The sequence below is a fragment of the Nonomuraea guangzhouensis genome (assembly GCF_019396345.1).
Classification (GTDB): domain Bacteria; phylum Actinomycetota; class Actinomycetes; order Streptosporangiales; family Streptosporangiaceae; genus Nonomuraea; species Nonomuraea guangzhouensis.
The window spans coordinates 1-98,686 of the sequence record NZ_JAHKRM010000043.1; the positions used below are offsets into that span (position 1 = coordinate 1).

The following is a 98,686-nucleotide window of genomic DNA, read 5'->3' on the forward strand; positions in this document are numbered from 1 at the left end:
GATTGAGGCGCCGCCAGAGGGACCCGATGGCCCTACGGTGCCGGCGCACCAATCCAGCCACGTAGTTCAGCGTTGAACGCGACAAATCGACCGCAGCACGGTAGAACAGCATCCGAGACCCCTGGTGATGACGGTGGAGATTGTGGTGATCAACCCGTCTACCAGGGGTTTCTCTACATGATCAAGTGATCCTCGAACCTGCGATCACGCTGTGACCTCAGCCTGCCGCCCCGAGGGTGAAAAGGGTTCAGTGATCGGAACTCCACCCCTCGACATCATGGCCTGCTCCGATGGCGACGTTCCTCTCCTGAGGTACGAATCCTTCCGGCCAGATGGTCGCCTGATTGGCCACGACACCGTCGAGCCGTGCGCCACGGAGATTGACATCTCGCAGAGAAGCGCCTTCCAGATGCGCGTCGCACAAGACCGCGTCTGTCAGGTCGGCACCGTTAAGCTTGGCTCCAGCCAGGTTAGCCCCTCGTAAATCGGTACGCGTAAGGTCGGCGTTGTCCAACCGAGCCTCCGGCATCCAGGCACCGTTCAATTGTGATCCTTCCAGATCAGCGCCGATCAGGTGGGCGCGAGCCAGGTTCGCCCTGCGCAAGTCGGCGTCCATCAATCGCAGGGGCTCGTGCTCGTCGAGCTGAATTCGTCTTTGGCTCAGCACTGTGAGCACCGCCTGAACGTCAGGAATCCTTTTGACCAGATGGGGCATTTCCGTTTTAGCGGCGATCGTTCCCAAAGGTTCGCCGTCCGTGGACGTCGGCGCATGCTGCCGGACATAGGAACAGAGAATCTCAGCGATGACTCCACTATCTCCCGGTGAATCCTTGGCGATGCGTGCCAGCGCGTGGATGCCGCCGATTCGTACGACGAGCTGGTCGCTGCCGAGCTGATCGACGGCTCGGGTGAACCGTTCGGTGATCTGCGCTTGCTGCGCTATCACGAGTTGGTCTCTGGCCGCTTGGAGTTGCTCGGCCGTTGCCCGAAGGTTCAGTTGAAGCTGCTCGCGGCTCACGTGGAACTGACGCCAGGCGGCGTAAGCACCAATGACCACGGCCAGCCCAGCCAGTCCTTGAAGGAGAAGCCCTCGTGCTTCATGCTGCGCGCGGATAGCCTCCGCAGTGTTGTTGAAAGCATTATTGGGTGCAAAATATGCTGGGAGAAAAAGAAGCACCACCATCAGTGTAAATATCGCCACGATGACGATCGACAGTCGCCTTGGCCAGCGACGCTGGTGATTCATAGGGGAATCATGGCAGCGTTAGCTGAATACTGCTACAGAGTTGAAAGGTTGAGGTCACACGGGGAAAGCCGAGTCCGCCGGTGTTGAAGTAGCGGCGACACAACGGCCACCTGCCGCTCGGGCAGTGTCCGAGGAGTCTGATGCCCGACGCGTCCCTGCGTTCGAGTCAGCCGAACTCGCCGTCCTTGGCACCCTTGATGAACGCGTCCCACTCACCCACGGTGAATCTCAGCACGGGCCCATCGGGATCCTTGAAGTCCCGTACGGCTTGACCGCCATCCGGGAGCTCCGCAACCCCGTACAGATCATTGAGGAGCACTACGACCAGGCGTCACCGTCGTGGCATGCCGGGCCGCTGGGGTCCGCGAGCCGGCGGATCCGACCGCTGGGCGCCACCAGCCGACGCGGTTTCTCGCCCGCTCCCCGCAAGTGATCGTTGAGCGTTTTCCAACCACGGCCCCTTACGTTGGGGGCATGCCAAACGTCGGTTTAGTCGAGATCATCATCATGTTCCTCATCCCTCTGGCGGTCCTCTGGGTCGTCATCTACACCGCCGTACGGACGGCAATCAGCCACAGCCGGCGACACCTTGGTCAGCGCGAAGGAAACAGGGGCGCCACGGGCATCTGACGTGAAGGGACGCCCTGCCCGGACGGTGAGTTCACCGACGAGGAGCTGGCTGAGGGTCGCTCATGGGCGGGCATCGGCCGCTGCCCTCACCGGCCCCCTCGTTGGTTGACTGAGAATCACACCTCCGCCCTCACCCGCCCCCGGGGTCACGGACCCCGCCGCCCTGAGGCGCACGCCGTACGTGCCGCTCGGGCAGAAAACGAAAAAGTCTGATGCCTGACGCCGAGCTCTTGTCAGCCGAACTCGCCGTCCTTGACGCCCTTGATGAACGCGTTCCACTCACCGGGGGTGAACAACAGGACAGAGCCATCGGGGTCCTTGGAGTCCCGTACGGCATGGCCCCCACCAGGGAGCGTCGCAACCTCAACACAGTTCTGTCCTTCTGCGGAACTGTGGGAGGCTTTGCGCCAGATAAGACCGGCTTGGGGAATGCCCATACCTTCCGCCCTTACTTGAGGTTTTTAGCCAGATCCTTAATGTACGCCAGCGACGCATCCGCGCTCAGTGCGGAGGCGCGGAGATAGCTGTAGCTCTTACGATAATGAGCCACATCCTCAGGCTTCTCCAGAAAGAGATCGCCGGCCGCGCCGACCTCTACATAGATGATGCTCGGGTCCTCGGACGCCTGATAGTCGAGGATCGCGAACCCGCCGGTCATCGAGGTGTGCGCGCCGACCGCGTCCGGGAGCACCTGAATGCCGATATTCCGGCGTTCAGCCATCCGGCACAGGTGGTGGAGCTGGTCGCGCATCACGGCGGCGCCGCCGACGTACTTGCGGAGCGCGGCCTCGTCGATCACTGCCCAGAAGGATGGCGGGTCCTCGCGGTCCAAGATCCGCTGACGGGCCAGGCGAGCCTCGGCAAGGCGTTCGACGTCACCTTTCTCCATCACCCGTCCGCCTTTGAAGACCGCCTTGGCATAGTCGGCGGTTTGGAGCAGACCTGGGACAAGTATCGCCTCGAAGGTCTGGATCTCTGCGGCTTCCCATTCCAGTCCAACGAGCGCTCCGCCCAGAATGTCCTTGAACTCCTCCTCCCACCATCCGCGCCGACGGCTTTCTCGCGCCAGGGCTATAACGGCCTGCCGCCTGACCTCATCCGTCACACCGTAGACGTCGAGCAGGTCCATGACCCTTTCCCTGCACCGTCAAGGGCGGAGCGTACGAGCCGAGGTGGCCGACCGCAGCGCAGCGTGGCCGACTCCATTCCAGGCCGGTCTGGACATGGAGCATGGCCGCGGACTGGCGATCGTCGCGGCCTACTCCGAGCGATGGGGTATCGACCCCTCCCCGGAAGGGAAGACCGTCTGGTTTGTCTGCGGAGAACGGCAAGCTCGGTGAGCGAGCCGTCCCCCGAGAGCCACAACGCGATGCAGTAGGTAGGGATCGCGCGCCGCCATAATGGTCAGGCGCTCACCTTCAACTGGTGGACGCGCTGCTTGGACAGCCCCATCACACGTGCCGTATCCGGCTCCGACCAATGGCTCGTGAGTATCTTCGCAGCCTTGACGGCCAGCTCCGCGGCGCGTTTGGTGTGAGCTTCGGCCAGCTCCTTCTCACGGCTGTATTCGGCCACCACCACGGCCACGTCCTCGGGCAGGTCGAAAACGAACTCCACGCCAGGGGTGTTCTCAGGCCAAGCCCAGGCGTGGATCTCCGCCAAGTCACGCTCCAACTGCGACAAGGAGCCAGCCACACCGACTCCTTCCACCTCCCCGGAGGGGCAGCGCGACACCCATCGCTCGTTCTCATAGGTGATGACATAGGTGATTGCCTTGCTCATCGGCTCATCCTTTCTGTGACCGCCTCCAGGCGCTTGAGGGCTTCACGAAAGAGCTCAGGGTCACGATCCGGGTCGGCAGGGATCATGACGGGAACCGAGATGATGCCATCCTTGATCACACGCAGCGCGCACATGTCGCCCTTGAGGTGATACAGCCAGTCAGCTGTGGCACCTGCGGCGGCCACTATTGCCGCTACCTCAGCGAGCTGCCGCATGTGTGGTGGAAGGACCTCGGCCATGCGATGAGAATATCCCACTAGGAGGGATCCTCCTAGTGGACTAGGAGGATGTTGTTGCCTGCCAAAGGCCCGCCCTCACTCATCGCGGAGTCGACGCCGCCGGCATCACCGCCACCGAGGAGTCCGCATGAGGATTTCCGCAGCCCAGCGGACCGAGAACGGCACCCGCGCCTACGCCCACCTGCGCATCGAGTTCGATCGTCGCACCTCCCCGCGCAGGACCGGCAAGCTCTCGCCGATCTGATCAACCAGTTCCCGCACCAGGAAACCGACCCTGACCGGCATCTGACGGCCTGGGAAGCGGCCGAAACCCTGGATCTTCTGACCTGAGCGCATCACTACGCACCAAGACCCTGCTGGTCAAGTGGAAACCCGTACCGCAAGAACGCGCCTGGCATCCTGCGGCGTCGTCACGCCCCAGCGGCTCGTAGGTCGGGGCACTGGAACCATCTCGCCGATCGTCGACGTCCGCCAAGGCCCACCTCCCGAACCTCCGTTGAATCTGCCGATAGCTGATGCGATGGGTCACGGCGAGATCGGAAGCTAGCGTCGAAGGCCAGAAGTCATCCCGACGGATTGACATACGGGCACATGGGGGTGGGCGATGGCGCCGACAGCGGCCTACGACGAGATCGCGGATTGGTACGAGAACGAGTTTCTCGGCGGGCAGAGCAGCGGGGCCAGGGCGCGGGACGGCAACCCCCTCGATCTCGGCAGCGTCTTGCGCCACCTCCTCGGGGAGGGCATCGGGGCCTGCCTGGAGATCGGGTGCGGCACCGGCGTCCATGCCACGCAGGTCCGCAAGCTCGGTTGGACCCCCATGGGCGTCGACTTGTCCGCCGGGATGCTGCGCCACGCCCGCGACCGCCTTCCCATCGCGCAGGCCGACGCCGAGCACCTGCCGATCCGGGACAACTCGCTACCCGCAGCAATCGCGATCATGGTCCACACCGACATGCCCGCTTACGCTGCGGTGCTACGCGAAGTGGCCAGGGTGTTGCGACCCGGTGGAGTGTTCGTGCACGTGGGCGTCCACCCCTGCTTCTGCGGTGGATTCGCCGACCGCAGCGATCTGAACGCGGTCGTGATCCGCCCCGGCTATCTCGACAGTCACTGGACCAAGGCGTCATGGACCGACCGGGAGTGCGTGCCAAGGTCGGCGCCACCCACCGCCCGCTCCCCGAGCTGATGCACGCCTTCCTCGCCGCGGGACTGACATTCGAACAGTTCTCGGAAAGCGGCGAACCAACTCCTGTCGTGCTAGCCATCAAGGCCCGAAAGTGCGCGGAAGGAAGGCTTGACACCCAGCCTTCGGATTCCGCTTAACGCCCGGTGGGGTCTTTCGCACGCCTGATACACCTCTCCACGGCCCACTGGCGCAGCGGCCTCGGCAGGCTACCTGCCCAGATACGACATCGACCGGGTCGGGCTGGGTTTCGCCCTACTCGGTCAGGGCGTGGCGGTGGCCGTTGAGGAGGGCGGTGCCCAGATGGGTGGCGGCGTGCAGCACCGTCTGACCGTGACGCTGGCTCGTCGCCAGCCCGGCCTCGCGCAGGGTCGTGACCTGGCGACTGGCGGTGGAGGGAGGGACGCGCAGCCGCCTGGCCAGCTCGGACGTCGTACACGCGCCGAGAGCGACGACCTCCAGCACCCGGGCGCGGGTGAGTCCGAGCAGGTCGGCCAAGGTCTTCGGCGGATCGCCGCCCCCACCGTGCGCCCACGCCGGGTCATGCTCGATGGGATAGACCAGAATCGGCGGGAGCTCCGGATCGCGCAAGGTGACGGGGGCCTGGCGGCAGAAGAAGGACGGCTGCAGGATCAGCCCGCGTCCCTCCAGATGGATGTCATGCTCGGCCGGGTAGTCCAGCTCCAGCACCGGGTACGACCAGCGCGCCGACGGGTGCAACGTGGCGAACACCGCCTCCCAGCCGCCCTCCGACAGCACGCGGGACCGGCGCGTCCGGTCCTTGCCTACCTCCACACGGATCTGGGACCAGTACGGCGACAGGCACGCTTGGAAGTAGGCATCGGCCGCCGTCGCAACGGCTTCCACCCCCTGCGTACTGCCGGCCGCCAGGTCGTGGGTCCAGGAGGGCAGCCGAGTGGTGGGGTGCCAGTGCGAGAGCTCCTCCAAGTCGGCGCGCAGCCGTTGACGCGGCGTGCGGCGCAGGCCCTCGATGCCGGCCTCCAGCGAGCCGGACTCCGTCCGCGGAGTGAGGAAGTCGACGGTGTAGCCGCGGGGCGGCGCGAGGGTGGTCAGCCGCCTGGTGAGCGACGGCACGCGGCGGAGGGTACGTCGCTTCCACTCGCCATAGACCACGCTGTGCTCGCGGCGACGCAGCCGGTTCAGGCTGAGCATCAGCTCCCACATCGCGTCGGGCTCCCGGGAGAACCGGGTCCGCGCCAGGTCGGCGCCGGTGAAGTGGATGCGCAGCACGCTCGTCAATCCTTCCGGGAAAGACCAAGTACGCCTGAAAGGGGGCAGTGAGGCGTGTTCAGCCGGTGATGTGACGCTTCGTACGAGGGTTAAGTTCGGTTCAGTGCCCTTCGAGGAGGCCGATCGCGTTCTTCACGAGAAGCGTTTCGGTCCGATGCGGTCAGCCCGAGATCCAGGGTGTGGCGTCAGGGACGGAATCTCCAGGTGATTCAGGCTGGCCTGAATACCGACGTCCGGGAAGAATCACCTCAGGGGATGCAGAATTACGGGGGCGTCGATGGTTTATCGCATTCACTTCACCAGTCAGGATCTCGCTCGTACGCGGGTGGCTGAGGCGCCTATGCCCTTGGCGGAGCTGCAGCTGGCGATACGGATGTTGCAAGATCGTGAAGCGCCGTGGTTGGACGGCTGGCGCCGACGGGTCATGCCCCGGCTGCCGCAGCACGCGCGCATGGTGTTATCCCTGGTTCCCGCGGTCGGGTGGGCACCGACCTTTCTCGGCCCGGCCAAGGCCGACACGCGCTCAAGAACACCCAAGAAGACGACTTTGCTGCCGCCTACCCGCAAGTCCTGACATATTCACCAAACCGGGGCAACTCCAAATTACACCTCCGCCCTCACCCGCCCCCTGAGGCGCACGCCTATGTGCCGCTCGAGCAGAAGAGGAAGGCGCGCAGAAGCACGTGTTGTCAGCCGGACTCGCCATCCTTAGCACCCTCGATGAACGCGTTCCACTCAGCCGGGGTGAACGACAGGATGGGGCCATCCGGGCCCTTGGAGTCCCGCATGACATGGCCTCCGCCAGGGAGCGTCGCGACCTCAACACAGTTCTGCCCCTCCGCCGAACTGTGGGAGGCTTTGCGCAAGATAAGACCGGAGTGTGTAGCATCCATACCTTCCGCCCTTACTTGAGGTGTTTAGCTAGATCCTTAATGTACGCCACGGGGCGCTAGAACCTCGGTGACCTTGGCGCCTCCTGCGCGGTCTTGATCAGAGCGTCCAGGGTCTGCCGTGTACGGGTGAGCTCGTCGGACTGGGCGTCGATGCGGTCGCGCTCCGCGGTGAGCTGGCGCAGTACCTCCGGAGGGCAGCGCTTCCCTTCCCCGGGGTCCTTGAGGTGCGGCAGCAGCGCGGCGATGACCTTGCCGGTCATTCCCACGGCGAAGAACTGTCTGATCAGGAGCACGCGGCACACGGCGTCCTCGCCGTAGTGGCGCTGCCCGCTCGCACTGCGCCGGCTGGAGAGCATGCCCTGTTCCTCGTAGTAGCGCAGGGAGCGCACGCTGGCCCCGGTCCGCTGGGCGAGATCACCGATCCGCACGGCCGCCTCCATCCCTGCGTATCCCTCACACGGATGTCAAGTCTCAGTGCGGCGGCGACCCCCACGAGTCACTGGAGGCGGTTTCGCGTTGCCCGCATGACCCGGCGGCTTCGCCGAGACGCGTCAGACAGGCGAGGCCTCCGCCGTTTCTCCGGCGGAGGCGTGCGAGCTTTAGAAGACGCGCTCGGAGACCTTCACCCGCTGGCTCGCCTCCAACGCGGCGCGCAACTTGTCGGCCGGCAGCGGCGCCGCGGCGGCCTGCAGCATGCGCTCGACCGGCACGTCGGGGTCGGCGAGGTAGATCTGGGTGTAGGCGCCGGACTCGGGCTCGAAACGCCAGCTCTCAGCCAGGGCTCCGGCGTCGACGGTGTCGAAGCCGAGCCGCTCGATCAGCTGCGCTGCCCGAGCCTTCGCACCGAGGTCATCGCCGGCGATGGGCAGGGCGCTGCGGTCCGTGGCCCCGGCGGGCCGGGCGAGCTGGGGGATGTGGTGGGCCAGGATGTTGTTGAAGGCCTTCACCAGCAGGGCGCCGGGCAACAGCTGCTGGGCCAGCTCGGTCGTGGTGGCCTTCTCGGCGTCGAGTTCGGCGATCCGGCCGTCACGGGAGGGGAAGTAGTTGCCGGTGTCCAGCACGGTCCGGCCCCGCAACAGGTCGGCAGGCACGGAACCGTAGGCGGCAAGCGGGATGCTGAGCAGGGTTGCCTCGCCAGCGCGGGCAGCTTGCTCCACGCTGCCTGCCACAGCTCGCGGCCCCAGCTCCTCGACCAGGCCGGCCAGGCTCTGCGGGCCGCGCGAGTTGGCGATCACCACGTTGATGTCCGCCGCCACCGCCAGCCGCGCGACCGCGGTGCCGATGTTTCCGCTGCCGATGATTCCCAGAGTCGGCATCGCGATTCCTCCCTCTACGTTGTGGCCGCCCCGAGCCCATACACCCGTGAACGCATGGGCCACCCTGGCCACGTTAAGACCTCACATCGATGTCAGAGGCAAATCAGCGGCGCCTGAGGCGTGGCCATAAGGCCCGGACTCTGAAGCGCCTGGCTGCACGGCGACAACCATTACTTGAGGATTGTTGAACGATGCTACAATCGTCTTGAACTTGCCCATGCGCCCGCAGAAGGACGCCCTTTGATCAGCGACGCCAACCGTCAGACCCCCTCCACCGAAGAGGCGGTGCGTACCTGCGCGATCCGGGCCAAGCAGAGCTGCGCGGCCCTCGAACGCGCGACGGACACGGACATCGACGCCGCGCTGCGCGGCATGGCGGAGCGGTTGCCGGCGGCCCGGCACGCCCTCGTGTCCGCGAACGAGGAAGACCTTGCGGCGGCTGTGTCCGCCGAGATGTCGCCCGCTCTTCAGGACCGGCTGCGGTTGACCGGTCCGCGACTGGAGGCCATGGCCACCGAGCTGCGCACGCTGGCGGATGTGGCGCACGAGCCTCGGGACAAGGTCCTGGAGGAGCGTTCGGACGGCCTCACCCTGCTGGAACGCCGCAGGCCGGTCGGCGTCATCGGCGCGAACTTCGAGGCACGTCCGAACGTCACCCTCGATATCGCGTCCCAGTTCCTGAAGTCGCGCAACGCAGGCGTGCTCCGCACCGGTTCGGCCGCGCTCCGCTCGTCTAGGGCCATGGTGGACCAGGTGATCGCGCCGGCCCTCCGCGAGGCCGGCCTGGATCCGGACGCCATCCAGCTGGTTCCCAGCAAAAATCGCTTGGCGGCGTACGCGCTGGTGTCCCTGCCGGAGCTGATTCCGCTGGTCGTCCTGCGCGGCAGCGGCGAGAGCACCCGCGACCTCGGCCGTGAGGCCGCCCGCCACGGCGTGCGCACCCTCGCTCATGCCGACGGCGGCGGGGTCCTGTACGTGGATTCGGCCGCCGACGACAAAGCCGTGCACCAGCTGATCGCCGACAGCCTGGACCGGCTGGGCGTGTGCAACCGGCTCAATCTGCTGCTCATCGACCAGTTCGTGTACGACGAGCGGCTTCCCGGCATTCTGCAGGTCCTGGACCGCCTGGGCGTCACCGCGTCCCTGCCTCCGCACACCCACCCGCGCGGATATGAGTGGTCGCTCGACCCGAAGCGTGCCGCCACCGTGACGGTCGACGCCGCCAACGGCCCACTGCACGCGGCTCAGATCGCCAACGAAGAGACATCCGGACTGGCCGCCGCCATCGCGACCGAGGACCCAGCCGCCGCCGCGCAGTTCATCGACGCCTACACCGGCTCCGGCGTCTTCTGGAACTCCACCACACGGCTCCTCGACGGCTTCAAGCTGCTGCGGCTGCCGGAAACCGGTATCAACATCGACCGGGTGCCCGGCCCACGCGGCCCGGTGAGCTTCCGCGACCTGCATCTGCGGCAGTACCTGGTCGTGCCGAGCGAACGTCTCACGTCCTGACCGGGCCGTCGTTGCCCCACCGAGCAGAGCCGGAGATTTGGAGACAGGCACAGAGGCATCTGCGTGCTCTGGAGCGCTCAGCGGCTCAGGTAGTCGCTAGTTTCCGGATACGCGGATGGTTCTCCAGCGCCCACCGCACGGTCTTCGGCGGGCGCCCGAGCAGGGTTTCCAGCTGGTCGGTGACACCGCGATACCCCCCGCCGCCAATCAGCCGGGTCAGGGTCTTCAGATGCTCCGCGATATGCGGGAACTGGCCCAAAGCGGGGTCCACATAGGTCTCATTCCAGGTTTCGACGTCCTCGGGAACGTATGTGATCTTGCGTCCCAGCACAGCTCCGAAGTCCTCCGCGATCTCGTGCATGTCCTTCAGCTCTGGGCCGGTGAGCGCGTAGGACTTCGACAGGTGCGGTGTCGGGTCGGCCAGGATCGTCGCGCACAACGCCGCCACGTCGTAAGCCGCGATGGGCGCGAGCCGGTGGTGGCCGAAGGGCAGGCGCAGTTCATCGTCGGCCAGCGAGCCCAGTGCCAGCCAGGTCAGGATCGGGTTCTCGACGAAGAAGGCCGCCCGGACGTTGACGGTCGGGAGGCCGGACCAGTCCAGCACCTGCTCGGCGACCCAGTGGGCCCGCTGCTGCGGTGACCAGTCCGCGACGCGTCCGCCGAGTCGCGAACGCCGTTCGTCCTCCGGTGCGATCATGTTCTCGAACGTCATGAACGACTGCTCGTACTCGGAGATGTTGACGAAGACCTCGATGTCGCCCTGGGCACGCGCCGCCGCGGCCATCAGGCTGACGGCGTCGGTGTAGTAGGGCGACAGGCTCATGCTGAAGTAGATGCGGCGGCAGCCTTTCAGCGCGGCGGTCAGGTCGGCGATGTTGAGCAGGTCACCGACGAAGACCTCGGCCCCGGCCTGGCGGAGCGCGTGGGCGCGTTCGTCGTCCTGGCGCACGAACGCGCGCACCGGGTGCCCTTGGTCAAGCAGCATGTCGACCATTGTTCGGCTCACACCACCGATTTCGCCGGCGGCTCCGGTGATCAGGATGGGATTGTGCTGTGGCATCGATCTGTCCTCTGTCTGGTTGGTGGGGTGGGTCAGCGGTACTACAAGCGGGGCGTCGAGCTGTCGAGGAAGCCGAGGAGTGCGGCGTTGACCTCGGCGGGACGCTCCTGTTGCGTCCAATGCCCGCAGCCCGGCAACACCACCGGGTCGTGCATGTGGGGCGCGAGGGCGCTCAGCCGGTTGCCCGGCCCGCCCTTGCCACGCAGGAGATCGCTCAGCGAGCTGCCCTCGTCCGGGCCGCGCAATGAGGTGACCATGTCGCGGTCTCCCACCACGTACAGGGCGGGGACCTCAATCCCACGCCCCTTGAAAGGAGCGAGCAGTTCGTTGTTGCGTTCGATGTTGCGGTACCAGTTGAAGGCTCCGGTGAAGGCCTGCTCGCCGTGCAGGGCGAAGTCCTCGGCGTAGGCCTGGATGTCCTGCTCCGTCAGCCAGGCAGGGAGAGTGGGCGAGGCCGGCATGGTGTCCAGGAGGCCCAGACCGTCGGGTATGACCAACGGGCGGGGCTCCCTGCCGAGCGGGTTGTCGCCTGAGGCGCCGACCAGGAGGCGGCGGAAGGAGTCCGGGATGTCCTTGGCGAACTCCGCGTCAGCGATTCCCGGCTGCTGGAAGTAGATCTGGTAGAAGCCCTCGCCGTACTGGGTGCGGGTGATCGAGGGCGGGACCATCCCGCCGGGCAGAATCGGCGGAATGCTGAGGCCGGCCACCGCGCGGACCTTGTCCGGGCGCAGCATCGCCGCGGTCCAGGCAACGGGTGCACCCCAGTCGTGACCCACGAGGACCGCCTGCTCCTCTCCCAGCTCCTCGATCAGGGCGATCACGTCGCCGACGAGGTGGAGCAGGGTGTAGGAGGTGACGTCCGGCGGCTGCTCGCTGCGGGCGTAGCCGCGCTGGTCAGGGGCGACGACCCGGTAGCCGGCCGCCGCCAGCGGCCCGAACTGGTGACGCCAGGAGTACCAGCTCTCCGGCCAGCCGTGCAGCAGCAGGACCAGCGGTCCCCGCCCCTGCTCGGCGATGTGCAGCCTGACCCCGTTCACGTCGACGAAGCGGTGGGTGAGCGAACTTTCCACAAGGATCTCCTCGAGATCGGTGAGTGCGTGCTACTTCTTCAGCTGGGCGTACATGGCTTCCAGGTCGGCGGACAGCTGTGACTTGATCCAGCGCGTGGTGTCGTCGGCCAACACCTCGTGTGCCCCCGCAGCGATGCCGTCGAGCGCGGCCACGGCGACATCGCGGGGGTCGGCCTTGGGCGCGTCGAGGCCCGACGTCATATCGGTGTCCACGTAGGCCACGTGGAGCCCGGTCACCGCGATGCCGCGCGGCTGCAGCTCCAGGCGCAGAGAGTTGGTCTGCGACCACAGGGCGGCCTTGGAGGCGCTGTAGGGCGTGCCGTCTGCCAGCCAGGACAGGGCGGAGTGGACGTTGAGGATGTGGCCCCCGCCGTTGCGCTCGATGATCGGCGCGAAAGCCCGGGTGACCAGCAGCGGCCCGTAGAAGTTGGTCTCCAGATCCCGGCGCACGTCCTGCATCGGGGAGTCGAGGTACGAAGCGCCGACGGAGGCGCCGGCGTTGTTGATCAGGATGGTGACGTCCTGGGCCTGCTCGGCGGCGGCCGCCACGGATGCCGGGTGGGTGACCTCGAGCGCCAGCGGGACGGCATCGGGGTTCGTCACCGTGCGTGGGTCACGGGCGGTGGCGTAGACCTTGGCGGCACCGCGTGCGTAGAGCTCCTCGACCAGTTCCTTGCCGATACCGCGGCCGCCTCCGGTGACGAAGACGTTGGCGCCCTTGATTGCTGTCATGACTGCCTCCACAATGAGAAACCGATCGGTTTCCACCACCATAAACCGATCGGTTTCCTCGTGCAAATGCAGGTGAGCCAAGCCATCACCATGTGAGTTTCAAAACTGGGCCAAAGAGGTCGGTCAAGCGGGAGGCGCTCACCAAGTGGATGAGTGAGCACACCGCCGCGACAACCGGTCATCCGTGGTTCCCGCGGATCCGGGGGACTCCATACGGGTGAAGCCCGGAGCGTGACCGTGACCACAGCATGCGAGCCACAGCCCTGACAACGGAGCAGCTGCGCGCGGGCCTCGTAATTTGGGGCGACTGAGCCGGCGCGGCGCCGTGGCGCACCCCGCCACAGGGTGGGGGGTCGCAGGTCGGACTTCGACTGCCAGGTGGTGGCTAACGCATATGCCCGTCAAGGCGTCGTGCAGGTGCAGCGTAAGCATTCAGCAGCCTTGTGACGCTGGGCGAAGCGGGCTGGTCACGCGTCCAAGGCAACGGGTGGCAGCCACAGGTCAACCGTCGAGAACCGGATGCCCGGGGGCTTGCCGCTTAGAAACCGATCGGTGTACCGTGATGGAAACCGATCGGTTTCAAGGGCTCATGGCCCACGGGCATCGGCGCAGCGTCAGTCGGTCAGTTCTGTTGATCGCTAAGCCGATGCAGAGATCACTCCCGAACGCGCCGCGCCTGGCGCGTGCTGATCGCATGCGTACTCGACCTCGGAGTCAAAACCATGTCTGCTCATGCCACCTCCACCATCTTCGTCATCGGCGGCACAGGGGCTCAAGGAATACCCATCATTCGCGCCCTCGTCGCCGACAAGAAGTACTCCGTCCGCGTCCTCACCCGGGATGCCGCCTCCCCCCGGGCCCAGGCTCTCCTCGCGCTCGGCAACGTCTCCATCCTCGAAGGGTCATTCGCCGACGAGGACGTGCTGCGCGAAGGATTTCGCGGCTGCGACGGGGCGTTCATCAACATCGACGGGTTCAACACGGGCGAGAAGACCGAGACCTACTGGGCCTTCCGCAGTTATGAGATAGCGATCGAAGAAGGAATCAAGTTCTTCGTCTACGGAAACCTCGACTACGCCCTGAAGAAATCAGGCTACGACTCCAGGTTCCGCACCGGCCACTATGACGGCAAGGGCCGCATGGCCGAATGGGTGCTGTTCCAGAACGAAAAGAACAGGGATCGGATGGGAGCAGCGGTCTTCACGTCAGGTCCCTACATCGAGATGGTCATCTCACCGCTCACGCCCATGACACCCACCATCGAGGACGGTGTCGTCACGTGGCGAGTCCCGCTCGGCGAGGGAGCTGTTCCGCATGTGGCTCTTGAAGACTGCGGATTCTATGTCCGCTGGCTCTTCGACCATCCGGAACGAGCCAATGGCATGGACCTCGAAGTCGCCATCGAGCACATGACCTACACCGATATGGCTGCAGCATTCGAGAAGGTCACCGGGCATCCGGCCCAGTACATCGACACTGATCTGGACACATATTGGAACAGTCCGGACCTGAAGGGGATTGCTGATCACCCTGCCGGATACAACGCCGATCCCAACGACAAGAGCACCATGAGCTTCCGCGACAATTTCACGGGCTTCTGGAATGTGTGGAAGCACGGAATCATCACCAGGGACTACGCTCTGCTCGACGAAATTCACCCTGACAGGATCAGAAACGCTGAGGAGTGGTTCCGTCGCGAAGAAAAGTTGGGAAGGGAGCTCGGCAAGGGAAGTCTCTGGGAGAGAGTCCAGCCGGAGAACTGGAGCATAGACTCAGCGGTCCTCAAGAGCAGCGCGGATTTCAGGGCGGGCAAGTTGTAGGCGGGCGCGATCAGCGCCGCCCATGGCCCGGCCAACACGGTCAGGAACGGGCGATCGGGCATTCCGGCAGAGGGTGCTCCAGATCCTCATGCGCCTCCACCCATGATCAGCGTGGCGGACCTTCTGCTTCCCGTACGGCAGCCGACTCAGCAACACCGGCCACGGTCCCGTACCCCCGGGCAGGTAGACGTCGGCGCGCAGCACGGTGCCGCACCGCATCTGTGCCGGAACATCGAACTCGATCTGGATCTCTGCCACGCATTGCTCCTTGGCGTGCCACGACGCTGTCACGCGACATGGTCGAACCTGGTCCCCCTCACGCACTACACCCGAACGGGAGTGGCCACAGCACCCTCGGGGCGGTCACGCCACCGCGTTCAACAGGTCGGCCAGCACGTCGGGCCGTTCCAGGGCGATGAAGTGACCGGCCTTCGGCACCTGCGTGAAGTCGGCGGCCGGCAGCAGCTGCTTGTTGGCTTGCCGGTCCGAGGGCCGGGACCAGTCGTTCTCCCCGTAGAGGAGGTGGACGGGCGCCTTGACCTCGGGGTAGCGCGCGCGGGCCGCGATGAGGCTGGGCAGGCTCTGGTACACGGCACGGGCGACGGTCGGGTAGCCGGGGCGGCCGCCCACCTGGAGGAGCTCGTCCAGGTAGTCCTCCCGCAAAGCGGTCTTGTCGCCGAGGCCGCCCTGAAGGATCTTGCGGAGGGCGGCCTTGGGCTCCACCCCCGCGATCACCGGGCCCACTCCCGGCGTCAGGACACCGCTGACCACCACACGGGCCAGGAGACTGGACCGGGCGATCCCGCCGCGGAAGTCGTAGGCGTTGACCGCGACGACGCGCCGAACCAGCTCCGGCAGGTCGGCCGCGGTGGTCAGGGCGAGCACCGCACCCATGGACTCCCCGACCAGCGTCACGTCATGGAGGTCGAGTTCGGTGAGGAGCCGCTTGACGCCCGCGCGCATGGCCGGCTCGTCGTACGCCGCGCCGGGCACGATCTCGGAGTAGCCCATCCCCGGGAGATCGAGGGCGTACACGGTGTACTGATGCGAGATCATTGGGATGAGGGCGCGGAAGTGCTCGGCCTGCGTGCGCACGGTGTGCAGCAGGACCAGGGCAGCACCCGTGCCCGCTTTGAGGTAGCGCAGCGTTCCCTCATGGCTGTGGAGCCTTCCGCGCGGGGCGATGGTGTGGCTGGTGGTCCCCGGAATGTGGATCGTGGGACGCGCCTCTTGGTCGGGCATATCGACGACTCCTTGTGACCGGCAGGCCTCAGCCGGCCAGCTGGTTGAGCTTGCGGATCTGCTTGTCGAAGACCCGGGCAGGAGCGATGCGGCGCAGTGTGCTCGCGCGTCCGGCGAGGGACCCGGCGGTGTAGCGCAGCCTCGGCTTCGGGTCGGTCGCCGCCTCGACGATCACCTTGGCGACGGTGGCGGGGGCGTCGCCGTCCTTGATCGCTGCCTCCATCATGCGGTCGAAGGCGCCCCGCTGGTCGGCGTAGATCCGCAGGGGCGTGTCGGGCCGTGGGCTGTTGGCCTCGAATCCGGTGCTGGTGTAGGCGGGCTCGACGAGAAGCGCCCGGACGCCGTACTCGCGGACCTCGTGGTCCAGGGACTCGGAGTACCCCTCGATCGCATGCTTGGAGGCGGCGTAAGCGGCCATGTAAGGCGAGGGGAGGAAGCCGACCACGGAGGAGAGGTTGATGATGCGCCCGCGTCCTTGAGCGCGCATATGGGGCAGGACCGCCTTCGTCATGCGCATCACACCGAAGACGTTGACGTTGAAGAGGTCCTGGGCCTGCGCGACGGAGCTTTCCTCAACGGCACCGATTGCGCCCATGCCGGCGTTGTTGACCAGCACGTCAATCCGCCCGAACCGCTCGATCACCTGCTGGACCGCGGCGGTGACCGACGTGTCACCAGCCACGTCGAGGTCGAGAAAGGTCACACCGTCGAGTGGGGTGACGCGCGAGGCGTCACGGCTGGTGCCGACCACGTCGAAACCCGCTTCCACCAGCGCGAGCGCGGCCGCTTTTCCGATGCCGGATGACGCACCCGTCACGAGTGCCACCGGCCGATTTGTCGCCATCCTGGACTCCCTGGCGTAAGAAACCGATCAGTTTCCCTTACTGTAAACCGATCGGTTTCCCCGTGCAAGCTCAAGCGGGAAACAGATCCGGGCGCGTCACCCTTCGTTCACGGTGCCCGCCAGCAGAGGGTCAGCGTTCGACCGGCGCCGAGGCCAGGCTCACAAGCTTTGCGCCGTACCGCGCGGGAGCTTCGCGGCCGCCTATGGGATCTCGGCCACAGGGTCGCGGTTCCTCCTCGTCCTGCATCAGGCCGGCCACGATGGCGCGGGCGATGCTCGCGGAGGCATCGGGCGCGGGCAGGTCCTGGGGGGTGGTGGCGGCGATGGCGGTGACGCCGCGCAGGAAGGCCATCACGGCGAACAAGACGTCTGCCGGCCGCAACCCCGCCCGGACGTCGGTACCGGACTCAAGCAGCGGGATGATCAGGGTCGCCCACTGGTCGGGCTCCCGCATCCCCTCGCCGACGTCGATGACCTGGGGAGCGACGAGGACCGAGACAACCGCAAGCGCCCGGAAGGATTCGTCCTGCGCAAGCAGGCACAGGTAGCGGGAGAGGAACCCGGCCAGCCGCCGGGCGGGCCGGTCCTCGCAGCTCGGTTCGCTCAGGGCAGGTGCGGCGTGGCGGCGCCACCCGGCGGAGATCGCCTTTAGGTGGCCTCTTTCCAGCCCGTGCCGGCGAACACCAGGATGGCGGCTTCCAACACTCGGGCACGGCTGGCCGCCGCCTCTTCAGCAGTGCGTTTCATAGATACATCGCGCGACTTCCGGACTCTGGCCCTGCTGCCCTACCTGGAAAAGGCGATGCATCAGCGCACGCCCGCCGCATCGAGCAGGGTGACCACGGTGGGCGCGATTAGCCCTGTCAGGGTGTCGGCTCCGATCCCCGCACGGGCGCTGGCGCCGTCGAAGACCACGCTGAGCTGCCGGGCCAGCAGATCCGGGTCGCTCGCCCCACCTTGCTCGGCCTCGGCACGGAAAAAGGCCATCAAGTTCCCCTTGACCCGGTGCGCCACCTGGCTCGCAGGGTGGCTCTGGTCCTTGAGCTCGATCTGCACAGCGAGGTACTGGCAGCCTCGGAACTCGGGCGCACCCGCCTGCAACTCCACCTGCTCGAAGACGTGCAGGATCCGCTCGCGGGGTGAACGGCCATCACCCGCCGCGGGCAAGAGCTTCGCCACGAAGGCAGACGATCGCTCCTCCAGGCTCGCTGCGAGCAGTTCGTCCTTGCTCTCGAACAGCTGGTACATGGAGCGCTTCGACACCCCCGCCGCCTTGCACAGCGCCTCGATGCCGATGCCGACACCGTTTCGGTAGGTGAGCGTGGCCGCCGCCTCCAGCAGCCGCTCTCGGGGACTTAGCCTCACTTCGGTGGTCATACTGCGAGGTTAACTCCATTCCAACAAAATGAAAACCGATCGGTTTCCGGCGTGTGTCGCAGCGATATCCGATGCCGCGCACAGCCGAGCGGACACCCGAAGTCCGCGCAGACCATGGCGTCGTCCGGGGTGAGTTGCGTTCTGCCACGCCGGCACGACGGTCTTCCCGGGCTTCGGCTCGGCGGGGATGCGGTGCAGCCCCTTGCGGTCGTACCAGCCCAGTACGCCGAAGCCGAACAGCGCGATCGACGGCCATCATGACCCATCCCCGGGTCAGCCCCCCGTCGCCCTGGGCGTCGTAGCAGAGGATCGAGCGGACACCGCCGGTGATCTGTCGCAGCGGCTCGAACTCCGCGAGGAAGGCGGTAGAAGCCGGGCAACGCCTCGATGGGGGTGGTGGCACCGGCCGTCGGCACCGCCATGGCGATATAGACCAACGTGACCACCAGCATGCCGGGAGTGCCGAACACGGCAAGCAGGGCGAGCGCACCGATCCCGCAGACCGCGATGGCGTACACCGAATACAGCCACAGCAGCGGCAGGTGGGAGGCGTCCATGCCCATGATGCCGACCGCGCCCACCATGACCATGGTGCCCATCAGCAGAGACAGACCGATCATAAGCGCGCAACTGATGGCCAGGGTCTGCACCCGGGTCGCCCGGATCAGCGGGCGGTACAGGCGCAGCGGGCCCATGTCGTTGTGGGTGTAGCCGAGGGCGGGGTCCACCTGGCCACTCACGTCTTTTCGCTAAACGTGAGCCAGCAGAACGGCGGGGTTCTCCACACAGTCGGCCACGTAACGTAGGAAGCCGCCGGCGGTGCCGCCGTCGCAGACTCGGTGGTCGAAGGTGAAGGACAGCTGGGTGACCTTGCGGGGCACGACCGCGCCGTCGGTCACCCAGGGCCGGTCGATGATGCGCCCGATACCGAGGAGTGCCGCTTCGGGGTGGTTGATGATCGGGGTGGATCCGTCCACGCCGAAGACTCCGTAGTTGTTGAGCGTGAACGTGCCCCCGGTCAGCGCCGCGGGAGGCAGCCCGCCCGAGCGGGCGAGGCCGGTGAGACGGGTCAGTTCGGCGGCGAGTTGTGCGGTCGTCATCAGATGCGCGTCCCGGACCACCGGCACGACGAGGCCGCGATCGGTCTGCGCGGCGAAGCCGAGGTTGATGTGGCCGTGCCGGACGATCTCGGCACGGCCGGTGTCGACCGAGGAGTTCAGCTCGGGGAACTGGTGCAGGCCGGAGACGCAGATGCGGGCCAGGAGCGCGAGCAAGCCGATGCCCAGGTCTGGGCGGGTCTGTCGCAGCGCGTCCCTGATCGTGAGCAGGCCGGTGGCGTCGACGTCCACCCAGGTGGTGGCGTCGGGGATCTCGGTACGGCTGCGGGTCAGCTTGTCGGCCACCGCCCGGCGTAGGCCGCGCAGGGGGATGCGCTCCGCTGTCAATGCCGTTCCGGTCACCGAGGGCGGAGGAGTGGACTCAGGCGCAGGCGTGGACGCGATGGCCCGCTCGACGTCGCGGCGAAGGATCACTCCGCAAGGTCCGGTGGGGCTGAGGGCAGCGAGGTCCACTCCGTGCTCGCGGGCGATCCTGCGGACAAGCGGAGAGATCACACGGGGTGCGTGGGCGATCGCAGGCTCCGGTTCGGCTGCGGGCACCACAGGCATCTGCGGCGCTGCCGTGAACTGCCGCTCGGCCGTGGACGCCTGGGGTGCGGTCGTGGACGCCTGCCGCGCCGAATCGGGGGCCTTCCGGTCGGCGGTCCGAGAACCGCCGCGGTGTCGCCTGCGCGTGCCGGAGGTGTGGCCAGTGCCGTACCCGATCAGGACGTTGCCGGAGCCGGCCCGCTCCTCTTCGCGGTAACGGTCCGCGGCGCGCTCCGCAGAGGGTGCCGGGTTGTCCGCCGGGCCGCCTTCGATGACCGGACCGACTTCGATGAGAGGTGCGCCCACCGACAGGACGCTGCCCGCCCCCGCGTGGAGCCGCAGGACGATCCCGGCGTACGGCACCGGCACCTCCACCGCCGCCTTGGCGGTCTCGACCTCGACCACGATCTGGTCGATCTCGACCGTGTCGCCGACGGCGACCTTCCATTCGACGATCTCGGCCTCCGTCAGACCCTCGCCGAGGTCAGGCAGGCGGAACACCTGCCGAGAAGCGGTGGTCGTCATGACGCCTCCAGGTGGCGGACATCGGGCTCGTCGTCGAACTGGAGCCGGTCAACGGCGTCCAGAACCCGGTCGACGTCCGGCAGATGCGAATGCTCGAGTATCGGAGGCGGATAAGGAATGTCGAACCCCGAGACCCGCAGCACCGGCGCGGCCAGCGAATGGAAGCACCGCTCCTGTACGCGCGCCGCGATCTCCGCCCCCACCCCGGCGAACCCCTGCGCCTCCTGGATCACCACACAGCGACCCGTCTTCCGTACCGAGGACACCACGGTCGCGTCGTCGAACGGGACGATCGTCCGCAGGTCCACCACCTCCAGGGCGAGGCCGTCCTGGGCGGCGGCCTCGGCGGCCTGGAGCGCCACCGAGATGCTCGGCCCATAGGCGATCAGCGTCGCGTCGCGCCCCTCGCGCAGCACCGCCGCCCGCCCGAACCCCTCGGCGCGCCGATCCTTCAGCGCGGTCTCGCCTTTGGACCAGTACAGCCGCTTGGGCTCCATGAAGATGACCGGGTCGGGGTCGGCGATGGCGTCGCGCAGCAGCCAGTACGCGTCATCGGGGGTCGCGGGGGTCACGACCTTCAACCCCGGAGTGTGCGCGTAGTAGGCCTCGCTGGAGTCGCAGTGGTGCTCGACGCCACCGATGCCGCCCGCGTACGGGATCCGGATCACCATCGGCAGCGACAGCCGCCCGCGCGTACGGTTGCGCAGTTTGGCCACGTGCGAGGCGATCTGCTCGAAGGCCGGGTAGGCGAAGGCGTCGAACTGCATCTCGATCACCGGGCGGAAACCGCCCATGGCCATGCCCACGGCCAGTCCCACGATCCCCGCTTCGGCCAGCGGGGTGTCGAAGCAGCGGTCCTCGCCGAACTCCTTGGTCAGCCCGTCGGTGACGCGGAAGACGCCGCCCAGCGGGCCCACGTCCTCGCCGAAGACCAGAGTGCGTTCGTCCTCGCGCAGTGCGTCGCGCAGTGCGGCGTTCAGCGCCTGCGCCATGGTCATCGCGGTCATCTGAGCCCTCCAAGCGCCTGCGCCATCGTCATCGCGGTCATCTCAGTCCTCCTGGGCGGTCAGCTCGGACGCCAGCAGGGCCCGCTGCTCGCGCAACTGGGGCGTGGGCTCGGCGAAGACGTGGTCGAACAGCTCGAACGGGTCCGTCTCGGGGTCGGCGTTCATCTCGTCGCGGACCCGCGCGGCGAATTCCTCGGCGGCCCGCTGCGCCGAGGCGACGGCCTCCGGGTCGAGCAGGCCGCGCCCGCTGAGGTAGGTCTCCAGGCGGGCGAGGGGGTCGGCCGACTGCCACCGCTCGACTTCGCCGCTCTCCCTGTACCGGGTGGCGTCGTCGGCGTTGGTGTGGGGGTCCATGCGGTAGGTGTGCGCCTCCACCAGGAAGGGGCCGCCGCCGGTCCGCGCGTGTGCCACGGCCGCGGTCAGGACCGACAGCACCGCGACGAGGTCGTTGCCGTCCACCTGCTCGGACGGGATGCCGTAGCCGATCCCCTTGTACGCGAGCGCGGGCGCCGCGCTCTGCTTGGACAGCGGTACCGAGATGGCGTACTTGTTGTTCTGCACGAAGAACACGACGGGGGCGCGGAGGACCGCGGCGTAGTTGAGCGCCTCGTGGAAGTCGCCCTCGCTGGTGCCGCCGTCGCCGATGAACGCCATGACCACGCCGTCCTCGCCCTTGCGCCGCAGGGCCTCGGCCATGCCCACCGCGTGTACGGTCTGGGTGGCCAGCGGGGTGCACTGAGGCGCGACCCGCGTGGCGGCGGGGTCGTACCCGCAGTGCCAGCCGCCCCGCAGCAGGGTGAGCACCTCGACGGGGTCGAGCCCGCGGGAGACCAGGGCCACCGAGTCGCGGTAGGTGGGGAACAGCCAGTCGTGCTCGCGGAGCGCGAGCACGCCGGCGATCTGGCAGGCCTCCTGCCCGCGGCTGGACGGGTAGACGGCGAGCCGGCCCTGCTTGGTCAGCGCGGTCGCCTGACGGTCGAAGCGGCGGCCCAGGACCATCCGGCGGTACGCCTCCAGCAGCCGCTCGTCCGCCGGCGCCGGGTATCCGGCAGGCGGCTGGACGGCAGTGCCGTCCTCGGCCACGAAGCGCACCGGCACCGGTGAGGGCAGCAGGCCGTCGACCGTTTGGCGACTCGTCCTCGCAGACATGGCGACGCTCCCTTTCTCTGGACGTTTGACAGGCTCAGCGTGTACTTCTGGAGCCATCCGTTCAAGACTTCAGGCATGATGAGCGACAAATGGGTTAAATCAGGACTTGGGGAGGGCCAATTGTCAGCCAATGAGGGTGTTGAGGGTGGCTGGCCGGGACGTTCGGCGAGCCAGTTGGACGGGGTGGACCGCGCGATCATCGCCGAACTGCTCCGCGACGGCCGGATCTCGATGCGCACGCTCGCCGAGCGCGTCCACATCTCCCGCGCCAACGTGTACGCCCGGATCACGCGGCTGATGGACGACGGGGTGATCACCGGTTTCACCGCCGAACTCGCCCCGCACAAGGCGGGCCTGGGCACCAGCGCGTACGTCTCGGTCACCATCGAGCAGAACTCCTGGCGCACGGTCTCGGCCAGGCTCCGCGAGATCCCGTACGTCGAGCACTTCGCGATGGTCGGCGGCGACTACGACGTCCTGGTGCTGGTCAGGACGCCGGACAACGAGGTGCTCAGGCACGTGGTACTGGAGCGCATCCAGGACATCCCCGGCATCCGCGCCACCCGCACCTGGCTGGTCTTCGAGGAGGCCCGGGGCCTGGGCACGGAGTGGGCGGCGCGGGAGGGCTGAGCGGCCCCGGTCAGCCCTCCCGGGCCGCCTTGTACTCCTCGAGGATCGCTTCGATGTGCCGCACCATGAAGGTGTAGTAGTCGCGCATCTCCCGCAGGCGCCCGCGCTGCGGCTCGGGGAGATCGGCCGCGCGCGTCTGCGCGTTCTCGGCCAGCGCCAGCAGCTCGACCGTCTGCTCCAGCTGGTGGTGCAGGCAGCCGACCCAGGCGTCGTCGCGCCACTCGTACACGTACTGCCGGGAGCCGGGCTCCTTGAAGCGCCGCACGGTTCCGCTGAGCACCAGCAGGCGGGTCATCTCGGAGACCGAGCCCTTGCTCGCGTCGAGGGCGTTCTGCAGGGCCGGCATCGTCATGGGCGCCTGGCTGAGCATCAGGACGCCCGCGGCCCGCCCCGCCATCGGCGGCCATCCCATGGCGCGGCCGATGTGCAGGCCGAAGTCGTCGATCAGCGGATTCGCAGCGCCGAGAGCTTCGTCACCGACGGGGCTGAGCACCAACGAGGCACCATCCGTTCAGAAAAAAATGAACTTTCACTATTGACTGAACTTCCTGCTGAAGGCAGTCTACCGGCTAACAGTGGCCCGGACCTGTCCGGAGCCGCTCCCTGAGCCGAACGCAGGAGGTTCGCCGTGACAGGCACGGGCTGGGACATCATCGTCGTGGGTGCGGGTTCCGCAGGCGCGGCGCTCGCGGCCCGCTCCGCCGAGCGGGGGAGGCGCGTCCTGCTTCTGGAGGCCGGACCCGACTACCGTTCAGCGCGGATGCACGAGGCGTGGCGGTCGCCGAACCCCGTGCGCGCGCTGCTGGACCCTAGCGCAACCGAGGGCCTGGTCTGGGCGGGCGTTCACTCCTCCCGGACCGACAAGCAGCCGCAGGGCCCGTACTGGCGGGGCCGGGGTGTGGGCGGCAGTTCGTCGATCAACGGGCAGATCGCGATCCGTCCGCCGATGGAGGACTTCGACGACTGGGCCGCGGCGGGCTGCGCCGGCTGGTCGTGGCAGGACGTACTGCCCTACTTCGCGAAGCTGGAGGACGACGAGGAGTTCGGGGACGAGCCGTACCACGGCAAGGGTGGTCCGACCCCGATCTTCCGTATGCCGCGCGAACAGTGGGGCGGTGTGGACGCCGCCCTGTGCGCCGGGGCGCTCGCCGCCGGCCACTCCTGGGCTCCCGACGTGAACGCGCCGCAGGCGAGCGGGGTCTCGCCGTACCCGATCAACTCGCGCGCCGGGCGCCGGGTCACGGTCAACGACGGCTACCTCGAACCGGCCCGGTCGCTGCCCGGCCTCACCGTACGCGGCGAGGCGCTGGTGGACCGGGTCGTCTTCTCCGGTGACCGCGCCGTCGGCGTCCGGGTCATCGTGGACGGTACGGCGACGACCGAGTACGCGGACGAGATCGTGCTCAGCGCGGGCGTGATCCACTCCCCCGCGATCTTGATGCGGTCGGGGGTGGGCCCGGCGGCCGACCTGCGCCGGCTGGGGATCACGGTACGGCGCGAGCTCCCGGTCGGCCTCGGCATGCAGGACCATCCGATGGTCGTCGTCGAGCTGCCGCTGACCGCGGAGGCCGCCATCAAGACGGCCGACGACCGCCACACCAATGTCTGCGTCCGCTACACCAGCGGGCCCGGGGGTCTCCCCCACGACATGATGTACGTCTCGCTGAACCAGAACGTGCTGTCCATGGAGGCCGCCGACACGCGGTTCCCGGCGGGCGGCCTGGGCGTGTGGCTGAACCAGAACCACTCGCGCGGCGTACTGACGCTCACCTCGGCCGACCCGGAGGCCCAGCCCGAGGTCAGGGAGCGGATGCTGTCGGACGCCCGCGACCTGGAGCGGCTGCGCGAGGGGGTGCGCGCCCTGGTCGAGCTGGCGCGCGGCCCCGAGGTCGCCTCGATCGTCGCCGGCTCGATCGAGGTGAGCAACAGCCGGTTGTTCGCGGTGCTGGACGACGACGCCGAACTCGACGACCACCTCCTCGCCACCGCGGTGGACGCCCAGCACGGCACCAGCACCTGCCGGATGGGCGCGGTCGTCGACCCGTCCTGCCGTGTTTTCGGGGTCGAGGGCCTGCGCGTGGTCGATGCGTCGATCTTCCCGTCCGTACCGAGGGCCAACACCAACCTGGCATCGATCATGGTCGGCGAGCTCATGGCCGACCGTCTCGGCTGAGCCGACCCCGGCGAAGGAGCACCATTCCGTGAAGACCCTGCAGAACCTGATCGGCGGCATCTGGGAGGACTCCCGTGGTGACGCCTTCCACGAGGTGATCAATCCGGCGACCGAAGAGGTCGTCGCCCGCTGCCCCAGCGGCTCACCGCAGGACGCCCGCCAGGCCGTGGACGCGGCCGTCCTGGCCCAGCCGGCCTGGGCGGCGCTGCCGGTCGCCGAACGCGTGGCGCTCCTGTCCCGGTGGGCGGACACGATCACCGAGCACGCCGACGAGCTGGCGGAGCTCGAATGCCGCGAGATGGGCAAGCCCGTCGCCCTCGGCCGGACCTTCATCGCCGGCGCGGCGCAGGGGTTCAAGGCGGCCGTGGCCGAGGCCCTGGACTACCGCTTCGAGGAGACCATCACCGGGAGCGGCACCACGATCCTGCGCCGGCCGCTCGGCGCCACGGCGGTCATCGTGCCGTGGAACTTCCCGGTGCCCATGGCGCTGGGAGCGCTCGGCCCGCTGCTGGCCGCGGGCAACACCGTCGTGCTCAAGCCGTCCGAACGCTCGCCGATGTCGGCGGTGCGACTGCTGGAGCTGATGGACCTTCCGGCCGGCGTGGTGAACCTCGTTCTCGGCGACTCCCGGGCCGGTGCGCCGCTGGTCGCCGACGAACGGATCGGGCTCGTGCACTTCACCGGCTCCGTCGAGGCCGGACGCCGGGTCGGCGCGGAGAGCGGCGCCCTGCTGCACCGGTCGATCCTCGAACTCGGCGGCAAGGACCCCGTGGTCGTCGACGCGGGCGTCGACCCGGTCGCCACCGCCGCCGCGGTCGCGTTCGGCGCGTTCGTCAACACGGGCCAGATCTGCACGTCGATGGAACGGATCTACGTGCACCGCGAGATCGCCGAGGAGTTCGTCGACGCCCTCGTGGACGTCGCCGACACCTTCCCCTCGGAGACGGGCACGACGCGAACACGGTGCTGGGCCCGCTGGTCGACCGGCGTCAGCGCGACATCGTGGCCCGGCACGTCGACGACGCCGTCGAGCGCGGCGCGACCGTCCGCACGGGCGGAACCGTGCCCGAGGGCAAGGGCTTCTTCTACCCCGCCACCGTGCTCACCGGCGTGAACGACTCCATGCTGGTCATGACCGAGGAGACCTTCGGCCCGCTCGCCCCGGTCGCCGTCGTCTCCTCCTTCGAGGAGGGCCTGGAGAAAGCGGCCGGAACGCGTTTCGGCCTCGCCGCCACTGTGTACACCAACGACCCCGCGCACATGGTCGCGGCGCGCGCCATCCCCGCCGGCGTGGTGTGGGTGAACCAGTGGCAGGGCGGCGGGCCCGAGCGACTGTACGAGCCGGCCGGCGAGAGCGGCATGGGCGCGACCGGGTCCCGGGCGGCTTACGACGCGGCCACCCGCCCCGTCTCAATCCACGTCACCCCGGCCGCCCCGGCCGCTCCGGCCGCTCTGCGCGCGTGACGCCCGCGGCCCAGGGCGCCAAGCGGCAGGCCGCCGACGCCGTCGGGGCCTGGGAGAGCCGCTTGATCGACCTGTCCCACCGCATCCACGCCCACCCCGAGCTCGCCTTCGAGGAGACGCTGGCGAGCACGTGGGTGGCGGACGCGCTGAGCGCAGCCGGTTTCGACGTCCGGCACGGCTGCTACGACCTGCCCACGGCCGTACGCGCGACGGTGGGCACCGGTCCGCTGCACATCGGCATCTGCGCCGAGTACGACGCCCTGCCCGACATCGGGCATGCCTGCGGGCACAACGTCATCGCCGCCGCCGCGGTCGGCGCGGGAGCCGCGCTGGCCGGGCTGGCCGACGATCTCGGGCTGACCGTGACCGTCCTCGGCACCCCGGCGGAGGAAGGCGGCGGTGGCAAGATCCTCATGCTGGAACGCGGCGCGTTCGAGGGCCTCGACGCCGCCATGATGGTCCACCCCGCCGCCGTCGAGATGGCGGCGATGCCCGGCTCGGCGGTCGCCCAGTTCGAGGTCTCCTACCGAGGGAAGCCGGCCCATGCCGGCGCGTACCCTGAGCTCGGCGTCAACGCCGCCGACGCGATGACCGTCGCGCAGGTGGCGATCGGGCTGCTGCGCCAGCAGACGGGCGCCGATGACCGGGTCCACGGCATCGTCACCCAGGCCGGTACGGCCGCGAACGTGATCCCCGACGCGAGCCACGGCCGGTGGATCGTCCGATCCTCCACTGTGGAGGCATTGGCCGAGCTCAAGCCGCGCGTACGGCGCTGCTTCGAGGCCGGGGCGGTGGCCACCGGGTGCGACCTGATGGTCACTCCGCCGGCCCCCGACTACGCCGACCTGCGGCCCGACGCGGTCATGCTGGGCCTGTACCGGGCCAACGCGGAGGCGCTCGGGCGGGTCTTTCCGGATCTGCCCGGCGGTCCTCCGGCCGGCGCGGCCACCGATATGGGCAATGTCTCCCACGTCGTGCCCAGCATCCATCCCATGCTGGGGCTCGACTGCCTGCCTGCGGTCAACCATCAGCCGGAGTTCACCGCGGCCTGCGCCACCCCGGCCGCCGACAGGGCGGTGCTCGACGGCGCCACGGCCATGGCATGGACCATCATCGACCTCGCCCGCGCCTCATCGGCACAGCGGGCGGCCCACGGCTGAGCCCCCGCCAGGCCGTTCAGAGAGGAGTCGACCGTTCGGGGAGCGGCCGTTCGGAGGAGCGGGGGTTCGGGGAGGTCGGCCGTTCAGAGAGGTCGGCCGTTCGGGGAGCGGGCCTTCAGGGAAGTGGCGGTGTTCGCCCCGGTCATCTTGCAGGTGGCCGGGGCGATGACCGTACTGAAGGGCGGGAGTTCAGCGCCCTTCGAAGACGGGCCGCTGTTTGGTGAGGAACGCCTCGACCGCTCCGGCGTGGTCGGCGGTGCGGCCCAGGCGGGCCTGGGCGCGGGCCTCGGCCGCGAGCACCGTGCCAAGGTCCTGGTCCCAGGCTTGTGCGATCAGCCGCTTGGACTCGGCGTAGGCGGCGGTCGGCCCGGCCGCGAGCCGGGCCGCGAGCTCGCGGCCCGCCGTACGGACATCCGCGCGGGGGACCACGCGTCCCGAGATTCCCCACGCGACCGCCTGCTGAGCGCTGAAGGACTCGCCGAGCAGGACGAGTTCCTTGGCCCGGGCCTCACCGACCGCCCGCGCGAGCGTCGTGGACAGCCCGGAGTCGCACGTCAGCCCGATCGCGGTGAACGCCGTGGCGAGAACGGCCTCCTCGGCCAGGACCCGCAGGTCGCAGGCCAGCACGAGGGCCAGCCCGGCGCCGACGCACGTGCCGTTGACGGCCGCGACGACCGGCTTGCCCATCGTTGCCACGAGCCGGATGATCGGCGCGTAGTCCTCCTCGACGGTGTCGAACGCGTGGCCGGCGTCGGTACGGAGCGCGGCCGCGTGCTCGGCGAGGTCCTGACCGACGCAGAAGGCGTTCCCCGCGCCGGTCAGCAGCACCGCACGGACGGCGGCATCGGACGCGACCTCCTCAAGCGTCCGGCGCAACGCCGTCTTGAGAGCGGCGTCGAGCGCGTTGCGGCGATCCGGACGGTTGAGCGTCAGTACGGCCACAGCCCCGTCACGTTCGAGGACGACCGGGGCAGCGGACGCGGTCGGGGCGACGGCCGCAATCGAGGCGGCGGGCGCAGTCGACGCGCCGGACGTGGTCGACACACCCGGAGAAGCCGACGCACCGGAAGCGGCCGACACACCAGGAGTGGTCGAGGAGGCGTCCATGTCAGGCCTCCTGGGCGGGCGTCGCCGGCCAGGTCTTGGCCACGAGGGTCAGCACGTCGTAGGTGGCGACCGCCTGGCCGTCCTGGTTGGTCACGACCGCGTCCCAGCGGACCTCGCCATAGTCCGCCCCGGACCGCGGCGTGATCTGCTTGACGGTCAGCGTCACGTCGATGGCGTCGCCGGCCTTGACCGGGGTGAGGAAGCGTAGCCCGTCCACCCCGAAGTTCGCCAGGACCGGTCCGGGCGCGGGGTCGACGAAGAGCCCGGCGGCCAGGGACACCACGAGGTAGCCGTGGGCGACGATGCCGCCGAACAGCGGGTTCCGCGCGGCGGCCGCGGCGTCGGTGTGCGCGTAGAAGGTGTCTCCGGTGAACTCGGCGAAGTGCTCGATGTCCGCGAGCGACACCGTCCGTGGCGCGGAGCCGATCGTGTCGCCCACGCGCAGCTCCGCCAGCGACTTGCGGAAGGGGTGAACGCCGGAGTCGGCACGCGCGGCTCCCGTCGTCCAGCGTCCGGTGATCGCGGTGAGCTGGTCCGGGGAGGCCTGGACGGCGGTGCGCTGCATGTGGTGCAGGACCCCGCGGACGCCGCCGAGCTCCTCCCCGCCGCCGGCCCGCCCGGGGCCGCCGTGGACGAGGACGGGCAGCGGCGAGCCGTGCCCGGTGGACTCCTTGGCGTCGTCTCGGTCCAGGACGAGGACCCGGCCGTGCCACGGCGCCAGCCCGAGCACGACGGACCGCGCGACCTGCGGGTCATGGGTGACGACGGAGGCGACGAGGCTACCCCTGCCCCGGGCGGCGAGGGCGACGGCCTCCTCGACGCCGTCATAGGTGAGCACGGTGCTCACCGGCCCGAACGGCTCCACGTCGTGCGGCTCGGTGGCGCCGGAACGGCCGCGCAGCACGAGCGGGGTCATGAACGCGCCGCGCTCGGGGTCGCCGTCCAGCAAGGACGAGCCGGGGACGCCGTAGACCACCTCGGCGCTCGCTCTCAGCGCCTCGACGCCCTTGCGTACCTCGTCGCGCTGACCGAGGCCGGCGAGCGGGCCCATCCGCACGTCGGGGTTGCGCGGGTCGCCGACGGTCACCTTGGCCAGGCGGGCGGCGAGCGCCTCGATCACCTGGCCGGCCATCGTCTCAGGTACGAGCACCCGGCGGATGGCCGTGCACTTCTGTCCTGCCTTGACCGTCATCTCGGTGACGACGCCCTTGACGAACAGGTCGAACTCCGGATCGTCCGGCCGTACGTCGGGCCCGAGGATCGAGCAGTTGAGGGAGTCGGCCTCGACACCGAGCAGGACGCCGCCGTCGAGCACGTTCAGGTGGCGGCGCAGGATGCCCGCGGTGTGCGCGGAGCCGGTGAAGGCGACGGAGTCCTGCACCGTCAGCTCGTCGAGCAGCCCGCCCGCGCCGCCGGCCACGAGCTGGAGCACTCCCTCGGGCAGGATTCCCGACTCGATGATCTGGCGGACGGCGAGTTCGGTGAGGTAGGCGGTCTGGCTCGCGGGCTTGACGATCGACGGGAGCCCGGCGAGGAAGGCCGGGGCCAGCTTCTCCAGCATGCCCCAGACCGGGAAGTTGAAGGCGTTGATCTGCACCGCGACACCCGGCCGGGAGGTGTAAAGGTGCTGGCCGACGAAGGTGCCGCCCCTGCCCAGCCGCTCGAGGCCGCCGTCGAGGACGACCGTGTCGTTCGGCAGCTCGCGGACCCCCTTGCTCGCGTAGCTGAACAGGGTGCCGATGCCGCCGTCGACGTCGATCATCGTGTCCCGTGAGGTGGCGCCGGTCCGTACGGACAGTGCGTGAAGCTCCTCCTTGCGCTCGGACAGGTGCTTGGCCAGCGCCTTGAGCAGGGCCGCCCGCTCGTGGAAGGTCAGGGAGCGCAGCGCGGGCCCGCCGGTGTCGCGGGCGTGCCGGACCATCGCGGCGACGTCCAGGCCCCGGCTCGAGATGCGCGCGACCTCCTCGCCCGTAGCGGCGTCGAGCAGGGGTTCCCCGTCGTCCGCCGCCCGGAACCAGCCTCCGGCGGCGTAGCTCTCCAGGATCGCGCTCACCTTGTCTCCTCCCTGGGGGACCTCTTGCGCAGGAGCCCCGACCCGTGCAACCGTATTACTGACCGAGTGATAAGTAAATAAGACCGATGCTCTGGAGGGAAGATGACAGCTGAGGCGGAGGAGCGGCTGCTGGCCGGGTTCGAGGCGACGATCGCGCGCAACGACCGGATCGAGCCGCGGGACTGGATGCCGGACGCCTACCGCCGGACGCTCGTACGCCAGATCGCCCAGCACGCGCACTCCGAGATCATCGGCATGCAGCCCGAGGGCGAATGGATCGGACGCGCCCCGTCCCTGCGCCGCAAGGCGATCCTCCTGGCCAAGGTGCAGGACGAGGCCGGGCACGGCCTCTACCTGTACTCGGCGTGCGAGACCCTCGGCGTCTCCCGCGCCGAGCTGACCGGCCTGCTGCTCGCCGGCCGGCAGAAGTACTCCTCGATCTTCAACTACCCCACGCTGTCCTACGCCGACGTCGGCACGATCGGCTGGCTGGTCGACGGAGCCGCGATCTGCAACCAGGTGCCTCTCTGCCGCACCTCCTACGGACCGTACGGCCGCGCCATGATCCGCATCTGCAAGGAGGAGTCCTTCCACCAGCGCCAGGGGTACGAGCTGCTCATGACGATGATGCGCGGCACCGACGCCCAGCGGGCCATGGTCCAGGAGTCGGTCGACCGGTTCTGGTGGCCGTCGCTGATGATGTTCGGCCCACCGGACGCCGAGTCCACCAACAGCGCGCGGTCGATGGCGTGGGGCGTCAAGCGCAACTCCAACGACGAGCTGCGCCAGCGGTTCGTGGACATGACGGTCCCGCAGGCCGACGCGCTCGGGGTGACACTGCCCGACCCCGACCTGCGCTGGAACGACGAGCGCGGGCACCACGACTTCGGCGAGCCGGACTGGGAAGAACTCGCCGCGGTCATCCGCGGGGACGGTCCGTGCAACGCCCAGCGGATGCGCCACCGCCGCGCCGCCCATGAGGACGGCGCCTGGGTACGCGAGGCGGCGTCGGCGTTCGCGAGCCGATCCGCCGGGGCAGCCGCGAGCCACTCCGCTGAGGCGAGCGCGACCCTGTCCGCCGAGGCGGGTGCCCGATGAGCGCCGACCGGCGGGAGTGGCCGCTCTATGAGGTGTTCGTCCGCGGCAAGCGCGGGCTCAACCACGTCCACGTCGGGTCGCTGCACGCCCCGGACGACGCGATGGCCGTAAGGCACGCGCGCGACGTCTACACGCGGCGCAACGAGGGCGTGAGCATCTGGGTCGTACGAGCCGACGCCATCACGGCCTCCAGCCCGGACGAGAAGGACCCGCTGTTCGCGCCGAACGGCGACAAGGTCTACCGGCACCCGACGTTCTACGACATTCCCGACAACGTCCCTCACATGTGAGCACCACACGATCGGAACACCCATCACCATGAGCGACGAACACGGCAGCATCTACGACGGCCTGCTCGGCGGCGACTCCTCCCAGTGGGCGTTCGGCACCGATTTCGAGGACCCGCTGGCCGGCGTCGACACGACGGTGCCCGACGGCGTCGACCACACCGAACTCGCCGAATACTGCCTCATGCTCGGCGACGACGCCCTGATCATGTCGCAGCGCCTGACGGAGTGGTGCAGCCGCGCGCCGGACCTCGAAGAGGACATCGCGCTGGCGAACATCGCCCTCGACCTGCTCGGGCAGGCGCGCCTGCTGCTGGCGCGGGCGGCCGCCGCCGACGCCGGTCTCCTGCCCGCCCTCCCCGAGGGCTCGCCGGTGCCGGCGGAGGACGCGCTGGCGTTCTTCCGTGACGCCGGGCAGTTCCGCAACGTGCGCCTGGCCGAGGTCGCGAACGGCGACTTCGGGCACGTGGTCGTCCGCCTGCTGCTGTTCGCGGTGGCCCGCCTCGCGCTGCTGGAGCGGCTCCGCGCGAGCGGCGACACGGTGCTGGCCGCGGTGGCGGCCAAGGGCGTCAAGGAGGTCACCTATCACCGGGACTGGGCGGCCCGCTGGTTCCTCACCCTGGCGCAGGGCACGGAGGAGTCGCGCCGCAGGCTCGTCACCGCACTCGACGCCCTGTGGCCGCTCCAGCCCGAACTGGTCGCCACGGACCCCGTCGAGCTCTCGCTCGCGCGCGCCGGCGTCGGCGTCGACCCCGCCACCATGCGTGATGAGGTGGACGCCGTCCTCGACCAGGTATTCGCCGTGAGCGGCGTCACCCGCCCGGACCGCCCACCCCTGGTGGGCGGCGGACGGACGGGCACGCACACCGAGGACTTCGCCGGCCTGCTCGCCGAGATGCAGGTGGTCGCCCGCGCACACCCGAGCGGGCGCTGGTGAACGCCGCCGAGCCGGCCGGGGCCGAGCGGGCGCCGGCGAGGGTCCGGGAGCGGGCCGCCGAGGTCGCTGCGCAGGTACGCGACCCCGAGATGCCGATGCTCACCCTCGCCGACCTCGGCGTCCTGCGCGGTGTCCACGTGACGCGGACAGCGGACGGCCACGAGGTCGTCATCGCCTCGATCACCCCGACCTACACCGGCTGCCCGGCCATGGCCACCATGCGCGACGACCTCGTCCACCGCCTGAACGACGCGGGCTTCCCCCACGTCGAGGTACGCGTCGTGCTCGACCCGCCATGGTCGAGCGACTGGATCTCCGAACGCGGCCGGGCCGCCCTGCGTGAGGCCGGCCTGTCGGCGCCCGGCCCGGCCCGCCGGACGTCCGGGCCCATCGCGCTCACGCTCGGACCGGCGCGGTCCGCCCCGGCCTGTCCGCGCTGCGGTTCGACGGCCACCCGGCTGACCTCCGAATTCGGCGCCACCGCCTGCAAGGCCCTCTACACCTGTACCGACTGCCTTGAGCCGTTCGAGCATGTCAAGGAGATATGAGATGACCACGCTCGCGCCCGGACCGGCGCCGACCCGGGCGTCCGCCACCTTCCGACCGCTGACCGTGGCGGCGGTGGACCACCTGTGCGAGGACGCCGCGGCGATCACGTTCGCCGTGCCCGACGAACTGCGCGAGGCGTACGCCTTCCAGGCGGGGCAGTCGCTCACCCTTCGCCGCGTCGTGGACGGGCGGGAGCACCGGCGGTCCTACTCGATCTGCGCACCGGCCGGCGCCGCGCCGCGCATCGGGGTCCGCGAGATACCGGGCGGGCTCTTCTCCTCCTGGCTGGTCCGCGAGGTGGTGCCGGGGACACGGATCGACGTACAGACTCCGACCGGCTCCTGGCGGGCCGACCCGGCGCGGGGAGAGCGGCACCTGTGCATCGCCGCCGGGTCGGGCATCACCCCGATGCTGTCGGTCGCCTCGACGGTGCTGGCCCACCCCGGCGCCCAGGTGTCGCTCCTGTACGGCAACCGTACGAGCCGTACCGTGATGTTCACCGAGGAACTCGGCGACCTGAAGAACCGCTACGGTGCCCGGTTCCAGCAGGTCCACGTCCTTTCGCGGGAGCCACGCGAGGTGGAGTTGTTCTCGGGCCGGCTCGACGGCGACCGGTTGCGCCGGCTGCTCACCGAGCTGGTGCCGGTCGAGGTGTTCGATCATGTCTGGCTCTGCGGACCGCTGCGCATGATCCAGGACGCGCGGGCGGTGCTCACCGACCTCGGCGTCCCCGCGCGGAACGTCCACGTCGAGCTCTTCTACGTCGACGCGCCCCCACCGCGACCGCGACGGGACAACGAGCTGCCGAGCGGCGCGACCAGCGTACTGACAACGGTGCTCGACGGGCTGCGGGCGACGTCGACCGTCTCCCGGGAGACGACCCTCCTCGACGGCGCCCAGGCCACGCGCGCCGACCTGCCGTTCGCGTGCAAGGGCGGCGTCTGCGGGACGTGCCGGGCCGTCGTCCGCGAGGGCGCGGTCGACATGCGCCGCAACTACGCCCTCGAACCGTCCGAGGTGGACGCCGGGTTCGTGCTCACCTGCCAGACGTTCCCGGTCGGCGAGAGCGTCACCGTCGACTACGACGCCTGACCTTGTTCCTTCATGGATAGGAGCTCTTCTATGACGCTGATCGTGGAAGAAGGGGCCGACCGGGTCGTGTGGCGCCTCAACAGACCCGAGGTCCGCAACGCGATCGACCGCGAGCTGGTCTCCGCGCTCCACCAGGCGTGCGCCGCCGTCGAAGAGGAGCCGCGCGTCGTCCTGCTCACCGGCGAGGGCTCGACGTTCGCGGCGGGCGCGGACATCGCCCAGCTCCGCGAACGGACCCGGGACGACGCGCTGCGGGGCATCAACTCGAAGATCTTCGACCGGATCCACCGGCTGCCGATGCCGACCGTGGCCCTCGTCGACGGGTACGCCCTGGGCGGCGGCGCCGAGCTCGCCTACGCCTGCGACTTCCGGATCGGCACACCACGCACACGCATCGGCAACCCGGAGACGGACCTCGGCATCATCGCGGCGGCCGGCGCGGCCTGGCGCCTGGCCGAGCTCGTCGGCGAACCCCTGGCCAAGGAGATCCTGCTCGCGGGCCGTATCCTCACGGCCGACGAGGCGCGGGCCGTGCACCTGCTCAACGACGTGGTGGAGCCCGGCGACCTGCTCGCCGCCGGCCATCGGCTCGCCGACCGCATCACCGCGCGGGCGCCGCTGGCGACCCGGCTGACCAAGGCCGTCTTCCACGCCCCGCGAGCCGCGCACCCGTTCATCGACGACGTCGCCCAGGCGATCCTGTTCGAGACAGAGGAGAAACACACCCGCATGACGGCATTCCTGGACCGGCGGCAGGAGCGACGCTCATGACCCTGCCACAGACGGTGGGCGTCTTCGGCGGCGGGCGGATGGGGTCGGGGATCGCGCACGCGTTCCTCGCCTCGGGCAGCCACGTGATCGTCGTGGAGAACGACCCTGAGGCGGCTGACCAGGCCAGGACCCGGGTGGCCGGCAGCCTGGCCAAGGCCCACGACAAAGGCCGGCTCGGGGTCCCGCTCCAGGACGCCGTCGCCCGGCTGCGGACGACGGCCGACCCAGGCGAGCTGGCCCCCTGCGAGCTCGTCGTCGAGGCGGTCCCGGAGGACGCGGCGCTCAAGGCCCAGGTGCTCGCCCTGGCCGAGCAGCGGGCGCCGGACGCGGTGCTCGCCTCCAACACCAGCAGCCTGTCGATCGACGGGCTGGCCGCCGGCCTGGCCGCACCGGACCGCTTTCTCGGGCTGCACTTCTTCAACCCCGTCCCCGTGAGCGACCTCGTCGAGATCGTCACCGGGGACCGCACCACGCCCGCGCTCGTGACGCGGGCCCAGGGCTGGGTGGCCGCGCTCGGCAAGACACCGATCACCGTCTCGGACTCGCCGGGGTTCGCGAGCAGCCGCCTCGGCGTCTGCCTGGCGCTCGAGGCGATGCGGATGCTCGAGGAGGGCGTCGCGAGCGCGGCCGACATCGACACGGCGATGACCCTCGGCTACCGGCACCCGATGGGGCCGCTGCGGACCACCGACGTGGTGGGACTCGACGTACGGCTCGCGATCGCCGAACACCTGGCCCGCGAGCTCGGACCCCGTTTCGAGCCGCCGCGGATCCTGCGCGACCTCGTGGCCGCCGGGCACCTCGGCCGCAAGAGCGGCCAGGGCTTCTACGTGTGGTGAGAGGGTTCGTGCTTGGCCAGGCCGTCGAAGGCGATGACGGTGATGGCGTCGGCGACCGTCGCCAGGTCGTACAGGCCGTCCGGGCGATACCACTCGACCAGCGAGTTGACCATGCCGAACAGCAGCCGGCTCACCAGCGCCGGCGGCACGCTGTCACGCAGGGAGCCCTCCGCGACGGCGTCCGCGACGAGCGCGGCGAGGCGGTCGTCGAGCCAGCGGCGCCGCTCCAGGGCGGCCAGTTCGAGCCCGCTGTTGCCCCGTACCCGTAGAAGGAGCGTGACGGAGGGCTGATGCGCCACGAGGACCTCGACGCTGCGCCGCACCACCTCGCGCAGCCGCTCGTAGGCGGTCGCCTCGGCCTGGTCGCGGGAGGCCGCGGTCACGGCGGCGGTGAGCTCGTCGAGGGCGTCGTCGAGGGCCTGGCCGAGCAGTTGCTCCTTGCTCGTGACGTGGTGGTAGATGGCCGGCTTCGTCAGCCCGAGCTCCTTGGCCAGGTCTCCCATGCTCGTGGCGTCGTACCCCTTGCGGTTGAACAGCTCCACCGCGGCGCGCAGGATCGCCGCCTGGTCGTAGCCGGGGCGGCCACGACCGCGGCGCGGAGTCGGTTCGGCGGGCTCGGTCGTCGTCACGAATGCAGCATCTCACGGCAGATCAGACGCCCTTCCAGGTCATCGGCCTTGACGATCAGGCTGCCGACCACGCGGGACACCCAGGAGCTGAGCAGCCAGGCCGCCTGCCGGACGTAAGGGCAGCTCAGCACGCCTCGGCTCCGGACACCGGCTCGGCGACCATGAGACGTAGGGGTATATCGTCCCGTTAGGCCGGTTTTGATGAAAGGAGTCCGGTGCTGAGCAACCTGATCGCTTTTGCGGTCGCCTCACTTCTGGCTTCCATGATTCCCGGGCCCACCACCGTGGTGATCATGCGACAGTCCGTCCGCGCGGGCCGGTCCGCGGGAATGGCGACCGTGCTGGGCAACGAGACCGGCTGGCTGATCTGGTGCCTGGCGGCCGCCTTCGGCCTGTCCGCGCTGCTGCTCGTCTCCGAGCTCGCCTTCGACGTCATGCGGATCGTCGGCGCGATCGTGCTGGTCTGGTTCGGCGCGAGGATGCTGTGGCAGGCCCGCCGCAGGGCCCGGGGCGGTCTGTCCGAAGACCCGGCCTCGTCATCGTCCGCCGGGCTCTCGCTGTGGAGCTGCTATCGGTCCGGGCTGTTGACCAATCTGGCCAATCCGAAGGCCGGCGTGTTCGCGCTGTCCTTCCTGCCGCAGTTCGTGCCCGAGGGCTCTCCGGCACTGCCGATGCTCCTGCTCCTGGCGGTGGGCTCGGCCCTCATCGACCTGGCCTGGTATCTGGGGATCGTCCGGCTGGTCGGCGCGGCCGAGCGATTCTTCAAGCGGCCCGCCGTACGCCGTTACCTGGAGTACATGTCAGGCACCCTGCTGATCGGCCTGGCCGTCCGCCTCGCCCTGACGAGCAAGCCGTAGCGCGACAGGCTTGACGGTGCCGAGCGTGGTCGCCATAGGATCACCGCCCATGTTCATGACCATCGCGCTCAGCGCCTCCCTCGTCCTGAGCGGTTCGCCCGCTCAGGCCGCCACCAAGCCGGTCACGTTCCAGGGTTTCACCCTCAAGGTCCCCGCCCAGTGGAAGGTCAAGAAGGAGGGCGTCGATCTGCGCGTCATCACCGGCGCCTGCTCCGCTCGGGCCGCCGAGTGCAAGGGCTTCCTGCTGGGCGGCCCCCAGGCGGTCAAGTACGCCTCCGAGGGCAGCCCGTACCGGCCTGACCAGCCCTACCATCCCAGCAGCGGCGTGACCGAGTGCGTGCCGGCGAAGAAGTACTACAGCGGGCAGGCCACTCGCGTCAGGACCTCGACGACGGCATTCGGCACCGGCCGGCAGGCCCGGTTCACCGAGTGGAAGGTGTCCTGCAACGGCAGCAAGATGAAGGTCGCCGCTTACACCCAGCGCGTCTGGTACGTGAAGGCCAAGAAGGTGATCGTCGTCGACCACTGGAAGACGCTGGGCCTGGGCGCCATCCTCGGCAAGGCCGTGTGGAAGTAGCCGACGCCCGTGGGCGGCGGGCCCGCGCCCGCCGCCAAGAACCGCGGGCGGCGCCGCTTTTCCACGGCCCGCATTCGTGAATGGCTGAATAAGCCCTCAGGCAGGCCACCGAGCTCATTATTATCCAAGGCCCCACACCATCGCCATAAATTCGCCATAAACTCGCCATATAACCCCTCTACCTGCACAAACGTCTGAATAAATCGACCCCGAGACCTAGTCGCCCAGGCGATTTTAACCTCGCCCCGAAAGGGCTCTTGTCAAAACGATTTACCAACACTTACTCTCCAGGTGATCAAATCACTTTCTGTTTTACCTGGAGGCACCACTTGCGCCGATTAGCGCTTCCTGTCGCCCTCACGGCGTCAATGCTCTTCCCCTTGCTCGCCCCTGAGGTCGCCGCCTCCGCCACGGCCGCCACCGTTCTCGCGGATCCGCCACCGGCTGACGTTCAGGAGATCGGCCCCGGCCAGTACTCCGCCGACACCAAGACCTTCAAGCTCACCGAACGGGACGTGTCCGCGGGCGCGATCAGCCGCAGGCACGGCGTGGCCCTGACCGGCGGCGACCTGGCCAGGCCGCAGTCGGCCCCGGCCACCCGCCCCGAGCTGGGCGTCTTCGGACCGAGCTGGCAGGCCGAGTTCGCCGGCGGTCAGATCAACCGGAAACTGGAGAAGCAGAACGGCACCATCGTCATCACAGAACTCGACGAAGGGACGTCGACCAGCTACCCCCTGAAGAGCAGCGTCTCCTTCCCCGACGGCGGCGGCATCCAGACGTACCAGGCCGACACCGGATCCAAGATCACCGAAACCACCAAGTGGGACGCGGTCGTCGGAGCGATGCGTACCACGACGGTCGAGACGCTCGTGTCGGATCCGGGCTCCGTGGAGGCGGGCGACGACACCTTCACCACCGCCGACGGCACTCCCATCAGCGCCGGTGATCTCCAGCTCACCTACACCTGGGCCCGGCCGGCCGGGGCGCCGAGCGCCGACCCCTGGCGGGTGACCGACGTGGGCAGCGTCGCCTTCGGCAAGTCCACGATCGCCTACGACGCCCAGGGTCGCGTCAGCACCGTGAAGGAGCCGGCCGGCGTGGCGGACCCCGCGTCCGTCACCAAGTTCACCTACGCCACGGCCACCACGGCCACCGGCACCTCCAACGGCGACTTCGCGGGCCGGCTCAAGGACGTCACGGTCACCTTCGGCACCGAATCGCCGCAGACCGAGGCCAGCTACGCCTACGACCAGAACGGCCTGCTGCGCACCGTGACCGATCCCAGCGTCGGCGCCACCCAAGGGACCTACGCCTACGACTCGGTGGGACGCCTGTCGTCGATCGAGTCCGTCACCAACGGCGGCTGGCAGCTCTCCTTCCCGGCGGGCGTCGCGGCTCCCCAGGTGACCCTCACCAGCACCGACCTGCCGGCCAACGGCGGGGACACCGTGGGCGCGGCCGGGCTCGACGACCCCAACGCCACCGAGCCGCCGGCCGGTGACTTCCTACCGGAAGGCGTGGATCCCCCGCAGTCCTACCCGACGAAGTGCAGCACGGCCGCGACCTGGATGTGGTACACGAAGTCGGGCTGCTCGGCCTGGGCATGGCACGGCGGCAAATGGCGAAAGCCCGACTGGAAGCGGACCGCCAGCGGCTTCAAGGTCAGGGGTATCTACTACGACCACTGCACAAGTTCTCCGGACAAGCCGCATAATTTCGATTTCCGGCCGGCCTGTGACTCCCATGACTACGGGTACGGCCTGATAGCCAACAAGAGGAAGCATTACCGCTACTACCTCTCCAACTCCCATTCAAAGGCCGACGTGGACAACCGGTTCTACATCACCCTGCGCGACAAGGTGTGCGGCGGCTACTTCATCCTGGTCCGGCCCGACTGCAGGGCATGGGCATGGACGTATTACCAGGCCGTCAAGAGGTACGGCAACCCCTGAGAACAGCGCGAGCCCGAAGTGACTTCTGAGCTCTGACCTTTTCGAGGGACTTTCCCTCGGCCGGATGGCGGCTTCGGCCGCCGTCCGGCCACCCCTCATGTCGGCGTCGTTTCCCTGCACCTCCTTTATGTAAGGCGCGGTACGTCATGAAATTGCCAGTCTTATCCTGTCTCCTCGTGGCGCTGACGGCCACGGCGATCGCGACCGGGCCGGCCTACGCGGCAGAGGCCCCTTCAACGGCTTCTACGGCGGCTCCCACAGCGGCCGCTGCCACCGCTTCGACCGCACCGCAGGCCACTTCGACGGCTCCCTACATCGAGCCCCAGCTGAGCGCGCGGGCGGCCGCAGCGGGCAAGATCAGGGTGAACGTGGTCAGCAAAACCCGCGCCGACATGCCGGACGCGGCCGCCAGCGGCCAGGTCGTCCAGCAACTGTCCCGCTTCCCCCTGATCACCCTGCACGTCGACCAGGCCGGGCTGGACCGGCTGTCCAAGCTGCCCAGCGTGGTCAGCGTGACCGAGGACAAGCCGGTGCGGCCGGTACTGGCCGAGAGCATCCCGCTGATCGGCGCGGACAAGACCAGGGCCGCGGGCAAGACGGGCGCCGGCGCCGTGGTGGCCGTGCTGGACACCGGCGTGGCGGTCAACCACCCCTTCCTCAAGGACCGGGTGCTGGAGGAGGCCTGCTTCTCCCCCATCGACGCCGACTACGGCTCCACCAGCCTGTGTCCTGACGGCACCGCCGAGCAGGAAGGGCCCGGCGCCGCCGACTCCGACCAGGGCCCGTGCGCCGACGTCGCGCTGGACTGCGACCATGGCACCCACGTGGCCGGCATCGCGGTCGGCAACGGCACGGGCGTGACCGGCGCCCCACCGGCCGGTGTCGCGCCCGGCGCCGAGATCGTCGCCATCCAGGTGTTCAGCAAGTTCTCCTCCGAAGACCTGTGTGGGGCGGGCGCCGCTCCGTGCGTGCTCAGCTTCACCAGCGCCCAGCTCGCCGGCCTGGAGAAAGTGCTGGAGCTGAAGGACGCGGGCGTGCCGCTGGTGGCCGCCAACCTCAGCCTGGGCGGCGGCCAGTACACCGCGGCCTGCGACGGCGACCCGCGCAAGACGGTCATCGACAGCCTGCGCGCCGCCGGCGTGGCCACCGTGGTCGCGGCCGGCAACGACGGCTTCGGTGCCGCCGTGGCCGCCCCCGCCTGCGTGTCCTCGGCCATCACCGTCGGCGCCACCACCGACCAGGACGGCGTGGCCGCCTTCAGCAACCGCGGCACGCTGCTGGACCTCTTCGCCCCCGGCGTGTCCATCGTCTCCTCCGTCCCCGGCGGCAAGTGGGCCTCCTTGAGCGGCACCTCGATGGCCGCCCCGCACGTCACCGGCGCCCTGGCCGTACTGCGCCAGGCCATGCCCGACGCCACGCTGGCCCAGCTCGAAACCGCCTTGAAGACCACCGGCAAAGCCATCGCCTACAACGGCGTGACCACACCTCGCATCCAGGTCGACGCCGCCGTACTGGGCAAATCTCCTGACCCCGGCGCCTGGCCCACCCCGTACTACGAGAACATGAAGGACACCGCGATCCCCGACCACGGCACCGTGACGTCCTCCATCGCGGTCGCCGGCCTGCTCGGCACCGCGCCCGCCACCACCGAGGTGTACGTCGACATCCACCACTCCTGGCGCGGCGAGCTGAAGATCGACCTGATCGCGCCGGACGGCAAGGTCTACCCGCTGCAGGCCAACGACCCCAACGACAGCGCCGACATCATTCACGAGACCTACCAGGTCAACGCCAGCGCGTCCCAGGCCAACGGCACCTGGAAACTCCGCGTGCAGGACGTCGAATATCTCGACACCGGCTTCATCGACGGCTGGTCGCTCCGGCTGCCCTGCTTCGGCAACTGGGACGACACCGCCATTCCCGATCCCGGCGTCGCCGAGTCCAGCATCGTCCTGGCCTGGCTCAACGGCAACGCCCCCACCCGCACCCATGTCCACGTCGAGATCGACCACACCTGGCGCGGCGACCTGAAGCTCGACCTGGTCGCGCCGGACGGCAAGGTGTACGCGCTTCGCGCCGCCGACGCCAAGGACGGCACCGACAACATCGACGAGAGCTACTGGGTGAACGCCAGCGCCTCACCATCCAACGGCACCTGGAAACTCCGGGCGGAAGATCTCGCCAAGGGCGACAAGGGCTTCATCAACGGATGGACCCTGACGCTCTAGAGGCACCTGCCGGACGGCTGCCCGCACGCCTGTCGCGGGCAGCCGTCCGCGCATGCCCGGTCCGTCATGATTTGGGCAGCAAAGGTGGCTATTGAGATACTCCGACCATGGAGACGAGTGCGAGGACGGGCAGTCCCGTGGAATGGGCGCTGCGTTCCGCCGCGCCGGCGGATCTCGAGGCGATCGTGGAGCTGCGAGCGACGGTGATGCGCCCGGACCTGGAGCGGCTGGGACGGTTCGACGAGTATCGGGTCCGGCAGCGGCTGCGGGATGCCTTCATTCCTCAGCACACCTCGGTCATCGTGGCCAACGGCGCCTTCGCGGGCTGCGTCGCGGTGCGTCCGGCCGAGGACGGGCGGTGGCTGGAGCATTTCTATCTCGATCCCGGCCTCCAGGGCCGAGGGCTCGGCTCGGCCGTCCTGCGGACCCTGCTGAAGCGGGCCGATGCCGACGACGCGCTCGTCCGCCTGAACGTCCTGCAGGGCAGCGCCGCCCGGCGGCTGTACGAGCGTCACGGGTTCACCGTGGAGGCTGAGGACCCGGTCGACGTCTTCATGGTGCGCCGGCCTGGTGCGGGCACCTCATGAGGTAGCTCGGCCGCGGCGACCTCAGTCGGCCAGGCCACGGCGCAGGGCCGCGGCGAGTTCGGCGAGCTGCCGCTGTGACACCTCGGCGGACAGGATCGCCTGCGACCCGTGGAAGGTGCCGGGCCACTGGTGCAGATCGACCGACACCCCCGCCTGCAGCAGGCGCAGCGCGTAGCCCATGTCCTCGTCGCGGTTCGGGTCGAACTCCGCGGTGGCGATGTAGGCGGGCGGCAGGCCGGACAGGTCGGTGGCCCGCGCCGGGGCGGCGTACGGGGAGGCCACGGCGGTGCCCAGGTAGTAGCGCCACGATGCGGTGACCACGTCGCGATTGATCCAGGGCGTGTCGGTGAAGTTCCGTGCCGACCAGGTCTCCTGCCGGTCGTCGAGCTCGGGCTCGTTGAGCAGCTGGAAGCGGATCGGCGGCCCCTGCTCATCGCGCGCCCGCAGCGCCACCGCGGCCGCGAGCCCCCCGCCGGCGCTGTGACCGCCGACCGCGATCCGCCCGGCGTCGATGCCGAGCTCGGCGGCGTGCTCGTCCGCCCAGGACAGCACGGCGTAGACGTCGTCCAGCGCGGCCGGGAACCGGTGCTCGGGAGCCCGCCGGTAGCCCACCGAGATCACCACCGCACCGGAGCCGTCCGCGAGCCGGGCGGCCCAAAGGTGCTCGGTGTCCAGGTCACCCATGACGAATCCGCCGCCGTGCAGCCAGACGATAGCGCCCTGGGCCTGGCGCGGACGATAGATCCGCACCACCACGTCCGGATCGGCGGGCACCATCCGATCCTCGACCTCCAGGTCCGCGAGATCAGGTGCCGGCCTCGCGGCGGCCGCCTTGGCGTAGTTCGCCCGCGCGGCGACCGGGTCGGTCAGTTCTACCCGGGGGATCAACGGGAGGAATGCCTCAAGTTCGGGATTCATGGCAACCATTCTCACGGTCGCCATTCCCGTGATCATCCGCCATCCGTCGGACATCCCCGCCTGACCGTGCACCGATCGGCGCTATCCTCCTGCCATGGAGGCACTGGCCGAACGGCTGTCGCACCTGGACGCGCAGGCCGAAGGCGCGGTTCGCGTCATCGCGTTCTACGACACGCTGATGCGCCGCCGGGTGGACCTCCCCGCGCTGGCCAGGGCCTCGGCGGTCCTCGCCGAGTGCGTGGCCGGATTGCGGCTCCACAGCACGGGCCGGGCGATCCGCATGGCACCCGACGGCAGGACCGCCTCCACCCCGCCGGCACCCGCGTCCACCACAGTGCCGATCACCCTCGACGAGGAGGAGATCGGCACCGTATGGCTGGAGCGCCCCGGCCCACCCGTCCCCCTCGACGAACTGCTCCTGGACCGGCTGGCCATCGCCGCCGCGGCCGCCGCCGAGAAGTACGGCCCGGCCCGCACCACCATGGCCGACCCCGCGCTCGTCGAGCTCGCGATCAGCGGCGACAGCGACGACGCCGCCACCGCCCGGGCCCTACGGCTGCTGGGCTTCGCCGCCGACCTGCCCGTCCACGTCCTCGCCGTACGCTCACAGCTCCCCCTCGACCAGATCGCCGGCCGGCTCTGCCCCGCCCGCCCGGTGAAAGCGGCACCACTGGCCGACGCGGGCGTCATCCTGGCCACCACCATCGACCCGGCCCGGCTCCCATCGGGCGTACGGGCGGGCATCGGCGCCACCGGCAACCCCAGCCGGGCCTGGCAGCAGGCCCGTACCGCGCTCCGCTTCACCACCGCACGCCAACCGGTCATCCACTACGACGACCTGGGCGCCCTGACGCTCCTGACCGAAATACCCCCCGACACCGCCCGCGACAACACCGACGTGACCGCCATCGCGCGCATGGCCGACAACCCAGAGGACCTGGAGACGCTGGACGCCTACTGCGCCACCGGCTCCCTGCGCCAGGCCGCCGACCTGCTGCACCTGCACCACAGCAGCGTCGCCCGCCGCATCGAACAGCTCGCGAAGACCCTGCGCATCGACCTCACCGAACCCACCGGACTGACCCGCGCCAGACTCGCCCTCACCACCTGGCGGCTCCTCAACAGCTGAGCCGGCGATCAGTTGCCGGTGGTCAGGACCATGCGGAAGCGGGCCTGACCGGAGAGCATCTTCTGGAACGCCGCACCGGCCTCCTCCAGCGGAGCCTCCTCGATCCACGCCCGGACGCCGCTCTGGGCGGCGAACCTCATGGTGTCCTGGATGTCGACCGCGTTGCCGGAAGCATGCCCGTACACCCGCTTGGCCTCGTCCACGAGCTGCAGGGGCGTGACGTTCAGCGGCTCCATGTCGACACCGACGACGATGAGCTCACCGCGGCGCCCCAGCCCGTCGAACGCGGCGGACATCGCCGCGGCGTTGGTCACCGTCGCCAGCACCACCTTGGCTCCCCCGCGGGCCTGCAGCGCGTCGGCCGTCTTCTCGGTGGCGCTGTCGATGTAGTGGGAGGCGCCGAGCTTGTGAGCCAGGGACGCCTTTTCCGGACCGCGGGCCATCGCGATGGTGTCGAAGCCCATCTTCGAGGCGTACTGCACGCCCAGGTGCCCCAGACCACCCAGGCCGAGGATCGCGACGGCGTCGCCTGAACGCGCGGAGCTGCGGCGCAGCGCGTTGTACACGGTCACGCCGGCGCAGGCCAGGGGCGCGGCTTCCACCGCCGTCAGCTCGTCCGGGATCGAGGCCAAGGCGACGGCCGGTGCCACGACGGCGTCGGCGAACCCTCCGGCGTACGCGGCCCCCGGCACCTGGATCTCGGGACAGAGGACGCCGTCTCCCTGCCTGCAGGCGTCGCAGTGGCCGCAGCTGCCGCCGTACCAGCCGATCGCGACCCGATCACCCACGGACCAGCCGGTGACGTTGTCGCCGATCGCGTCGATACGTCCCGCGATCTCGTGCCCTGGTGTGACGGGAAAGGTGGTGCCCGGAAGGTGTCCGGCGGTGATCATCGCGTCGGAGTGGCACACTCCACAGGCCTCGACGGTGACCCGCACCTGCCCCGGCCCCGGTTCCGGGGTGTCCACCTGAACCAGCGACATGTCCCCGCCAGGCTGGGCGACCTGCATGGAACGGTGCATGGGTGAAGAAGACATGTCGTCTCCTTTTCTTGCGAAAAGCAGCCGCCCTTACGGGGCAGCCTCTACAAGTCCACCATCGCACCTCGTTCATTTACTGTTCGTCGGACCCCCTGGCAGGAGGCAGTCGGGGGATGTCGGCCCGGTAGAGGCTGAGGAGCAGCCCGTATGCCTCGGTTTCCGGGCCTGAAGCCGGCTGCCGATCGCCGACCAGTGTGTCGAGCCGCTCGGCCAGCGCGCGAGCCTCGTCAGGGGTGAGCCAGAGATGGCGCAACGCGGTATGCCCGGGGTCATCGGAACGGGTGGGCGACATCTCCGCCCGAGCCGCGTCGAGGAGAAACTTCGCTCCGTCGCCACATTCCTCGTCGAGCCTGAATTCCTTGCTGATGAGCTCGAACCGCTGTTCGGTGCCGCCCCGCACCTGCCGCGTGCTCGCCAGGCGGACGAGCCCCGCGTCACGCAGGACCCGTACGTGGTAGCCGACCGTGCCCTTGGTCGAACCGAGTGCCGCCGTCAGCTCGCCCAGCGTGGCGGGGCGTTGACGCAGCAGGTTGACCAGGCGGTGGCGCAACGGGTGCCCGAGCGCCTTGAACTGCGCGGGAGAGCGCAGCACCACGAGGTCCGGCTCAGCTTCCATGACGCAAGTGTCTAGGAACTTAAACGCTTTGACAAACGCGCCAGAGCGGCGGCAGACTCCCGGGGAGAAAGCGTTGAAGATTCTCGACGCTTAACGTTGGAAGGACTTCCTCGCATGCCCCTGTCAACGGCACACGTCGCAACCGATCGTTCGGCGCGTTACGTCAAGCAGCTGATCTCCCACATGAGTCACAAGGTCACCGCCGAGCTCACCGGCGCCGGCAGAGGCACGGTCACCTTCCGCTACGGCACCTGTTCGCTGACCTCCACCCGGCAGGAACTGGTCCTGATCGCCACCGCGGCGGACTCTGACTCCCTGACCGACGTGCAGGACGTCGTCACCCGGCACCTGCTGCGCTTCGCCACCCAGGAGGAGCTCCACGTCGGCTGGACCGACCCGATCGCGGGTGACGCCCTTGAGATCGTCGATCCGGCCGTCGGCGACTATGTGCTCGCCCACTGCACCCCGGCCGGCGAGTTGCTGACGGAATTGGCTGTCACGACACGAGAGACCACCGGCCGCGCCGCCGGAATGCAGGTCTCGGCCGACGAGGGTGCGCTGCTGGAGATGCTGGTCCGGCTCTCCGGTGCCCGTACCGCCATCGAGATCGGCGTGTTCACCGGCTATTCGGCCCTGTGCATCGCTCGCGCGCTACCCGCTGACGGCCGCCTGCTCGCTTGTGACGTGAGCAGCCAATGGACCGACATGGCCCGGCCCTTCTGGGCACGCGCCGGCGTCGATGACCGCATCGACCTCAGGATCGGCCCGGCCCTCCAGACGCTCCGCGCACTCCCCGAAGAACCGGCCTTCGACTTCGCCTTCATCGACGCGGACAAGGCCGGCTACCCCGCCTATTACGAGGAGATCGTCCCGCGGCTCAATCCCGGTGGTCTGCTCGTCCTCGACAATGTGTTCCTCGGGGGCGAAGTGCTCGACCCCGCCTTCCAGGAGGAAGACCATCAGGCGATGCGCCGCGTGAACCAGGCCGTCGCCAGTGACGATCGGCTGGATTGCGTGATGCTGCCCGTGCGTGACGGCGTCACACTGGCCAGGAAGCGTTGAACCAGGTCGCGTCAGGCGTGCTCGGCGCAGAAGCAGCCGACGCCCTTTTCGATCCACTCCTGGCCGGCCCACTCCGGGTGCCGCTCGATCATCAGCGCCTTGACCTCCTCGACGATCGTCTCCTCGGCCATGGCCGAGTCGCGCCGTACCCAGGTCTCGTCGCGCAGCAGCTCGAGATAGTCACGGACGTCGACCAGCAGCTGCCGGTCGGAGATGTCGCCGTGGCCGGGCACCACCACGCTCGGATCGCTCGCGACCAGGCCGCGCATTACCTCGATCCAGCGCAGCCCCGAGACGTCGGTGTCGTACGGCGGGAACCACGGGAAGATCGAGAACTGTCCGGCGTCGACCAGGTCACCCGTGAACAGCACGCCCGCGTCAGGCACGGTCACCACCTGGTCGCCCTTGCTGTGGGCGCGGCCCGTGGCCCGCAGGCGCACGACCCGGCCGCCCAGGTCGAGCTCGTACGCGCCGTCGTAGACCGCGTCCGGCGTGACCAGCTCGACGTCTTCCAGCTGCCGCGCGATCGGCGCGCCGAGGCCGCGGAACATCTCGAGGTAGCCCGGCCCCTTTCCGGCCAGGTCCGCCGCCTGCGCGCCGTTGACGAGGTACGTCGCCTCGCCCGCGAAGGCCTGCGCGCCGAACGCGTGCTCAGGGTGGAAATGCGTCGTGGTCAGGTAGAGCTTGCGGCCCTTGGCGTACTCGGTCGCGAAGGCGAGCACCGTCTCGCCGTTGCGCGGGCCCATGCCGGTGTCGACGACCAGCACGGAGTGGTCGCCGCCGATGACGCCGATGTTGGGTACGAGTTCCACTCGGCGGTTCGGGATCACCACCAGGTCGCGGGCGAGTTCGCGGACCTGGGTGATCTCGACGACCGGCTCGTGGATGAGGGATTCGGAAGACATGCTCCGACCCTGCCGCCGGCGCGTGTCCGGCGTCCAACACCGGTTCCGCAAGCCCGATACCGTCCTGGTATCTTCGCTGCTGATGGAGCTCCGCCTGCTGCGCTACTTCGTGGCCATCGCCGAGGAACGGCACTTCGGGCGGGCCGCCGCCCGGCTGCACATGACGCAGCCACCGCTGAGCCGGGCCATCAAGCAGCTGGAGACCGACCTGGGCGTCGTGCTGCTGCACCGTTCGGCCACCGGCGTCGCGCTCACCCCCGCGGGCAACGCGCTGTACGCGGAGGCGCGTACGCTGCTGGAACAGGCCGAGCAGGCACGCGCGCGGGTGACGGCGGCCGCCGGCGCCGTGACGCTCACCATCGGCACGCTCGCCGACAGCGCAGAAGAGGCCGGCACCCGCCTGGCCGCGACCTTCCGCCGCCGCCATCCCGAGGTCTCGATCCGGATCCGTGAGGCGGACTTCACCGACCCCACCACGGGACTGCGCAACGGCCTGGCCGACGTGGCGCTGACCCGGCTGCCGTTCGACGACACCGGCATCAGCACGCGGGTGCTGCGTTCCGACCCGATCGGGGTCGTCCTGCGCGCGGACGACCCGCTGGCCGGGCGCGACGCCGTGTGCCTGGCCGAGCTCGTCGACCGTCCCTGGTTCCAGCTGCCAGAAGGCACCGACCCGGTCTGGCGCGCCTACTGGAACGGGGCGAGGCCCGTCGGCGAGCGGCCGGCCGGTCCGGTGGTGCGTACCGTCAACGAGTGCATGCAGGCCGTCCTCTGGAACGGCACGGTCGGCATCGCGCCGCTCATCCACGCCCTGCCCGATGGGCTGACCTGGGCGCCCTTGACCGACATGCCCCCGAGCCGCCTCGTGGTCGCCTGGCCGACCGGGCACGAGAGCCCCCTGGTCCGCTCATTCGCCCACATCGCCGTCAGCACATACCGGTCGCCGCGCATGTAACTCGGGTCAGGCGGGCCGGGGGCACCGGCAGATCGAAGCCATCCGATGAGGCGGGCCCGCGGCGGTCGATCACTCGGCCCCGTCGAGGCGCGACCTGATCAGGGCCTCCACTCCGTCCAGGATCCGGTCCAGGCCGAAGGCGTAGTCGAAGTGCCGCTCCTCCTCGGGGGTGCCCGCCGGGTAGTCGAACGCCCCCGCGTCGACCGCCCGGCGCAGCGCGGGAAAGCGCCGCTCGTCGGCCAGCGAGCCGAGCAGCGTACTGTAGGCGGCGATCGACTCCCCTGAGGCGGCCTGGCCGAGATCCGCGGTCAGCCGCGCGGTGGTGAGCATGTAGTTGGCCACCAGCAGCACCACACCGGCCTTGTCGCTCTCGCTGAGCCCGGTGCCATGCAGCACGGCCAGGGCCCGGTCCGTCCATGCCAGCTGGTTGGGCGTGACGGGCGGCCCGGTGACGGGCAGGTGGACGATCCACGTGTGGGCGCGCAGCATCTCCCACTGCGCGCGGCACCAGCGGGCCAGGCCCGGCCGCCAGCCCTCGCAGGGGCCGTCCAGTTCGGCGGGCACGGCGGCGACCGAGTCCAGCATCAGCAGCAGCAGCTCGTTCTTGCTCTTGACGTGCCGGTAGAGCGACATCGTGGTGAAGCCCAGCCGCTCGGCGACCCTGGCCATCGACACCGCTTCCAGGCCGCCCGCGTCCGCCAGATCCACCGCCGCCCCCGCGATGCGGCCGAGGCTCAGCCCGGTCCTGGGCTCGGGCGCGGGCCGGTGGAGCCGCTCCCAGAGCAGGTCGAGCCCGGCCGGCAGCTTGTCGTTCATCGTCTCCCGCTTTCCTGCTCGCGCTTGCGCCAAGTGTATGTCATACACTCGGCGTATGACATACACAGCACTGATCGCGGGCGGCGGAATCGCGGGTACGGCGGTCGCGATCGCCCTGCGCAAGGCGGGCATCGACGCGGTGGTCCACGAGGCGTACGACAGGACCGCGGACAACGTGGGCGCGTTCCTCACGCTGGCGGTGAACGCGCTCGACGCCTTACAGGCGATCGACCTCGACACCGGCGAGGTCGGCTTCGACACTCCGCGCATCACGATCACCAGCGGTTCCGGCCGACGGCTCGGCGAGCTCCCGTACGGCACGGGCGCACCGGGCGGCCTGGTGAGCCGTACCGTCAAGCGCGCCGACCTGTACCGGTTCCTGCGCGAGCAGGCCGTCAGCCGAGGGGTGCGCATCGAGTACGGCAAGCGGCTCGTGGACGCGAGGAGCACCGGTGGCGGCGTGGCGGCGCGGTTCGCCGACGGGAGCGTGGCCGAGGCGGACCTGCTCATCGGCGCCGACGGCCTGCGCTCGCGCACCCGCGAGATCATCGACCCCGCGGCCCCTGGCGCGCGGTACGCCGGGCTGCTCAACACGGGCGGTTACGCCCGCGCCGTCCCCGCCGCCGGGGAGCCCGGCATGATGCGCGCCATCTTCGGCAAGCGCTGTTTCTTCACCTACACCGTGCATCCGGACGGCGAGGTGTGGTGGGCGGCGAACCCGGCGCAGGCCACCGAGCTCACCCCCGCCGACGTGGCGGCGATCACGCCGGCGGAGTGGCGGACCCGGCTGAGCGAGCTGTTCAGGCGCGACCACGGGCCCGCGCTCGACATCATCGCGGCGACCGGCGAGATCTTCGCGGGCTGGAACACCTACGACGTCCCCACGGTGCCGGTCTGGCATCGGGACCGGATGATCATCATCGGCGACGCGGCTCACGCCACCGCCCCATCGATCGGGCAGGGCGCGGCCATGGCCATCGAGGACGCCGTCGTCCTGGCCAAGTGCCTGCGCGACGGCCCCGACACCGAGTCCGCGTTCACCGCCTACGAGCGGGCGCGGCGCGCACGGGTCGAGCGGGTCGTCGAGCAGGGCAACCGTACCGGCGGCTGGAAGGCGCTGAGCCCGCTGGCCAGGGTGCCGCGCGACGTGATCATGAGCCTGGGCATGCGGCACCTGGCCAGGACGGGCAACGACCCGAGCCGCTGGATCTACGAACATCACCTCACCTGGGACGAGACCGCGTGGAGTGCTTCTCACTGACCAATTAGACTAATTTGGTCAGTTTGTCGGGCGCCTGGGAGGCTCGGATGCGACCGTTCATCCGCACCCGAGCAGGACAGCGCGCCGGTCATGCACAGAATCTTCACACCCCACGACCGCAAGGAACAGATCATTCGCAGCGTGAGGCTCCACCTCGCGGGCACGCCAGTCGGCGATGAGCAAGATAATCAACTACCGCCGGTTGAATCTGGTGGTTTGCTCTCGCGGTCCCGTCTGGCTGAGGGGAGGCCGGTAGCGTGTGGCTGGTTGATGGCAGCCCAGCCCGCTGCGCCGCGTGTGGCGATGTTGCGGGCTGCGATGTGGTCGGCGTGCCCAGCGAGGCCACACCCGGTGCATGCGAACCGGCCCCGCGTCGGCCGGTTCGCCCTAGTAACGCACCCACACACTGGACACGCCTGCGAGGTATACGCGGGGTCGACCAGCACGAAGGCGACCCCTGCTCGGGCGGCCTTGTAGCGGGTGAATGCGGTCTGCTGGGCGAACGCCCAGCTGTGCAGGGTGCGTCGCTGGAGCCGGTGAGCCCTTACCCGGCCGCGGATGCCCTGCAGATCCTCCAGGGCGACGCCGCGGCCGGTGCGTTCGGCTTCACGCACCACGAACTTGCTGATCTGGTGGTTGAGGCCGGTCATCATCCGGTGCTCACGCCCGGACAGGCGGCGCAGCACCCGCCGCGCCGCCGACGTGCCCTTCTTCTGCAACCGGCGGCGCTGGCGGTGGCGCCGCTCGCGCAGGGTGCGGACGTGACCGTTACTGCCGATCGGCCCAGCCAAGGCGGGGCCGGGCAGCACAACCCGGTCGGAGGTGACCGCCAGGTTCGCCACGCCTTGATCCACCCCGATGAAGCCGCTTACCGGCTCACGCACCGCCGGCTTGGGCAGGGTGAGGGCGACCTGCAGCAGCCACACACCGCGTCGGCAGATCAGGTCGGCCTCTCCCATCGGCAGCGTGTCGATGGCTTTGAGGTCGTCTGGCCGGCCAGCGTAGGGGACGGTGACGCGCCCGGTCGGGCTCCACAGCGACACGGTGCGGGCGTCACGGTTGAAGCTCATCAGCCGGGCGTCGTAAGGGACGGCGCCGTGCGGTCGGAAGATGTGGGCGCGTTTCTTGGTGGAACGCCGGTTGGTGTAGGCGCCGGCGACCCGGGCGATCGCCCGCACCGCCGCCTGCGCGCCCAGCCCGGCGACCTGCGCCCGCACCTCGTAATAGGCCAGCCGATGCAACTCCACCACAGCGAACACGCGATGCTGCCAGGCCAGGCGGGAGACCAGAGTGGCCGCTTGATTGCACAACAGCACCGCTGCGGCCAGCGCGTCGGCCTGGGCCGGGGCGGGTGTGAGCCGCAGCTGCACGACCGTGGGCAGGCCGTGGCGTTTGGTGGCCGAGCGGCGGATCGCCATCACGCGTACCTCCTGTCACAGCGCCATCACCCACCACACACATTACCGAACGTGACCGACTCTTTCCATACTGTTTTCGAAAGGAGAGATGGCACTTCCTTCCGGCCCCAAAGAACCGGGCCCCCTCACCACAGTGCAGACGAACGGCGCAGACATGAAACACCCTTGCGTCTCCGCCGTGTGACCGTACCTGGACAGCGCACGGGACTGGTGCTCGACCACGGTGCGCACAAGGTCACCGTCAGCGAGATCGCCCGCGCGGCCGGGGTCGGCAAGGGCACCGTCTACCTGTACTGGCCCGCCAAGGAGGACCTCATCCTCGGACTGTTCGCCCGCACCACACCGAGCGCCATGTGCGAGACGGTCATGCCGATCCATCACCGCCACGGACTGATCCCCCACGACCGTCCGCTGCCCGAACTGACCTACGCCGCGCACGCCGTGCTCACCGGGTTCGGTGTCGCTCTGTCCGACCCGGCCACCGCCGTGTTCGGCGTCGACGACCCTGACCAGGTCCTCGCCGACACCGTGGCCCGGCTGCTCGAACCCCCGGTCGCCCCCAGCGAGCAGGCCATCGCCGCGGCCGCCGAGGAGACCCTCGCCGTCCTGCGCCAAGTCCGGGAGGCGGTGCTGGAGCTCATCGAGCGGAGCCAGATCCTCCAGCAGTGAGCGGATCCAGGTTGGCGCTGTGGCTGTCGGGACGGAGGTGGTCAGGTGTCCGCGTGGCCTCGGGAATGTGGTGACACAAGCTCGCGCACGACGGCGAGGAAGTTGGCCGTGACCGGCCTCAGGTGCGCGCGATCCCACACGGCGCCTACCTGCCATCTCGCGGGAGGCAGTTCGATGGGCACTATGGTGACGGCGGGAGAGGCGATGTTGGCGGCACTGGCCGGCACGATGGCGATGCCGACGCCCGAGGCCACCAGGGCCACGACCGTCTGAAGATCGTGCGCTTCCTGAAGGATGTGCGGCCTCAGGTCGTAGGCCTTGAGGAAGCCGTCGAGCTGGGCCGCCAGTCCTGGACCCTTCGCCGCCGCGAGCCGGATGAGCGGGTGGTCGTCCAGCCATGACACGACACTCTCGTCGCCCTGAGGCGCGGGTCCTTCGTCACAGGACACGGCGACAGCGAGCGTGTCCGTGCGCAGGGCGATGGCCCCCAGGTCGTCGTCCACAGGCAACCTGACAAAACCGACATGCAGCCTGCCCGCCCGTATGAGATCTGTCTGGGTGGCGGTGGACATGTCGTCGAGGGTGATCTCGACGTGTGGGTAGCGGCGGCGGAAGGCTGCCACGGCGCGCGGGGCCAGGTCGATGGTGGACATGCCGAAGCCGACGCTCAACAAGCCCGATTCGCCGAGTGCCGTCTGTCGGGCCCGGCGGGCCAGGATGTCCGCGCGGCGAACGAGGTCCTGGGCATCGGGGAGGAACATCTGGCCGAGGGGGGTCAGGGTGGCCCCGTGCCGTCCCCGGTCGAACAGCGGACCGCCTATCTCGGCCTCCAGAGCCTGAATCTGCTTGGTCAGCGCAGGCTGGGTGACGGCTAGCACCTGCGCCGCCCGGCCGAACGCACCCACCCTGGCCGTCTCGATGAACGCACGCAGCAGACGGATTTCCATTCCCGCAGTCTATGGAACCCGTCGAAAGTTTCATTGGACCGGCCCGCCTTGTATCGGGTGTGATGGAGAACATCGATTCCAGTTCAGGGAGAACCATTGTCACCGTCGACCGGCGATGAAAAGCAGACGAATATCCTGCGGTGCGCCTCGGTGCAGTTCGAGGCCAGACCCGACGCCAAAGAATATAATGTGGCGAGAATAGCGCACTTCGTGCGCGAGGCCGCCGCTGACTCCGTACAGGTCATCGCCTTTCCGGAAATGTGCCTGATCGGCTACTGGCATCTCCGCAATTATTCAGCCGAGCAGCTGCATGAGCTCGCGGAGCCGATCTCCGGGCCGTCGACGACCGCGGTACGTCGCCTCGCGATGGAGAACGGCCTGGCCGTCGGCGTGGGATTCCTGGAGGTGGACGAGAACGGCCGGCTGTTCAACTCGTACGCGGTATGCCTTCCGGACGGCAACGTGCACCGCCATCGCAAGCTGCACGCGTTCGAGCACGAGGCCATATCCAGCGGCGAAGAGTACACCGTCTTCGACACGCCCTGGGGTGTTCGCCTCGGGGTGCTGATCTGCTGGGACAACAATCTCGTGGAAAACGTGCGCGCCACCGCTCTCATGGGCGCCTCCGTACTTTTGGCTCCTCATCAGACCGGCGGAACGGCATCACGCAGTCCGCACTCGATGAAGCCGATCCCGTTGGAGTACTGGCAGGCCAGATACCGGGATCGGAAAACGATCGAAGAGCGGTTCCGCGGGCCCAGCGGACGTGAATGGCTGCTCCGCTGGTTGCCGGCGCGTGCCCACGACAACGGGCTCGGCGTCGTCTTCAGCAACGGCGTCGGGCGTGACGACGACGAGGTACGCACCGGGAACGCCATGATTCTCGACCCTTATGGCCGGATCCTGGTCGAGACGGCCGCCCCTGAGGACACCATGGTGGTCGCCGATCTCGACCTGGATCTCCTGCCGATGTCCACCGGGCGGCGCTGGATGATGGGGCGCAGACCCGAGCTGTACGGCATTCTCACCGAGCGTTTCGGCGACGAACGCGACCCGCGCACCGCGCGTTTCTCCGACGAGCCTGCGCGGATCGATGTCGCACATGTTCATGACATGCCGTGATGCGATCAAATGCGGGATATCGAGGGCCGTGACCTGACGGCCAGGGCTGTCAGGCGGGTTCGAGTCCGATGAGCCGGGCGAGGACGGCGACCTGGTCGGCGAAGTGGGCGATGAAGTCGGGGGAACCCGGATCGGTGCCGCAGACGCCTTCGATGACGTGCGGCAGCGTGGTGGGCGCCATGGCGGCGGCCATCAGCATGATCAGCAGGCAGGCGGGATCCACCTCGGCCGGAAGCCGGCCGGCTGTCTGCAGCGCGCGCACCTGGTCGACGCTCTCCGCGAGCAGCCGGGCGCGGGGCGCGTGGTCGGGGTCGTCGTCCGGACCGGTGTACTCCAGGCCGCTCCACGCGAGCAGGCGGGCCCCGTCCGGGTTGTGCGCCGCCTCCATCGCGTATCGGTGCAACTGCTCGGGCAGTGGCGTGCCCGGTGGCGCCAGCTCGCGCTGCCGCTCCTGCCACTGCTGCGACATGGCCTCGTACAGGCCCTCTTTGCCGTCGAAGTAGTAGGAGATCAGCTGCACGTTGACCCCCGCTCTGGCGGCGATCGCGCTGACCCGGGCGCCCGCGTAGCCGTGCGCGCCGAACTCGGCCGATGCCGCGTCCAGGATCAGCTTGCGGGTGCGTTCCGGATCGCGCTGCCGGTCCTGCGGCGCGGGCGACCTTCGAGGTTTCGACGGAGGCATACCAGGGACTATACATACGTCATGAATTAATCAAATGAACGCTTGACAAAGCGCGGGCCGGCCTGCCGACGGAGACAGCGGATGGCCGACCGGCTGTTCGGCGGCGAGACCGGCTGACGAAGAGGGCCGGCACCATTAACGGCTCCTGTCCTGGGCATCGGTGGTGGACAGCTCAAGGGCGGCATCGAGCAGGCTGCGGGTGTACTCGTGCCGCGGCGCGCCCAGCACGTCCGTCGTCCGCCCTTCCTCCACCACCACACCGCGGCGCATGACGGCGATCCGGTCCGCGATCTGGTGCACCACCCCGAGGTCGTGGGAGATGAACAGCATCGCCAGATGGTGGCGCTCGCGCAGGTCGACCAGCAGCCGGAGGATCTGCGCCTGGACCGACACATCCAGCGCGGACACCGCTTCGTCGCAGACCAGCAGCCGGGGTCTGACGGCGAGCGCGCGGGCGATGCTGACCCGCTGGCACTGTCCGCCGGACAGTTCGCCGGCCCGGTGCCGGGCGACGCTCGCGTCGAGCCCGACGTCGTCGAGCAGGCGGTGCAGGGCGGCGGTACGGTCGCCGGGCGGGGCCGATTCCGGATGGGTGCGCCAGGCCTCGTTGATGATCGCGGCGACGGTCATGCGCGGGCTCAGCGACGACCGAGGGTCCTGGAAGACCATCTGCGCGGCACGTTGTTGCGCCGTGGTCCGGCGCCCGACCGGTCCCAGGGGTACGCCGTCGAGCAGGACGGTGCCGGAGACGGGCTGGACCAGGCCGACGATCGCCCGGGCCACCGTGGTCTTGCCCGACCCCGACTCTCCGACCAGTCCCACGATCTCATCGGGAGCCACCGCCAGGCTCACTCCATCGACCGCGACGAAGTCCGCCGCGCGCGACCGGAACCAGGTGTTACGGCGGGCGAAGCTGACCCGCAGGTCGTTCACCTCCAGCAGGCTCATCGCTGCAGCAGCTCCTCGGCGAAGTGGCACGCGGCCCATCGGCCGGGCGCGACGGGTCTCGGCTCCGGCTCCTCGGTGCGGCACCGGTCACGTGTCAGCGGGCACCGAGGATGGAACGCGCAGCCCGGCGGGCGGTTCGCCGGGGTGGCCGGCGTGCCGGGCAAGGGGTGTGCCAGCGCGGCCCGGGTCCGCACCGCGGGCACGCTCTCGACCAGTGCCCGGGTGTACGGGTGGGCCGGGCGGGCCAGCACCGCCGAGGTGGGGCCGCGCTCGGCGACGCGGCCGGCGTACATGACGACGACCTGGTGCGCCACGTGCGCCACGACCCGCAGGTCATGGCTGACCAGGAGCATCGCCAGTCCCTGGTCCTGCTGGATGGAGCGCAGCAGGCGCAGGATGCGCGCCTGCACCGTCACGTCCAGCGCGGTGGTGGGCTCGTCGGCGAGCAGCAGCGCCGGGCTGCCCGCCAGGGCCAGGGCGATCATGGCCCGTTGCCGCATCCCGCCGGAGAACTCGTGCGGGTAGCCGCGCATCCTCGCGGCCGGCTCGGGGATGCCCGCCCGCTCGAGCAGTTCGAGCACCCGCCGGCCCACCTCGGCGCGCGGGCGGCCGGCGCGGCGGAGGATCTCGCCCACCTGGCGGCCGATCGTCTGGGTCGGGTTGAGCGCGGCCAGCGGGTCCTGGAAGATCATCGCGATCTCGTGGCCGCGTAGCCCGCGCCGCCGGGCAGGGGCCGCCCGGAGGAGGTCCTCACCCCGCCAGCGCAGCTCCCCGCCGGTCGCCGCTCCTTTGGGGAGCAGGCCGATCACGGCGTTCGCGGTCATCGTCTTGCCGCTGCCGGACTCGCCGATGAGCCCGACCGTCGTCGCCGGCGGGATGTCGAACGTCACCCGGTCGACGACGCGGACGCCGCCTCCGGCGACGGGCAGGTCGACGACCAGCCCGTCCACCTCGAGCAGCGGGTCGATCGGCGCCGAGTCGTTCCGCACCGGCGTCGTCGCGTCCCGCGTCCGGCTCATGAGCCGCTGACCTGCATGCCCGCGAAGTTGGGCAGCCCGTTCGGATCCGGTGTGACGCCGGTGACCCGGCGGTTCCAGGCATAGGCGTACTTGACCGCCATCGGGTACATGCCGACCGCGTCCCGCCAGATGATCTTGCTGGCTTCGCCGTACAGCTTGACCCGCTCGCCGCTGTCCGCGTTCGCCCCGGCGGCGGCGAGCAGCTTGTCGAGCTCGGGGTTGCAGTAGCCGTTGCGCTTGGCCGCGCAGGGGTACAGCCGGCCGAGCGTGTTGGCCGCGTCGAACGTGGGGTTCGAGAGCTGCTGGAAGTTGATGTCCCAGTTCAGGGCGAGCAGGTCCTTGGTGAACACCGCCTGCTCCTTCTCCAGCAGGTCCACCTGTACGCCGATCTTCTGCAGGTCGGAGACGATCGCCTGGTTGAACGGCCGGAACTCGGCGTTGGCGAACTGCAGCCGCAGCTTGGTGGTGAAGTCGAAGCCGGCGGCGGTCAGCGCGGCCTTCGCCGCGGCCGGGTCGTAGCGGACGGGTTCCTGGGGGACGTAGCCGAGGGTGACGGGCGAGACCGGGGCGTCGGCCAGGGTGCCGGTCTGCGGGTACAGCCGCTTGATGATGGTCGCGAAGTCGACCGCCTGCCACAGGGCCCGTCGGATCTTGGCCTCCTTCAGCGCCGGCGCCGAGGAGTTGAACCACATGGTGAACACGGCGGTGCTGGGCACCGTCCCGACCGTGAGCTTGGCGTCGCGCTGCAGCTCCGCGAGCTGGTCGTCGGGGATGCCCCAGATCATGTCCACCTCGCCGGTCCGCAGCGCGGTCATCCGGGCCGCGAGCTCGGGCATCTTGCGGATGGTCACCCGGCCGAGCCGGGGCGCGCCGCCGTAGTGATTGGGGTTCGGCACCAGGACGAGCGTTCCGGAGGAGTCGAACTTCTCGACCTTGAACGGCCCCGATCCGACCGGGTTCTGGAAGAACGCCGGGTCCTCACCGGTCAGGCCGGCGGGCAGCACGTAGAAGATGGCCAGCTTGTACGGCACCGCCGCGTCCGGTTTCGCGGCCTTCAGCACCACCTCGGCAGGCGACGTGGCGGTCATCGTGTAACCGGCGAAGTTGGCCGCGTTCGTGCTCTTGAGCTCGAGGAGCCGCTTGAACGAGGCGACGACGTCGTCGGCGGTGACGGGCTTGCCGTCGCTGAACTTCACGCCCTGGCGCAGCGTGAACGTCCACTGGGTGGCGGAGGCGTCGGGCTTCCAGGCGGTGGCGAGGTCACCCTGCAGACTGCCGTCCGGGCGGGGCCGCACCAGCCGGCTGAAGATCGCTTGGGAGGCCAGCTGGGTGCCGGTGGCGCTGCCGCCCGTGGGACTGGCCGGGTCGAGGCTGTCGATGGCGTAGGTGCCGGCGACGGTGATCTCACTGCCGCCGCCGGCGCCGCCACCGGTGCCGCCACTGGTGGCGGCGCTGCATCCGCTCAGCGCGATGGCCGCGGCGGCGATAAGGGCCAGTGCCGCGCGGCGCGGCCTGTCTGAGGCGAGAGGTCTGGTCATGGGCGTCTTCCCGTCTTCCGGGGCTTCAGGGGGTGCAAATGAAGGGAAGGGACTGTGCGGGGAAGGGAGATGTGCTTGTCGGACGTGGGCCGGTGCCTCACCTGAGGTGGCCGCGTCCGTATCGGGCGGTGAGCTGGTCGCCGAGGATCCCGATGTTGATGATCAGCAGAGACAGGGCGATGCCGGGCAGGGCCGAGATCCACCAGGCGGTTTCGAGGTACTGCTTGCCGTTCGCGATGGTCTGCCCCCAGGACACCGCGGAGTTGGGCAGGCCGATGCCGAGGAAGCTGAGCCCGGCTTCGGCCAGCACGACGAGGGCGAACTCCAGTGTCGCCAGGGCGACCACCGGGCCGACCGTGAGCGGCAGGATGTGCCGCAGCAGGATGGCCACCGGCCGTACGCCGAGGACGCGGGCCGCGTCGATCCAGGGCCGCTCCCGCACCGACAGGGAGATGCCGCGGGTGACCCGCGCGAACGAGATCCAGGGCGTCGCGGAGAGCGCGGCCACGACCACCAGGACGCTGCGCTCGAAGGCGCCCGCGATCACGATGGTCAGCAGGATCGCCGGGAAGGCGAGCAGGATGTCGATGCCGCGGGCGAGCACCGTGTCCGGCCAGCCGCGGAAGTAGCCGGCGACGATGCCGGCGGTCACGCCGATCAGGCAGGAGACGACGACCGTCGAGACCCCGATGATCACCGACGTGCGAGCACCGTAGACGACCTGGGCGAGGACGTCACGGCCGAGGCCGTCGGTGCCGAACCAGGCGATCCCGCCCGACATGACGGGCGATCCCGGGCTGAGCAACCGGTCCTCCAGCGAGACGCGCACCGGGTTGTAGTCCATGACCAGCGGGCCGACCCCGCCGACCACGGCGTAGACGGCGAGCACGGCGTACGGGATCCGGCTGAGCCATCGCCCGGCCGCCACCCGCCCGCGGCCGGCGCCGGGCTGGACGCCGACGACGGCGGTCATGCCGCACCGTCCAGTTTGATGCGCGGATCGAGCTGGGAGTACAGCAGATCGGCGACGAGGTTGAACAGCATCACGATGCCCGCGATCAGGAACGTGGCCGCCTGCACCACGGCGTAGTCGCGGTTGGAGACGGCCTCCACCACGAGGGTGCCGAGCCCGGGCCAGGCGAAGACGTTCTCGACCACGACCGCGCCGCCCATCAGACCGGCCATGTGCAGCCCGACGATGGTCACCACGGGGATGAGGGAGTTGCGCAGCGCGTGGCCGAGCAGCACCTGCTGCTCGGTGAGGCCTTTGGAGCGAGCCGTCTGGATGTACGGTTCGCGCATCGTCTCCGCGACGCTCGTCCTGGTCAGGCGGGCCACGATGGCGGTGAACGGCAGCGCCAGCGTGACCGCCGGCAGGATCAGGTGGGCGGGTGAGCCGGCTCCCGCGCTGGGCAGCAGGCGGAACGCCAGCGCGAAGATGAGGATCAGCATGATGCCCACCCAGAAGGTGGGGAACGACTGCAGGGCGATGGTGCCCGCGGTGACCAGGCGATCGACGGCGCCGCCCGGACGCCCGCCGGCCAGCAGCCCGAGCGCGAGGCCGAGGGCCACGGCGATGAGGCTGGAGGCGAGCATCAGGTCGACCGTCGCGGGCAGGCGCTCGAACACCTCCGACATCGCCGGCCGATCGAAGCGGTAGGAGTCACCGAACCGCAACCGCGCCACGTCGGCGAGGTAGCCGAGGTACTGGGTGAACACCGGCCGGTCGAGCCCGAGTTTCGCGGTGAGCTCGGCCACCTGCTCCCGGCTCGCGTCCGGGCCCAGCAGGATCGTCGTCGGATCGCCCGGCGCCACGCGGACGATGAGGAAGATGAGCGAGGCGGCTCCCCACATCACCAGCACGCCGATGAGCAGCCGTTTGCCGATGACACGGATCATAAGGTCACTGCTCTCTCCTTGGTGGGGCCACCGTCGCGCCCGGCATGAGGGGGCACTCGACGTATTCTCGGCAAGCCTCCTGCTCAGGCGTCTCCAGCAGCCGCACCAGCAGGTGGGTGGCCTGCCGGCCCATCTGCTCACGTGGGACCACCAGGCCGGTCCAGGGCGTGCCCGTGCGGGGCGCGCCGGTGGAGTCACCCAGCACGACGATGCTCAGGTCGTCCGGGACCGACATCCCGTGCCGCTGGGCGCACGTCAGGAGCTCCTCCGCCAGGAGGATCTGCTCCGCCACCACGGCGGTGATGCCGCCGTGCCGGATCTCCGCCAGCAGGCCCGGCACGTCGTCGGGGGACTCCAGCGTCCATACCGGGCCGGTGAGCCGCCTGGTCTCCCCGGCGGGCATCGCTCGCCGGAATCCCTTCTCCCGGTCCTGGCTGGGCTGCGCCCCGCCGTCGCCGATGCGGGCGTAGGCGATGCGCCGGTGCCCCAGCTCGAACAGCCGTTCCGTGAGTTGCCGGGTCGCTCGGGCGTAGTCGGCCGCCACGTAGGAGATCGGCGTTCCGGATACCTCCCGGTGTCCCACGTAGACGAACGGGTAGCCGGTGTCGCGCAGCCGTTCGATCTCCTCGACGTTCGGGTCGCGGCCGAGCAGCAGCGCGCCGTCCGCGAGCGACAGCCGGGTCGCCCCGTCGCGGAAGACCTGCCGCTCGCCACCGACGCTGGTGAACATCAGCAGGTCGTAGCCCAGGTCCGCGGCCGCCTGCTCCATGCCGAGCAGGAACGGGAAGTAGAAGTCCACGCTGGTCGTCGGGAAGACCGGTTCGAAGGTGTACACCCCGAGGATCTTGTTCTGGCCGCCGGCGAGGGATCGCGCCGACGCGTTGGCGACGTAGCCCCACTCGCGGATCGCCGCCAGCACCCGCTCCCGGGTCGTCGAACTGATCCGGACGTCGTTCCGCTCGTTCAGCACCAGCGAGACGGTGGCCTGGCTGACCCCCGCGAGGCGCGCGATGTCGGCCTGGGTCGGTCTTCGCACCGGTCCGCGACTCATCCGAGCCTCCTGCTAATACGCCTGATCCGGTGATCGCAAAGTCTTGCTCTCGATTCTGTGAGATGTCAATGGACCTGGGCGAAAAGAGCCCCCGGCAAAGTGGCGGAGATGCTAATACCCATAAGCGTCTGGCGCCCGGGACTGATCGCAGGTACCGTCCGGATCACTCGCCGAGGGAGGTCCCACGTCCCATGACCACCGTTGCCGACCCGGCCGGCCATCCGGTCGCCGGAGTGATCATCCCGCTCGTCACCGCGCTCGACCGGCGGGGGCGGCCCGACCCACCGGCCGTCCGGCCGCTGCTGGCGCACCTCGCGGCCGGCGGCGTCACCACGCTGATGCTGGCGGGCACCAATGGCGAGGGCCCGCTGCTGCCCGCCGACGCCGTCCGTGCGTACGCGGTGGACGTGGCCGCCATGTGGCGCGAGCTGGCCGGGGCGTCCGCCCGGATCATGGTGACCGCCGCCGGCACCGGCACCCGGGAGACCCTCCAGCGCATGGAGTGCCTCGACGACCTCGACCTGGACGCCGTGGTCGTGCTCGCGCCGTCCTACTTCCGGCATACCGAACGCGAACTGCACGCGCACTTCCGCGCCGCCGCCGGCCACGGCAGGCCCGTCGTGATCTACAACAGTCCCGGCTACACCGGCAACCCGATCCCCGCGTCTCTCCTCCGCCGGCTGCTCGACGAGCCGGACGTCGTCGGCCTGAAGGACAGCTCGGGGAACACCACCCTGCTCGCCGAGTTCTGCGCCCTCGCCCGGGAACGGCCCGCCTTCCAGGTGGCCCAGGGCACCGAACGGCAGCTCGCCGAAGGGCTGCGCCTGGGGGCCGCCGGGCTGGTGCCGGGCGTGGGCATGCTCGCGCCGGCGCTCTGCGTCGACCTGCTCCAGGCCGGCCGCGATGGAGACCACGCCGCCGCGGCCGCCCGGCAGGGCGACGTCGACCGGCTGGCCGCGCTCTTCGCGATCCGGCCGGCCTCCAGCGGCATTGTCGTGATCAAGACCGCGCTGCACGAGCTGGGGCTCTGCCCGCCCCACGCCGCAGCGCCGTTCCAGCCTTTCACCGAATCCGAGCTCGCCGCGCTGCGTACCGCGCTGGCCGAGTTGCACGACCTCGTGCGGCCCGGCGCCCTGCAACCCGAGTAAACCGCCCAGTCCTGTCCTCAGGAAGTTCAGCCGAGGAGAGTCGTATGCCCATGCCCATCAGCCGACGGACGTTCGCCCTGGGGCTCGCCGCAGGTGCCGCCGCGACCGCCTTACCCTCCCCCGCCGCAGCTTCCGCGGCCGCACCCTTTTTCGGGGAGGCCACCTTGTGGGACTCCGCCGTGGATCCGCTGGCCAGCTACCACGTGCACGCCCTCGCCGTACTGCCCGACGACACGATCCTGGCCTGCACCGAAGGCCGGCACCTGGTGTGCGACGCCGGTCCGCACGACCTGCTCGTCCGCCGCAGCACCGACAAGGGACAGACCTGGACCCCGTCCCAGACGGTGGCGCTCTCCGTCGACGGCCAGTCCTGGTCCAACCCCACCTTCGTGGTGGACCGGACGACGGGCGAGGTGTTCCTGTTCCACGGGCTCTGCGTGCAGTTGCCGGAGAACACCAGCTGCTCCGCCGACTCCAGCACGGTGTACGTCATCTCCAGCAAGGACGGCGGTGCCACCTGGAGCGAGCCGCGCAGCCTGGCCGGTCTCTTCGACCACTTCCCGTACAACTGGGCGATGCACGGCCCGGGGCCCGGTCACGGCATCCAGCTCGACTCGGGCCGGCTGCTCCTCACCGTCTCCCACCGGACCATCATCAGCGGCGTCCCCGCCGCCGATCGCCACTACGGCGCCTCGTCCCTCTACAGCGACGACCACGGCCGCACGTGGCAGGCCGGCGGCGAGGTGCCGATGGCCACGGGCTATCCCGTGGTCGGGGAGGCCAGGCTGGTGCAGCGCGAGGACGGCACGGTGCTGATGAACAGCCGGCCAGGTTCGGGCAACGACTGGCCGCGCGACATCGCGGTCAGCTCGGACGGCGGTCTGACCTGGTCACCCCCCACCATGAACTTCAGCCCCAGCCTCTTCAACGGCGTCGACACGGGCCTCGTGCGCTACTCCGGCGGACCAGGCAGCGGGGATGTCAACCGCGTGCTGTTCAGCCGGCCCGACGCGCCGATGCGCTGGAACATGACGGTGGCGGTGAGCTACGACGAAGGCGACTCCTTCAGGTACGCCCGCTCCGTCAACGCGGGCCGGGGCTACTACTCGGACCTGGCGCGCCTGTCCGACGGCACGATCATCCTTCTGTACGGCTGCGACGGCGACCTCGACGGCACCCCGCGGCGCGTGGCCGCCGCCCGGTTCAACCTTGAGTGGCTGACGCAGGGCCGGGACAGCCTGACCACCGGTCCGAAGCTGACCGAGACGACGTACGACCTGGGTCACACGGCGCGTGCCCACACGTCCGGCGGAACGGTGACCGTGGTGAGCGAAGCCACCGCGCGCGGCGGTGCCCGCGCCGCCTTCGCCCCCGCCGCGACCGGGGACTACATCGAGTACCCCTTCTTCGTCCTCCAGCGCGATGCGCGGGAATTATGGCTGCGCTACTACCGAACCGGGGACGGCGGCCTCATGACGGTGACCGTGGACGGGAAGACGCCACGCACCTCCACGGTGGATCTGACGGCGTTCCGCGGTGACGGCTACGACGTCGTCCTGCTGGACCGGAAGCGGTTGCGGCCCGGCCCGCACACCATCCGCTTCACGCTGGCCGGCGCCGGCCGGGGCGGCGGTACGGCCATCTCGCTCGATCAGCTGAGCCTGATCGAGGCGGCCGCCTCGCCGGACGTCCGCGAGGAGGTCACCGTCGACAACGGCGGGCTCGGCTTCGACACCACCGGCACCTGGCCGAGCAGCAGAGGCGTCCCCGGCTACTACGGATTCAACTACCTGACGCACGCTCGCGGCACCGGCGCCAACACCGCGCGGTGGCGACCGGCGCTCCCGGGCGACGACCGCTACGAGGTGCTCGTCTCCTACGCGGCCGACCCCAATCGGGCGACCAACGCCCCCTACGTCGTTCACCACGCCGAAGGCACGACTGCGGTGCCTGTCAACCAGAAGGTGCGCGGGGTGCCCGACATCCGCATGGGCGAGTGGAAGTCTTTGGGCACCTTCTCCTTCCGGGCCGGCCTCGACGGGTATGTCGAGCTGAGCGACGCCGCCGACGGTGTGGTCATCGCCGACGCCGTCCGGTTCCGCCGGCAGGCGCAAGCGTGACGGCCGCCGGCGGCCCCGCCGTACCCACCTCGACCGCTGCGGTGGCCCTGCGCCCGCTGCCGCTCTCGGGCAGCCGCGTGGTCGGCGGGTTCTGGGCGCGGCGGCTGGAGGCCAACCGCGCCGCGCTCCCCCTCGGACATGAACGGCTGCTCGAAGCGGGCCATCTCGGCAACCTCCGGATCGCCGCGAATGAGGCCACCGGCACGGCCCAAGGCGCCTCGTTCTGGGACTCCGATGTCTACAAATGGCTGGAGGCGGTCGCCTGGGAGTACGCGCACAGTCCCGACGAAGGGCTGCTGGACCACCTGCGCCGGCTCAGCCGGACGATCGCCGCGGCGCAGCGCGACGACGGCTACCTCAACTCCGCCATCCAGCTCCGCGGCGAGGAACGGTACGCGCGGCTGTGGACGAGCCACGAGCTGTACTGTGCCGGCCACCTGATCCAGGCGGCGGTGGCCGCGGCCCGCGCGACCGGCGAGGTCCAGTTGTTGCGGGTCGCCACCCGGTTCGCCGACCATCTCGCCGACACGTTCGGGCCCGATCGGCGCGGTGAGCTGGACGGGCACCCCGTGGTGGAGATGGCGCTGGTCGAGCTGTACCGGCAGACGGGTACGCGCCGGTACCTGGACCTGGCTCGGCACTTCGTCGAAGCCCGCGGGCACGGTCATGCCGCGAAACCGGGCTTCGACCCCTCGCACTACGGCGACCCCGCCCACTACTCCGACCGGCTTCCCGTACGCGAGGCCGAGACGCTGGAGGGGCACGCGGTGCGCGCCCTCTACTTCGCCGCGGGCGCCACGGACGTCGCCATCGAGACCGGCGACGCCGCGCTGCTGGCCGCGGTACGCCGGCAGTACGACACGATGCGCCGACAGAAGCAGCACATCACCGGCGCGGTCGGCTCACGCTGGGACGGCGAGGCGTTCGGCGAGGCGTACGAGTTGCCGCCCGATCGGGCGTACGCGGAGACCTGCGCCGCGATCGGGGCGATGCAGTGGGCGTGGCGGCTGCTGCTGGCCACCGGCGAATCGGTCTACGCCGACCAGATCGAGCTGCTGGTGTACAACGCCCTGCTGCCCGCGGTGTCGCTGCGCGAAGCGGACTACTTCTACGTCAACACGCTGCACCGGCGGACCGGCGCACGGGGTGATGTGCAGCGGTCACCGGCGCACGGCCGCCGCCCGTGGTTCAACTGCGCCTGCTGCCCGCCCAACGTGATGCGTACGCTGGCCGGCCTGCCCGCGTACCTGGCGACCGGCACGGAGGACGGGCTCCAGGTGCACCTGTACGCCCAGAGCACGCTGACCTCGGGCGGGCTCACCGTGGACGTCGAAACCGACTACCCGTGGGACGGCCTGGTCACGGTCACCGTACGAGAGGCGCCGCGGCGTGAGGTGGAACTGGCGCTGCGCATGCCGGACTGGGCCGAAGGATCCACCGTGGACGACAAGCCGGTGGCGCCCGGCGGTTACGCCCGTACGCGCCGGGTGTTCCAGCCCGGCGATCAGCTGCGGTTGCGGATGCCCATGCCCGCCCGGGTCCTGGTGGCCGACGACCGCGTGGACGCCACACGCGGATGCGTCGCCGTCACGCGTGGGCCGCTGGTCTACGCGGTCGAACAGCCGGACCAGCCGGCCGGCGTCATCCTGGAGGATCTCCGCCTCGATCCCGCCACGCCGCCGCGGCCTGAACACAGGCCGGACCTGCTCGACGGCGTGACCGTGCTCAGAGCCGACGGCGCGCTCGCGCGGGGACCGGCGGGGTCCCCGTACCTGCCGTACGGGCAGCCGCCGGCGCCGGCGCGGTCCACGGACATCACGCTGATCCCCTACTACGCCTGGGCCAACCGCGGCCCGCACGCCATGCGCGTGTGGATCCCCCGAAGGAACGCATGACGAACTACGCCCATATCCAGGCCTCGCTCGCCCGAGGGTGGAACACCTGGGACACACGCAGCGTGCTCACCCACGTCCTCCTCCCCGACGCCCTGGGCCTGTCCCTCGGCCTGAAGGAGTACTACCGGGGCACCTCACTGCGCGCCGCCCAGATCGGCCGCCGCACCGAAGGCGCGGAGACCGTCACCCTGGGCCGGCACGCCTACGACGGCCGCTACACCGAGACGACCGTGACGTGGGCGGGCATCACGATCCAGGTGCGGACGGCGCACGTGAGTGACGACCTGGTCGTGCTGGTGACCCCCACCGCCAACCAGCGCAGGAGCGCGCTGCTGACCGTCGGCGTCGGCTACCTGTGGAACCGCCCCGGCTCCGTCACCCGCGACGGGGACCGGATCACCGCCGACGGACCCGGCGGGACCGTACAGGTCTTCTGCACCGCCCCGCACGTCGACGACCCCTACACCGACATCGACGGGCCGTACCTGGCGATGGAGCTGACCGGCGCCGTCGGAATCAGCACCGGCCGCGCCCGCGACCTGCCGGAGATCGCGGAGATCGTCGCCCGCGCCGCCACCGAGATCGGCGCGGCCGGCACCGACCCCGCAGCGCAGCACCGCGAGATCGTCAGGGACGCCATCTCGTGGAACACGATCTACGAACCCGCGCGCTCCCGCGTGCTCACGACCGTCAGCCGGCTCTGGAACGTCGGCAAGCGCGGCGGCTACGCCCTGTTCTGCTGGGACGCCTTCTTCAACGCGCTGCTGGCGGCCGTGTCGAGCAGGGAACTCGCCTACGTCAACACCGTGGAGATGCTGCGCGCCCTGACGCCGGCGGGTTTCGTGCCGAACGTCGAGCAGGGCACCGGCCGCAAGACCTACGACGGGTCCCAGCCGCCGGTGGGCTCGCTGGTGGTCCGCGAGCTCTACCGCAGGTTCGGCGACCGGTGGTTCCTGGAGGAGACCTTCGAGCCGCTGCTGTCCTGGAACCGCTGGTGGTGGCGGGTACGCAGGGACGGCGACCTGCTGTGCGCCGGCTCGACGTACTTCGACCCCGAGTTCCCCTCACCGCAGGACATCCCCCGTATCCACCAGCATTTCGGCGCGACCTGCGAGACCGGCTGGGACGGCCACCCCGTCTTCGAGGACGTGCCCTTCGACCAGGCCAAGAGCCTGCTCGCCGCGCACGACGTGGGGATGAACAGCCTGTACGCGGCCGACTGCGAGGCGCTCGCCGACCTCGCCGACATCCTCGGCGACCGGGCGGCCGCGGCGGAGCTGCGCGAGCGGCACGCGACCGTCGTGGCGGCGATGGAAACCCTGTGGGACGAACCGAGTGGCATCTACCGCAGCAGGCGCACCGACACCGGGCTGCCGACCGAGCGGCTGTCCACGATGAGCTTCTACCCCCTGCTGGCCGGCGTCGGCGCTGGGGAACGGACCCGGCGCATGGTGGCCGAGCACCTGATGACCGACGACGGCTTCGGCGGCGAATGGCTGCTGCCCACGTCACCGCGCGGCGAGCCGGTCGACGTCGGCGAAGGCAGCTACTGGGCGGGACGGGCGTGGCCGCCGGTGAACTTCCTCGTCTACCTGGGCCTGCTGCGCGCCGGCGAACGGTCCGCGGCCACGTGGCTGGCCGAAGGCAGCTCCCGGCTGGTGCTGAAGGAATGGAACGAGCACCGCCATGTGCACGAGAACTACTCCAGCGGCCACGGCGGCGCGTGCGACAAACCGAACAGCGAGCCGTTCCAGACCTGGGGCGCGCTGCTGAGCCTCATCGTCCTCATGGAACGCGGCGAGGTCGACTTCTTCGAGAAAGGTGACGCATGACGGGTGCCGAGGCCGATGTGCTGGTGGTCGGGGGCGGGATGGGCGGGGTCGCCGCGGCGCTGGCCGCGCTGCGGCGCGGCCGCACCGTCGTGCTCACCGAGGAGACCGACTGGCTGGGCGGCCAGCTCACCAGCCAGGGCGTGCCGCCGGACGAGCATCCGTGGATCGAGCAGTTCGGCGCGACCCGCTCCTACCGCAGGCTGCGCGAGGCCATCCGCGATCACTACCGCACCTGGTACCCGCTGACCAGGGAGTCGCTGGAGGCGCCCGACCTCAACCCGGGGCGCGGCACGGTCAGCAGGCTCTGCTGCGAGCCGCGGGTGGCCGCCGCGGTGCTGGCCGCCATGGTCGGCCCCTATCTCGCGGCCGGGCGGCTGACGATCCGCTATCGGCACCGGCCGATGGCCGCCGACGTGGACGGGGACCGGGTCGCCGGAGTGACCTTCGCGGGCCCGGACGGCGAGCCGTTCCATGTCCGCGCGGCGTACGTGCTCGACGCCACCGAGCTGGGCGACCTGCTGCCGCTGGCCGGGATCGAGCACGTCACCGGCTTCGAATCGGCCAAGGAGACCGGCGAGCCCAGCGCCCCCGCCGACGCCCAGCCGGCCAACATGCAGGCGTTCTCCTGGGTCTTCGCCGTCGAGCACCGCGCCGGCGAGGACCACACCATCGACCGGCCCGGCACGTACGCCTTCTGGCGCGACTACCGGCCACCCTTCTGGCCGGACCGGCTGCTCAGCCTCGTCGCGCCCGACCCGCGCACACTGGAACCGACGCCGCGGACGTTCGTGCCGCACGCCTCCTCGGGCCCGGTCGTCGCCGACCAGAGCCGCGGCCCGGGCGACAAGGACCTGTGGGTGTTCCGGCGCGTCGTGTGCCGCGAGGTGTTCGAGCCCGGCTTCGTGGCCAGCGACGTCGTCATCGTCAACTGGCCGCAGATCGACTACCTGCCCGGCCCGCTGATCGGCGTCACCGACGACGAGCAGGCCCGGCATCTCCAGGGCTCCAGGGACCAGGCGCTCAGCATGCTCTACTGGCTGCAGACCGAGGCGCCCCGCCCCGACGGCGGCACCGGCTGGCCCGGGCTGCGGCTGCGGCCCGACGTCATGGGAACCGCCGACGGCCTGGCCAAGAGCCCCTACATCCGCGAGTCGCGGCGCATCCTCGCCCGCCGCACGGTCGTGGAGCACGACCTGTCACTCGCGGTACGCGGCGAGCACGGCGCGGTCGCCTACCCCGACACCGTGGGCATCGGGATGTACCGCATCGACCTGCACCCCTCCACCGGCGGCGACAACTACATCGACGTGGCGAGCTGCCCCTTCCAGATCCCGCTGGGCGCGCTGCTGCCGGTCCGGGCGCGCAACGTGCTGGCCGCCGGGAAGAACCTCGGCACCACGCACATCACCAACGGCTGCTACCGCCTGCACCCGGTGGAGTGGAACATCGGCGAGGCGGCCGGCGCGCTGGCGGCGCACTGCCTGCGGCATGGGCTGGAGCCCGCGCAGGTCCACGAGGACCCCGCCGCCCTCGAACGCTTCCAGACCGAACTGACCGCCGACGGCTTCGAACTGGCCTGGCCGCGGGTCCGCGGCTACTGATTGTCACGCTGAGGATGGTGCCATGACGAACACCGACCTGAAGAGCACGTACGAGCGCGACGGCTTCCTCGTCCTCCGGGAGGCGTTCAGCCCCGGCGAGGTCGGCAAGCTGGTCGAAGAGGCCGTCCGCATCTGCCGCGGCGAACTCGGCGACGTCCAGGGGGCGCTCCCCGCCGGGCCCGCCGACACCGACGACGACGTCCTTCGCCGCTTCCTCTGCGTCCACTACCCGCACAAACTCTCCGCGGAGATGCTCGCCGCCATGCGCCATCCGGCGATCGTCTCCCCGCTCACCACGATCATCGGCCCGAACGTGAAGGCCATGCAGTCGATGCTGTTCATCAAGTCCGAAGGCGAGCCGGGCCAGGCCTGGCATCAGGACGAGATGTTCATCCCGACCCGCGACCGCTCGCTCACGGCGGTCTGGCTCGCACTCGACAACGCCACCGTCGAGAACGGCTGCCTCTGGGTGCTGCCCGGCTCGCACCGGTCCGGCGTGGTCTACCCGAACCGCGAGCACGATGATCCGCGCTACGACTGCACGGTGGAGTCGTACGGCTTCCCGTTCGAGGACTCCGACGCGGTGCCCGTGGAGGTCGAGGCAGGCTCCGCGGTCGTGTTCAACGGCTACCTGCTGCACAAGTCGCTGCCCAACACCGCCAAAGGCGGCTATCGGCGGGCCCTGGTCAATCACTACATGAGCGCCGAGTCGCTGCTGCCCTGGGACGCGCCTCCGGCGGGGACGCCCATGGCGCAGGCGGACCACCGCGACATCGTCCTGGTCGCCGGCGCCGACCCGTACGCGTACAAGGGCCTGCGGGAGGTACGCCGGCCGCGGATCCGCCCGAACAGGGACGGCGGCTGTGACAGATGACCCACTGAAAAAGAAAAGCCTCCGAATATATATAGAGCGGCGCCGATAATACGGACACAAGAATGGCGACAAGCGCGGCCAGCCTGGCTCAGGATATCCCGATCCAGGCCGGCCGCAGTGGTTCAGCCAGGCGGGATCAACCCGTTCTTGGAAACCGGTACGGCCAACTGCAGGGCACCGGTCAGTCTCGCGTCCTCGGCCGGCAGCACCCTCGCCAGCACCGGGTTGAGGTGGGTGAGGTTCAGCCCCACCGTCGGGATGGTCGGGGCGACGATGTCGAACTTCTCCAGATCGACCCATTGCACGATGGACCGCACGTCCGACGGGATGTCGTCACCTGACTTCTGCACCGGTACGCAGAGCTGACGGGCATTGGCGACCCGGACGTCCGCGGGCGGGATCTGGTTGGTCAGCACCGGGTTGAGCTGGGTGAGGGAAAGACCGACGCCCATGGCCGGGTTCGGCGTGTGCGCGTAGCACAGCAGGTCAATGTGCGAGATGAGCCGCAGGACATCCGGGGCGGGGATCACGCCGTTCTTGGCCACCGGGACGCACAGGTGCTGAGGCGCGTTCAGGAGGACCTGGATGCCCGGCACGTTCTGCAGGACCGGGTTGAGATGGCGCAGCGCCAGGGACAGGTTGATCGAGGGGCCGGTGACCCGGTAGCACGACAGGTCGACGAACCTGATGAAATCAAGCACGGGCGACGGCGGGATCACGTTGTTCTTGGCCACCGGGACGCACAGTTGCTCGCGCTGTCCGAGCGTGACCTGCACGGTCGGCTGATTGGCGAGAACGGGGTTGAGGTGCCGCAACTGCAGCGTGACGGCCGGCGGCTGGTACAGGGTCGTCCTGAAGCATTCCAGGTCGAGGTTCGTCACGAATTCCTTCGGCGTCGGCAGCGCCTGGGCCTGTGCGGGCGGCGCGACGAGAAAGGCTACCGTGAACATTGCGAGGCCGGCCGATAAGAGACGTCGTACGAGGTTTTTCCCGCGGCGATGTGGCGAGAACGTGCCGTCCATAAACGACTCCATTTCACTAGACGGGTGCCTCGACTGTGCGCTCATAAGTGCGGCCGGACAAGGCGTGTGACCCCTTTTTGCCACAACGATTTCCGGGGAAAGGCGGGCTTGTTTTCGGCCCGAACGTCCGGCCATTTCCGCATTAGAAAGAAAAGGGGCCCGCGCGGCGTGCGCGGGCCCTTGCCTTCGTTCAGTCCTCGCGGTGATAGGCACGTAGTTCGCGGCGCGCCTGGCGACGGCTGCGGCGGCGATCTTCGCGCCGGAAGTAGTACCACTCCCGGTTCGCGTGGCCGTAACCGAAGAGGTGTTGGGGGTAGGCGGTGGCGCGCCAGTAACAGCCGTCCATGCGGTGGCCCAGCGACGCGCTGTCGGCGGTGATCTCGTCCGGCAGCGTGCACGGCCCGAACCGGTGATCGTGTACGGGCAGGCAGGTCGCCATCGGCGCGTCGGCCATCCGCACCCACCAGGGCCGGGTCTTGTCGGTCTTGCTCATACGGTCACCTTTCGGCTCCGTGACACCCCGGGGTGGGGCTGTCATGAGACCGGATGCACCGTGATCACCTCCGACTTCCCGTACGACCTATCACGCCGAAAGCGACGTTTCCGCTCAGCGAACCTGATCCCGACGCTACCGCGCGCAGCAGGAGCGCGCGTGGAGACGCGCAAGATCAGCCGACCGGCTCGATGGTCCACAGCTGAGCCTGGACCCCCGGAGGAAGCAGCAGGACCCGCTTGGGCAGCAGGCTGCGGTCCTCGGCGAAGTGCCGTCCGATGTGCCGGTCGGTGCCGGCCAGTCTGATGGTGAGGAATTCGTCTGACTCGTCCGGCAGAGGTTCGACGGTCCAGGTCGAGTAAGGCGGGATCTGGCCAGGCCCGCTCACGGAGAGTTGGGTATAGGGCTTGAGGTTGGGATCGGCGTACACCACGCCACCGGTTCGCTCGTCCTGGAACCGGACGCCGTCGGGGGCCCCGACGACCCGGAACCTGGTGGGGTGGGGGAGTGGGCAGCAGGGCCGCGGAGCTTGTTGTCGATGTTCACCACGCATCCCCCGCCGATTTTGAGGATCATCACGCCGCCAATGGGCGACGCGGTGCCCTCTGGGGCGAGCGCGTGCAGCGGCCAGAACTGCTTGCGACGCATCAGTCACGTACTGTAAGGTTTCGGTGATCGAACTGGCAAGCGATAACCAAGCTGGCCGTGAGATCGCTTCCTGGGGTTCATTGGTACAACGAGGCCGCCGGACGGGCGGTGACAGGACGTGGAGACTTGCCGGTAGGCGGGTCGGTGAAGCGTCAAGCATCCTGTTCCACAGTTCGTGCTGCTTACGCGGCATGAACTGCTGCTTACGCAGCACGGGAATCCTCGCCTCTTCAGGGCGAGGAGCACGTCAAAAGTGCTACTTCTGCGCCGATCTGGTGCTGTGCCACAGCACCACCCGGCCCGACCAAGACCAGACGTACTAACGTCCATGACCTCAAAAGCCGGGCCGGGAGGCGTCAGCGTTGCTTCATGCCGTGCTCGATGGCCTCGATGATCCGCGGCCGCAGCTCGGCGGCGCTGATGATCGCGTCCACCGAGCCCACCTCGACCGCGCGCTGGATGCTGTGCACCCGGTCGAACTCCGCGGCGAGCTCGCCGAGCTTCTCCGCCCGGACGGCGGACTGCACCTCGGCGAGCCGGGCGTTCAGCGCCGCTCGGGCGGCGCCGCTGGCCGCCGAGACCTGCGCCTGCAGCTCGGTCACCCGCGGATCGGTCGCGGTGCGGTTGTTGACCTCACCGGAGAACACCACGGCAGCCGCCGGGGCACCGCCGAGCACCGAGGCGAACGAGCCCTCCAGCGCCAGCACGGTCATGTTCGGGTTGAGCGCCTTGGAGAACACCACGAACGCGCCACCGTGGTAGCGGGAGATCACGCAGAACACGATCGGCCCGTCGAAGTTGACGATCGCCCGGCCGATCTCCGCGCCGTACTCCAGCTGGAGCTTGCGCATCGACTCCGGCGAGCCGTCGAACCCGGACAGGTTCGCCAGCACCACCAGCGGCCGGTTGCCGGACGCCGAGTTGATCGCCCGCGCGGTCTTCTTCGACGACCGCGGGAACAGCGTGCCCGCGGTGTAGGTGTCCGGCCCGTCCGTGGGCGGGAAGCCGCGCCGCGGCACCGACCGCGACTCGATGCCGACCAGGCAGACCGGCCAGCCGCCGATGTGCGCGTCCTGCACCGCGGACGTCTCCGCGTCGGCCATGCCCGCCCAGCGCTCCAGCACCGGGTGATCCTGGTCGGACACGGCGCGCATCACCGTGCGGATGTCGAACGGCTTCTTGCGGTCCGGGTTGTGCTCGGCCGAGAAGATCTGGCCGACGGTGCTGAAGTCGCTGCCGGCGATCGCGTGCGGGAACCCGGAGACGTCGCGGTCGGCCGGGTCGGTGGTGCAGGCCCGCCGCGGCGCCGTCTCGCCGGGCACGATGTAGGTGTGGTCGTAGTGCGCCATCAGCACGTCGCGGGCGGCCGGCAGATTGGGCGCCCAGTATTGTGCCTGGCCGTTCGGCCCCATGACGCGGTCGTAGCCGCCGATGCCGAAGTTGTCCTCGGCCGACACGCCGCCGGAGAAGTCCAGCGAGTGCTTGCCGGTGAGCACCATCGCCGAGTCCGGCGTCATCACCAGGATGCCCTTGGTGTGCATGAGCATCGTCGCTTCGGCGTTCCAGTACGGCTGGGCGCCGACGGTGATCCCGGCGACCACGATGTTGATCTCGCCACCCGCCTGGGTGAACGTGACGATCCGCTTGAGCGCGGCCGCGACCCAGTCCATGTTCTCGGTGCCCGAGGTCATCGAGATCCGCGCGCCCGCCGACAGCGCGAACCACTCCAGCGGGACCCGCATCCGCTCGGCGAGGTCGAGCGCGGCGATCACCCGCGCGCACTCCGGTTCGGACAGCGCGCCCAGCGACTTCGTCGGGTCGCCGAGCAGGATCACGCGGGTGACGCCTTCGGGGTGCCGCTCGGTCGGCGTGGTGACGACGCCCGCCACGAGCGCCGCGGAGTTCTTCCCCTTCGGCCGGTCCACCGGCACGAGCGCGCCGTGCTCGTCGAGGTCGTGCTCGACGAAGCCGCCCGCCGGCCCGGTGAGCAGACCGGTCAGCTCGTACGGGTAGACGTTGCCGCGCCGGGCCGCGCGCAGCACCTTCTGGCGGTAGTCGTCCAGCGGCTGCACCGGCTCCGCCGACGGCTTGCCGACCTCCAGGTGCGCGCCGTGGCCCGGGTCGAGGGCGATCCGCACGGCCACCTCGCTCAGCTCACCGGCGGCGGTGCGCTGGCGGGCCACGAACAGCACCTCCTCCAGCCCCGCGCCCGCCGTGGTCGGCAGGATCCGCTGGACCAGCATGTTCAGCTCATCGGTCGACAGCTCGGTCGACGGCCAGACGTACATCATGATCCGGTTGGTGTCGAACCGCTTGTTCTGGGGGCGCTGCACCTGGATGTTGCGGATCGCGTCCAGGCCCGCGGTGATCGCGTCCTCCACCGCGGGCAGCGCGACCAGCCTGCCGTCCGCCTCGCGCAGCGGCGTGAGGTCGCGGACCTGGCCCATCGCGATGAGCCGCTCGTCGGCCGGGTTGCTGCGCGCCACGGCCTTGAACAGGTAGATCTCCTCGTCGGCCGACGGCAGCCGGGTCAGGTCGAACTCGCGCAGCCGCTGCAGTTGCAGGCGCCGGGCGATCTGCGGGTGCAGGCCGCGGATCAGCCGGTCCTCGGCGAAGCCCGCCTCGCGAGCTCCGTCGGGCCGGAAGGTGAAGTGGTGGTGCATCACGGCGCCGCTGGTGCCGGCGACGGTGGCGGTGATCCGGCGGACGCCTGCGGGCGGCGGGTGCTCGTCGAGCAGCCGTCCGAGCCGTACCGCCATCTCGTCGGCGTCCGGCTGCTCCTCCCAGGTGACGTAGAGGTCGGCGACCAGCCCGCGCTCGGGGACGTCGGCGGCGAACGTGGCGACGGCGTCGATGGCGTCCGGCAGGGCGGCGATGTCGACGGCGGTGGTGACCACGCGGGTCGCGCCGCCTGAGCCGGTGTGCTCGGCGGTGACGAACCGGCAGCCCGCGCTCTCCCGCGTGGTGACCTCGGACAGCCCGCGGTTGCCGTAGTAGCGGCGGGTCAGCACCTCCAGCAGCGGCGCGTGGTCCAGCCCTGGCCGGCCGATCCGCTGGCCGATCAGCCGGACCAGCGGCTCGGCGCTGGCCACCATGGCCTGGATCCGCTCGGCGCGGTCCGGCGCGTCCGGCTCGCGGTCCAGGTAACGCAGGTCGTCGCGGACCGCGGCGTAGACCTTGGCGCGGTTGCGGCGCAGCAACGGCTGGGCGAACCAGCGGAACACCACGCCACGGGCCAGGTCGGACACCATGGGGAAGCGCACCTGCGTGGCCTCGACCAAGTGCTCGAGGGTGAGCCCGGCGCGCTCGCCGAGCGACTCGAGCGGCGGCGCGCCGGCCAGCCACTGGCGCAGCAGCTCCGACACGATCGCGACGTCGGTGCTCATCCGCTGCTGGGCCAGGAAGATTCGGAAGACCGCGGCCTCCAGCTCCGGCGTGCGGTCGAGGTCGGCGATGCCGTAGTGGGCGAGGACCTTGGTGAGCTTGGCCTGGAAGCTCTCGCTGACGCCGGCCCGCTCGACGTCGAGGCTCTGCAGGTAGCTGTGGAAGAACTCGCGCGGGCTGTGCACCTGGCTGTCCGGCTCGACGTCGAGCTCGCCGCGCGGCCTGTTGCGGCTCAGCTCGGACAGGTCGGCGAACACGGTCAGCAGGTCCAGCTCGCCCTCGAGCAGCCGCCCGCCCAGCTCGGCGCGCGCGGCCAGGTAGGCCGACAGCACCCGCTTGTGGTCGTGCGGGTCGACGTCGAAGCCGAGCAGCAGGCTGCGCAGGTCCTGCAGGCCGCGCTCGACGCGCTCGGCCGCGGAGGCCGCCGCGGGCTCGGCGGGCAGCTCGATCTCCACGGTCTCGGCGGCGGACTCCGCCTCCTCGGCGCCCTCGTCGAGCAGCGGCTCCAGCCGCATCAGCGGCGCGCCGGTCTCCACCTGGCTGCCCACCGTCACCGGGCACTCACGCACGCGGGCGCGGAACGGCGCGCGCAGCACCGTCTCCATCTTCATGCTCTCCAGCACCAGCAGCGGCGCGCCCGACTCGACCTCGTCGCCGGCCGACACCGGCGTCGCGACCACCAGCGCGGGCGCGGGCGAGCGGACGACGCCGCCCTCGTCGCGGCTGATCCGGTGCGTGACGCCGTCGACCTCGACCAGGTGGATCGGCCCGTGCGTGGCCGACACCAGCCGGAAGCGGCGGCCGTTGACCACGATCTGGCCGCTGTGCTCGTCGAACCGCTCCACCTCGACGTCCGCCGGGGTGTCACCGCCGCCGGCGATGCCGACGCGGAACCGCTTGTGCCCGACCCGGGCCACGCTCACCCGGTAGCCGACGCCGCGGAGTTTGAGGCTCAGTGGGCGGCTGGAGTCGTGCTGGACCTGCGGGCGGCCGCCGTGCGCGGTGGACAGCAGCCGCTGGCGGCTGACCTCCTCCTCGTCCTCGTACGCCTCGATCGCGGCGGCGGCCAGGGCGACCGCGGAGTGCCGGTGACTGACCAGGCGGCCCTGGGCGCGTACGCGGTCGATCCAGCCGGTGTCGGCGCTCGCGTCGATCACCTCGGGCTGGTCGAGCAGGTCGAGGACGAAGCTCTTGTTGGTCGCGCCACCCTCGATGATCACCGTGGTCTCGGCCATCGCGCGGCGCAACCGGCCCAGCGCCTGCCGGCGGTCGCGGCCGTAGGCGATGACCTTCGCGATCATCGAGTCGAAGTCGGCCGGGATGACGTCGCCCTCGCTGACGCCGGTGTCCACGCGGATGCCGGGCCCGGCGGGCAGCACCAGGCGCGCGATGCGGCCCGGTGCGGGTGCGAAGTCGCGGTCGGGGTCCTCGGCGTTGAGCCGGGCCTCGATGGCGTGGCCGGCCTCGACCGGCTGGTCGCCTTCGAGCTGCCCGCCGCCCGCCACGTGCAACTGCAGCCGGACCAGGTCGGTGCCGGTGGTGATCTCGGTGATCGGGTGCTCGACCTGCAGCCGGGTGTTGACCTCAAGGAAGGCGAACAGCTTCTCGCCGGGGTGGTAGAGGAACTCGACGGTGCACGCGCCGCGGTATTCGACGGCCACGGCGAGCCGCTCGGCCGCCGCCTTCAGCTCGGCGACCTGCTCGATCGCCAGGACCGGGGAGGCGGACTCCTCGATGATCTTCTGGTTGCGCCGCTGCACCGAGCAGTCCCGGACGCCCAGCGCCCACGCGGTGCCCTGCCCGTCGGCGATGACCTGAACCTCGACGTGCCGGGCGCCGGTGACCAGGCGCTCCAGGAAGACCACGCCGGAGCCGAACGCGCGCAGCGCCTCCTGGCTGGTGCGCTCGTAGGCGTCAGCCAGGTCCTCCGCCGAGGCGACCATGCGGATGCCGCGCCCGCCGCCGCCCGCGGTCGCCTTGAGCATCAGCGGGTAGCCGATCTCGTCGCCGGCGCGCAGCGCGTCCTCGAGGGTGGCGACCTCGCCGCGGCTCCACGGCGCGACCGGGACGCCGACCTCCTCGGCGATCAGCTTCGAGCCGATCTTGTCACCCAGCTTGCGCATCGCCTCCGCGCTCGGCCCGACGAAGGTGACGCCGATCTTCTCGCACAGCTCGGCGAACGCCGGGTCCTCGGCGACGAACCCCCAGCCGACCCACGCGGCGTCGGCCCCGGTCTCCACCAGCGCGCGTTCCAGGACGGCGTGGTCGAGGTACGGGCGGGCCGAGGCGGGGCCCAGCGGGTAGGCGACGTCCGCCTCACGGACGAAGGTCGCGTTGCGGTCGGCGTCGGTGTAGAGGGCGACCGTCTCGATCCGTGTCCCGGTTTCCGCAGAAAGATCCCGGACGGCGTGGATGAGCCGCATCGCGGCCTCTCCACGGTTGACGATGGCGACACGACTGAACACCGGCTGAGCCTCCCAAGTACCCGCACAGAAGGCGACGTCCGGGTCCCGGAGCGTCGCCTACACCTGTTTCTATACCCTGCTCGATTGCCGGGTGGTTAACCAATGGTGACCATGACGCGTGCCGGGGTCGCTTCGTTGTAGGGAACCTACAAAATGCCATCCGGGCCACACCGGCCCACCACCGTCGCACGTAAGGTCTGCGACAAAGCCCGGCGTCAGCGGGTGAAAAGGGCGCGGTGCAGCAGCTCCCGCGCGCGTTTGTGGCGGTCGTCGCGCCGCGCGGCGTCGCGGCTGCTGACGGCGGCCTCACCCATGGAGATGGCGAGCATCAGGTCGTCGACGTCGACGACGGGCTGGACGACGCCGGCCGCGCGGCCGTGGTCGAGGAGCGGCTCGAAGCAGGCCGCGATGCGGCGGTGATGTTCCATGAACCAGCGCAGGTCGACGCTGGACAGGACCTGGGCGAGGCCGCGGTTGTCCAGTTGCATGTCCAGGACGAAGTCGAACAGCTTGACCGCGCCGCCGGGCTGTCCCCGCAGCCCGGCCGCATGCTCCTCGATCTGGGCGACGTTGTCGGCGAAGACCGTCGCCGCGAGCTCCTCGCGGGTGGCGAAGTTGCGGTAGATCGTGGTCCGGCTCACCCCCGCCTCCCGGGCGATCTCCTCCAGCGCGACGTCGTGGCCGTGTTCGGCGAACATCCGCCGGGCCGCGGCGAGCAGCCGGTCCCGGTTGCGGGCGGCGTCCTTCCGTGTCACTGGCAACCCACTCTCACGCACGGTCCAACCCTAACTTGCGATGAAACGTACACGACTGTACGTTTAGCGCCGATAGAAGCGTACATATGTGTACGTTTGCTGACGCCGATCGGAGCGGACAATGCGTGGCTTGACGGAGAAGACGATCATCGTGGCCGGCGGGGCGACCGGCATCGGCGCGGGCACCGCGATCAGGCTCGCGGAGGAAGGCGCCAAGGTCGTCGTCGGCGACATCAACCTGTCCGGGGCGCAGGCCACCACCGCCAAGATCACCGAGGCCGGCGGTTCGGCGATCGCGCTCCGCTTCGACCTCGCCGACGAGGACTCCGTCAACGCGATGGTCGCCAAGACGCTCGAGGAGTTCGGCGCCGTGCACGGCCTGTTCAACGTCGGCGCGGACCTGTCGCCGGGCAACCTCGGGCGCGACAGGTCGCTGCTCGACACCGACCTGGACGTGTGGGAACGCACTCTGGACGTCAACGTCGTGGGTTATGTCCGTACGGCCCGCGCCGTCCTGCCGCACCTGCTGGCGGGCGGCGGCGGCAGCATCGTCAACTGCTCCTCCGGCGCCGCGGTGAGCGCCAGCGACCGCAAGCGCCCCGCCTACGGTGCATCGAAGTCGGCGGTCAACGCGCTCACCCGGCACATCGCCGGGAGCTTCGGCCCCAAGGGCGTGCGCTGCAACGGAGTGATGCCCGGCCTGGTCATGGGCGAGACGCAGGAGGCGCAGAACGACGTCCAGCTCCAGAAGATGTTCCTGGAGCACGTCCCCACCACCCGGCTGGGCCGCCCGAGCGACCTGGCCGCGGTCGTGACCTTCCTGCTGTCCGACGACGCCGAGTGGATCAACGGCCAGGTGTGGGCCATCGACGGCGGCGCGAACATGCGCGCCTGACCGCCGCGCCGGGATCTCTCATTCCGCCGGTAGTGACCGGCGGGTCGGCTGGTGCGGCAGTGTCGTGCGGTCGCCGCCGGTGGCGGGGCCGGGGTGCCGGACGTTCGACCCGGTCGAGCCCCCGTACGTGACGATCTTGTACTCGGTCGCCGCGAGGGAGAGGGACAGCTCACGGATCCGGCGGCGGATGGTGTCGCGATGTTCGAGCAGCATGTCGAGCCGCTCGGGCACCGTGCCCTCCCCCGCGTCGACCAACGAGACGTAGTGCTGCAGGTCACGCATCGGCATGCCGGACAGCCTCATCCGGGTGAGGAACACCAGGCGCCGCACCGCCGCGGCGTCGTAGACGCGATGACCGTTGCCGTCGCGGGCCACCTCGACCAGCCCGGCCCGCTCGTAGTAGCGCAGCGTGTGAGGCGAGACGTCGAGGAGGTCGGCGACCTCGTGGATCATCATCGACTCGGGCGCGTCGGTCAGGTCGGCGAGGCGGTGGAGCACCTCGACCGACAGCGGGCCGTCGTCCCCGAGCGTTTCGAGCGCCCTGGTCATCAGATCGTCGGTGGCCATGACACCAGCCTAGATGCCTTCGAATCCGGCATTGCTGGTGTTAACACTCGTTTCCTGGATAGAAGCCTCCCTCCGGGAACGCGTACGCAGCGCTCTTACCATGGTGCCGAAAGGGCTTTCATGACAGCCAACCCCCCGATCGTCTGCCCGACCTGCCAGGGCGTGATCGTCTCCTCCGAAGCCGATTCCTACACACCCGCTCGTGGGCGGCTCATCGTGACCAACGGCTACTGCCAAGGACAGTGCTCCAGCCCCGAGCCCACCCCTGAACCCACCGAACAGGCCGAGAAGCTCCCGGCCGGCCAAGGGGCGCAGTAACAGCGGAAGTAGTGGCCTTGCTCGAGGTCGGCGATGTTCTCGGCGATCTCGCGTACGGCGCTGCCCTGACGTGATGTGCCGGAATCGTCGTTCTGGAACTCCATGGAACGCCTATCAGGTGAGTGCCGATGGGGCACCATCTCGCCCGAGGAAAGGCGCGCACATGCCAGAACGTCGGTCAGGGGGCGTGGTGACACGGGCGGACGCACTCGATGAAGGTGACAACTCCTGAGGCGAGGATTGTTGGTGGTGCTTCATGAGATCATCTAGATCATGATGGGTCTGTCAGGCATGGGCCGCCACGTCCTTCACGCCTCCGGGTCGGCCGGCGGGGCCTCCGCGAGGTTCAACGCCGCCCTGGTCGCCGCGTCGGTCGCGTGCTGAGCATGGTCGAAGCGGACACCGCCCAGCGGGTCCCCCACACGTCCGGGGGCGACCTCGCCTCCGCCTCCCTGTGGCCCGAGAGCGATCCGGAGCCGGCCAGCGTCGGCCAGATCGCGGGATTGCGGCCGCGCCTGCGCCCTCGTGACGGGGGCGACGTCCCTGGAGCCGACGTCGAGCTCGTGGACGCGCTGGATCCGCTGACGCGGCAGGTGGTGACGGCCTGGCTGCGCGACAACTCCTCCGTTCCCCAGCGACAGACCCGGCTGCGGGTCCTGGCCTCGTTCCTGCGCTGGCTGTACGCGACCGAACCAGCCCTCGAACTGCTCGCGGCCACCGACGCCCAGTTGGACGCCTACAGCTATGCCGCCCTCATCACCGGCGTGGGCACGCCCGGCAAGCCCTTGGCCAGGGCGACGGTGATCAGGCGACGCGCCACGCTGGCCTCCTTCTACGCCTTCGCCTGGCGATACGGCGCGGTGCGGCCCCGCCGCGAGGTGACCGGCGCGCCGCCGCCCACCCCGGCGGAGCGGCGCCTGCTGCGAAAAGGGGTCATGCGGCTGGCCGACGACGGCCGGTGGGCCGAGGCTCTCGCCGTCGCCCTGCTGGAGGCCACCGGCACCTCCGTGGAGGCGCTGGCCGCTTTGACCGCCCACGACGTCCACCCCCTGGCGAGCGACGGCCAGCTCACCCTGATCACCTTGCGCGGCGGTCGTGACGGCATCGTCGCGTTCCCGGTGTCGCCAGAGATCCGCCACCTGTTGCGCGCGGTGTGCGGCAACCGGGCCGCCGGAGAGCCGCTGATCAGCCGGGGCGACGGCCGGGGCGTGGATGCCGAGTGGATCGGGGCCGCGCTCACCGACGCCGCCCTCGCCGCCGGTGTGCGCAGGCAGCGGGCGGAGCTCCTGCGGCCGCACCTGATGCGCGCCGTAACGGTGACCGACGGATTGCCCATAACGGCTTCGTTCGATTGCCCCAATATCCACCCATAGGCGCGGCGCAACTCAAGAACGATTTCCGTATGGTGGGGTTATGTTCTTCGAGCCCCCCTCGGCGGACGAAGAAGCGGCGCGCCCGCCGAAGCCTGGGCTGCCGGGCTGGTATGCCCCGCCGGCGGGAGAGATGGGCGTGGCGTGGGTCAGCGGCCTGCTGCTGGCCCGCAGTGAGAATGTCGCCATCACCTTGCCGACGATCCAGGCGTTCAGAACCGGCTGCCTGATGAACGTGAACATCGACCTGCGACGGCACGCGCTCTCCCCCGATGAGTTCACGGCCCTCAGCATGTCCGTGTTCCCCAACATGATCGCCGGGGCGCGCGCCGGGCAGTTACCTGACAGCCTGCTGCGGTTCGGTGTGCGCTTCGCCGACGGCACCAAGGCCACCACCGTCGGGCAGCGCTTGGACGGAACACCACCCCCGCAGGGGCCGCCACCGGGTCCGCGCCTCTCCTGGCTGCTCGGCGGCTTCTCGCAGCGCAGCGGTGACGAAGACTCGGGTCTCACGACCATAGGGCTGTGGCTTTGGCCCTTGCCACCCGTGGAGATCTTCGAACTCGGCGTGGAGTGGCCCGCCGGCGGCATCGAGCTGAGCATCGTCGCACTCGACGGCTCGGCCATCGTGGCCGCCGCCCAGCAGGCCCCGCCCCCGTACTGGCCGGACGCCACGCAGAGCGCGTAGGCGCTTCACCAACGTCCGTCCGTGTCGGCGTAGATGGAGATTCCTCTACCCGCAGCGCTGGATGCGGTGGCAATCTCCATGGCCTGGCTCGGGTCCCGATTGGTTGGCTGTGGGCATGCGAGTCATCGTGCCCGCCACCGAAGGGCGGGCGGTAAGAGTCGGCGCCGGCCGGCGCGTACGCGTCACGGACCTCGAAGGAGGCCAGGTCGGCGACGTGTTCGCGCTCGCCGCCGACGACGCCGACGACGCCGACGAGCACCTCAGCGCGTCGCACACCCGGGCCGCCACCAGCCGCCTGTTCCCGGTGGCCGGCGAGACGTTCGTCACCAGCCGCCGCAGGCCCATCCTCACCCTGGTGGAGGACAGCTCCCCCGGCTGTCACGACATGCTCGTCGCGGCCTGCGATCCGGAGCGCTATCGCGCCCTGGGCGTTCCCGTTCACGCCTCGTGCGCGGACAATCTGCGCGCGAGCCTGGCCGTGCTCGGCCTGTCCGTCCCGGTCGTGCCGCAGCCCGTCAACGTGTTCATGCGGATCCCGGTGGCCGGCGACGGCCGGCTGAGCTGGCTGAGCTCGATCAGCCGTCCCGGTGACGCGATCACGTTCGAGGCGGAGATGGACTGCGTTCTCGTGGTCTCGGCCTGTCCGCAGGACCTGGTGGGGATCAACGGGCACCACCCGACGGCATTGGCGATCGACCTGGAAACCGAAGAAATGAGTGATCGATGAACGACGTCCTGCACCCCGCTCTGCGCCCGGAGCGCATCGGCAACCTCAGCCTCGCCAACCGGCTGGCGGTCTCCCCCATGACCAGGGTGTCCGCCACCGCCGACGGCACGCCGACCGGCGAGATGGCCGGCTACTACGCGGAGTACGCGCGCGGCGGCTTCTCCCTCGTCGTGACCGAGGGAACCTACACCGACACCTGGCACAGCCAGGGGTACGCCAACCAGCCCGGCATCGTCACCGATGGCCACGAGGCCGCCTGGCGGGAGATCGCCGGCCAGGTGCGCGCGGCCGGCGCGGCCTTCGTCCTCCAGCTCATGCACGCGGGAGCGCTGTCGCAGGGCAGCCACTACCGCGACGACACCGTCGCGCCGTCGGCCGTCCGGCCGCGTGGTGAGAAGCTGCCCGAATACGGCGGGCACGGCCCGTGGCCCACGCCCCGGGCGATGGACCAGGACGACATCGACCGCGCGGTGCGGGGCTTCGTGGCCGCGGCCGTGCGCGCCAGGCGGGCCGGCTTCGACGGGGTCGAGGTGCACGGCGCCAACGGCTACCTGGTCGACCAGTTCCTGACCGACTACACCAACAGGCGCGCCGACCGCTACGGCGGTCCGGTCTCCCACCGGGTACGGCTGGCGGCGGAGATCGTCTCCGCCATCCGCGCGGAGCTCGGCCCGGACTTCTGCGTCGGCATCCGGCTGTCGCAGGGCAAGGTCAACGACTTCACGCACCGGTGGGCGGGCGGCTCCAGGGACGCGGAGACCATCTTCGCCGCGCTCGCCGAGGCGGGCGCGAGCTACCTGCACATCGCCAGCGAAGGCCGGGACTGGGTGGAGACGGCGACCCTGGACGGAGGGATGACGATCACGGGCCTGGCCCGGAAGGTCACCAGGCTGCCCGTGCTGGCCAACGGCGGCATGCACGACGCGGCCCGGGCGGCCACTGTGCTGGAGGACGGCCACGCCGACGTCCTGGCCGTCGGCCGGGGGGCGCTCGCCAACCCGGACTTCCCACGGCGCCTGGCCCAGGGGCTGCCCATGGCGCCCTTCGACCACCAGATGCTCCAGCCGATGGCGACGCTGAGCAACGCCCGCCAGTGGCGGCGGGCCGGCAGCGTGACCGCTTCCTGAGCTCAGTCCATCGCGTCGATGGTCAGCGCCAGGAACAGGTCCACCCGGTCCTCGGTGCGGCCCACGTCCCGGCCGGTGAGCTCGGTGATCTTGGCCAGCCGGTTGCGCAGCGTGTTGACATGGACATGCAGCGCTCCGGCTGTCGCCCCCCACTGCCCATCGTGATCGAGGAACGTCCGTAGCGTCAGCTCGAGCTCACCGCCCCGCCGCGCGTCATGGTCCTTCATCGGCCCGAGGAGTTCGCCGGAGAACTGGTGCAAGGTGTCCGCGTCGAGCGATCCCAGGAGCAGCCGATGCGTCCCCAGCTCGGCGAAGGCCCGTACGGAAGGTCCCGCCGAGGTACGCCGCAGCACGCGGCAGGCCTCCCGGGACTGCAGGAGCTGGGGTCGCAGCTCGGCCCCCTGGGAGGCGATGCCGCTCAGTCCCGCGACCGGGCGGCGGCCGGGAAAGCGCCGCTCGACGCCGCGTACCAGGCGCTGGGCGAGCAGCGGCAGCTCGCGCTCGGGGTGGCGCCAGGGCAGCACGGCGACGACGTCCTGCGTGCCGCCGGCGACGACCGCCGGCACGCCTTCTGCCGCGAAGAACTCGCCGATCACCTCGGCGAGCCCGTGCATCGTGGCGGCCTCGCCCCGCGCGAACGCCACGGCGCACACGGCCAGCGGGCCGCCCGGATCGACGCCGAAGGCACGCAGCCGGCCGGGGACCTCCGTGGCGCGGCGGCCGCCCGACAGGATCATCTCCAGGAGCTCGCTCGCGAAGCGCATCTCGATCGCCTGGACCGCCTGCTGCTTGGCGACCTCCAGGCTCAGGAACCGGGCCGTCTGCTCCAGCGCCTCCCGCTCGGCCGCCGCGAGCTCGCGCAGGGGGCGCAGGCAGATGAGGGCCGCGTCGATGTCGCCGACGGCGCCCACCGGGAACAGCGCCACGCGTCCGGCGTCCCCCAGATCCACCTCCAGGGCAGGCGGGTGCCTGGCCAGTCCCGAGGCCACGGCGTGCAACTGGTCCGCTCCGAGGTCGACGCCGGCCGCCGCGAGCGAGCGGGCCATCCTGTCGACCACCGCGAGCGGCAGGTCGTACTCGCGCCGCAGGACGTCGAGCACGCCGGAGGCGCCGGCGCCCCGGGAGATCGCCGTGGCCAGGGCGTCGCCCCGGCGCACCATGCCGACCAGCGACTGCTTGCGCTCTTCGGCCAGCATGTCGGCGACGGCCTCCGAGACCGCCGTGAACGGCACCGCGATGGAGATCTCCAGCAGCGGCAGCTCCTCCTCGCGGCAGGCCTCGACCAGCGCGGGCGGGGTGGCGGGCAGCTCGGCGCGCAGGCCGAACACGATGCCGCCCGCGCCGGCCTTCTTGACCTGGCGGACGAACCGCGCCGGATCCACCCGGTCGAGCCACACGCCGTTGGTCAGCACGAGCTCGCCTTCGCGTACGTAAGCCGACGGGTCGGGCAGCTCGGTGTTGTGCACCCAGGAGAGGGGCTCGTCCAGCGCGCCGGGACGGCCCGGCACCAGCACGCCGAGTTCGAGCGAGGAGCGATCGACCAGGGACTGGAGCGTGAACACGGTGTAACTCTATACAGTAGAAAGCTATTTCTGTGGAACTTCATCCACCCCCGTTGTTCGGGCATCGTGGCGCGTCGGGCACCATGGTGCTGTGACCGAAAGCAGGAGCGTGCTCGACCGTTCTCCGCTCACGGAGCTGGCCGAGTTGGTGGCCAGGGGCGGCGTGGCGGTGCTCAGCGGGGCGGGGCTGTCGACGGAGTCCGGGATCCCTGACTACCGGGGGCCGACCGGCCGGGCCCGGCGGGCGGAGCCGATGACGTACCAGCGGTTCGTCGGCAGCGCGGAGGCGCGGCGGCGCTACTGGGCGCGCAGTCACGTCGGGTGGCGGCAGATCGGCCTGGCCGCGCCCAACGCGGGGCATCGGGCGGTGGCCGAGCTGGAGCGGCGTGGGCTCATCGACGGGATCGTCACGCAGAACGTGGACGGCCTGCACCAGGCGGCCGGCGCGCGGCGGGTGATCGAGCTGCACGGCGGGCTCGACCGGGTCGTGTGCCTGACCTGCCGGGAGCGGACCTCCCGTACGGAGCTGGAGGACCGCCTGCGCGCGGCCAATCCCGGGTGGGAGGCCAGCGGGCGGATCAACCCCGACGGTGACGCCGTGCTCGCCGACGAGCAGGTCGAGCGGTTTCGGGTGGTGGACTGCGCGACGTGCGGGGGGCTGCTCAAGCCCGACGTGGTGTTCTTCGGCGAGAACGTGCCCAGGACACGGGTGGACGAGTGCTTCGCGCTCGTCGCGGCGGCGCGGGCGCTGCTGATCCTCGGGTCGTCGCTGACGGTACGGTCCGGCCTGCGGTTCGTCACCAAGGCCGCCGCGCTCGGCATCCCGATCGCCATCGTGAACCAGGGGCCGACCGGCGGTGACGCCGAAGCCGTGCTCACCCTGGACGCACCCCTCGGTGTGACACTGACCCACCTCGCCGCCCAGCTCTGAAAATCACACCGGCCAGTTCCGGAGAACGGAGTCGAGGGCGTCCAGGGCTCTGGACCACGAGGCGTCCGCGTCGCGCGGGTGGTGGCTGAACCCGCCCGCCCGCTCCAGGCTCACGTAGCCGTGGAACGTGCTGCCCAGCAGCCGTACCGCGTCCGTCTGGTCGGGCTCCTGGAGCTCATAGGCGCGCAGTATCGCCCGCGTCATCTCCGAGTGCCGGCGCGCGGCATCGGCGGCCGGCGTCTCGGGGTCGAGCTCGATCTGCGCTGCGGCGTACCTGCCCGGATGCTCCTTCGCATAGTCCCGGTACGCGCCCGCGAAGGCTTTCAGCGCGTCCTTGCCCGCGCGGCCGGCCAGCGCGGCGGCGGCCCTGTCGGCCAGCTCCGTCAGGGCCAGTGCCGCCAGCCGCTCCCTCAGGTCCCGCGCGTTCTTGATGTGTGAGTACAGGCTCGGGTCCGTGACGCCGAATCTGCGCGCGAGCGCCGAGACGGTCACGTTCTCGAAGCCGACCTCGTCGGCCAGTTCCGCCGCCGCCTGGGTCAGGCGTTCGGCGGTCAACCCCGCGCGTGCCATGGGCCGCCCTTCTCGCTTACCTAGAGGTATTAAGTATTTGCATAATACTCCTAGGGAAGCTAGCTTCCCCACCTATGAGAGTGGTTTCCGAGCGTGACATCCGCGCTTCACTGGTCAACTGCACCAAGGGCGAGGCGAAGCGCCTGGCCGTGCCCAGGGATCTGGCCGCGCGGCCGTGGGACGACCTGGACTTCCTCGGGTGGCGGGACCCCGCCTCGCCGGAGCGGGCCTATCTGGTCGCCGAGTCCGGCGACGGGTTCGTGGGGGTGGCGCTGCGCCGGGCCGCGCCGCATGCCGGGCATGTCCGGCGCAGCATGTGCTCGTTCTGCCTGACCATGCACACGGGAGACGGCGTCTCGCTGATGACCGCGCGCAGAGCGGGGCGGACCGGGCAGCAGGGCAACTCGGTGGGCGCCTACATCTGCACCGATCTGGCCTGCTCGCTCTACCTGCGCGGGAAGAAGGAGGTCGGGCCCGGCGGGCGGCTCCACGAGTCGCTCACGCTGGAGGAGCAGATCGAGCGGACCGCGGCCAACCTGGCCGGGTTCCTGGACAAGGTGGTCGGGTGACCAGTCGATCTGGGCGGATGTGATTGCCCACTCGTCAACGGATGAGCTCGGCCAGGTCGAGCAGGACCATCGCGTCGTACTCAGGGGTGCCGGGTTCGGCGTAGTACGCGACCAGGCGGTGCCCCGGGGTGCCCTCGAGCTGCATGGACTGGTAGCCGAGCGTGAGGTCGCCGACGTCGGGATGGTGGAAGGTCTTGCGGCCGTGGGAATGCGCCTTCACGTCGTAGCGCTCCCACAGGCGCGCGAACTCCGGGCTCTTGCGTGGGCACGAGCTACCCGTCGGCGGCCAGGCGGTCGAGCCACTCGCCGAGGAGATGCTGCTCCGCGCCGCTCAGCGTGGTCTGCTCGGGCAGTGCGGCACGCAGGGCCCGGGCCGCGCCCGCCGGGCCCGCGTCCTGCACGGCGGGCCTCTCGTTGGTGACGGCGGTGACCATCGACTCCCGCATGGCGGTCAGCAGGGCCGGATCGCGTTGATCGGCGGGCAGCGACAGCCAGGTGAGCACGGCGCCGCGCGCCGTCGCGTGGATGAGGGCGGCCGCGAGCCGTTCGTCGACGCGCAGCCAGCCGCCGGCGGCCAGGCGCCGGATGCGCCCCAGCAGGATCTCCATGCCGGCCTGGAAGGCGGCCGACGTCGTGCCGCGCCTGGGCTCGCCGTACATCAGCACGTACAGCGCGGGGTTGGCGAGGCCGAACTCGACGGCGAGGTCCCAGCCCGCGCGCAGATCCTCGATCGGGTCGGGCGGGTCGGGATCGACGCGCTTGGCCGCCAGGAACGTGGCGTAGCCGTGCTCGGCCACCGCCTCGAGAAGCGCGTCCATGTCGGCGAAGTGGCGATAGATCGCCGGGGGCTGCAACCCGGCCGCCGCCGCGACCGCGCGGGTGGTGACCGCGTCGCGGCCCTCACGCGCGAGCAGGTCCGCGGCGGCCTCGACCACCCGCCGGCGGATGAGCTCGCGCCCGTCGTCCTTCGTCCCTCGAGGCATGAATCAATGATACGGCTACCGCTGTACCGTCGCTAGTATCAGTGATACCGTCCAAGCGTTTCCAATGGAACCAAGGAGAGCATGACATGCGAATCATCGGGCTTGAGGAACACGTCGTCCTGCCGGTAGTGCTCGACGCCTGGACACGGGCGGGGGTGCCGCGGATTCCGCAGCGCGGCTACGGCGACGATCCGATCGCGCGGCGGCTGCGCGACGTCTCCGATCTGCGCCTGGCCGACATGGACGATCAGGGCGTGGACGTCGCGGTGCTGTCCCTGGCCACACCGGGCGTACAGAACCTCGCGGCGGCCGACGCCGTGAGCGTCGCGCGTGAGGCGAACGACGCGCTCGCCGAGGTCGTCGCCGGCAACCCGGAGCGGTTCCAGGCGCTCGCGGCCATCCCGACGCCGGTGCCCGAAGCCGCCGTCGAGGAGCTGGAACGCGCGGTCACGCGGCTCGGCTTCCGGGGCGCGATGCTGTACGGGCGCACCGGGGACAAGCTGGCCGACGCGCCGGAGTTCGACGACCTCTACGCGGCCGCCGAGCGGCTGCGGGTACCCCTGCACTTCCACCCGCAGACGCCCGCGCAGCCGGTTCTGGACGCGTACTACTCGGGGTTGGGCGGCGTCGGCATGGGACTGGCCACCGCGGGGCTGGGCTGGTATTACGACCTGGGCGTTCAGTACCTACGGATGATCTTCTCCGGGGTGTTCGACCGCCACCCCGAGCTCCAGGTGATCGCCGGGCACTGGGGCGAGGTCATCCTCTTCTACCTCGACCACACGGGCATCCTGGCACCCGACGCGAAGCTGGAGCGACCCCTCGCCGACTACTTCCGCCAGAACTTCTGGGTGGCGGGCAGCGGCACGGTGAGCGAGCGCTACCTGCGATGGACCGCGGAGGTCGTCGGGACCGAACGCATGCTGTACTCGACCGACTACCCCTACACCTACGGGACGCGCCCCGGCGGCTTCCCGTACCTCGACACCAGCGGCGGGGTCGCGCGGTCGTTCCTGGAGCGAGCGCCGTTCACCGAGGAGGAGAAGGCCGCGATCGGGTCCGGCAACTGGGAACGGCTGACCGGGCAAGCGCCGGCAGGCATCACTAGCTCCGCACCGGTATGACAGGCTCGAGGTGGAACATGCCGGTCACCACCTCGCCGCGCTCCTTCACCTGCCGGGTACGCCCCGCCACCGCCGACACGACGTCGCGAGCGGTGATCATCCCGACCAGTCCCCGGTCGGACACCACGGGTACGGCGTCACAGCCGGCGTCGGTCATGACGGCCGCGACCCGGGTCAGCAGGTCGTCCGGCTGCACGCGTGGCCTGCGTTCACCGGCCAGCAGCTCGCCCACGTGGCGGTTCGACTGTTCCTGCGGACCGCCCGACCAGGACGCCGCGAGCTGCTCGCGCGACAGGATGCCCAGGACGTGCTGCCCCTCGACCACCGGCAGATGGCGTACGCCGGCGCGGCGCATCAGTTCCCAGGCCATCAGCGGCGACTCGTCCGACTTGACCGCCACCAGGATGCGGCTCATCACCCGCTCGGCGGTCAGCGACTCGACGCTCAGGTTCATGGCCCCTCCTGACGGGGTCGCACCACCGCGACCGGGCAGGTCACATGGTGCAGCACGGCGTGGCTGACCGAGCCCAGCACCGCCGAGGCGAAGCCGCCCAGCCCCCGGGACCCGACCACGACCAGGTCGGCCGTGGTCGCGGCCTTGATCAGGGCGCCGGCCGGGTGCTCGCACAGTTGCTCATCGGTGATCTCGACGTCCGGGTTCTTCTCCCGCCAGGGCACCACCCGCTCGGCCGCCACCCGGACCTCGTGCTGGAAGGCCGTCTCCAGCAGGCTGTTGTAGGCGGCCGCGTACGGCGCGGAGACCGGCAGTTGCCAGGCGTACAGGACGTGCAGCCGCGCATGGCAGGCGCGGGCCTGCTCGATGGCGTACTCCATGGCCGCCTCGGAGTGCTCCGACCCGTCGTAGCCGACGACGATCCGGCCGTGCTCTTCCCGCCTGCCCCCGCGGACGATCACCACCGGGCCCCGCGCATGACCCGCGACCGCCGTGCTGACCGAGCCGAGCACCATACCCTCGAAGCCGCCGAGCCCCCGGCTGCCCAGCACCAGGCTGTCAGCCGACGCGGACTCGGCGATCAACTCGTCGATCACGTTCCCCGCGCGCAGCTCCGTCGTCACCTCGGCCTCACCGGCCAGTTCGCGCGCCCGATCGGCGGCGGCCTCCAGCGCACCCGCGCAGTACTCCGTGCTGAAGTCACCAAGTCCGTGCGGCCACTGCTCACAGATGTGCACGACCAGCAGGTCCAGCCCCCGATGCCGCGCGTCGACGGCGGCCCACTCCGCCGCCGCCGTCGCCGACGCGGAGCCGTCCACCCCGACCACGATCCGTCCGTTCATCACCGGTCTCCCTTCCTCCACCTCCAGGCTCGCGGAACAGCCGCCCGGCCACCGGAGGACGAAGTCCCGAATTCGGGTGCCATTGGTCCCAAACCTCGTCACACGATCTGGATGACGTGCTTTCCGCGTACGCCCCCGGCCTCCAAGGCGCGGTGGGCTCCGGCGATGCCGGCGAGGGGGTGGACGGTGTCGACGACGGGGCGGAGGTCGCCGTTCTCCGCGTACCGGGTCAGCTCGGCGAACAGCTCGCGCCGGGGGTTGCCGCTGAAGAAACGCACCCGCCGGGAGCCATGGACGGTCGAGGCGAGGATGTAGGAGATGCTGGCGAGGGCGTTGTCCACATCGAAGGCGATGGCCACCATGCGGCCGCCCGGGGCCAGCAGCCCGCGGTAGACGGAGTGTTGCGTGCCGGCGGTGTCCATGATGACGTCGAAGCGACCCAGCTCCGACGGGTGGGCCGTCCGGTAGTCGACAACCTCGTCGGCACCCAGGTCGCGGACGAAGTCCAGGTTCTTCGAACCCGCCAGAGCGGTGACGTGAGCGCCGAGGATCTTGCCGATCTGAACCGCGACACTGCCGACACCGCCGCTGGCGCCGCGTACCAGCAGGCGTTCGCCGGGCTTGAGCCGGGCTTTGACACGCAGAGCGGTGATCGCGGTCGTTCCGCCCGCCGGGAGGGAGACGGCCTGCACCGGGGTGAGGTTGGCGGGGGCGAGGGAGATCTGCCGTGGGTGGACGGCCACGTACTCCGCCGCGCTGCCGAACCGCCGCGGCAAGGCGCCCCACACCCGTTCCCCTTCCCGCACTCCGGTCACCGAGGCGCCGACCTCGGCGATCTCGCCGGCGAAGTCGATCCCGGTGCGCTGGGGGAAGCGGCGCCCGGTCACCAACCGCAACCGCCCGGACCGGCCGTGCAGCTCGCCGCCGTTGACGCTGGCCGCGTGCACGCGGACCAGCACCTGGTCGGGCTTGACGGCCGGCACGGGGACCTTGCCCTCGTACAGCACCTCCGGGGGCCCGTACCGGTCGTAGAGGGCCGCGCGCATCTCGTTCACGATCTCGTCCTGTTCTGTCACCGGAGCCGCGAGCGGAGGGATGTTCCGCTTGCTCGCCCAAGCTAAGGCCTTAAACGGATGACACATTCCATTTACGGTAAAGTGAGAGATATGCCTGCTCAGCCCTCTCACAAACCCCCTGAGGCCATGCGTGCCGACGCCCGGTACAACCGCGAGCGCATCCTGCGAGCCGCCCGCGAGGCATACGCCACCCGCGGCATCGACGTGCCCGTCACCACGATTGCCCGCCGGGCCGGCGTCGGCGCGGCCACCCTCTACCGGCACTTCCCCACCCGCGCCGTGCTCATCAACGAAGCCTTCGCCGAACAGTTCGCCCACTGCGTCGCGGTCCTCGACGAGGCGCTGGCGGACCCCGATCCCTGGCGCGGCTTCTGCTCCGTCATCGAGAAGGTGTGCGCCATGCAGGCCACCGACCGGGGCTTCACCGGCGCGTTCCTCTCCCAGTTCCCCGACGCCATCGACTACGACCGCGAACGCACCCGCGCCGAGGACGGACTCGCCGAGCTGGTACGGCGGGCCAAGGCCACCGGGCAGTTGCGCGACGACTTCGAGCCCAGCGACATCACTCTCCTGCTCCTGGCCAACTGCGGCGTCGTCGAAGGGGCCCAGCAGGTCTCGCCGGCCGCGTCCCGGCGCCTGGTCACCTACCTCCTGCAGTCCTTCCGGGCCGGCCACGCCGAACCTCTGGCGCCGCCCGCACCGCTGGAACTGCACCAGATCCATCAACCTCGCCACTAGCCCCCAGATCAGGGGGGATGTGGAAGACCAGGCGGCTACCGACGATAGGAGGGAGCTCATCCGGAAAGGAGCCCCCATGTCCACGGAAGCCGTCGGCGTCATCCCCACCATCGAAGCCGACACCGACCCGCCCGCCGACCTGGTCAACGGCCGGAACGTCATCTTCAACGCCGGTGGGGAGGTCATCCTCCGGGCCCCGCTGGCCGGTGTCACGCCGTTCACCCCGGTCACCGTCTCGATCACGGAGGTCGACGCCAACGGTCACCCCTTCATCGGCGGCGCCCGGATGACCGTGCACAACGTCCGCGCCTTCGAGAACGGCGTCGACACCCGGGTCACCATCGAGTTCAACGGGCCGCTGCGGGTCAGGCTCAGCTACGTCTGGTCCTGAGGCCCGGCACGACCGGTTTCCTGACCGGCGAGCAGCGCGGCAGACTGGTGTCCGGCAACCTCGCCTTCGTCTGGAGAAACCGTGACGGACCTTCATCTCGTGGTCGTCACCGGCCCGCGGCTCGTCGCCGACCCGGCGCTGCTCCGGCAGATCGTGGCAGCCGAGTGCGACGCGCTCGGGCTGCCCGGCCGCCTGGAGGCCGCCGCCGACGGCGAGGCGCTGGGGAAAGTGCTCCTCGACGGCGGCCGTGACGACACTCGCGCGATCGTGGCGCTGCCGGGAGCCGACCCGGCCGGCCGGTCGATGCTCACGCTGCCGGGATCCCACGCTTCCCGGACCGTGTGGTACGACGTGACCGACACCGGGCCGGCCGAGGTCGCCGCCGGCTCCGTTCACCTCTTCGGCCGGGGGATACAGGGACTGACCTGGGCGATCCGGCACGCCGTACACCGGCTGCGCCACCCGGCGCGAAGGATCTCCTACGGCCCGCACCCCGACCAGTGGGCCGACCTCCGCCTGCCACCCGATCGCGACGCCCGGCCGCAACCGGTCCTGCCACCCGACCACAACGGCCGGCCGCTGCCGGTCCTGCCGCCCGATCACGACGCCGGGCCGCTGCCGGTCGCCGTTCTGCTGCACGGCGGATACTGGCGCTCGATCTGGGGCGCCGATCTGATGGACGCGCTGAGCATCGATCTGGCCGGGCGCGGCTACGCCGCCTGGAACCTCGAATACCGCCGCCCGGACCGGCACGGCTGGGACGCGACCACCGCGGACGTCGCCGCCGGATTCGCCGCACTGGCCACCGCGGCCCGCGAACACCCGCTCGACCTCGGCCGGACCGCGGTGCTCGGCCACTCGGCGGGCGGCCAGCTCGCCCTGCGGCTGGCCGCCGACGTGGCCGGGATCGCGCCGGCGGTCTCGCTGGCGGTCTCGCTGGCCGGGGTGCTGGACCTCGGCGAAGGCGCCCTGCGGCGGATCAGCTCGGGCGCCGTCCCGGCCGCCCTGGGCGGCACTCCGGACGAGATTCCCGAGGTGTACGCGGCCGCCGACCCGCTGACCAGGCTCCCGCTGGGCGTGCCGCAGCTGATCGTGCAAGGGCTGGACGACGACCTCGACCTCGTCGACTTCAACCGCCGCTACGCCGCCAGGGGTCAGCGGACCGGCGACGAGCTGGTCCATGTCGAGCAGCCTGGCGACCATTTCGCCGTCATCGATCCCGCCTCCGACATCTGGCGCGCGACCACCGCCCAGATGGGTCGCCGGCTACCCGTGAGAAGATCCGTTGGCGGTATGTGATGGTTTAGACGGTGGAAGAGGGCAATGTACGCGATATCCCTGAATGACGACGGCGCGGAGCTCCGGCCACTGGAGCCGTGGCAGGCCGAGGAGTTCCTCGCCCACATAGATCGGGGACGGGAGTTCATCGGGCAGTACGTCGCCATGCCGGACGCGGTCACGGACCTGGAGTCGAGCAGGACGTTCCTGCGGTCGTACGCGGAGAAGGCCGCGACCGACACCGGGCGGATCCACGGCATCTGGGTGGACGGCACGCTGGTCGGCGGAGTCATCTTCCGGACGATGGACCTCGCCCACGGCACCGCGGAGGCGGGCTGCTGGCTGGAGCCGTCGGCCGCGGGCAAGGGCCTGGTGACCAGGGCCATCCGCGTGCTCATCGACTGGGCCGTCGAGGAACGGGGCATCCACCGCGTGGAGTGGCAGGTCGCGGCGGCGAACGCGGCCAGCATCGCGGTGGCCCGGCGGCTCGGGATGACCAGAGACGGCGTGCTGCGGGAGAGCTACTCCTACCGGGGGAAACGGCACGACATCGAGGTCTGGTCGGTGCTCGCGCCGGAGTGGCGGGCGGCCCGGCAGGCGTCTTAGAGCTACTAACAAAATGATCTAGAGGCGTGTCTTCTGGCACTGCAGGTCGTTGATCTTCGCGTGAAGAAGGGCGAGCAACTGCCGTGGATCGTGCCGGACAGCTTGTGGGAGCGGATCGAGC

The 98,686-nt window shown here is 70.0% G+C and carries 98 protein-coding genes and 1 pseudogene; 45 read left to right on the plus strand and 54 right to left on the minus strand.

Annotated features, from left to right (window positions below):
- Positions 1-247: 247 nt before the first annotated feature.
- Positions 248-1,246 (minus strand): pentapeptide repeat-containing protein, encoded by a 999-nt coding sequence (locus KME78_RS54765; RefSeq protein ID WP_219538000.1) that lies wholly within the window; start codon positions 1,244-1,246, stop codon positions 248-250.
- A 166-nt stretch (positions 1,247-1,412) separates the two neighbouring features.
- Entirely contained in the window at positions 1,413-1,565 is a 153-nt protein-coding gene (locus KME78_RS54770) for a DUF397 domain-containing protein (RefSeq protein WP_308127499.1), read from the minus strand.
- A gap of 155 nt (positions 1,566-1,720) precedes the next feature.
- Between KME78_RS54770 and KME78_RS54775 the strand changes: the two genes are divergently transcribed.
- Complete coding sequence (locus tag KME78_RS54775; protein ID WP_219538001.1) at positions 1,721-1,876, plus strand: hypothetical protein; 156 nt, start codon at positions 1,721-1,723, stop codon at positions 1,874-1,876.
- A 233-nt stretch (positions 1,877-2,109) separates the two neighbouring features.
- On the opposite strand, the gene KME78_RS54780 is transcribed toward KME78_RS54775, so the two are convergent.
- From KME78_RS54780 to KME78_RS54795, 4 genes are all read right to left on the minus strand, one after another.
- On the minus strand, positions 2,110-2,313 hold the full coding sequence (locus tag KME78_RS54780; RefSeq protein ID WP_219538002.1) for a DUF397 domain-containing protein: 204 nt from the start codon (positions 2,311-2,313) through the stop codon (positions 2,110-2,112).
- An 11-nt stretch (positions 2,314-2,324) separates the two neighbouring features.
- On the minus strand, positions 2,325-3,005 hold the full coding sequence (locus KME78_RS54785) for a DUF5753 domain-containing protein (RefSeq protein WP_219538003.1): 681 nt from the start codon (positions 3,003-3,005) through the stop codon (positions 2,325-2,327).
- A gap of 275 nt (positions 3,006-3,280) precedes the next feature.
- Complete coding sequence (locus KME78_RS54790) at positions 3,281-3,658, minus strand: hypothetical protein (protein WP_219538004.1); 378 nt, start codon at positions 3,656-3,658, stop codon at positions 3,281-3,283.
- Positions 3,655-3,897 (minus strand): hypothetical protein, encoded by a 243-nt coding sequence (locus KME78_RS54795; protein ID WP_219538005.1) that lies wholly within the window; start codon positions 3,895-3,897, stop codon positions 3,655-3,657. The genes KME78_RS54790 and KME78_RS54795 overlap by 4 nt, the downstream gene beginning before the upstream one ends.
- A gap of 604 nt (positions 3,898-4,501) precedes the next feature.
- Here KME78_RS54795 and KME78_RS54800 point away from each other — a divergent pair.
- The gene (locus tag KME78_RS54800; RefSeq protein ID WP_219538006.1) at positions 4,502-5,086 is read left to right on the plus strand and encodes a class I SAM-dependent methyltransferase; all 585 of its coding nucleotides are present in this window, start codon (positions 4,502-4,504) and stop codon (positions 5,084-5,086) included.
- Positions 5,087-5,338: 252 nt separating this feature from the next.
- Here the strand turns inward: KME78_RS54800 and KME78_RS54805 are convergent, their stop codons facing one another.
- From KME78_RS54805 to KME78_RS54820, 4 genes are all read right to left on the minus strand, one after another.
- Positions 5,339-6,334 carry an ArsR/SmtB family transcription factor gene (locus KME78_RS54805; protein ID WP_219538007.1) on the minus strand — a complete coding sequence of 332 codons (996 nt, stop codon included), beginning with the start codon at positions 6,332-6,334 and terminating at the stop codon, positions 5,339-5,341.
- A gap of 689 nt (positions 6,335-7,023) precedes the next feature.
- The gene (locus KME78_RS54810) at positions 7,024-7,227 is read right to left on the minus strand and encodes a DUF397 domain-containing protein (RefSeq protein WP_219538008.1); all 204 of its coding nucleotides are present in this window, start codon (positions 7,225-7,227) and stop codon (positions 7,024-7,026) included.
- A gap of 56 nt (positions 7,228-7,283) precedes the next feature.
- Positions 7,284-7,655, minus strand: coding sequence for a MerR family transcriptional regulator (locus tag KME78_RS54815; protein ID WP_219538009.1), 372 nt, complete (start codon positions 7,653-7,655; stop codon positions 7,284-7,286).
- A gap of 171 nt (positions 7,656-7,826) precedes the next feature.
- Positions 7,827-8,615 carry an NADPH-dependent F420 reductase gene (locus KME78_RS54820; protein WP_308127500.1) on the minus strand — a complete coding sequence of 263 codons (789 nt, stop codon included), beginning with the start codon at positions 8,613-8,615 and terminating at the stop codon, positions 7,827-7,829.
- Positions 8,616-8,783: 168 nt separating this feature from the next.
- Between KME78_RS54820 and KME78_RS54825 the strand changes: the two genes are divergently transcribed.
- The gene (locus KME78_RS54825) at positions 8,784-10,055 is read left to right on the plus strand and encodes an aldehyde dehydrogenase family protein (protein ID WP_219538011.1); all 1,272 of its coding nucleotides are present in this window, start codon (positions 8,784-8,786) and stop codon (positions 10,053-10,055) included.
- An 85-nt stretch (positions 10,056-10,140) separates the two neighbouring features.
- On the opposite strand, the gene KME78_RS54830 is transcribed toward KME78_RS54825, so the two are convergent.
- Genes KME78_RS54830 through KME78_RS54840 form a run of 3 tightly spaced genes read right to left on the minus strand, consistent with a single transcriptional unit; the run spans position 10,141 to position 12,917 of the window.
- The gene (locus KME78_RS54830; RefSeq protein WP_219538012.1) at positions 10,141-11,115 is read right to left on the minus strand and encodes an NmrA family NAD(P)-binding protein; all 975 of its coding nucleotides are present in this window, start codon (positions 11,113-11,115) and stop codon (positions 10,141-10,143) included.
- Between the two features lie 41 nt (positions 11,116-11,156).
- A complete protein-coding gene (locus tag KME78_RS54835) occupies positions 11,157-12,185 on the minus strand; it encodes an alpha/beta fold hydrolase (RefSeq protein ID WP_219538013.1) in 1,029 nt (342 codons plus the stop codon).
- Between the two features lie 30 nt (positions 12,186-12,215).
- Positions 12,216-12,917: an SDR family oxidoreductase gene (locus tag KME78_RS54840; protein ID WP_219538014.1), complete on the minus strand. Its 702-nt coding sequence runs from the start codon at positions 12,915-12,917 to the stop codon at positions 12,216-12,218.
- A gap of 722 nt (positions 12,918-13,639) precedes the next feature.
- Between KME78_RS54840 and KME78_RS54845 the strand changes: the two genes are divergently transcribed.
- The gene (locus tag KME78_RS54845; protein WP_219538015.1) at positions 13,640-14,737 is read left to right on the plus strand and encodes an NmrA family NAD(P)-binding protein; all 1,098 of its coding nucleotides are present in this window, start codon (positions 13,640-13,642) and stop codon (positions 14,735-14,737) included.
- Here the strand turns inward: KME78_RS54845 and KME78_RS68315 are convergent.
- From KME78_RS68315 to pdhA, 9 genes are all read right to left on the minus strand, one after another.
- Positions 14,690-14,956 (minus strand): CocE/NonD family hydrolase, encoded by a 267-nt coding sequence (locus KME78_RS68315; RefSeq protein ID WP_246654554.1) that lies wholly within the window; start codon positions 14,954-14,956, stop codon positions 14,690-14,692. The two genes, KME78_RS54845 and KME78_RS68315, sit on opposite strands and share 48 nt — an antisense overlap.
- A 144-nt stretch (positions 14,957-15,100) precedes the next feature.
- A complete protein-coding gene (locus KME78_RS54855) occupies positions 15,101-15,979 on the minus strand; it encodes an alpha/beta fold hydrolase (RefSeq protein ID WP_219538016.1) in 879 nt (292 codons plus the stop codon).
- A 28-nt stretch (positions 15,980-16,007) separates the two neighbouring features.
- Positions 16,008-16,823 (minus strand): oxidoreductase, encoded by an 816-nt coding sequence (locus KME78_RS54860; RefSeq protein WP_219538017.1) that lies wholly within the window; start codon positions 16,821-16,823, stop codon positions 16,008-16,010.
- Positions 16,824-16,953: 130 nt separating this feature from the next.
- On the minus strand, positions 16,954-17,277 hold the full coding sequence (locus KME78_RS54865) for a hypothetical protein (RefSeq protein ID WP_219538018.1): 324 nt from the start codon (positions 17,275-17,277) through the stop codon (positions 16,954-16,956).
- A 353-nt stretch (positions 17,278-17,630) separates the two neighbouring features.
- Positions 17,631-18,200, minus strand: a complete 570-nt coding sequence (locus KME78_RS54870) for a TetR/AcrR family transcriptional regulator (RefSeq protein ID WP_219538019.1) — start codon at positions 18,198-18,200, stop codon at positions 17,631-17,633.
- Entirely contained in the window at positions 18,197-18,940 is a 744-nt protein-coding gene (locus KME78_RS54875) for a DUF3533 domain-containing protein (protein WP_219538020.1), read from the minus strand. Before KME78_RS54875 ends, KME78_RS54870 begins: the two co-directional genes overlap by 4 nt.
- A gap of 9 nt (positions 18,941-18,949) precedes the next feature.
- Entirely contained in the window at positions 18,950-20,371 is a 1,422-nt protein-coding gene (locus KME78_RS54880; RefSeq protein ID WP_219538021.1) for a dihydrolipoamide acetyltransferase family protein, read from the minus strand.
- Positions 20,368-21,378: an alpha-ketoacid dehydrogenase subunit beta gene (locus KME78_RS54885; RefSeq protein ID WP_219538022.1), complete on the minus strand. Its 1,011-nt coding sequence runs from the start codon at positions 21,376-21,378 to the stop codon at positions 20,368-20,370. The genes KME78_RS54880 and KME78_RS54885 overlap by 4 nt, the downstream gene beginning before the upstream one ends.
- Positions 21,379-21,420: 42 nt before the next feature.
- On the minus strand, positions 21,421-22,527 hold the full coding sequence (pdhA, locus tag KME78_RS54890) for a pyruvate dehydrogenase (acetyl-transferring) E1 component subunit alpha (RefSeq protein WP_219538023.1): 1,107 nt from the start codon (positions 22,525-22,527) through the stop codon (positions 21,421-21,423).
- Between the two features lie 120 nt (positions 22,528-22,647).
- Here pdhA and KME78_RS54895 point away from each other — a divergent pair, with 120 nt between their 5' ends.
- Positions 22,648-23,157, plus strand: coding sequence for an Lrp/AsnC family transcriptional regulator (locus KME78_RS54895; RefSeq protein ID WP_246654544.1), 510 nt, complete (start codon positions 22,648-22,650; stop codon positions 23,155-23,157).
- 10 nt (positions 23,158-23,167) lie between these two features.
- Here the strand turns inward: KME78_RS54895 and KME78_RS54900 are convergent, their stop codons facing one another.
- On the minus strand, positions 23,168-23,650 hold the full coding sequence (locus KME78_RS54900; RefSeq protein ID WP_219538024.1) for a GbsR/MarR family transcriptional regulator: 483 nt from the start codon (positions 23,648-23,650) through the stop codon (positions 23,168-23,170).
- Between the two features lie 135 nt (positions 23,651-23,785).
- Here KME78_RS54900 and KME78_RS67705 point away from each other — a divergent pair, with 135 nt between their 5' ends.
- The 3 genes and pseudogenes from KME78_RS67705 to KME78_RS54915 all read left to right on the plus strand — a co-directional run bounded on the left by KME78_RS67705 (position 23,786) and on the right by KME78_RS54915 (position 27,954).
- On the plus strand, positions 23,786-25,330 hold the full coding sequence (locus KME78_RS67705; protein WP_219538025.1) for a GMC family oxidoreductase: 1,545 nt from the start codon (positions 23,786-23,788) through the stop codon (positions 25,328-25,330).
- Positions 25,242-26,794: pseudogene (locus tag KME78_RS54910) on the plus strand (aldehyde dehydrogenase family protein). Before KME78_RS67705 ends, KME78_RS54910 begins: the two are co-directional and overlap by 89 nt.
- On the plus strand, positions 26,791-27,954 hold the full coding sequence (locus tag KME78_RS54915; RefSeq protein WP_219538026.1) for a M20 family metallopeptidase: 1,164 nt from the start codon (positions 26,791-26,793) through the stop codon (positions 27,952-27,954). Before KME78_RS54910 ends, KME78_RS54915 begins: the two are co-directional and overlap by 4 nt.
- Positions 27,955-28,143: 189 nt before the next feature.
- Here KME78_RS54915 and KME78_RS54920 read toward each other — a convergent pair whose 3' ends face one another.
- Complete coding sequence (locus tag KME78_RS54920) at positions 28,144-29,061, minus strand: enoyl-CoA hydratase/isomerase family protein (RefSeq protein WP_219538027.1); 918 nt, start codon at positions 29,059-29,061, stop codon at positions 28,144-28,146.
- Between the two features lies 1 nt (position 29,062).
- Positions 29,063-31,114, minus strand: coding sequence for a phenylacetic acid degradation bifunctional protein PaaZ (gene paaZ / locus KME78_RS54925; RefSeq protein ID WP_219538028.1), 2,052 nt, complete (start codon positions 31,112-31,114; stop codon positions 29,063-29,065).
- A 102-nt stretch (positions 31,115-31,216) separates the two neighbouring features.
- On the opposite strand from paaZ, the gene paaA reads away from it, so the two are divergent.
- The 7 genes from paaA to KME78_RS54960 are packed head-to-tail and all read left to right on the plus strand — an operon-like array spanning position 31,217 to position 36,687.
- The gene (paaA, locus tag KME78_RS54930; protein WP_219538029.1) at positions 31,217-32,212 is read left to right on the plus strand and encodes a 1,2-phenylacetyl-CoA epoxidase subunit PaaA; all 996 of its coding nucleotides are present in this window, start codon (positions 31,217-31,219) and stop codon (positions 32,210-32,212) included.
- Positions 32,209-32,502 (plus strand): 1,2-phenylacetyl-CoA epoxidase subunit PaaB, encoded by a 294-nt coding sequence (paaB, locus tag KME78_RS54935; RefSeq protein ID WP_219538030.1) that lies wholly within the window; start codon positions 32,209-32,211, stop codon positions 32,500-32,502. Before paaA ends, paaB begins: the two co-directional genes overlap by 4 nt.
- Positions 32,503-32,530: 28 nt before the next feature.
- Entirely contained in the window at positions 32,531-33,436 is a 906-nt protein-coding gene (gene paaC / locus KME78_RS54940) for a 1,2-phenylacetyl-CoA epoxidase subunit PaaC (protein WP_219538031.1), read from the plus strand.
- Positions 33,433-33,984 carry a 1,2-phenylacetyl-CoA epoxidase subunit PaaD gene (gene paaD / locus KME78_RS54945; protein WP_308127501.1) on the plus strand — a complete coding sequence of 184 codons (552 nt, stop codon included), beginning with the start codon at positions 33,433-33,435 and terminating at the stop codon, positions 33,982-33,984. Before paaC ends, paaD begins: the two co-directional genes overlap by 4 nt.
- A 1-nt stretch (position 33,985) precedes the next feature.
- Complete coding sequence (paaE, locus tag KME78_RS54950; protein ID WP_219538032.1) at positions 33,986-35,077, plus strand: 1,2-phenylacetyl-CoA epoxidase subunit PaaE; 1,092 nt, start codon at positions 33,986-33,988, stop codon at positions 35,075-35,077.
- Positions 35,078-35,107: 30 nt separating this feature from the next.
- Positions 35,108-35,848 carry an enoyl-CoA hydratase/isomerase family protein gene (locus KME78_RS54955; RefSeq protein ID WP_246654545.1) on the plus strand — a complete coding sequence of 247 codons (741 nt, stop codon included), beginning with the start codon at positions 35,108-35,110 and terminating at the stop codon, positions 35,846-35,848.
- Positions 35,845-36,687, plus strand: a complete 843-nt coding sequence (locus KME78_RS54960; RefSeq protein WP_219538034.1) for a 3-hydroxyacyl-CoA dehydrogenase family protein — start codon at positions 35,845-35,847, stop codon at positions 36,685-36,687. Before KME78_RS54955 ends, KME78_RS54960 begins: the two co-directional genes overlap by 4 nt.
- Here the strand turns inward: KME78_RS54960 and KME78_RS54965 are convergent.
- Both KME78_RS54965 and KME78_RS66820 read right to left on the minus strand, forming a co-directional pair.
- Positions 36,675-37,316: a TetR/AcrR family transcriptional regulator gene (locus tag KME78_RS54965; RefSeq protein WP_308127502.1), complete on the minus strand. Its 642-nt coding sequence runs from the start codon at positions 37,314-37,316 to the stop codon at positions 36,675-36,677. The two genes, KME78_RS54960 and KME78_RS54965, sit on opposite strands and share 13 nt — an antisense overlap.
- Entirely contained in the window at positions 37,313-37,447 is a 135-nt protein-coding gene (locus tag KME78_RS66820; RefSeq protein ID WP_281429159.1) for a hypothetical protein, read from the minus strand. Before KME78_RS66820 ends, KME78_RS54965 begins: the two co-directional genes overlap by 4 nt.
- A 132-nt stretch (positions 37,448-37,579) precedes the next feature.
- Here KME78_RS66820 and KME78_RS54970 point away from each other — a divergent pair, with 132 nt between their 5' ends.
- The 5 genes from KME78_RS54970 (at position 37,580) to KME78_RS54990 (ending at position 43,517) form a co-directional block, all read left to right on the plus strand.
- Positions 37,580-38,173, plus strand: a complete 594-nt coding sequence (locus tag KME78_RS54970; RefSeq protein ID WP_281429163.1) for a LysE family translocator — start codon at positions 37,580-37,582, stop codon at positions 38,171-38,173.
- 49 nt (positions 38,174-38,222) lie between these two features.
- Entirely contained in the window at positions 38,223-38,750 is a 528-nt protein-coding gene (locus KME78_RS54975; protein ID WP_219538036.1) for a hypothetical protein, read from the plus strand.
- Between the two features lie 380 nt (positions 38,751-39,130).
- Positions 39,131-40,702 (plus strand): phospholipase A2, encoded by a 1,572-nt coding sequence (locus KME78_RS54980; protein WP_219538037.1) that lies wholly within the window; start codon positions 39,131-39,133, stop codon positions 40,700-40,702.
- Between the two features lie 176 nt (positions 40,703-40,878).
- A complete protein-coding gene (locus KME78_RS54985) occupies positions 40,879-42,930 on the plus strand; it encodes a S8 family serine peptidase (protein WP_219538038.1) in 2,052 nt (683 codons plus the stop codon).
- A gap of 107 nt (positions 42,931-43,037) precedes the next feature.
- Positions 43,038-43,517 (plus strand): GNAT family N-acetyltransferase, encoded by a 480-nt coding sequence (locus KME78_RS54990; protein WP_219538039.1) that lies wholly within the window; start codon positions 43,038-43,040, stop codon positions 43,515-43,517.
- A gap of 21 nt (positions 43,518-43,538) precedes the next feature.
- Here the strand turns inward: KME78_RS54990 and KME78_RS54995 are convergent, their stop codons facing one another.
- Positions 43,539-44,435, minus strand: coding sequence for an alpha/beta hydrolase (locus KME78_RS54995; protein WP_219538040.1), 897 nt, complete (start codon positions 44,433-44,435; stop codon positions 43,539-43,541).
- 94 nt (positions 44,436-44,529) lie between these two features.
- Between KME78_RS54995 and KME78_RS55000 the strand changes: the two genes are divergently transcribed.
- Complete coding sequence (locus tag KME78_RS55000) at positions 44,530-45,564, plus strand: PucR family transcriptional regulator (protein ID WP_219538041.1); 1,035 nt, start codon at positions 44,530-44,532, stop codon at positions 45,562-45,564.
- 8 nt (positions 45,565-45,572) lie between these two features.
- On the opposite strand, the gene KME78_RS55005 is transcribed toward KME78_RS55000, so the two are convergent.
- Positions 45,573-46,601 carry an alcohol dehydrogenase catalytic domain-containing protein gene (locus tag KME78_RS55005; protein ID WP_219538042.1) on the minus strand — a complete coding sequence of 343 codons (1,029 nt, stop codon included), beginning with the start codon at positions 46,599-46,601 and terminating at the stop codon, positions 45,573-45,575.
- 76 nt (positions 46,602-46,677) lie between these two features.
- Positions 46,678-47,220, minus strand: a complete 543-nt coding sequence (locus KME78_RS55010) for an ArsR/SmtB family transcription factor (protein ID WP_219538043.1) — start codon at positions 47,218-47,220, stop codon at positions 46,678-46,680.
- 114 nt (positions 47,221-47,334) lie between these two features.
- On the opposite strand from KME78_RS55010, the gene KME78_RS67710 reads away from it, so the two are divergent.
- Positions 47,335-48,282 carry a DUF2218 domain-containing protein gene (locus tag KME78_RS67710; RefSeq protein ID WP_219538044.1) on the plus strand — a complete coding sequence of 316 codons (948 nt, stop codon included), beginning with the start codon at positions 47,335-47,337 and terminating at the stop codon, positions 48,280-48,282.
- Between the two features lie 11 nt (positions 48,283-48,293).
- On the opposite strand, the gene KME78_RS55020 is transcribed toward KME78_RS67710, so the two are convergent.
- Positions 48,294-49,187, minus strand: a complete 894-nt coding sequence (locus tag KME78_RS55020) for an MBL fold metallo-hydrolase (protein ID WP_219538045.1) — start codon at positions 49,185-49,187, stop codon at positions 48,294-48,296.
- A gap of 82 nt (positions 49,188-49,269) precedes the next feature.
- Here KME78_RS55020 and KME78_RS55025 point away from each other — a divergent pair, with 82 nt between their 5' ends.
- On the plus strand, positions 49,270-50,142 hold the full coding sequence (locus tag KME78_RS55025) for a LysR family transcriptional regulator (RefSeq protein ID WP_219538046.1): 873 nt from the start codon (positions 49,270-49,272) through the stop codon (positions 50,140-50,142).
- A gap of 69 nt (positions 50,143-50,211) precedes the next feature.
- On the opposite strand, the gene KME78_RS55030 is transcribed toward KME78_RS55025, so the two are convergent.
- A complete protein-coding gene (locus KME78_RS55030) occupies positions 50,212-50,958 on the minus strand; it encodes a TetR/AcrR family transcriptional regulator (protein WP_219538047.1) in 747 nt (248 codons plus the stop codon).
- Between the two features lie 55 nt (positions 50,959-51,013).
- On the opposite strand from KME78_RS55030, the gene KME78_RS55035 reads away from it, so the two are divergent.
- A complete protein-coding gene (locus KME78_RS55035; RefSeq protein ID WP_219538048.1) occupies positions 51,014-52,219 on the plus strand; it encodes an FAD-dependent monooxygenase in 1,206 nt (401 codons plus the stop codon).
- A 188-nt stretch (positions 52,220-52,407) separates the two neighbouring features.
- Here the strand turns inward: KME78_RS55035 and KME78_RS55040 are convergent, their stop codons facing one another.
- Positions 52,408-53,637: an RNA-guided endonuclease InsQ/TnpB family protein gene (locus KME78_RS55040; protein WP_246654563.1), complete on the minus strand. Its 1,230-nt coding sequence runs from the start codon at positions 53,635-53,637 to the stop codon at positions 52,408-52,410.
- Between the two features lie 165 nt (positions 53,638-53,802).
- Between KME78_RS55040 and KME78_RS55045 the strand changes: the two genes are divergently transcribed.
- Complete coding sequence (locus tag KME78_RS55045) at positions 53,803-54,306, plus strand: helix-turn-helix domain-containing protein (protein WP_219538049.1); 504 nt, start codon at positions 53,803-53,805, stop codon at positions 54,304-54,306.
- 41 nt (positions 54,307-54,347) lie between these two features.
- Here KME78_RS55045 and KME78_RS55050 read toward each other — a convergent pair whose 3' ends face one another.
- A complete protein-coding gene (locus tag KME78_RS55050) occupies positions 54,348-55,253 on the minus strand; it encodes a LysR family transcriptional regulator (protein ID WP_219538050.1) in 906 nt (301 codons plus the stop codon).
- 96 nt (positions 55,254-55,349) lie between these two features.
- Between KME78_RS55050 and KME78_RS55055 the strand changes: the two genes are divergently transcribed.
- Positions 55,350-56,375, plus strand: a complete 1,026-nt coding sequence (locus KME78_RS55055) for a nitrilase family protein (RefSeq protein WP_219538051.1) — start codon at positions 55,350-55,352, stop codon at positions 56,373-56,375.
- Between the two features lie 49 nt (positions 56,376-56,424).
- Here the strand turns inward: KME78_RS55055 and KME78_RS55060 are convergent, their stop codons facing one another.
- The 7 genes from KME78_RS55060 to KME78_RS55090 form a co-directional block, all read right to left on the minus strand.
- A complete protein-coding gene (locus KME78_RS55060; RefSeq protein WP_219538052.1) occupies positions 56,425-57,057 on the minus strand; it encodes a TetR/AcrR family transcriptional regulator in 633 nt (210 codons plus the stop codon).
- 135 nt (positions 57,058-57,192) lie between these two features.
- Entirely contained in the window at positions 57,193-58,005 is an 813-nt protein-coding gene (locus tag KME78_RS55065; protein ID WP_219538053.1) for an ATP-binding cassette domain-containing protein, read from the minus strand.
- Positions 58,002-59,024 (minus strand): ABC transporter ATP-binding protein, encoded by a 1,023-nt coding sequence (locus KME78_RS55070; protein ID WP_219538054.1) that lies wholly within the window; start codon positions 59,022-59,024, stop codon positions 58,002-58,004. The genes KME78_RS55065 and KME78_RS55070 overlap by 4 nt, the downstream gene beginning before the upstream one ends.
- Positions 59,021-60,562 (minus strand): ABC transporter substrate-binding protein, encoded by a 1,542-nt coding sequence (locus KME78_RS55075; RefSeq protein ID WP_219538055.1) that lies wholly within the window; start codon positions 60,560-60,562, stop codon positions 59,021-59,023. The genes KME78_RS55070 and KME78_RS55075 overlap by 4 nt, the downstream gene beginning before the upstream one ends.
- Before the next feature lie 97 nt (positions 60,563-60,659).
- On the minus strand, positions 60,660-61,535 hold the full coding sequence (locus KME78_RS55080; RefSeq protein WP_219538056.1) for an ABC transporter permease: 876 nt from the start codon (positions 61,533-61,535) through the stop codon (positions 60,660-60,662).
- Positions 61,532-62,461: an ABC transporter permease gene (locus KME78_RS55085; RefSeq protein ID WP_219538057.1), complete on the minus strand. Its 930-nt coding sequence runs from the start codon at positions 62,459-62,461 to the stop codon at positions 61,532-61,534. The genes KME78_RS55080 and KME78_RS55085 overlap by 4 nt, the downstream gene beginning before the upstream one ends.
- Positions 62,462-62,465: 4 nt before the next feature.
- Positions 62,466-63,512, minus strand: a complete 1,047-nt coding sequence (locus tag KME78_RS55090) for a LacI family DNA-binding transcriptional regulator (protein ID WP_219538058.1) — start codon at positions 63,510-63,512, stop codon at positions 62,466-62,468.
- 191 nt (positions 63,513-63,703) lie between these two features.
- Here KME78_RS55090 and KME78_RS55095 point away from each other — a divergent pair, with 191 nt between their 5' ends.
- The 6 genes from KME78_RS55095 to KME78_RS55120 are packed head-to-tail and all read left to right on the plus strand — an operon-like array spanning position 63,704 to position 72,982.
- Positions 63,704-64,660, plus strand: coding sequence for a dihydrodipicolinate synthase family protein (locus KME78_RS55095; RefSeq protein WP_219538059.1), 957 nt, complete (start codon positions 63,704-63,706; stop codon positions 64,658-64,660).
- 44 nt (positions 64,661-64,704) lie between these two features.
- On the plus strand, positions 64,705-66,780 hold the full coding sequence (locus KME78_RS55100; protein WP_219538060.1) for a golvesin C-terminal-like domain-containing protein: 2,076 nt from the start codon (positions 64,705-64,707) through the stop codon (positions 66,778-66,780).
- Positions 66,777-68,675: a glycoside hydrolase family 127 protein gene (locus KME78_RS55105; protein ID WP_219538061.1), complete on the plus strand. Its 1,899-nt coding sequence runs from the start codon at positions 66,777-66,779 to the stop codon at positions 68,673-68,675. Before KME78_RS55100 ends, KME78_RS55105 begins: the two co-directional genes overlap by 4 nt.
- Positions 68,672-70,507 carry an MGH1-like glycoside hydrolase domain-containing protein gene (locus KME78_RS55110; RefSeq protein ID WP_219538062.1) on the plus strand — a complete coding sequence of 612 codons (1,836 nt, stop codon included), beginning with the start codon at positions 68,672-68,674 and terminating at the stop codon, positions 70,505-70,507. Before KME78_RS55105 ends, KME78_RS55110 begins: the two co-directional genes overlap by 4 nt.
- A complete protein-coding gene (locus KME78_RS55115; protein WP_219538063.1) occupies positions 70,504-72,108 on the plus strand; it encodes an FAD-dependent oxidoreductase in 1,605 nt (534 codons plus the stop codon). The genes KME78_RS55110 and KME78_RS55115 overlap by 4 nt, the downstream gene beginning before the upstream one ends.
- A gap of 22 nt (positions 72,109-72,130) precedes the next feature.
- Entirely contained in the window at positions 72,131-72,982 is an 852-nt protein-coding gene (locus KME78_RS55120; RefSeq protein WP_219538064.1) for a phytanoyl-CoA dioxygenase family protein, read from the plus strand.
- A 122-nt stretch (positions 72,983-73,104) separates the two neighbouring features.
- On the opposite strand, the gene KME78_RS55125 is transcribed toward KME78_RS55120, so the two are convergent.
- The 5 genes from KME78_RS55125 to KME78_RS55145 form a co-directional block, all read right to left on the minus strand.
- Complete coding sequence (locus tag KME78_RS55125) at positions 73,105-73,932, minus strand: hypothetical protein (protein ID WP_246654547.1); 828 nt, start codon at positions 73,930-73,932, stop codon at positions 73,105-73,107.
- A gap of 262 nt (positions 73,933-74,194) precedes the next feature.
- Positions 74,195-74,497 carry a hypothetical protein gene (locus tag KME78_RS55130; protein WP_219538066.1) on the minus strand — a complete coding sequence of 101 codons (303 nt, stop codon included), beginning with the start codon at positions 74,495-74,497 and terminating at the stop codon, positions 74,195-74,197.
- A gap of 175 nt (positions 74,498-74,672) precedes the next feature.
- On the minus strand, positions 74,673-74,885 hold the full coding sequence (locus tag KME78_RS67715; protein ID WP_219538067.1) for an I66 family serine proteinase inhibitor: 213 nt from the start codon (positions 74,883-74,885) through the stop codon (positions 74,673-74,675).
- A 616-nt stretch (positions 74,886-75,501) separates the two neighbouring features.
- Entirely contained in the window at positions 75,502-80,994 is a 5,493-nt protein-coding gene (locus KME78_RS55140; RefSeq protein WP_219538068.1) for an ATP-binding protein, read from the minus strand.
- 215 nt (positions 80,995-81,209) lie between these two features.
- Positions 81,210-81,749, minus strand: a complete 540-nt coding sequence (locus tag KME78_RS55145; protein ID WP_219538069.1) for a TetR/AcrR family transcriptional regulator — start codon at positions 81,747-81,749, stop codon at positions 81,210-81,212.
- Positions 81,750-81,879: 130 nt separating this feature from the next.
- Between KME78_RS55145 and KME78_RS55150 the strand changes: the two genes are divergently transcribed.
- Complete coding sequence (locus tag KME78_RS55150; protein WP_219538070.1) at positions 81,880-82,644, plus strand: SDR family NAD(P)-dependent oxidoreductase; 765 nt, start codon at positions 81,880-81,882, stop codon at positions 82,642-82,644.
- A gap of 18 nt (positions 82,645-82,662) precedes the next feature.
- On the opposite strand, the gene KME78_RS55155 is transcribed toward KME78_RS55150, so the two are convergent.
- On the minus strand, positions 82,663-83,211 hold the full coding sequence (locus KME78_RS55155) for a MerR family transcriptional regulator (protein WP_219538071.1): 549 nt from the start codon (positions 83,209-83,211) through the stop codon (positions 82,663-82,665).
- A 120-nt stretch (positions 83,212-83,331) separates the two neighbouring features.
- On the opposite strand from KME78_RS55155, the gene KME78_RS55160 reads away from it, so the two are divergent.
- From KME78_RS55160 to KME78_RS55180, 5 genes are all read left to right on the plus strand, one after another.
- Positions 83,332-83,529 (plus strand): hypothetical protein, encoded by a 198-nt coding sequence (locus KME78_RS55160; RefSeq protein ID WP_219538072.1) that lies wholly within the window; start codon positions 83,332-83,334, stop codon positions 83,527-83,529.
- Between the two features lie 386 nt (positions 83,530-83,915).
- Complete coding sequence (locus KME78_RS55165) at positions 83,916-84,902, plus strand: site-specific integrase (RefSeq protein ID WP_219538073.1); 987 nt, start codon at positions 83,916-83,918, stop codon at positions 84,900-84,902.
- A 40-nt stretch (positions 84,903-84,942) separates the two neighbouring features.
- Positions 84,943-85,587: a hypothetical protein gene (locus tag KME78_RS55170; protein ID WP_219538074.1), complete on the plus strand. Its 645-nt coding sequence runs from the start codon at positions 84,943-84,945 to the stop codon at positions 85,585-85,587.
- A gap of 115 nt (positions 85,588-85,702) precedes the next feature.
- Entirely contained in the window at positions 85,703-86,314 is a 612-nt protein-coding gene (locus KME78_RS55175) for a DUF1989 domain-containing protein (protein ID WP_246654548.1), read from the plus strand.
- Positions 86,311-87,441, plus strand: coding sequence for an oxidoreductase (locus KME78_RS55180; protein WP_219538075.1), 1,131 nt, complete (start codon positions 86,311-86,313; stop codon positions 87,439-87,441). Before KME78_RS55175 ends, KME78_RS55180 begins: the two co-directional genes overlap by 4 nt.
- A gap of 2 nt (positions 87,442-87,443) precedes the next feature.
- Here KME78_RS55180 and KME78_RS55185 read toward each other — a convergent pair whose 3' ends face one another.
- A complete protein-coding gene (locus KME78_RS55185; RefSeq protein WP_219538076.1) occupies positions 87,444-89,003 on the minus strand; it encodes a PucR family transcriptional regulator in 1,560 nt (519 codons plus the stop codon).
- 91 nt (positions 89,004-89,094) lie between these two features.
- Here KME78_RS55185 and KME78_RS55190 point away from each other — a divergent pair, with 91 nt between their 5' ends.
- Positions 89,095-89,934 carry an NAD-dependent protein deacetylase gene (locus KME78_RS55190; protein ID WP_308127503.1) on the plus strand — a complete coding sequence of 280 codons (840 nt, stop codon included), beginning with the start codon at positions 89,095-89,097 and terminating at the stop codon, positions 89,932-89,934.
- A gap of 3 nt (positions 89,935-89,937) precedes the next feature.
- Here the strand turns inward: KME78_RS55190 and KME78_RS55195 are convergent, their stop codons facing one another.
- Positions 89,938-90,504 carry a TetR/AcrR family transcriptional regulator gene (locus KME78_RS55195; protein WP_219538077.1) on the minus strand — a complete coding sequence of 189 codons (567 nt, stop codon included), beginning with the start codon at positions 90,502-90,504 and terminating at the stop codon, positions 89,938-89,940.
- A 74-nt stretch (positions 90,505-90,578) separates the two neighbouring features.
- On the opposite strand from KME78_RS55195, the gene KME78_RS55200 reads away from it, so the two are divergent.
- Positions 90,579-91,073 (plus strand): FBP domain-containing protein, encoded by a 495-nt coding sequence (locus KME78_RS55200; RefSeq protein ID WP_219538078.1) that lies wholly within the window; start codon positions 90,579-90,581, stop codon positions 91,071-91,073.
- A 34-nt stretch (positions 91,074-91,107) separates the two neighbouring features.
- Here KME78_RS55200 and KME78_RS55205 read toward each other — a convergent pair whose 3' ends face one another.
- Positions 91,108-91,389, minus strand: a complete 282-nt coding sequence (locus KME78_RS55205) for an MmyB family transcriptional regulator (RefSeq protein ID WP_308127505.1) — start codon at positions 91,387-91,389, stop codon at positions 91,108-91,110.
- Positions 91,346-92,056: a TetR/AcrR family transcriptional regulator gene (locus KME78_RS55210; RefSeq protein WP_219538080.1), complete on the minus strand. Its 711-nt coding sequence runs from the start codon at positions 92,054-92,056 to the stop codon at positions 91,346-91,348. The genes KME78_RS55205 and KME78_RS55210 overlap by 44 nt, the downstream gene beginning before the upstream one ends.
- An 86-nt stretch (positions 92,057-92,142) precedes the next feature.
- On the opposite strand from KME78_RS55210, the gene KME78_RS55215 reads away from it, so the two are divergent.
- Entirely contained in the window at positions 92,143-93,180 is a 1,038-nt protein-coding gene (locus KME78_RS55215) for an amidohydrolase family protein (RefSeq protein ID WP_219538081.1), read from the plus strand.
- On the opposite strand, the gene KME78_RS55220 is transcribed toward KME78_RS55215, so the two are convergent.
- From KME78_RS55220 to KME78_RS55230, 3 genes are all read right to left on the minus strand, one after another.
- Positions 93,161-93,634, minus strand: coding sequence for a CBS domain-containing protein (locus KME78_RS55220; protein WP_246654549.1), 474 nt, complete (start codon positions 93,632-93,634; stop codon positions 93,161-93,163). The genes KME78_RS55215 and KME78_RS55220 overlap by 20 nt on opposite strands.
- On the minus strand, positions 93,631-94,476 hold the full coding sequence (locus tag KME78_RS55225; protein WP_219538082.1) for a universal stress protein: 846 nt from the start codon (positions 94,474-94,476) through the stop codon (positions 93,631-93,633). The genes KME78_RS55220 and KME78_RS55225 overlap by 4 nt, the downstream gene beginning before the upstream one ends.
- A gap of 98 nt (positions 94,477-94,574) precedes the next feature.
- Positions 94,575-95,522, minus strand: a complete 948-nt coding sequence (locus KME78_RS55230) for an NAD(P)-dependent alcohol dehydrogenase (protein WP_219538093.1) — start codon at positions 95,520-95,522, stop codon at positions 94,575-94,577.
- Between the two features lie 156 nt (positions 95,523-95,678).
- Here KME78_RS55230 and KME78_RS55235 point away from each other — a divergent pair, with 156 nt between their 5' ends.
- From KME78_RS55235 to KME78_RS55250, 4 genes are all read left to right on the plus strand, one after another.
- Complete coding sequence (locus KME78_RS55235; RefSeq protein WP_246654550.1) at positions 95,679-96,290, plus strand: TetR/AcrR family transcriptional regulator; 612 nt, start codon at positions 95,679-95,681, stop codon at positions 96,288-96,290.
- 76 nt (positions 96,291-96,366) lie between these two features.
- On the plus strand, positions 96,367-96,681 hold the full coding sequence (locus KME78_RS55240; protein ID WP_219538084.1) for a hypothetical protein: 315 nt from the start codon (positions 96,367-96,369) through the stop codon (positions 96,679-96,681).
- An 81-nt stretch (positions 96,682-96,762) separates the two neighbouring features.
- On the plus strand, positions 96,763-97,980 hold the full coding sequence (locus tag KME78_RS66835) for an alpha/beta hydrolase (protein WP_308127504.1): 1,218 nt from the start codon (positions 96,763-96,765) through the stop codon (positions 97,978-97,980).
- 24 nt (positions 97,981-98,004) lie between these two features.
- A complete protein-coding gene (locus tag KME78_RS55250; RefSeq protein WP_219538085.1) occupies positions 98,005-98,565 on the plus strand; it encodes a GNAT family N-acetyltransferase in 561 nt (186 codons plus the stop codon).
- The last annotated feature ends 121 nt before the right edge of the window (positions 98,566-98,686 follow it).

What these genes read in the sequence shown, in the direction of transcription:
- KME78_RS55160 (WP_219538072.1), top strand. Translation starts at nt 83,332, where the DNA reads ATGACAGCCAACCCCCCGATCGTCTGCCCGACCTGCCAGGGCGTGATC.
- KME78_RS54765 (WP_219538000.1), bottom strand. Translation starts at nt 1,246, where the DNA reads ATGAATCACCAGCGTCGCTGGCCAAGGCGACTGTCGATCGTCATCGTG.
- KME78_RS55230 (WP_219538093.1), bottom strand. Translation starts at nt 95,522, where the DNA reads ATGCGCGCGGCCCTCTACGACCGGTACGGGCCCCCGGAGGTGCTGTAC.
- paaC (WP_219538031.1), top strand. Translation starts at nt 32,531, where the DNA reads ATGAGCGACGAACACGGCAGCATCTACGACGGCCTGCTCGGCGGCGAC.
- KME78_RS54955 (WP_246654545.1), top strand. Translation starts at nt 35,108, where the DNA reads ATGACGCTGATCGTGGAAGAAGGGGCCGACCGGGTCGTGTGGCGCCTC.
- KME78_RS55235 (WP_246654550.1), top strand. Translation starts at nt 95,679, where the DNA reads ATGCGTGCCGACGCCCGGTACAACCGCGAGCGCATCCTGCGAGCCGCC.
- KME78_RS54830 (WP_219538012.1), bottom strand. Translation starts at nt 11,115, where the DNA reads ATGCCACAGCACAATCCCATCCTGATCACCGGAGCCGCCGGCGAAATC.
- KME78_RS55020 (WP_219538045.1), bottom strand. Translation starts at nt 49,187, where the DNA reads ATGTCTTCCGAATCCCTCATCCACGAGCCGGTCGTCGAGATCACCCAG.
- KME78_RS54975 (WP_219538036.1), top strand. Translation starts at nt 38,223, where the DNA reads ATGTTCATGACCATCGCGCTCAGCGCCTCCCTCGTCCTGAGCGGTTCG.
- KME78_RS54790 (WP_219538004.1), bottom strand. Translation starts at nt 3,658, where the DNA reads ATGAGCAAGGCAATCACCTATGTCATCACCTATGAGAACGAGCGATGG.
- KME78_RS54795 (WP_219538005.1), bottom strand. Translation starts at nt 3,897, where the DNA reads ATGGCCGAGGTCCTTCCACCACACATGCGGCAGCTCGCTGAGGTAGCG.
- KME78_RS54840 (WP_219538014.1), bottom strand. Translation starts at nt 12,917, where the DNA reads ATGACAGCAATCAAGGGCGCCAACGTCTTCGTCACCGGAGGCGGCCGC.
- KME78_RS54780 (WP_219538002.1), bottom strand. Translation starts at nt 2,313, where the DNA reads ATGGGCATTCCCCAAGCCGGTCTTATCTGGCGCAAAGCCTCCCACAGT.
- KME78_RS55060 (WP_219538052.1), bottom strand. Translation starts at nt 57,057, where the DNA reads ATGCCTCCGTCGAAACCTCGAAGGTCGCCCGCGCCGCAGGACCGGCAG.
- KME78_RS54810 (WP_219538008.1), bottom strand. Translation starts at nt 7,227, where the DNA reads ATGGATGCTACACACTCCGGTCTTATCTTGCGCAAAGCCTCCCACAGT.
- KME78_RS54800 (WP_219538006.1), top strand. Translation starts at nt 4,502, where the DNA reads ATGGCGCCGACAGCGGCCTACGACGAGATCGCGGATTGGTACGAGAAC.
- KME78_RS54865 (WP_219538018.1), bottom strand. Translation starts at nt 17,277, where the DNA reads ATGCGGGAGCCCGACCAGTGGGCGACCCTGATCATCCCGCTGCTTGAG.
- KME78_RS55215 (WP_219538081.1), top strand. Translation starts at nt 92,143, where the DNA reads ATGCGAATCATCGGGCTTGAGGAACACGTCGTCCTGCCGGTAGTGCTC.
- KME78_RS55225 (WP_219538082.1), bottom strand. Translation starts at nt 94,476, where the DNA reads ATGAACGGACGGATCGTGGTCGGGGTGGACGGCTCCGCGTCGGCGACG.
- KME78_RS55065 (WP_219538053.1), bottom strand. Translation starts at nt 58,005, where the DNA reads ATGAGCCTGCTGGAGGTGAACGACCTGCGGGTCAGCTTCGCCCGCCGT.
- KME78_RS55240 (WP_219538084.1), top strand. Translation starts at nt 96,367, where the DNA reads ATGTCCACGGAAGCCGTCGGCGTCATCCCCACCATCGAAGCCGACACC.
- KME78_RS55130 (WP_219538066.1), bottom strand. Translation starts at nt 74,497, where the DNA reads ATGAGCAAGACCGACAAGACCCGGCCCTGGTGGGTGCGGATGGCCGAC.
- KME78_RS55025 (WP_219538046.1), top strand. Translation starts at nt 49,270, where the DNA reads ATGGAGCTCCGCCTGCTGCGCTACTTCGTGGCCATCGCCGAGGAACGG.
- KME78_RS55075 (WP_219538055.1), bottom strand. Translation starts at nt 60,562, where the DNA reads ATGACCAGACCTCTCGCCTCAGACAGGCCGCGCCGCGCGGCACTGGCC.
- KME78_RS55120 (WP_219538064.1), top strand. Translation starts at nt 72,131, where the DNA reads ATGACGAACACCGACCTGAAGAGCACGTACGAGCGCGACGGCTTCCTC.
- KME78_RS54845 (WP_219538015.1), top strand. Translation starts at nt 13,640, where the DNA reads ATGTCTGCTCATGCCACCTCCACCATCTTCGTCATCGGCGGCACAGGG.
- KME78_RS54990 (WP_219538039.1), top strand. Translation starts at nt 43,038, where the DNA reads ATGGAGACGAGTGCGAGGACGGGCAGTCCCGTGGAATGGGCGCTGCGT.
- paaB (WP_219538030.1), top strand. Translation starts at nt 32,209, where the DNA reads ATGAGCGCCGACCGGCGGGAGTGGCCGCTCTATGAGGTGTTCGTCCGC.
- KME78_RS54920 (WP_219538027.1), bottom strand. Translation starts at nt 29,061, where the DNA reads ATGGACGCCTCCTCGACCACTCCTGGTGTGTCGGCCGCTTCCGGTGCG.
- KME78_RS55030 (WP_219538047.1), bottom strand. Translation starts at nt 50,958, where the DNA reads ATGAACGACAAGCTGCCGGCCGGGCTCGACCTGCTCTGGGAGCGGCTC.
- KME78_RS54970 (WP_281429163.1), top strand. Translation starts at nt 37,580, where the DNA reads ATGATTCCCGGGCCCACCACCGTGGTGATCATGCGACAGTCCGTCCGC.
- KME78_RS55155 (WP_219538071.1), bottom strand. Translation starts at nt 83,211, where the DNA reads ATGGCCACCGACGATCTGATGACCAGGGCGCTCGAAACGCTCGGGGAC.
- KME78_RS54995 (WP_219538040.1), bottom strand. Translation starts at nt 44,435, where the DNA reads ATGAATCCCGAACTTGAGGCATTCCTCCCGTTGATCCCCCGGGTAGAA.
- KME78_RS54860 (WP_219538017.1), bottom strand. Translation starts at nt 16,823, where the DNA reads ATGGCGACAAATCGGCCGGTGGCACTCGTGACGGGTGCGTCATCCGGC.
- KME78_RS55220 (WP_246654549.1), bottom strand. Translation starts at nt 93,634, where the DNA reads ATGAACCTGAGCGTCGAGTCGCTGACCGCCGAGCGGGTGATGAGCCGC.
- KME78_RS55090 (WP_219538058.1), bottom strand. Translation starts at nt 63,512, where the DNA reads ATGAGTCGCGGACCGGTGCGAAGACCGACCCAGGCCGACATCGCGCGC.
- KME78_RS55005 (WP_219538042.1), bottom strand. Translation starts at nt 46,601, where the DNA reads ATGTCTTCTTCACCCATGCACCGTTCCATGCAGGTCGCCCAGCCTGGC.
- KME78_RS55125 (WP_246654547.1), bottom strand. Translation starts at nt 73,932, where the DNA reads ATGTTCACGGTAGCCTTTCTCGTCGCGCCGCCCGCACAGGCCCAGGCG.
- KME78_RS55085 (WP_219538057.1), bottom strand. Translation starts at nt 62,461, where the DNA reads ATGATCCGTGTCATCGGCAAACGGCTGCTCATCGGCGTGCTGGTGATG.
- KME78_RS55210 (WP_219538080.1), bottom strand. Translation starts at nt 92,056, where the DNA reads ATGCCTCGAGGGACGAAGGACGACGGGCGCGAGCTCATCCGCCGGCGG.
- KME78_RS55180 (WP_219538075.1), top strand. Translation starts at nt 86,311, where the DNA reads ATGAACGACGTCCTGCACCCCGCTCTGCGCCCGGAGCGCATCGGCAAC.
- paaA (WP_219538029.1), top strand. Translation starts at nt 31,217, where the DNA reads ATGACAGCTGAGGCGGAGGAGCGGCTGCTGGCCGGGTTCGAGGCGACG.
- KME78_RS55115 (WP_219538063.1), top strand. Translation starts at nt 70,504, where the DNA reads ATGACGGGTGCCGAGGCCGATGTGCTGGTGGTCGGGGGCGGGATGGGC.
- KME78_RS55195 (WP_219538077.1), bottom strand. Translation starts at nt 90,504, where the DNA reads ATGGCACGCGCGGGGTTGACCGCCGAACGCCTGACCCAGGCGGCGGCG.
- KME78_RS54775 (WP_219538001.1), top strand. Translation starts at nt 1,721, where the DNA reads ATGCCAAACGTCGGTTTAGTCGAGATCATCATCATGTTCCTCATCCCT.
- KME78_RS55050 (WP_219538050.1), bottom strand. Translation starts at nt 55,253, where the DNA reads ATGGAAATCCGTCTGCTGCGTGCGTTCATCGAGACGGCCAGGGTGGGT.
- KME78_RS55100 (WP_219538060.1), top strand. Translation starts at nt 64,705, where the DNA reads ATGCCCATGCCCATCAGCCGACGGACGTTCGCCCTGGGGCTCGCCGCA.
- KME78_RS55200 (WP_219538078.1), top strand. Translation starts at nt 90,579, where the DNA reads ATGAGAGTGGTTTCCGAGCGTGACATCCGCGCTTCACTGGTCAACTGC.
- KME78_RS67710 (WP_219538044.1), top strand. Translation starts at nt 47,335, where the DNA reads ATGCCCCTGTCAACGGCACACGTCGCAACCGATCGTTCGGCGCGTTAC.
- KME78_RS55035 (WP_219538048.1), top strand. Translation starts at nt 51,014, where the DNA reads ATGACATACACAGCACTGATCGCGGGCGGCGGAATCGCGGGTACGGCG.
- KME78_RS68315 (WP_246654554.1), bottom strand. Translation starts at nt 14,956, where the DNA reads ATGCGGTGCGGCACCGTGCTGCGCGCCGACGTCTACCTGCCCGGGGGT.
- KME78_RS54870 (WP_219538019.1), bottom strand. Translation starts at nt 18,200, where the DNA reads ATGACCACCGAAGTGAGGCTAAGTCCCCGAGAGCGGCTGCTGGAGGCG.
- KME78_RS55070 (WP_219538054.1), bottom strand. Translation starts at nt 59,024, where the DNA reads ATGAGCCGGACGCGGGACGCGACGACGCCGGTGCGGAACGACTCGGCG.
- KME78_RS54885 (WP_219538022.1), bottom strand. Translation starts at nt 21,378, where the DNA reads ATGACCGCGATGACCATGGCGCAGGCGCTGAACGCCGCACTGCGCGAC.
- KME78_RS55080 (WP_219538056.1), bottom strand. Translation starts at nt 61,535, where the DNA reads ATGACCGCCGTCGTCGGCGTCCAGCCCGGCGCCGGCCGCGGGCGGGTG.
- KME78_RS55095 (WP_219538059.1), top strand. Translation starts at nt 63,704, where the DNA reads ATGACCACCGTTGCCGACCCGGCCGGCCATCCGGTCGCCGGAGTGATC.
- KME78_RS54960 (WP_219538034.1), top strand. Translation starts at nt 35,845, where the DNA reads ATGACCCTGCCACAGACGGTGGGCGTCTTCGGCGGCGGGCGGATGGGG.
- KME78_RS55250 (WP_219538085.1), top strand. Translation starts at nt 98,005, where the DNA reads ATGTACGCGATATCCCTGAATGACGACGGCGCGGAGCTCCGGCCACTG.
- KME78_RS54855 (WP_219538016.1), bottom strand. Translation starts at nt 15,979, where the DNA reads ATGCCCGACCAAGAGGCGCGTCCCACGATCCACATTCCGGGGACCACC.
- KME78_RS55040 (WP_246654563.1), bottom strand. Translation starts at nt 53,637, where the DNA reads ATGGCGATCCGCCGCTCGGCCACCAAACGCCACGGCCTGCCCACGGTC.
- KME78_RS54880 (WP_219538021.1), bottom strand. Translation starts at nt 20,371, where the DNA reads ATGACGACCACCGCTTCTCGGCAGGTGTTCCGCCTGCCTGACCTCGGC.
- paaE (WP_219538032.1), top strand. Translation starts at nt 33,986, where the DNA reads ATGACCACGCTCGCGCCCGGACCGGCGCCGACCCGGGCGTCCGCCACC.
- KME78_RS55010 (WP_219538043.1), bottom strand. Translation starts at nt 47,220, where the DNA reads ATGGAAGCTGAGCCGGACCTCGTGGTGCTGCGCTCTCCCGCGCAGTTC.
- pdhA (WP_219538023.1), bottom strand. Translation starts at nt 22,527, where the DNA reads ATGTCTGCGAGGACGAGTCGCCAAACGGTCGACGGCCTGCTGCCCTCA.
- KME78_RS54785 (WP_219538003.1), bottom strand. Translation starts at nt 3,005, where the DNA reads ATGGACCTGCTCGACGTCTACGGTGTGACGGATGAGGTCAGGCGGCAG.
- KME78_RS55165 (WP_219538073.1), top strand. Translation starts at nt 83,916, where the DNA reads ATGGTCGAAGCGGACACCGCCCAGCGGGTCCCCCACACGTCCGGGGGC.
- KME78_RS55000 (WP_219538041.1), top strand. Translation starts at nt 44,530, where the DNA reads ATGGAGGCACTGGCCGAACGGCTGTCGCACCTGGACGCGCAGGCCGAA.
- KME78_RS55175 (WP_246654548.1), top strand. Translation starts at nt 85,703, where the DNA reads ATGCGAGTCATCGTGCCCGCCACCGAAGGGCGGGCGGTAAGAGTCGGC.
- KME78_RS55110 (WP_219538062.1), top strand. Translation starts at nt 68,672, where the DNA reads ATGACGAACTACGCCCATATCCAGGCCTCGCTCGCCCGAGGGTGGAAC.
- KME78_RS55170 (WP_219538074.1), top strand. Translation starts at nt 84,943, where the DNA reads ATGTTCTTCGAGCCCCCCTCGGCGGACGAAGAAGCGGCGCGCCCGCCG.